The following is a 114,335-nucleotide window of genomic DNA, read 5'->3' as shown; positions in this document are numbered from 1 at the left end:
CGTCGGCGCCTTCCACGATCCGGCCCCCCACCGGGCGCCGGTCGCCGTCGTCGCGCCCGAGGAACTCCGCGACGAACTGGTCGCCGACATCGAGGCGCTGCCCGGCGACCCGGTCGACGTCACCACGGAGACCGACGACGTCCAGGCGGCGCGACGGCAGGTCGAACAGCGCGAGACCGCCGGCGCCCTCGTCATGGACCCGGCGGGCGGCACCGACACGCTGCTGGTCGCCGGGGGCGGCGGCACCGCGCTCGCGCAGGCCCTGGAGGAGGTCTTCACCCGCGTCGGGCGGGAGCAGGACAGGTCGCTGACCGTCGAGGACGTCGTGCCCGCCGACGACGGCGACGCCCGCGGGCTGACGTCCTTCTACCTCGTCGTCGGCTGGTGCGTCGGCGGCTACCTGTGCGCGGCGATCCTCGCCATGAGCTACGGCGCCCGCCCCGCCACCACCGCGCGGGCGTTCGCCCGGCTGGGGACGCTCGCCCTGTACGCGCTCGCCGCCGGGGCGGGCGGCGCCGTCGTGGTCGGACCGGTGCTCGGTGCCCTGCCGGGCGGGCTGCTGCCCCTGTCCGCGCTGGGCGCCCTGGTCGTCTTCGCGGTCGGCGCGGCGACGCTCGCCCTCCAGGGGATCGCCGGGGTGGTGGGCATCGGGCTCGCCATCGCGCTCGTCGTCGTCCTGGGCAACCCGAGCGCGGGCGGCGCCTTCCCCGGCCCGTTGCTGCCGCCCTTCTGGCGCACCATCGGGCCCTTCCTCCCGCCCGGCGCGGGGACGTGGGCCACGCGCTCCCTCGCCTACTTCGACGGTGCCGCCGTCACCGGCCCGCTGCTCGTCCTCGGCGGGTGGGCGGTGGCGGGCGCGGTGCTGGCGATGCTGTCGGCGGTGGTGCGCTCCCGCCGCGCCAGGAAGCGCGCCCGCGGCGGCGCCCGGCCCCACGCCCGCACCTGAGCACCCGGGCGGCGAGCGGGCGGCGAGGGGCCGTCGCCCGCGTGCGGCACGGGCTCACAGCGGGACGAGTGTGACCTCGGTGGCCTTGACCCCGGCGTAGACGGCCCGGCCGTCCGCGAGCCCCAGCTCCGCCGCCGCGGCCGGGGTGACCTCGGCGAGCAGGTCCGGGAGACCGTCGCAGGACAGCAGCACCCGCACCCTGCTCCCGGCGGCGGTCAGCTCCCGTACCGTCCCCGGCCAGACGTTGCGCGGGCTCCCGCCGGGCCGCTCCCGGTGCAGCGACACCGCCTCGGGGGCGACGACGGCCAGCGCCCGCGTCCCCGGCTCCACCGGCTCGGCGGCGACGATCCGGCCGCCGCCGGGCAGCGCCAGGCCGTCCGCCGTCGCGGTGCCCGGCCACGCGTTGCGGCCCAGCATCCGCGCCACCCAAGGCGAGCGCGGATGCCGGGCGACTTCGGCGGGCGGGGCGTCCTGGAGCGCGCGCCCGGCGTCGAGCACGAGGACCCGGTCGGCCAGCGACACCGCCTCGACCGGATCGTGCGTCACCAGCAGGCACACGCCGCCGAAACCGGCGAGGTGGGTGCGCAGGGTGTGCCGGACGCGGGCACGGGTGGCCTGGTCCAGGGCGGCGAGCGGCTCGTCCAGGAGCAGCAGCCGGGGCCGGGCCGCCAGCGCGCGGGCGAGGGCGACGCGCTGTGCCTGCCCGCCGGAGAGCTGCCCCGGCCTGCGGTGGGCGAGGTGCCCGACCCCGAGCCGCTCCAGCCAGGCGCGGGCGGCGGCCCGCGCCCGGACGCGGGGCACCCCCTGCGCGCGCAGCCCGTACGCGGTGTTGGCCAGGGCGTTCAGGTGGGGGAACAGCGCGCCGTCCTGCGGCACCCAGGCCACGCCCCGGCGGTGCGGCGGCAACGCGGTGACGTCGCGCTCCCCCAGCCGCAGCCGGGCGTGGGCCCGGTCGGTGAGCCCCAGCAGGGCACGCAGCAGCGTCGTCTTGCCCGCGCCGTTGGGTCCGACGACGGCGATGGTGGTGCCGGGCCCGGCGGCCAGGGTGAGCCGGTCGGCGCCGGTGACGTCCGCGTGCAGCGGCCACCGTCCCCCCGGCGCGGGACGGCCGTCCGGGGTGTCCCCCGCGCCGTCCGGGGTGTCCCCCGCGCCGCCCTCCGGCTCCGGGCCGGGGGCTCCGGGCGCGTCGGGTGCGTCGGGCGGGTGCGGTGCGGGGATGCGGGAGGCCGGGCCGCCCGTCCAGCGGCCGCGCAGGGCGACCAGCACCGCCATCGCCACCGCGAGCAGCAGCAGCGAGACGGACGTCGCCGCCTGCGGCTCCTCCTGGAGCAGCAGGTACACCCGCAGCGGCAGGGTCTGGGTGGCGCCGGGCAGGTTGCCCGCGAAAGTGATCGTCGCGCCGAACTCGCCGAGCGCCCGCGCCCAGGTCAGCGCGGCCCCGGCGGCCAGGCCCGGGGCGACCATGGGCAGCGTCACCGTGCGGAACACCCGCAGCGGCCCGGCGCCCAGGGAGGCGGCCGTCTCCTCGTAGCGGGGGCTCAGCCCCGCCAGAGCGCCCTCCAGGCTGATGACCAGGAACGGCATCGACACGAACGTCGCCGCGACGACGGCGCCCGCGGTGTGGAACGGCAGCGTGACGCCGAACCAGTCCGCGAGGGGCGGGCCGAGCAGCCCTCGCCGCCCGAAGCCGAGCAGCAGCGCCACGCCGCCGACGGTGGGCGGCAGCACCATCGGCAGCAGCACCAGCGAACGGACCAGCGGCTTGCCCGGGAACGGCACACGGGCCAGCAGCCAGGCCAGCGGCACGCCGAGTGCGAGCGAGAGGACCAGCGCCCAGCACGACACGACGAGCGAGAGCCGCAGGGCCTCGACGGACGCGGGACTCGTGAGGTGGCCGCCGAGACCGGCCCAGGGCGTGCGGGCCAGGACACCGGCGAGCGGCACCAGCAGGAAGGCCACGGCGACGAGCGCGGGCAGCGCCAGCGCGAGCGGCGCCCGCGCCCGGTACCGCCGGGGGCGGGCCGCGGGGTCCGCAGGCGGCGCGTCCGCGCGGGGAGCGCCTGAGCGGGGAACGTCCGCGCGGGGCGGGCGCGCGCGCATCAGTCCGCCTCCGGGGGCGCGAAGCCCGCGTCGCGCAGGATGCGCTGCGCCTGCGGACCGCTCAGCCACGCCACGAACTCCCGCGCCTCCCGCGGGTGTTCCGATCCGGTGAGGGCGGCGGCCGGGTAGCGGGCGACGACGTCCCGCTCGCGCGGCAGCGCCACGGCGTCCACGGCGTCGGCCGCTCCCGCGGCGTCCGTGGCGTAGACGACGCCCGCGTCCGCCTCGCCCAGCTCCACCTTGCTCAGCACCGCGCGGACGCTCGGTTCCTGGGAGACGGGCCGCACCGTGACGCCCGCCTCCGCGAGCGCCCGGGCGCCGTACCGGCCCACCGGCACCTCCGGGGCGGCCAGCACGACCCGCAGCCCGGGCCTGGCCAGGTCCGCCAGGCCGCGCACCCGCTCCGGATTGCCCTTCGCGGTGGCGATGACGAGGTGGTTGTGCGCGAAGACGACGGGCTCCTGCGTCTCCCGCGCCAGCGCGTCCATCGTCGCGGTGTCGGCGGTGGCGGCGACGTCGGCCGGTGCCCCATGCCGGACCTGCGCGGCGACCTCCTGCGAGCCCGCGAAGGAGAACGCCACGGCGGTGTCCCGGTGGGCGTCCCCGTAGGCGGCGCCCACCTCCGCGAAGGCGTCGGTCAGCGAGGCGGCGGCGAGCACGGTGAGCCGCGTCCGTCCGTCGTCGCGCGCCCCGCCGCACGCGGCGAGCGGCACGACGAGGACGGCGGCCAGGAGGGCCGCCGCGGCGCGGCGGGCGGTGCCGGACAGGGTCATGGGGCTGCATCCGTGCGGACGGCCCGGGCGGCGGACGGCGTGCGGGCCACGGGCGTGCGGGCCGTGGGCGGGGTGCGCATTCACGGGCGGTCGATGTGCACGCTGGTCGACTTGACCCGGGCCGTGGCCCGCATGCCGACCTGAAGGCCCAGCTCCTCCACGGCCTCGCGGGTGAGCAGCGAGACCAGCCGGTGCGGTCCCGCCTGGATCTCCACCTGCGCGGCGACGTCCCCGAGCTTCACCGCCGTCACGATGCCGGGGAAGGCGTTGCGGGCGGACGTGTACGGCTCGCCCTCCTCCCCGGCACCGCCCTGCGCCACCTCGACGGAGAACGCGGCGAGATCCCGCCCGCCGATGAGGCGGCGCCCGGCCTCGTCCCGGTGCGTCGGCACGCGGCCCGCGTCCGCCCAGCGCCGCACGGTGTCCGGGCTGACGCCGAGGAGCCGGGCGGCCTGACCGATGGTGTAAGACTGCATGTGCGAGAGATTAGGCGCAGCGCGCTCGCATGTACAACGCTCGTCGCGGATTCCACCTCGCAGATGCGGCGAAGCACAAGGGAGTGGGCAGTGGGCGGGGCAGCGGAAAGCGCCGGGGTCCGGACCGTGTCCGGACCCCGGCGCTTCTTCCGTCACGCGGGGGCCTCCGCCCCGACGGGCCGGGGCGGTGCCCGCTCACGTCAGGGGCGGTTGCCCTTCGGCTTGCCCCGCTGGTCAGGGGTGCCGTGCGGCGGCGGGTGGATGGGCTCGGGCGAGGTGGCCGGGGTGACCGGCGAACCGGCGCGGGACCCCGCGCCCTGTACGCCTCCGGGCTCCGAGCCGCCCGGGGACGGCGAACCGCCGTCCTCCAGCTGCCCGAGCCGCGCGGTGAGCAGCTCCTCGACGGGCCTGCGGGCAGCGTGTTCGCGTTCGTAACCGAGCAACTCCTTCAGCTGCCCGGCGTCCAGCGCCCGGATGCGGTGCTCCAGGTCTCCGACAGGCAGGTCGTCGTAGCCGGCGAGCGGCAGCTCGTCTCGGCGGGAAGTGCTCATCGCTTCTCCTCTCACCTCCACGCGGACCTCCTCCGGGTGCCCCGGCGGCGCCCGGCAAAACGGCCCGGCGGGGCACGGTCCGCCCGCAGGCGTTCCCCCGGCACGGGTCCGGCACGGGTCCGGCACGGCCCCGGTACTTGGTCTGGACATGACCAAGTAGCCGCCCCTAGCCTGTCGGCGACTCAATGAGAGCGCTCTCATGCCGCAGTCGTTCCACCCCCACCTCGATGGAACAACCGAAGGGCAACTTCCATGCGACGTAAGCACGGTGTACGGACAGGGCTGTCCGCACTCCTCGTCCTGGGCGTCTGGGCGGGGGCCGTCACCGGCTCCCCCGCGGCCAGTGCCGCCCCCGCGCCCGCACCCGAGCTGGTCCAGGCGCTCCAGCGCGACCTGGGCCTCACCGCGTCCGAGGCCAAGGAGCGGCTGCGGCAGGAGGCGCGGGCCACCGCGCTGGAGCCGCGGGCCGCCGAGGCCGCGGGCGACGGGTTCGCCGGGTCCTGGTTCGACCCGGACAGCGGCGCCCTGGTCGTCGCCGCCACCGACACCGGTTCGGCCGAGGCCGCCGGGAAGCTCGGCGTGCGGACCACCGTCGTCGAGCACAGCGCGCGGGAGCTGGACGCGGCGAAGGCCCGCATCGACGCACTGGTCCGCACCGACCCGGCGCCCGCCGGGGTGAGCGGCTGGCACGTCGACCCCCGGGCGAACACGGTCGTCGTGGACGTCGTCAGCGGGCAGCGCAACGAGCCGGACGTCCGCGCGTTCGTGGCGCAGGCGCGGGAGGCCGGTCCGGTGCGCGTCCGGGCCGACCGGACACAGGCGCCGCAGACGTTCGCCGCCGGAACGGTCGGCGGCGACCCGTACTACACCGGCAACGTCCGCTGCTCGATCGGCTTCTCGGTGCACGGCGGCTTCGTGACCGCCGGGCACTGCGGGCGCACGGGCAGCGAGGTGCGCGGCTGGGACCGCTCCGTCATCGGCCACTTCCAGGGCTCCTCGTTCCCCGGCAACGACTACGCGTGGGTGAGCGTGGGCCACGGCTGGTGGACGGTTCCGGTCGTCCTCGGCTGGGGCGCCGTGCCCGACCGCCTCGTGCGGGGCTCGGCCGAGGCACCGGTGGGCGCGTCCATCTGCCGCTCCGGTTCGACGACGCGCTGGCACTGCGGCACGGTCCTGGCGAAGAACGAGACCGTCAACTACAGCCAGGGCGCCGTCCACCAGATGACGAAGACGAGCGTCTGCGCCGAGGGCGGCGACTCCGGCGGCGCGTTCATCAGCGGTGACCAGGCCCAGGGCGTGACGTCGGGTGGCTGGGGCAACTGCTCCTCCGGCGGCGAGACGTGGTTCCAGCCGCTCAACGAGATCCTGTCCGCCTACGGGCTCACGCTGCACACGGCGTAACCCGCGCGCACCGGCCGCCGGGCCGGGCGGAGGGCTCGCGACGGCCCCCGCCCGACCGGCGGCCGTCGCGTGTCCGGCCACCGTCCGCGCGGGCAGCCGTGCGCCCGGGCCGGGGCGGGCGCCGCGCGCGGGCACGCCTGATGAGGGCGGGAGCCGGGCGCCGCAACCCCGTTACGCGAAACGCACGGCCCATGACGGCGTTTCCCACCCATAAAGATTCTTGTCTGCTTGTCATCTTTCTGGCGGGGTAACCGGATCTGTCACAGGACCACAGGGAGACGGAGGCAGCCATGGCCATGACGGATCGCCCGGTGACCGTTCCGAGTGACGACGACGTCCGTGCCGAGGCCCCGCCCCCGCTCCAGCTCCCCAACGAACCGCCGGAGACCGCCAGGGCGCGGGTCAACCGGCGCTGGAACGAGGTGCTCCAGGAGACGAGAGTCGCCCAGACCGGCGTCCAGATCCTCTTCGGTTTCCTGCTCGGTGTCGCCTTCACCCCGCACTTCCACAAGCTCGGCGCCTTCGAGCACACCGTCTACGTCATCACCGTCATCCTCGGGGCCTCGGCCACCGGCGCGCTCATCGCACCGGTGTCCATCCACCGCTTCCTGTCCGGGCGGCGGCTGAAGGAGGACATCGTGGCCGTGGCGGGCCGCCTCATGATCTGCGGGATGGTCCTGCTCGCGCTGACCATAGGGGCCACCCTGCTGCTCATCCTCAGCGTGGTGGTGCCGGGCCACTTCGCCGAGATGCTGGTGGGCGGCGTGATGCTCTGGTTCGCCCTGTGCTGGTACGGGCTCCCGATCTGGCTGCGCCGCCGCTCGGTCCGCCGCGCGGACGCCTGACCGGCGGACGCCCGGCGGCGCGGGCGCGGCGGCGGGGCCGGACGGCTGCCCCCGGCGCCCGGCCCGCCCTCACCCGCTGAGCCGGGCGGCGTCCACGCGCCGGGGGGCCAGGTAGTACAGCACCGCACCCGCCTCCACCGGCGCGTCCCACCCGGGGCTGACGGCGACGCTGCCGTCGCCGTGCCGCACCGCGATGAGCGTGGCCCCGAAGTCGCGGCCGAACCGCGTCTGGCACTCCCCGAACGCCTGGCCCGCCCACGCGCCGGGCAGCGGGACGGAGTAGGTGTTGCCGCTGCCCGCGCTGCTCATCAGCTCCGCGTAGACCTCGGTGATGCCCGGGTCCAGCGCCTCCTCACTCAGCAGGTTCGGCATGTGCCACTGCACGCACCTGATGTCCGGGCTGACGTAGCGCAGGTGCCGGCAGCGCTCCATGTCGCGCAGCGCGACGACCATGTGCACCCCGGGGCACAGGTGGTCGACGGCGACGGCCAGGGCCAGCGCCTCGTTGTCGTCCCGGGCGTCCACCACGACCGTCGCCGCGCGCTTCACCCCGGCACGTTGGAGGACGTCCACGGCGGCCAGGTCGCCGCGCACGAACACCACGCCGTCCTCCCCGGGCATCGGGTGCTCGGCCACGTCGTCCCAGGCGCACAGCGCGACCCCGCAGCGGTCCTCCACCCGCAGCTCGTGCACCAGCCGCTCGGTGCGCCCCGGGGCGTAGCCGAGGACGACGACGTGCCCGCTCAGCTCGTGTTCCGCGATGCCCTTCATGCGCTTACCCCTGAGGTTCTGGACGTGGGCGGCCAGCTCGGTGAACAGGATGGTGAGGGTGACGATGCCGCCGATGACGACGTAGGCGCCCACGGCCCGTCCGGCACCCGTCTGCGGGAAGACGTCGCCGTATCCGACGGTGGACGCGGTGATGAGGAACCACCACCAGTACGTGCCGGGATCGGTGATCGCGGATTCCGGCTCGGCCAGGCCCATCGCCAGCCAGCTCGTCACGAACACGGCCGAGGCGACCCCGAGAGCCGCCCGCCACCCGCGCACCCGCACGCGCAGCAGCCGCACCACTCTGGCGAGAAAGACCGGCACCAGCGCTCCCGGGGACGACCGAACGACTTTGCGATCGTACCGGCGGCCCCCGTCGGCGCCCGCCCGGGGGCCGCCCGGGGGCCGCCCGGGGGCCGCCCCCGTCGGCCGGCCCAGGCCGGGCGCGGAGCCGGACCCGGCCGGACGCGGCCTCGACCGGTTCCCGACCGGGACGCCGTACACCTGCACCGGCCGGCCCCGGCCCGTGCCGCCGCGCCCGCACCACCCGCGTCCGCACCACCCGCGTCCGTCCGTCTGCCGCCCGCCTGTGGGAGGAACCATGTCCGTCGCGTACGTCGTCCTCGCGGTCCTGCTCTCCCTCGTCCTGGTCGTCTCCGGGCGGGGCAAGCTCGTCCGGGACGAGGAGATGACCCGCACGATGACCCGGCTCGGGGTGCCGCGGAGCTGGTTCCCCGTCCTGGCGCTGCTGGAGTTCGCCGGAGCGCTGGGCCTGCTGGTGGGCATCGGCCCGCGGCCGCTGGGCGTCGCCGCCGCCGTCGGCGTCACCCTGTACTTCACCGGCGCGGTGGTCACCCACCTGCGCGCGAAGGACGCCAAGGGCACCCCCGTTCCGCTCGTCCTGGCGCTGGTCGCGGCGGCCGCCCTCGTGACGGGCCTCGCCAGCGCCTGAACCGGCCGGCCCGCCCCGCCGGCGGACGCGGCGCCGGTGGACACGGGTGCCGTGCGCGGCCCCGTGCATGGGAGCGCCGCGAGCGGGCACCCCGCGGGGACGGAACGAGCCGCACGGCGGCGCGGAGGAGGAGACCCGGATGAGTCCCGCAGGCGACGGCAACACCGAGTACGGCAGGAAGGCGTTCAAGCGGTCCCCGGCCCACTTCACCGACCGGATCACGGCGGACGGCCGGGACGGCTGGCCCGTCGAACCGGGCCGCTACCGGCTGGTGGTCAGCCGGGCCTGCCCGTGGGCGAGCCGCTCCCTGGTGTCCCGCCGCCTGCTGGGTCTGGAGGCGGCGCTGCCCCTGGCCGTCACCGACCCGGTCCAGGACGACCGGAGCTGGCGGTTCACCCTCGACCCCGGCGGCCGCGACCCGGTGCTGGGGATCCGCTACCTGAGCGAGGCGTACGCGGCCCGCGAACCGGACCACCCCGGCGGGGTGAGCGTCCCGGCCGTCGTGGACGTGCCCACCGGCGTGCTCGTCACCAACGACTACCAGCAGCTCACCCTCGACCTCGCCACCGAGTGGACGGACCTGCACCGGCCCGGCGCGCCGGACCTGTACCCGCAGGAGCGGCGCGACGAGATCGACTCCGTCATGGACGACGTCTACCGCGACGTCAACAACGGGGTGTACCGCGCCGGGTTCGCCACCCGCCAGGAGGAGTACGAGGCGGCGTACGCGGACGTGTTCCGCCGCCTCGACCTCCTGTCCCAGCGGCTGGCGACCCGTCGCTACCTGGTGGGCGACACCCTCACCGAGGCCGACATCCGGCTGTTCACCACGCTGGTGCGCTTCGACGCCGTCTACCATGGGCACTTCAAGTGCAACCGCAACAAGCTCACCGAGGACCCGGTGCTGTGGGCCTACCTGCGCGACCTCTACCAGACCCCGGGGTTCGGCGACACGGTCGACTTCGACCACATCAAGCGCCACTACTACCTGGTGCACACCGGCATCAACCCGACCGGCATCGTCCCGGTGGGCCCGGACCTGGCCGGCTGGCTGGCACCGCACCACCGCGACGAGTTCGGCGGCCGTCCCTTCGGTGACGGCACGCCGCCGGGGCCGCCGCCCGCCGGGGAGCGGATCCCGGCCGCGGGCCGGCCGGCCGCGCCCCGCCGCTGAACCGCGCCCGGACGGAAGCGGCGTCCGTCCGGGCGCGGTCTCAGCGGACGGCGGCCGGGGCGACCGCCGTGCGCCACAGCGCGTGGGCGATGCCGTCGGCGCTGTGGTTCAGCGCGGTCGCGTTGATGTTGGCGGTGGTGTCGCACCGGGAGTGGTAGCACGGGTCGTAGGGCTGTCCCGCCCGGCCGCCCCACTTGGCCGCCTCGGCGCTCGTCTTGCGGGCCGAGGCCCCCGTGGCGTAGGCGGAGGTGGGGATGCCGGCGCGCTGGAAGGAGTAGTCGTCCGAGCGGCCGCGCCCCTCGTAGTTCTCCTGGGGCCGGAGACCGAGCGAGTCCCAGTACGCCTTGAGCGGGGCGGCCGCCGCGCTGTTCAGGTTGTTGATGAAGTAACCGCCGTTGACGGAACCCACCATGTCGAAGTTGTAGTACGCCCTGATCCTGGCCCGCTCCGTCGAGGAGAGGGAGTTCACGTAGAAGCGGGAGCCGTTCAGGCCCTGCTCCTCGTCGGTCCACCAGGCGAAGCGGACCCGGTGGAGCATCTGCGGGTTCTGCCGCGCGAGGACGAGGGCGTTCTCCAGGAGCGCCGCCGAGCCGGACGCGTTGTCGTTGATGCCCGGTCCGGAGGCGACGCCGTCGAGGTGCGCGCCGAACAGGTACACCGAGCCCGCGTCGCCGTGCGGCCACTCCGCGACGAGGTTCGGTCCGGCGCCCCGGGTGCAGCCGGAGGTGCAGGGCTGCTCGGTCACGGTGAAGCCCGCCGCCTGGAGCCTGCCCTTCACGTAGGCGACCGACTGCCGGTAGCCGTTGGAGGTGGCCCGGCGGTGGCCGCCGTTCTGCTGGGCGATCTGCTGGAACGCGGACAGGTGCGCCCGTACCGCGGTGACGTCCACGTCCGGGGCCGCGAGTGCCACGGGGGCGGAGGCGGCGGGGGCCGGAGCGGGGGTGGCGGACGCCGAGACGCCGGGGGCCGTCGCCAGCGCCGTGCTGAGGGCCAGGGCGGCCCCGGTCAGTGCCGTTTTCCGTAACACGCGCACTCCTTGTGGGGGGAGGTCCGGTGGGGGGTTGCGGCGCGCCCGTCCTGATTGTCATGAGCGCGCCACGCATCGTGGCAGTGCCCGTTCTGCGCGTCAACCCTCACCGGATAGCGGACGGCGCCGCCCCGCGCCCGCCCCGCCGGAGCGCCCCGCGCCCCGGCCGTCACCGCCCGCACAGCGCACTCGCACGGCACCCGTACGGCGTCACTCGTACCGGTCACATCCGGGAACGGGTCGGAAGCGATGCGTTACCGCCGGGCCGTCCGTGACACGGCACCGCCGGTGCCCCGACGCCCCCTGGAGGCCACGTGACCGCCGTGCACCGCCGACGCGCGCTGGGCCTGGCGGCCACCGGACTGCTGGCCGGTCTCACCGGCGCCGTCCTCGGCGCGCCGGGCAGCCGCGCCTTCGCCACCGCCGCGTCCCGCACCCACTTCCGCGCCCTGGTCATCGGATCGGGCTTCGGGGGCTCCGTCACGGCGCTTCGCCTGGGCCGCGCCGGAGTGGACACCCTGGTGCTGGAGCGCGGCCGCGAGTGGCCCACCCACCCCGGCCGGCCCCTGTTCGGCTCACCGACGCGCGTCACCGACACGATGTTCTGGTTCCGCGGCACCACCCGCTGGCCCGCCATGCTGCCGGTGCCGGTCCGTCCCGCGCCCGGGATCATGGAGGTGTCCCAGGAACGCCACCTCGACATCGCCTGCGGCGCGGCCGTCGGCGGCGGCTCCGTCATCTACACCGGGACCACGGTGGCACCACCCCGGCACTACTTCGAACGGCTCTACCCCTCCGGGCTCACCTACGACGAACTCGTCCGCACCTGGTACCCCGCGGCCCGCGCCGCGCTCGCCCCCAGCCCGATGCCCGCCGACGTCTACCACTCCGTGCCGTTCACGCACTCCCGCCTGTGGGACCGGCAGGTGGCGAACGCCCGGCTGCGGACCCGCCCCCTGGACTCGACCTTCGACTGGGACGTCGTCCGCGGGGAACTGACCGGCACCCACCCGCTCTCGGCGACCATCGGCGAATCCGACTTCGGCTGCGGCAGCGGCGCCAAGCGCGACCTCACCCGCACCTACCTCCCGGCGGCCCTGGCCACCGGCAGCGTCCAGCTCCGCGCCCTGCACGAGGTCCGGTCCGTCGGCCGCCGCCCCGGCGGCGGGTACACGGTCGCCGTGCGGCGGCTGGACGAGGGCGGCGCGACGCTCGGCACCACCGAGTACACCTGCGACCTGCTCTTCCTGGCGGCGGGCACCCTCAACACCAACCGCCTCCTGGTCGCGGCCCGCGAGGAGGGACGGCTGCCCGACCTCCCGGCGGACGTCGGCAGCGGCTTCGGTGACAACGGCAGCCAGTTCGACCTGCGCTCCCAGCCGCTGCACTCCGTCGGCCCGGCCCAGGCCGCCCCCTGCGCCTCCGGCGCCTTCCTCCCGGACGCCTTCGAACTCCCCCTGCTCGCCGAGAACTGTCCGCCCGCGCCTACGGCGCCCGCGTCATCGACGCCAACCCCGGCACCCTGCCCGTGTCGCTCGGCAACCCCTACGCCTTCACCGCGCACCCCGTGGGCGGCTGCGTCATCGGCCGGTCGACCGACCTGGAGAGCCCGGGTGCGCGGACACCGGGGCCTGTACGTCATGGACGGCTCCCTGCTCCCGGGCAGCGCCGGCGGCGCCAACCCGTCGCTCACCATCACCGCGCTCGCCGAGCGGGCCCTGTCCCGCATCGTCGCCGCCGGAGGCTGACCCGGCGGTTCAGCCGCGGGCGGCGGGCGGTTCAGCCGTGGGCGGCGACGAGGGGTTCGAGGCGGGCGTCGGGGAACTCGCGGGCGAAGGAGTTGGCCTGCCACAGGTCGGGGAAGAGCGCGAGCACGCTCCCGTCCCGCGGCCGGATCATGGACTCGCCCCGCACCAGACGCGAGCGGTTGAGCCGCTCGGCGCCGGCGGCGTCGGTGGCGCGGGCCAGGTGGTAGGGCAGGAACTCCAGCTTCACGGGCGCGGAGAACTCCCCGGCCATGCGGTGCTGGACGACGTCGAACTGCATCGGGCCGACGGCCGCGAGCACCGGTGCCTGCTCGCCGCGCAGGTCGGAGACGAGCACCTGCACCACACCCTCCTCGTCCAGCTGCGCGATCCCGCGCCGGAACTGCTTGGAGCGGCCGATGTCGGCCGGGCGCACCACGGCGAAGTGCTCGGGAGCGAAGGTGGGCATGCCGGGGAAGACGGCGGGCTTTCCGGCGTAGAGGGTGTCGCCGACGCGCAGCGCGGAGGCGTTGACGAGGCCGACCACGTCGCCGGGGTAGGCCGTCTCCACGTTGGAGCGGTCCTGGCCAAAGACGCTGTGCGCGTACTTGGTGGCGAACGGCTTGCCGGACGCGGCCCGCGTCACCGTCATCCCGCGCTCGAACACCCCCGAGCACACCCGCACGAACGCGATCCGGTCCCGGTGCGAGCGGTCCATGTTGGCCTGCACCTTGAAGACGAGCCCAGAGAACGACTCCGTCACCGGGCGGACGCCGCCGCCCTCCAGCGGCCGGTCACCCGGTGGGGGCGCCAGATCCACCACCGCGTCCAGCAGCAGCCGCACCCCGATGTTGGACAGCGCCGCGCCGAAGAACACCGGCGTCGAACGCCCGGCCAGGAACGCCTCCGGGTCGTGGACGGCCCCGTCCGCCTGGAGCAGCTCCAGCTCCTCGACGGCCCGTTCCCACTCGGCGCCCTCCTCGGCGGCCGCGCGGGACGCCGGGACCACCTCCTCGACGGCCTCCTTCGCGCCGCCGGGGGTGCGGGTGTAGCGCAGCATGGTGTCCGTCCCGCGCACGTCCACCAGTCCGCGCAGGTCACCGGCGATACCCACCGGCCACGTCACCGGCGTCGGCTTGAGCCGGAACTCCCGCTCGATCTCGTCCAGCAGCTCCAGCGCCTCACGTCCGGGCCGGTCCCACTTGTTGACGAACGTGATCACCGGCACGCCGCGGTGGCGGCAGACGTCGAACAGCTTCCGCGTCTGCTCCTCCAGCCCCTTCGCCGCGTCGATCAGCATCACCGCGCAGTCCACGGCGGCCAGCACCCGGTAGGTGTCCTCGGAGAAGTCCGCGTGCCCCGGGGTGTCCAGCAGGTTCAGCACCCGGTCCCGGTGTGCGAACTGGAGCACCGCGGACGTCACCGAGATGCCCCGGGCCTGCTCCATCTCCATCCAGTCCGACGCCACCCCCCGCCGCGTCCCCTTGCCGTGCACCGCGCCCGCCGACGTGATCGCCTGCGCGTGCAGCGCCAGCGCCTCCGTCAGCGTCGACTTCCCCGCGTCCGGGTGGCTGATCACCGCGAACGTCCGCCGCCGCGCCGCCTCGGCGCCGACCGGCCCGTCGGCGCTCACCGCGCGCCCCCCGGAGCCGTGCGCGCCGGGCCACCCGCCGCGTCACCCTTCCGGCGGGTGCCCGCGCACCACGCTTCCGCCCCGGCTCCGTTCCCGCGCAACCTCACCACCGAAACCTCTGGCCCCTTCCCGTGCCGCGATCCGAAAGCCCCCACGCTACGCCCTCCACCGGAACGGGCCCGCATCCGGCGGGACCGCGGGACGCCCGCCCCGGCCCGCGACGCCCGCCCCGGCGCCGGACGGGGGGGCGGCCGGGCGGGTCAGCTGCGGGCGGTGTAGACGGTGTTGGTGGCGGTGCCGCCCTGGAGGGGGTTGTCGAAGGCGACCACGTGCGCGGCCGTCTCGGGGAAGACCTCCGCGAGGTCGCGGCCGAACCGCTCGTCCGGGGGATCGTTCGACCACAGCGCGAACACCCCGCCGGGGCGCAGGAACGCGGTGAGGGCGCGCAGTCCGGCGGGCTCGTAGAACGGCGCGTGGCCAGGGTGCAGGACGTGGCCGGGGGCGTGGTCGATGTCGAGCAGGATCGCGTCGAAGCGGCGGCCCGGCGCGCCGGGGTCGAATCCGTCGGCCCCGGCCAGGGTGAAGAAGCTCCCCTCGACCAGGCGGCAGCGCGGGTCGGATGCCAGTCCCGCGCCGAGCGGCACCAGCCCCCGCCGGTGCCACCCGATCACCTCGCCGAGCGCCTCCACGACGAGCAGCGAGCGCACGCGCCGGTCCTCCAGCACGGTCGCAGCCGTGTAGCCGAGGCCCAGCCCGCCCACGACGACGTCCAGGTGCGGCGCGTCCGCCAGTTCCGCGAGGCCGAGCCGGGCGAGCGCCACCTCCCCCGCGGTGAAGAGGCTGGACATCAGGAACTCGTCACCGAGCTTGACCTCGTACACGTCGGCACCCGAGACGGGTTCGCGCCGGCGCCGCAGGCTGATCTCGCCCATGGGCGTGGGACGCCAGTCGATCTCCTCGAAGCGTGCGCTCATCCCGTCCCGTGTCCCGTCCCGTGGTGCGAAGCGGCGCGGCTGCCGCCCCGCCGTGGCCGCCGACCCTACCGGCCCCGGCACCACGGTGCCCTCCCGTGGGACCGGGCCGGGGCCGGGCGGCTCAGGCGTCCGGGGCCGCCCCGGGGTGCGGCGGCTGCCGGTACGCGTAGGCGAGGAACAGGCAGGCGGCGCCGCCGAGGCCGGTCACCAGACGGCCGAAGCCGCCCACCGCGTCGGTGAGCAGGAGGGCGCTGACGGCCAGCGTCGCCGCGGACCAGAAGAGGGACGCGTACGTGACCGTCAGGGGCCACGCCGGCGGGGCGGCGGCCTTCCGCCTCCCCGCGGCGACCGCCTGCCGGGCGGTGATCCCGACGAGCAGCACCCACGGCAGGCCGCAGAACAGCCACTGCCGCAGCGACAGGCTGCGCCCGGCCAGGAGGCGGTCGAGGTCGTCCTGGTACCCCTGCCAGTTGCTCGGCCAGGCGCGCAGGGTCTCCCGGGAGTCCGGGCCCACGTAGGCCCCGAGGCCCGGCGCGCCCGGCGCGTAGACGACCGTGACGAGGTCGCCCGGGACGCGGCTCCGGTCGCTCCTCGTGCGGATGTCCGCGCTCGCGGTGCGCCCGTCCCCGGCCCGCAGTTCGACGGTCAGGGTCTGGGTGACGGCGTACCGCGGACCGCGTTGGCCTTTGCGGGACGAGTAGTGGCTCTCCTCGTGGTCGGCGCTCCTGACCGGCACCTCCGTGACCACCGCGCCCGCCTGGCGTATCCGTTCGAGCCGCGGATCGATGGCCGTGTCGCCGGGGGGCAGCAGGACGACGAGCGCGGCGAACCAGCCGACCGCTCCCGTCGTGGTGGTGGCGTACCCGGCAGCCAGGAGCCGGCGGCGCGCCGCCGGGCGGGCGCCGTCCCGCTCCCCGTGCTCGCGCAGCGCCTGCCCGGCCTCGCGGACCGAGAACGGGCCGGCCGCGATCCGGTGGACGGCGAGGACCGCCAGGCTCAGGCCCGCGACGGCCAGACCGCCCGCCATCAGGGCGATCCGCAGCCCGGGGCCCGGCAGGAACAACCAGCCCAGCAGGCCGGCGAGCACGGCGCCCGGCCCGAGTGCCAGCACGGGCACCAGGACGGGCAGCCTCCGGACGGCGCGGGCAGCCCGGTCCGCCCGCACCTCCCCTGCGGCGATGTGCCGACGCCTCGCCGTCCCCGTCATGCCCGCCCCCCAGTGGTGCTCGCCTCCGTCACGCGAGCCTACGAGGCGGGCGGCGGCGCTTTCCGGGCGGGACGCGCCCCCGGGCCCGCCCGGGGACGCCTCCCCTCGTGCGGGCTCAGGGGCGGTGCGGTACCCGGATGGCGAGGAGGGCGGTGTCGTCGCTGGCCCAGCCTCCGCTGTGCCGGTCCAGTATCCGGCCGAGGCGCTCGACGATGCCGGACGCGTCCAGGCCGCCGCAGCCGGACAGGGCCGCCGCCAGGGCGTTCTCGCCGAACTCGGCGCGCGGGACGGCGCCGGAGCGGGATGCGCGGGCCTCGGTCGCGCCGTCGGTGTAGAGGAGGAGCACGTCACCGGGCGCGAGGCGGAACCGGACGTCGGTGAGGCTGACACCGGGGACGACGCCCAGCAGGGTGCCCCGGGCACCGGCCTCCCGGACGCGTCCGTCGGCGCGGCGGATCAGGGCGGGCGGGTGCCCGGCCGTGCACAGCCGCCCGGCCAGGCCGCCGGGCGTGGTGCGGAAGGTGGCGTAGACGGCGGTGAGGAAACGGTTGCCGGTGCCCTGCGAGATCAGCGCGGAGTTGAGGTGGCCGAGCACCGCGGCCGGAGACAGGTGCCGGGTGGCCTCGGCCCGCAGCGTGTAGCGGGCCAGCGCCGTCACCTTGGCCGCCTCCGTGCCCTTGCCGGACACGTCGCCCATCACGGTGCTCCACCAGGGGCCCCGCGTGTGGAACAGGTCGTAGAAGTCGCCCACCACGGTCGTGCCGCCCGCGGCGGGGAGGTAGGAGGCGGCCGTCTCCAGCCCCGGTATCCGCTGGAGGGCGGGCGGCAGCAGGCTGTCCTGGAGGCTGCGGGCCAGCTCGTTGGACGTCCGCAGGGCGCTGCGCGCGGTGTCCAGGGACTCCCGCAGGTTGATCTCGTTGCCGACCGCGCGGGCGAGCGTCGCCAGCGTGGTCAGCTCCGTGGGCTGCCAGGCGCGCGGGTTCTCGTCGATGACGCACAGGCTGCCCAGCACCTCGCCGCCGGGCGCGAGGACCGGGTATCCGGCCCACGCGCCGATCCGCTGCGGCACCAGCGCGGGGTGCGACCGGGTGCGGGGGTCCCGGGCCGCGTCCTCGACGACGAAGGGCGCGCCCTCCAGGCCGACCAGGAAGGAGCAGAAGCTCTCCCCGACCGGGTGCTGCCGCTCGGCGGGGGTCCGCGCCTCCACGCCGACGCAGGACTTTCCGTACGAGCGGTCCCCGTCCACCAGGGTGATGAAGGCGCGACGGCAGCCGGTCGCCGTGGCGGCGAGGCCGGAGAGGTCGTCGAACGCCTCCTCGGGGCCGGTGTCCAGCAGGCCGGTCGCGGCGACGGCGGCCAGCCGCGCCGGGTCCGACAGCGCCGCGGGCAGGCCGTCGTCGCGCAGGCCGCCGGGAAAGGCCGTCCCCTCCACCCCGCACCGCCTCCGCCTCGCGGACCGCAGCGGGCCGGGAGGACCGGCCACCGGCTGTCCCGCCCGCTGCCACGCCGACAGGTTCGGCGCACGCTCCACAGTATTCCAGCGGCGCGCGGCCCCCGGGAGCGTGGTGCGGACCGGGCGGCGGGCGGCGGCGGGCCCCGGACGGCCGGTGGGCCGACGCCCCAGCGGGGAGGCGGGGCCCGTCCCCCAGCGGCGTCCCTCAGCGGGTGGTGCCGACGCCGAGGGTGCGGCGGCTGAGGAGGACGCCGAGGGCGATCATGCCCACGCCCAGGATGAGGTGCAGCCAGTTGTCCGCGTTGTTGAGCGGGACGAAGTTGGCCGCGCTGTCGTGCTCGATGACCAGTCCGTAGATGAGCAGCAGCAGGTACACCACGCCGCCGAAGACCAGGTAGGCGCGGGCGGCCACGGCGGTCTTGGCCATCGCGAGGCCGAGGACGCCGAACAGCAGGTGCACGATGTTGTGCAGCACGGACACCTGGAAGACCCCGAGGAGCTTGGCCTCGGAGTGGTGCCCGGCGAACTGGAGAGTGTCGTAGTCGGTGGTGATGCCGGGGATGAAGCCCAGGATGCCCACCAGCAGGAACACCGCGCCCACGGCGAGCGCGGCCTGCTGCACCAGGCTCCTGCGAGCGGCGGTGGTACCGCCTCCACTGTGCGACATGGGACGTCCTTCCGATACGGGAGGCCAGGAACGCTTCCGGGCCGTCGGACACTGGACCGGGTACCCGCCAGCCGCGGATGATGCGCTCCGGAGCCCGACTTCCCGGCCGGGGCCGCCCGCCGTCGGCCGTCGGCGGGCGCCGACGGGCGGCGTGCGGCGGGCGCCGGGGCCGCCCGCCGGGCCTCCCCGGCTCAGTGCACGGGGGCGTGGGCGAGGGCCGAGGGCGTGCGGCAGCCGACGATCGCGGGTGCCTCCCGGACGAGCGCGTCGTCGGTGAGCGCCGCCACCATGAACAGCGCGAAGTCCACGCGCCGGGTGAGGTTGCTGCCGAGCACGGGATCGCCCACGTGACGGCTCCACACGGGCAGGCCCTGGCTCTCGCCCTCCTCCAGGTCGCTGCCGCGCACGACGGTCCACCGGGTGTCGCTGGCGAAGATCCGGCGGCACGCCTCCACCTGGTCGCCGATGTCGACGAGGCGGAGCAGCCGCGTGATCCACCCCACCACGCGGACCGCCGTCCGGAACGTGCGCGAGTAGACGTCCCGCCCGTCACGCGTGATGTGCCAGCCGCAGGAGAACACCAGCCGTGCTCCCGGCTCCGCGTGGTCGAGCACGGCCTGCGCGGTGCCGGACGCGTACTGCCGGACCCCCCACGGCACGAGCACCGTGAGCACGCCCTCGCACCCCTGGACCGCTTCCCCGATGACCGCGGGGTCGTTCGTCGCTCCCGGTATGACGGTGATGCGTCCCGCGAACTCGTCCAGCTTGGCCACGCTCTGCTCCCGGCACACGCCGACCACGTCGTATCCCCGGTCGAGCGCGTGCCGGACCATGTGGCGCCCGAGCTTCCCCGAAGCGCCGATGACGCAGACCCTCGGCTTGGCGGCTTCCATGTCGTGCTCCCTGCCGTGTGTCCCGTTGGCGGCCGGGCGGACGGTTCCGGCTCGGCCTTACGTCGTAAGGTAGCCTTACCCTGTAAGGTCGTCAAGAGCAGTCGTCAGCACACACCGGCACGCGCCGCGCCGCGTCGGCACGCCCCCGGGGACGACGTCCGGCGGCGCGTGCGGCGGGGGACGCCTCGCGGGGCGCCCTCACGGGGACGCCGCACGGAAACGCCTCGGGGGAGGAGGAGAGGGAGATGGCCGAGCGCCCAGGGCCCGCCGCGGGAGCGGAACCCGGACCCCGCACGCCGCTGACCAGGGAACGCGTCCTGCGCACGGCGGTCGCCCTCGCGGACGAGGCCGGGGCCGCCGCGCTGACCATGCGCAAGCTCGCGGAGCGGCTCGGGGTCGAGGCGATGTCCCTCTACCACCACGTGGCCAACAAGGACGCGATCCTGGACGGCATGGTCGACACCGTCTTCGGCGAGATCGAGCTGCCGTCACACGACACGGACTGGAAGACGGCCATGCGGCGGCGCGCGTGCTCGGTCAGGGAAGTGCTGCTCGCCCACCGCTGGGCCCTCGGCCTGATGGACTCGCGCGCCCGCCCCGGCCCCGCGACCCTGCGCCACCACGACGCCGTCCTCGGCACACTGCGCCGGGCGGGCTTCTCCGTCGTGCTGGCCGCCCACGCCTTCTCGGTCATCGACAGCTACGTCTACGGCTTCGTGCTCCAGGAGCTGAACCTGCCGTTCGACGGCGCGGGGGAGCTGGCGGAGACGGCCGACGCGATCCTGCGCGAGATGCCCGCCGACGCGTACCCGCACCTCGCCGAACTGATCACCGAGCACGCGTTGCGGCCCGGCTACGCCTACGCGGACGAGTTCGCGTTCGGGCTCGACCTCGTCCTCGACGGGCTCGACGCCGCCGCGTGAGCGCCCCGGGAAGGCCGCGCCACACGGCGGGACCGCATCCGGGGGCCGAGAGTGAGGGCCACCGCCGGGGCCGGACGGCGTCAGGCCGTGGCGCAGACGGCCCCGTCCAGCGTGAAGGAGGACGGTCTCCCCGCATCACCGGTGTGGGTGGCCTGAAAGCCGATCTGGACGCTGGCCCCGGGAGCGAGCACCGCGTTGTACGACACGTTCCGCGCCGTCACCGAGCCACCGGCCGCGCTGTACGCCGCCCCCCAGCCCGAGGTGATCGTCTGCCCCGGGCGCAGCGTGAAACCGAGCGCCCAGCCGTCGAGCGGCGCGCTACCGGTGTTGGTGAGGGTGAGCGAGGCCGTCAGGCCGGTGTTCCACGCGTGGGTCGTGGACGCCACCCGGCAGGCCCCCGGCTCGGGCTCCGGGTCCGGGTCCGGGTCCGGCGGCGGGGTCGTGCCGTCCAGGCCGAAGAACGCGAGGGCCCGCGCCGCCATGCCGCCGCCCGGCAGGGAGTGGCCGACGCCCTGCACGCTGACGGCCTCCACCGGGGCCTGCTCCCCGGTGCCGCCGTAGCGGGTCCGTGTCCAGCCGGACTGCGGCCGGTCGGTGGACGCGGGCGTCCGGCTCACCCGGTGGACGTCGGTCCACTGGTCGATCTGCTCGGCGAAGTTCGGGTACCGCAGGGTGTCGTCCTCGGTGCCGTGCCAGATCTGCATCCGGGGCCGGGGACCGCTGTACCCCGGGTACGCGGCGCGGACCAGGCCGCCCCACTCCTGCGGCGTCCGGTCCACGGCGCCGTTCGCGCAGGCGCTGTTCCAGCCCGAGCCGTCGGTGGTGGCGAAGCAGGAGTGCGGCACGCCCATGAAGGCCGCGCCCGCCTGGAACACGTCGGGGTAGTTGCCCAGCAGGACGTTGGTCATCATGGCGCCGGAGGAGGCCCCGGTGACGTAGACCCGGCCGGGATCGGCGTTGTGGCGCTGCTCGACCCAGCCGACCATGGACCGGATGCCCACCGGGTCGCTGCCCCCGTCGCGCCGCAGCGCCTGCGGCGAGGAGACGTCGAAGCAGTTGCCGCTCCGGGTCGCCGACGGGTAGACGACGATGAACCCGTAGCGGTCCGCCAGCGACGCGAACTCCGTGCCCGAGTGGAACGCCGGGCCCGAGCCCGTGCAGTAGTGCACCGCCACCAGCACGGCGGGCCGCGCCCGGACCGTGTCCGGCACGTACAGGTGCATGCGCAGGTTGCTCGGATTGCTGCCGAAGGCGGTCACCTCCGTCAGCGTCGCCGCCGAGGCGGACGGCGCCGAGACGGCGAGGAGCAGCGCCGACAGCAGCGGCAGGACACCCGCCCAGAGCACGGTCAGCCGCCCGCCGGGCGGGCGCCTCCGGGCGCTGCGCGGGTGCGGGGATCTGTCGGTCATGTTGCCGTCCTTCCTAGACTGCGGCTGCATGCGGACTGCCGGTGGACACGGGCCACCGGCGTGAAGGGGTCGCCGGTGTGAAGGGACTGCTGCTGCGGCTGTCGGCGCTGGACGCGGACGCCGCCACCGCCGTGCGCGTGATCGCGCACTTCGAGGCGCTGCTCGGCGCCCGCCCCGGCCCCGCGTCCCTGACGCGCTCCACCGCCGGGCTGGCCGGATGCGCGGCAGGGCTCGTCCTGCCCGACGGCCGCACCGCCCGGTTCGGCCCGGACGGCGCCGCCCTGCCGGGCCCGCCCGAACGGGTCTCCGGCCGGGTGGAGCTGGAGCCGGACGGACGCGTCTGGCTGGAACGCCCCGGCCCGCCCGGCCCGTTCGACGAACTGGTCCTGGAGTGGATGGCGGTCACCGCACGGGTCCTGGCGGGCCGGCCGCACGGAACCGGGACCCCCCGGGCGGCCGATCCGGCGCTGGTCGAACTCGTGCTGTCCGCGCGGGAGGACGCCCCCGACCGGACCCGCGCGCTGCGGCTGCTGGGCCTGGCCGCCGGACTGCCGCTGCGGGTCGCCGCGGTGAGCGGCGGACCGGGGACGGACGCCGACGTGGCGGCCGTGGCCCTGCTCGGACGCGGGGCCGTGCGGGGAACCGTCCGGGTGGCGCGGGTCGGCCCGCTGGGCGCGGTGCTGCTCCAGCGACCGGACGACCCCGGGCACGCCTCCCCCGCCCCGGAACTGCGGGCGGCGCTGGACGCACGCCTCGGCGACCACGGAACCGGTCGCGGGTCCGCGCACGCCCTGCGCGCCGGAGTCGGCGGGGCCGCCGACCCGCTGGACGCGCGGACGTCGTGGGCGCAGGCCCGAGCCGCCCTGCGGTTCGCCGTGCCGGGCGGCCCGGAGGAGGCGGTGGCCGACCACGACGAACTGGGGCCCGTCGCCCTGCTGGCGGACATCCCGGCGGAACGGCTGGGGGCGCAGCCGGACGTGCGGCGGCTGCGGGAGGTGGCGGGCGGCGGGCACGGCGGCGAACTGCTGGGGGCGCTGGCCGCCTTCTGCCGCACGGGTTCGCTGCGGCAGGCCGCCGCCGCGCTCCACCTGCACCACAGTTCGGTGGCCGCGCGGCTCTCCCGCGTCGAGGAGGCGCTGGGCTGGCGGCTGCGCGACCCCCAGGACCGCTTCCGCGCGCAACTCGCCCTGTACGCCCTCCGCCTGTCCTCCGACCCCGGTCCGGGCAGCGGCTCCGGCGGCGGATCGGGCGGCGGCTCCGGCCCCGGCCCGGGCGGCGGGTGAGGCAGCGGTTCCGACGGCTGCGGTCCCGGCGGCGGGTGAGCGCTCACCGCCACAGCGCCCCGCGCAGCGCCGCGACCGCCTCGGCCGTCGCGCGCCGGATGACGCCCGCGTACCCCACGGCCCAGGCGCCGTGGAACGCCCCGGGGACGACCCGCAGCCGGGTGGGCACGGCGGCGGCCCGCAGGGCGCGGGCGTAGGCGACGCCCTCGTCCCGCAGCGGGTCCAGCTCCATGACCGAGACGTAGGCGGGCGGCAGTCCGGACAGCTCCGCCCCGGCGGCCCGCGCCGGGGCCGCGTACGCGGGGACGCCCGCCGTCCCGCGCACCCCCCGGCCCAGGTAGGCGTCCCAGCTGAGGCGGGCGTTGTAACGGTTCCACACGGGCGTGTCGGTGAACAGCCGGGCGCTCGGCGTCTCCAGCCGGTCGTCCAGCGCGGGGCTGCACAGGTGCTGGAAGCAGACGGCGGGTCCGCCGCGGTCCCGGGCGAGCAGGGTCAGCGCGGCGGCCAGTCCGCCTCCGGCGCTGTCGCCCCACAGGGCGATCCGGTCCGGCCGCACGCCAAGGCCGCCCGCGTCCGCCGCGAGCCACCGCAGTCCGGCGTAGCAGTCCTCCAGGGGCGCGGGGTGGGGGTGTTCGGGCGCCAGCCGGTAGTCCACGGACACCACCAGCGCGGCCAGCTCCCGGCACAGCAGCAGGTTCCAGTCGTGGTCGGCGTCCGGTGAGCCCAGGACGAAGCCGCCGCCGTGGATGCCGTAGACCGCCGGGAGCGGCCCCGGCGCCCCTTCCGGACGGTAGACCCGCAGCCGCACGGCGGGCGCCCCGCCGCCCGGGCCGGGCGCCAGGACCTCCGTGACCGCCACCCCGGCGGTGTCCGCCGCCGCCACCGCGGCGAGCTGCTCCGCCTGCGCGGCGCGGGCGGCGGCCACGTCGGTGATGTCGACCTCCGGCATCAACGGGAGGGCGGCGGCCAGTTCGGGGTCGAACCGGTGGCGCGAGAGCATGTCCGTCCTCCGGTCCTCGGCGGCGTGGCGGGCGTGGTGAGACGGTGTCACGGGCACCCTGCCGCGTCATCAGACGTGCGTCGGGGAAAGGGCGGCCCCGGCCAGACGTCCGCACGTCCTCACACCGACTTCCGGCGCCCAGTGCCCCCTTCCCGTACCGCCCGCACCCCCGGTGACCAGCACGGACACCGCACCGAGCACGCCGTGGACGGCCCTTGACGGCGACGCGCGGGCTCCCTACCGTCTCCCTGTCCCGATCGGAAACCCGTCCGAAAGTTTCAGCTTCGGCCGCATCCGGCAGGGCCCGACCGTCCGCCCGTCCGGAAGGGGACCGCGTTGTCCACGCCCACCCGCACCACCGAGAAGGCCGCCCCCGCCGGGGCGCGCTCCCGCCGGCTGCGGCGCCTCGCCCTGCCCCTGCTGCTCTCCGGCGGCATGTGCCTGGGCGCCGTGACCGCGCCGGCGGCGGCCGGGAGCGCACACCCGGGGACCGGGATCGTCGACTCCACCCGGCACGGCGGCAAGGCCCTCGCCCTCACCTTCGACGACGGCCCCCACCCCACCGAAACGCCGCGCCTGCTGGAGGTGCTGCGCAGGCACCGTGTCACCGCCGTCTTCTGCCTGTGGGGCGACCACGTCAAGGAGCACCCCCGGATCGTGCGGGCGATCGTCGCGGGCGGCCACACCCTGTGCAACCACACCATGCACCACGACGACATGGCCGACTGGTCCCCCGAGGACGTCCGCGCCGACCTGACGGAGACCAGCGCCGAGATTCGCCGCGCCGTGCCCGGCGCCCGCATCCCCTACTTCCGTGCTCCCTACGGCAGCTGGGGCAAGACTCCGCAGGTGGCGGCGAGCCTGGGCATGCAGCCGCTGGGCTGGCGCCTGGCGGTCGGCGACTGGGAGCCGCCGGGCACGGACGAACTGGTCCGCCGCATCGAGGAGGGCGTCACGCCCGGGGCAGTCGTCCTCCTGCACGACGGTGGCGGCAACCGCGAGCAGACCGTCGAAGCCGTCGACCGGATCATCCCCCGGCTCCGTGCCGAAGGCTGGCACTTCCACCACCCCGCCCGCCACAGCCGACCCCCACACGCCTGACGCCCGTGTCGTCCCTCCTCCGTCGTCAGCGTTGAGCCGTGCGGCGGGTCAGGTGGTGGGGGTGAAGCGGACCGGGGTGCCCGGGGGAGCCTGGGCGGCGGCGGCGAGGGCCCGCTCGGGGACGACGCCGATCACCGGGTATCCGCCGGTCACGGGGTGGTCGGCGAGGAATACGAGCGGGCGTCCCTCGGACGGCACCTGGACGGCGCCGAGTACCACGCCCTCGCTGGGCAGTTCACCGCCGCGGGCCCGTTCCAGCACCGGGCCGTCCAGCCGGAGGCCGACGCGGTTGCTCGCGGCGGACACCCGGTAGCCGCCGGCGGCCAGGACGCGCGGGGCGTCCGGGATGAACCAGTCGGCGCGGGGCCCGGGGACCAGCGGCAGCACCAGTTCGTCCGGCGGCGCGGCCCACGGTGCCGCGTCCACGGCGGCGGGCGGCCGCACCGCGTCCGTGGCACCCGGACCGGTGGCGCGCGGGCTGGTGGCGCATGGGCCGGGGCCGAGTGGCAGCACGTCGCCGTCCCGGAGCGGGGGCGGACCCAGCCCGGAGAGCAGGTCGGTGGCGCGGCTGCCGAGCACGGGCTCGGCGGCGACGCCGCCCGCGAAGCCGAGGTAGCTGCGCAGTCCGTGCGTGGCGGCGCCGACGTCCAGCACGGCGCCCGGGGCCAGGCGGAACGGCACGCCCCACGGCGCGGGCCGCCCGTCGGCCGTCACCGGGCAGGGCGCGCCCGTCACCACGGCGACGGCGGGGACGCGGGCGCGTACGGCACAGCCGTTCAGCGTGGTCTCCAGCGTGGCGGCCGTGCGGGGGTTGCCGAGCAGGCGGTTCGCCAGCCGGTGCGCGGGAGCGTCCAGGGCCCCGGAGGGCGGGACGCCGAGGTGGGCGTGACCGGGGCGGCCCAGGTCCTGGACGGTGGTGAGCGCACCGGCGCGCACGACCTCCAGCGCACGGCCCGTGGACGTCCGCACGGTCCGCCCCGTCGGCGTCCGCCCCGTCACCGCGTCCGCCCCGTCACGGCGCCTGCTCGGCGAGGAACCGCACCCGGGTGCCCGGGGCGAGCAGCGCGGCGGGCGTGCGGTGCGGGTCCCAGAGCACGGTGCGCCGTGCGGTGCCGATGAGCTGCCAGCCGCCCGGCGACGAGCGGGGGTAGACGCCGGTGTAGGGGCCCGCGAGGCCGACTGCCCCGGCGGGCACCCGGGTGCGGGGGCGGGAGCGGCGCGGCACGTGGTACCGCTCGTCCAGCCCGGTGAGGTAGCCGAACCCGGGAGCGAACCCGCAGAAGGCCACCCGGAACTCCGTGGCCGCGTGCAGCCGTGCGGCCTCCCCGGGCGTGACGCCCCACAGCGCCGCGACCTCCGGCAGGTCGGCGCCGTCGTAGCGGACCGGGATCTCGACGACCGGTTCCGCGGCCCCGGCCACCGGGGGAACGTCCCAGTGCGGCAGCTCGGCGGCCAGCCCGTCCCGGTCCGGCACGCCGTCGAGCAGGACGGTGCGGGCGCCGGGCACGACGTCCCGCACGGGCGGCAGCAGCCCGGCGGCACGGCGGCGCAGCAGTTCCACGTGAAACATGTCCTTCGCGTCGCCCGCCGCCTTCGCGTCGGTGGCGTCGAACTCGACCAGCAGCGCGTCCCGCCCGACCGGCAGGACGGTCATCGGGACACCGCCCCCGGCCGGGGCCGTCACGCGAACGCCCCGACGGTGACGCCCGCGGCCTCCAGCCCGTCGCGCACCGCACGGGCCAGGGCGGTGGCGCCGGGGGTGTCGCCGTGCAGGCACAGCGAACGGGCCCGCAGCCGCAGCGGACGTCCGTCCACGGTGCGCACCTCGCCGTCCCGGGCGAGGCCGACCGCACGCGCCACCACGGCCTCCGCGTCGCTGACCAGGGCACCCGGTTCCCCGCGCGGCACCAGCGTGCCGTCCGCCCGGTAGCCGCGGTCGGCGAACGCCTCCGTCACGACGGGCAGTCCGGCCGCCGACGCCGCCTCGTGCAGCGCCGAGCGCGGCAGTCCGAGCACGGGCAGGCCGCCGCCCGCCAGCCGGACGCCCTCGACGACGGCCGCGGCCTGGACGGGGTCGCGGGCGGCCCGGTGGTAGAGGGCGCCGTGCGGCTTGACGTAGGCGACGGGCGCACCGGCCGCACGGGCGAAGACGTCCAGCGCACCGATCTGGTAGGCGACCTCGGCGGCCAGCTCCGGTGCCGGGACGTCCATGGCGCGGCGCCCGAAGCCCGCCAGGTCCCGGTAGGAGATCTGGGCGCCCACCCGCACCCCGCGCTCCGCGGCCAGCGCGCAGACGCGACGCATCGTGGCGGGGTCGCCCGCGTGGAAGCCGCAGGCGACGTTGGCGCTGGTCACGGAGGCCAGGAGGGCTTCGTCGTCGGTGAGGGACCACCGTCCGAAGCCTTCGCCGAGGTCGGCGTTGAGATCGATCACGCGCACCATCCAACGGGCGGGCGGACCCGCGCCCGGCGGCGCGGACCGGGCCCCCGCGGGGCGGTCCGGGGTCGGCGGGGCGGTCCGGGGGCCGTCAGATTACCGCAGCGGGAGGCGGTGGGGACGGCCCGCGGACCGCACCGGGCCGGGTCAGCGCAGGGGCAGGGGGACGCCGTGCTCTGCGGCGGGCCGGGGGCCGGAGAGGCTCCGGTCGCTCTCGGCGATCGGGATGTCGTTGATGCTCGCCTCGCGGCGGCGCATGAGGCCGCGCTCGTCGAACTCCCACAGTTCGTTGCCGTAGGCCCGCCACCACTGACCATCGGTGTCGCGGCACTCGTAGCGGAACCGCACCGCGACGCGGTCGCCGTGGAAGGCCCACAGGTCCTTGCGCAGCGCGTAGTCCAGTTCGCGGCGCCACTTCTCCCGCAGGAACGCGGCGATCTCCTCGCGTCCCCGGACGAAGGTGCCGCGGTTCCGCCACTCCGAGTCCTCGGTGTAGGCGAGGGCGACGCGTTCGGGGTCCCGGGTGTTCCAGGCGTCCTCGGCCGCCTGGACCTTCTGCCGGGCGGTGTCCTCGTCGAAGGGCGGAACGGGCGGTCGTACGGTCATGGGCCGGTCCTTCCTGGGGCTGCTGCCGGGGGGTTGTGGCGGGAGGGCTCCGGCGCGCTCCAGCGCAGCGGGCTCCCACCGGGGTTCTCGGCGACTTCGGTGACGGTGAACTCCACCAGCCGCTCCGCGCCGGGCACCGCGGCGGCGCGGCCGGAGTCCCAGTCGGTGCGGGCGGTGCCGGTGAGGTGGAGGAGCGTGCCGGTGGACCAGTCGGGGAAGAGGAGCCCGGCCGACGGGTTGACCTCCAGGTTGCCGAGCGTGTTGAACATGGCGTTCCCCGCGTAGTCGGGCCAGCGCAGCGTGGTGGGCGAGAGCACCTCGACGAAGCCCGGCAGGCCGCCGCGGTGCGAGGCGTCGGCGTGGCCGTCCGCGTCCGCCGTGGCGACGAAGAAGGTGTCCGCACCCGCGATCAGCTCCCGCTGCCGGGCGGTGAGCGCGGACGCGCGCAGGGCCCGTCCCGCACCGTCCGCCGGGGCCGCCGTCTCCCGCCGGACCACCTCGCGGCCCTGGATGTGCCGGGGACAGTTCGCGTAGACCTGTTCGAGCCGGAGGCGCAGCCCGTACCCGGTGGGCTCCGCGAGGCCGTTCATCCGCATCCGGCGCCGGGTGGCGGGCTCGACGGCGATCGCGCCGACGGGCACCGGGGGCGTGCCCGGCCCGGGGGTGGCGCCCTCGGTGAGCCGTTCCCGCAGCGGGTCACCCGGCGGCGGTGCGGCGGCCACGGTGACGGTGGACGCGTCCTCCGTCCGCACGAAGCCCTCGCGCCCGGTGAGCGGGGTGGCCCACATCCGGCCGGCCGGGTCGGCCGCACCGAGCACCAGCATCACCTGCCGGTGCAGGAACTCCCGTGCCGCGTCGGGCATCCGGGTGCGGACGGCGCGCCCGGAGTGCCCGCCCTGGAGGCGGGCGCCCGCACGCGTCTGGGCGGCCAGCTCACCCGGGTGGTAGACGTCGGTGGTCACCGCGCGGCTCAGAAGAAGCCGCAGGTGGGGGCGGCACCGCTGGGCGCGGGCGCGGTGTCGGCTCCGGAGGGCGCGTAGATCTCCAGGCGGATGCCGTCCGGGTCGAGGAAGAAGATCCCGCCGGAGGAAACGCCCTCGCCGTGCGGGACGACGCCGTCGTACCGGAACTCGGCGCCCAGCTCCCGCAGCAGCCGTTCGGCGGCCTCGACCTCCTCGATGGCCCCCACCTCGAACGACAGGTGGTGCAGGCCCGCGGTGGCGGCGGAGAACCCGGCGTCGCCCTGCTGCCACAGCGTCAGGACGAGACGCCCGTCCCGGCCGAGGAACGCCCAGCGCCGTGCCTCGTCCTTCCCCTCGGCCTGGAGCTGAAGTCCGAGGACGCGGGTGTAGAAGGGCAGTGACCGTTCCAGATCGGTCACGTTCAGGCCGATGTGTCCGGTCTGCGGGGCGAGGGTGGCCGGTGCGGACATGGCGGGCTCCTGGGAGTCGGCGGGGCAGGGGGCGGCGGGGTGCGCGGCGGGAACCGCGTACCTAACCTTCAAAATGAACTTAGTCAGTTAGACAGTGGATGGTCAACCGCCAAACCCGTGTTCGGTGGATAGACTTGACCCGGACAGCCCAGCCCCCGCCCCGACCGCGACACCGGCACCGCCCGTTCCGCCCGCTCCGAGGAGCCCATCGCGTGCCCCCCAGCACCACCCGGCCCGCAGCCGAGGACCCTCGCCCCCTCACCGGCGAACCGCTCTCGCTCGACCTGCTCAACACCCGGTGGATCGACGCCGACGGCCCCCACGACCTGCTCGGCACCCTCGAAGGGCTCGCCGTCTGGCTGCGCTCGGCCGGGCTCGCCGACCAGTCGGCCGCCGACCGGCCGACACTGGACGCCCTCCTGCACACCCGCGACGCGCTGCTCGCCCTCGTCGACGACCAGCCCACGACCGAAGCCGCCAGCGCCCTCAACGACGTCCTCGCCCACGGCTCCGTCCACCACCGGCTCGGCCCCGACGGCCCCGAGACCCACCCCCGGGCGGAGCCGCCCCACTGGCTCCCCGCCTGGCTCGCCGCCGCCGACTACCTGACGCTCCTGGACACCGCGCCGCAGCGCGTCAAGGGCTGCGCCAACCCCCGCTGCGTCCTGCACTACTACGACACGACCAAGAACGGCGGCAGGCGCTGGTGCTCCATGGCCGTCTGCGGCAACCGCGCCAAGGCCGCGTCCCACTACGCCCGCGCCCGGCCCCGACCCGCCCCGCGGTCCGCTCCGCGAGCCGGATCGGCCGGGGAAGAGCCGGGGGCACCGGGAACGGGCTCCTGACCGGGCGCAGGACACCGCGCCGGACACCGCGCAGGCCGCTCACGCCGCACGTCCGCGCCTGGCACCCCGCGCCGCGAGCGGCCGCGGCTCACCCGACGACGGGGCTGCGGCGCTCGATCAGGAGGACGTCGCGCCACACCCCCCGGTGCCGCCCCACGCGTTCGCGGGTGCCGATGACGCGGAACCCGGCACGCCGGTGGACGGTGAGGCTGGCGGTGTTCTCCGGGAAGACTCCGGCCTGCACGGTCCAGATCCCGGCGGCCTCGGTGGAGGCGATCAGGGCCCGCAGCAGCGCGGTGGCGATCCCGCGCCCCCGGGCGGCGGGGTGGACGTACACCGAGTGCTCGACCACTCCGGCGTAGGCGGGCCGACGGGAGACCGCGGCGGCGGCCACCCACCCCAGCACCGCCCCGTCACCGCTCCCCGGCCCGTCCAAGGCGACGAAGCGGTGCCCGGGCAGCCTGGCGGCGTCGAACGCCTCCCAGGCCGGGGCGGACGTCTCGAAGGTGGCGTCGCCCTCGTCGATGCCCGCCTGGTAGACGGCGAGCACCCCGGCCGCGTGCCGGGCCGTCAGCGGCACGACCACCGGCTCCGGCCGCGCGCCACCACCGGTCACCGTCCTCCGCCCCCCGCTCAGGACGCGGCGGTGGTGAGGAGGCCGCCCATCGCGGCCAGCACCGAGGGCTCGACGCGGTAGTACACCCAGGTGCCGCGCCGCTCGGAGGCGAGCAGTCCGGCCTCCCTGAGCTTCTTCAGGTGGTGGCTGACCGTCGGCTGGGAGACGCCGACGTCCGGGATGTCGCACACGCACACCTCACCGCCCGGGTGCGAGGCGACGGCGGAGAACAGCCGCAGCCGGACGGGATCGCCGAGCGCCTTGAACATCACGGCCGTCCGCACGGCCTCCTCGGCCGTCAGCGGACGCTCGTTCAGCGGCGGGCAGCACGGAACGGTGTCCGGGGCCAGCACCGGGAGCGTCTTCACCTTCGCCATACCCCTAGTTTGACATACGTCGAACTCGTGCGGGGTGGCCACACGTGGTGGCCGACGCCGGAGCCGGCGACCTTCTGATTCGACCTAGGTCGATGTTGACACTCATCGAATCAAGCAGGATGCTTGGCGGCACAAGCCATCGACAGACGTCGAAGCAACGACGTCGCGCCAGGGAGTCACCGTGAACACGCCCGCCACCGCCGCCCTGCCCGTCGCCGTGATCGGAGCCGGACCCGTCGGCCTGGCCGCAGCCGCCCGCCTCCTGGAACGCGGCATCGAACCGCTGGTGCTGGAGTCCGGCGCGCGGGCGGGCACGGCGGTGCGGGAGTGGGGGCACGTGCGCCTGTTCTCCCCGTGGGCGGAAGTCGTCGACCCGGCGGCCGAGAAGCTGCTGGCCCCCACCGGCTGGGTACGGCCCGACGACGCGGCCTACCCCTCGGGCGCCGACTGGGCGCAGCGGTACCTCCAGCCCCTCGCGGACGCGCTCGGCACCCGCGTGCGTTACGGCGCCACCGTCACCGGCGTCGCCCGCGCCGGGCGCGACCGCGTCGTGGACGCCGACCGGGACGCCCAGCCGTTCACCGTCCAGCTCACCACCGCCGACGGGCGCGAGGAACGCCTGGCCGCCCGCGCCGTCATCGACGCCTCCGGCACCTGGACGACGCCGAACCCGCTCGGCGGCGACGGGCTCCCCGCACTCGGCGAACGCGCCGCCGCCGCCCGCGTCACCTACCGCGTCCCCGACCTGCGCGACCCCGCCCAGCGCGCCCGCTACGCCGGGAAGCGCACCGCCGTCGTCGGCACCGGCGCGTCCGCCTTCACCGCCCTCGCCCTGCTCGCCGAACTGGCCGCCGCCCAACCGGACACCCACGCGGTGTGGGTCCTGCGCCGCGGCATCGGCGCCGCCACCTTCGGCGGCGGCGACGCCGACCAGCTCCCCGCCCGCGGCGCGCTCGGCCTGCGCGCCAAGGCCGCCGTCGAGGCCGGACACGCCTCGGCCGTCACCGGCTTCCGCGCCGAGGCCGTCGAGCCGGACGGCGGCCGGCTGGTGCTCGTGGCCGAGGACGGCCGCCGCACGGAACCCGTGGACGAGGTCATCGTCCTCACCGGCTTCCGCCCCGACCTCTCCTTCCTCACCGAACTCCGCCTCGGCCTCGACGACCGCCTCCAGGCCCCCGTCGCGCTCGCCCCGCTCATCGACCCCAACGTCCACTCCTGCGGGACCGTCTACCCGCACGGCGTGCGCGAACTGTCCCACCCCGAACAGGGCGTGCACCTCGTCGGTATGAAGTCCTACGGCCGCGCCCCCACCTTCCTCGCCCTCACCGGCTACGAGCAGGTCCGCTCCGTCGCCGCCGCCCTCGCCGGTGACACCGAGGCGGCCGGACGCGTCGAACTCACCCTGCCCGAGACCGGGGTCTGCGGCGGCGCGGGCCTCTTCGACGCCCCGGCGGCGGCCGAGGCCGACGGCGGCGGCTGCTGCGCCTCCCCCGCCTCCGGGGCCGCCCCTACGGGCGCCTGCTGAACCCGCGCCCGAGCACACCCCGCGGGGCCGCGACCGGAACAGGGGACCGGTCGCGGCCCCGGCCCGTCCCGGCAGCGGGCCCGGGCACCTCGACACCCCGCAACACCACACGCTCGTCCACGCCGCGCAGCCTGTCACCGCCCGCTGACAGCCACCGGTGGCCACCGGCCGCCCGCCCGGCCTCCGCCCGGAACGCTCACCGCGCCGCCCCGGGGGCGATCTCGGCGATCAGGCCCTCGATCCGCGCCCGGATCTCGTCGCGGATGGGCCGCACGGCGGCGACGCCCTGGCCCGCCGGGTCGTCCAGCGTCCAGTCCAGGTAGCGCTTGCCGGGGAAGACGGGGCAGGCGTCGCCGCAGCCCATGGTGATGACGACGTCCGACGCCCGCACCGCGTCCACGGTGAGGACCTTCGGCGTCTGCGCGGACATGTCGACGCCCACCTCCCGCATCGCCTCGACGGCGGCCGGGTTGACCTGCCCGGCCGGGGCGGACCCGGCCGAGCGGACCTCCACCCGGTCCCCGGCGAGGTGGGTCAGCCAGGCGGCGGCCATCTGGGAGCGGCCCGCGTTGTGGACGCACACGAAGAGGACGGACGGCTTCTCGGACATCAGGGCCCCTCTGGTTTCACGTTCGGTCTGACGGCTCTGGCTCTGGCTCTGGCTCTCACGGCGACGCTCGTCCCGGACGGCACCCGGTTGGCATCAGCCCCGCCTGACGTGAAAGTATCAGCCCATGATGACGTCAGTCGAAGCTGACCTCCTGCGCGTGGTCGCCGACCCGCTCAGGCTCAGGATCGTGACCCTCCTCGCCGAGGAGACGCTGTGCACCACGCACCTGGTCGAGGAGACCGGCGCGCGGCAGACCAACCTCTCCAACCACCTGCGCGTGCTGCGCGAGGCGGGCGTGGTCGAGACCGAGCCCTGCGGGCGCTTCACCTACTACAAGCTGCGCCCCGAGGTCATCGACGCCCTGGCCGCCTCCTTCGCCGGGCTGGCCGACACCGCCCGCGCCACCCTCGACACCGACCGGAAGAGGCCCTGCCCGTGAGCACCACGGACCCCGGAACGACCGCCCCGGCCACCCCTGACAGCCCGGACGGCCCGGCCGTCGTCGCCAGGCTCTCCACCCTCGACCGCTTCCTCGCCGTGTGGATCGTCCTCGCCATGGCCGTCGGCCTCGGCCTGGGCCGCGTCGTCCCCGGCATGGGGGACGCGCTGGCGGAGCTGGAGGTCGGCGGGATCTCGCTGCCCATCGCACTCGGGCTGCTGGTCATGATGTACCCGGTGCTGGCGAAGGTCCGCTACGACAAGCTGGACGCCGTAACCGGCGACCGGAAGCTGATGGTCAGCTCCCTGGCGGTCAACTGGCTCATCGGCCCCGCCGTGATGTTCGCGCTGGCGTGGACCTTCCTGCCCGACCTGCCCGAGTACCGCACCGGCCTCATCATCGTCGGCCTCGCCCGCTGCATCGCCATGGTGATCATCTGGAACGACCTCGCCTGCGGCGACCGCGAGGCGGCGGCCGTCCTCGTCGCCCTCAACTCCGTCTTCCAGGTCCTGGCGTTCGGCCTGCTCGGCTGGTTCTACCTCGATCTGCTGCCCGGCTGGCTGGGCCTGGGCGACGGCGAGCGGCTGGACATCTCGATGTGGACGATCGCGGTCAACGTCGTCATCTTCCTCGGCGTCCCGCTGCTGGCGGGCTTCCTCACCCGGCGCCTGGGCGAGCGGAGGATGGGGCGCGAGCGCTACGAGTCGCGGTTCCTGCCGAGGATCGGCCCCTGGGCCCTGTACGGCCTGCTGTTCACGATCGTCATCCTCTTCGCCCTCCAGGGGAAGACGATCACCTCCCAGCCCCTCGACGTCGCCCGGATCGCCCTGCCGCTGCTGGTGTACTTCGCGGTGATGTGGTTCGGCACCTTCGCCCTCGGCAAGGCCATCGGCCTCGCCTACGACCGCACCGCGACGCTCGCGTTCACCGCCGCGGGCAACAACTTCGAACTGGCCATCGCCGTGGCCATCGGCGCCTTCGGCGTCACCTCCGGCGAGGCCCTCTCCGGCGTCGTCGGCCCCCTGATCGAGGTCCCCGTCCTGGTCGCCCTGGTCTACGTCTCCCTGGCCTGGCGCCGGAAGTTCCGCCCACCCCAACCCACCCACAGGCCCCCGGCGCAGTGAATCGCCCTCGTCCACATCATCCAGCTACGCGACCCCAGACAGCTTTCACGCGAACCGGGCCTGGAACTGCTGTGCCAAGGTGGAAGGGAAGCACCCCAGGGAAGTGAGAGGCCGTTGATGGCTGAGAGTGCCAGGCAGATCGCCAGCGAACTGCGGGAGCGTATCCAGTCCGGCGAGCTGGCTCCCGGAACTCGGCTTCCCGGCGAACCGGCGCTGGTGCGGGAGTACGGCGTGGCCAAGGAGACCGCTCGCCGGGCGCTCACTCTGCTGGTCACCGAAGGACTGGCGGTCCGCCGACGGGGCAGCGGGACGTACGTGCGGGAGTTCCGGCCGATCCGGCGGGTCGCCAACCACCGTCTGACCCAGGAAGGCTGGAGCACCGGACGGTCGATCTGGGCGGCCGACCTCGGTGAGCGACCGCTGTCGGTCACCAGCCTCACCGTCCGTGAGACGGCCGCCCCCGATCACGTGGCGCGCGGGCTGGACCTGCCCGAGGGCGCTCCGGTCGTGGTCCGTGACCGCGTGTTCGTGGTGGAGGGCGAGCCGGTCCAGGCCGCCACCTCCTACCTGCCGGCCGAGCTGGTACGCGACACCGCCATCACCCGGACCGACACCGGCCCCGGCGGCACCTACGCGCGCCTGGCGGAGCTGGGGCTGGAGCCCGTCCGCTTCGTCGAGGAGCTGCGGGCCCGCATGCCCAGCCAGACCGAGGCCGAGCGACTGCACCTCGGGGAGGGGACGCCGGTGGTGGAGATCTGGCGCACCGCGTACACCGAGGACGGCCGCGCCGTCGAGATGAACCGGATGCTTCTGGACGCAGGCGTCTACGTCATGGAGTACCACCTCGACAGCTAGAACCGGCCCGCGTCCGCCCCAGGGAGCCCGCCTCAAACGGGCTCCCTTTTCGGTTTCGCAGCCCCGGGTGATTGATCCTCCCTAGGGAGATCTCCTGTAAATGTCCCTAGGGACATCACCGCGTCCCGTGGCTCCCCTTGGCGCTGCGCAGAACACGCGCACGCCTCCGGAGCCTGCGGTCCGCCGGGCGGCCCAGACCAGAAGGCCGTATCCCCGGGCGCCTGAACGAGGAACACCACCGACAAACGGTCCTCTGCGACGACCGCGAACTCTTGTGCCGCACCTTGGCACGCTACGGCCGATTGCCCCTGCGCCCATCCGTCACCACGGCCTACCGGCGGGGCTGAATGAGCCGGAATGACCGCTCCTACGAAGACCTGCCGCCCGGAGAGGCGACTCCGGGCGGCGCCATACAGGCACCCGAACTGGAGGCTTCTGTGCGTACGAGTCCGACAGCCAGTGAGCACGACACGCCGACCCGCGATGACGTCCGGCCATCCGGCACCCGGCTGAGCACGGTGCCCTACATCGCCTCGTGGAGTCAGGAGAAGCTGCGCCGTCCGCCGGTCGTCCGGCGGGCGGGGGCGGACGGTGAAGGAGTCGGATACCTCGGAGAAACGACGTACGACCGGGACGGGCACGGGGTGTTGTGGGTGCGTCAGTCCCTCGCACCGGGCAAGGGCAAGCCGCAGTACCAGTTGGTGCACGCGCTGCGCCAGCGGCGGGCGGTGCGACGCATGCTCTGCCAGGTGTGCGGCAGGCCCACGCCACAGGCCGGGCCCCGCCTCTTCGTGCTGCGGGATGTCGGCCGCCCGATCGAGGAATGGGAACGGACCACGGCTCCGCCGGTGTGCGCGCCGTGCGCCCGTCTCTCAGTGCGGGAGTGTCCACGGCTACGCGAAGGACATGCCGCCGCACTGGTCGGTCGAGCCATCGTGTGGGGCGTCGCCGGGGTCCTCCACCATCCGGCCACGTTGGCACCCGTCACCGCCTCCTTGGAAGAGGTGGCCTACGACCACCCCGCAATCCGCTGGGTCGTAGCCCACCGCCAGGTCCTCACGCTGCACGACTGCACCCCCGTGGCCCTCCCCGCGTAGCCCACGGTCAGCCGCAACGTCATCGTCGACCCCGGACGTGGACCACCGCGGCTTCCGCACAGTCCGACTGCTCAGCCGCCACAAGAGCTGCGGACCCGCATGCTCATCCAGGCCGGAGCCAGGCGGCTGCACCATACGAGGAGTACGCCGGTGGGTTCCGGCGCACCGCACTCAGCAGCACCGCGCGGCCGAGCGGGACGCGGTCCGGAGGGAATGGCGCGGCCGGGCCGGGCGCGGTGAGGTGGGCCGGAAGCGGAACCGCCTTCTCAGTCCAGGGTGATCCGGGCCGTGACCGGCAGGTGGTCGCTGTCGGTGGGGGGCAGGGTGCGGAGGTGGCCGACGGTCGCGGCACGGGCCATGACGTGGTCGATGCGGGCGACGGGAAAAGCGGTGGGGAAGCTGAAGGCGAAGCCTCCTTCCGCTGTGCGCATCCGTGAGGTCAGCGGAGCCAGCCCGCGGTCGTCGACGGTGCCGTTGAGATCGCCGAGCAGGAGGACGGTCTCCAGCTTCTCCGCGGCGATGACCCTGCCGAGCAGGTCGGCACTCTCGTCCCGCCGGGAGGACGCGAGGCCGCTCGCGCGGAAGCGGACCGAGGGCAGGTGCGCGACGTAGGCGGCGATGTCGCCGTGCGGTGTGTGGACGGTGGCCCGCAGCCCGCGACTCCAGGGTCCGGTGATCTGCCGGGGCTTGACGTCCACCAGGCGCGCGCCGGTCAGCGGATGCTTCGACCACAGTCCGACGGTGCCCCGGACCGCGTGGTACGGGTAGTCCGGGGCGAGGGCCCGCTCGTACACCGGCAGCGCCGTGGGCACCAGTTCCTCCAGCGCGATGAGGTCCGGCCCGGTGTCGGCCAGGGCGCGGGCCGTGCCCGCCGGGTCCGGGTTCTCGTCGCTGACGTTGTGCTGCACCACGAGCAGATCGTGGTCGCCGGGTTCCGGCCCTGGCAGGAGCAGCCCGCCGAAGAGGTGCGTCCAGGCCGCGACCGGCAGCAGCAGGGCGAGCAGCGCGGTGGCCGAACGGCGCAGCAGCGCCAGGACGAGCAGCACCACGACGACCAGGCCGAGCCACGGAAGGAAGGATTCCAGCAGGCTGCCCAGGCGCCCTGCGGAGTTGGGCACGGCACGGTGGAAGGTCAGGAGTCCGGCAGTCAGGACCGCGAGCGCGGCGGGCACCCGTCCCCGTGTCCAGGCCGTCCGGCCCCGTGAGGCACGCCGCGCGCCTCCGCCCACGGCCTTCGGCCCGGATCGGCGTGGCGTCCACCGGGTCACTGCTGCCCTCCCCACCGTTCTGGCTGTGCGTCTGCTTGCTCGTGCTGTGCAAGACGTGTCACCAGGGGCACCAGTTCCGGCAGCCCGGCCCCGTCCGACTGGACGAGTCTCCTCGGATGCGGGCGGCGGCACGGAGGGTCAGGGCCGTTGGTCATCGCCGACGCGCGAGGAGCGCTCCAGGTCTGCGGGCCTGCGCTGCCGGTCTGCCGCCACGGCGTGCTGCCAGCTGGCGCATAACAAAAGGCAAGGAGAGTGTCCGCTCCTTGCCTCTTTCAACTTATAGCGCACCGGGGGGCTTGCGGCAAGGCCCGGGAGGTGCCGCAGGATGACCGGCCAGGACCAGATCCAGCGGAAATGGCGCATTCGCGGAAAAGGCGTGTCGTTGTCAGCGGATGCGGTGCTGAACGGGGATTTTCAGGAACGGCGTGGCTGTGGACGCGGTCGGCTGAGGGCCGACGGCATGGTCCTGCGACGTGCACGTATGCGCCGGGTCTGGCGGTGAGGGCCGGGCCCGCGGGGTGAGGCCCGCGGGCGGACGGAAAACGAGCAAGGCCCGGCCGGGCCGAAGGAAAAGGTGAACGGATGGACCGCTTCGTGCTGGAACTGCGGGAGCTCGACCGGACGCAGGTCGCAGCCGTCGGCGGAAAGGGCGCTCATCTGGGTGAGCTTTCGCGGATGGAAGGCGTGTCCGTGCCAGATGGCTTTTGCGTGACGACGGACGCCTTCCGGCGGATCACGGCGGACGCGCCGTCGCTCAACGACCGGCTGGAGCAGCTGTCGCGCCTGGACCCGGACGACCGGGAGGCGATCCGCACGCACAGTGCGGACATCCGACGGACCCTCGAAGAAGTCGCCTTCCCCGACGACGTGGCGACGGCAGTCCGCCGCGCACTCCTCCGGTGCGGCGAGCGGACCGCCTACGCCGTCCGGTCGAGCGCGACGGCGGAGGACCTGCCGACGGCCTCCTTCGCGGGCCAGCAGGACACGTACCTGAACGTCGTGGGCCCGGCCGCGGTCCTGCGGCACATCGGTCTGTGCTGGGCCTCGCTGTTCACCGAACGAGCCGTGACCTACCGCCTGCGCAACGGCCTCGGCCAGCGGACGGTCCACATGGCCGTGGTCGTGCAGCAGATGGCCTTCCCGCAGGCGTCCGGTGTCCTCTTCACGGCCGACCCCGTCACGTCCGACCGCAAGGTCGCCTGCGTGGAGGCCGGACTGGGACTCGGCGAGGCGCTGGTCTCCGGCCTGGTGAACCCCGACGTCTACCGGGTGCGCGACGGCGACGTCGTCGCCAAGGCGGTCGCCAGCAAGCAGCGGGCCGTCCACGCCTCGCCGGGAGGCGGAACACGGCAACAGGCCGTCGAGTCGGCACGGCAGGAGAAGCCGGCACTGACGGACGCGCAGGTGCTGCGGCTCGCGCAGCTGGGACGGCGGATCGAAGCGCACTTCGGCTGCCCGCAGGACATCGAGTGGTGCCTGGCCGACGACGGCTTCCAGATCGTGCAGAGCCGGCCGATCACCACGCTGTTCCCCGTCCCGGAGACCGGCGACGGAGCCAACCACGTCTACGTCTCCGTCGGCCACCAGCAGATGATGACCGACCCCATGCGGCCCCTGGGGCTCTCCCTGTGGCAGCTGACGACCCCCCGGCCGATGTGCGAGGCCGGCGGGAGGCTGTTCGTCGACGTCACCCCGCGACTGGCGTCGCCAGCGAGCCGCGACGGAATCCTCCAGGCCCTCGGGAGCTCCGACCCGCTGATCCGGGACGCGCTGGAGACCGTCCTCGCCCGCGACGGCTTCATCCGGCCGCTCCCGGACGAGGGCCCCGCCGAGCCGGTCCCCGGCGGCACACCGGAGCCAGTCGAGACCGATCCGGCCATCGTCACCGAACTGATCAGGCGCAACCAGGCATCCCTCGCCGCGTTGCAGCACGACATCCAGGCGAAGTCCGGAGGGCCGCTTCTCGACTTCATCCTGGCGGACGTCCAGGAGCTGAAACGGCTCCTGTTCGACCCGTACAGCCTGCGGGTGATCACGGCGGGCATGGACGCCGCGTCGTGGCTCAACGAGCACCTGCGGGAGTGGCTGGGCGAGAGGAACGCGGCCGACACGCTCACCCAGTCCGTCCCCCACAACGTCACCTCGGAGATGGGGCTGGCACTCCTCGACGTCGCAGACGTGATCCGCCCTCACCCGGACGTCGTCGCCCTCCTGCGCGACGCCGAGGACGAGAGCTTCCTCGACGAGCTGGCCGGGCTCGACGGCGGACGGGAGGCGCGTGACGCCATCACGGCCTACCTCGACACGTACGGCATGCGCTGCGTCGGCGAGATCGACATCACCAGGCCGCGCTGGAGCGAACGCCCCACCACGCTGCTGCCCATGCTCCTCTCCCACGTCGACACCTTCGAACCGGGCGCCGCGAGGCGGCACTTCGAGCAGGGACGGCAGGAGGCGCGGCGCAAGGAGGAGGAACTGCTGGAGCGGTTGCGCGCCCTGCCGGACGGGGAGCGGAAGGCCGCAGAGACCAAGCACATGATCGACCGCGTCCGGACGTTCACCGGTTACCGCGAGTATCCGAAGTACGGCATGGTCAGCCGGTACCTCGTGTACAAGCGGGCCCTGCTGGAGGAGGCCGGGCGCCTCGTGCACGCCGGCGTACTCCGCGAGACGGAAGACGTCTTCTTCCTGCGGTTCCAGGAACTGCACGACGCCGTGCGCACCAACCGGGTCGACCACGACCTCATCCGGCGGCGCCAGGACGCGTTCCGGTCCTACCAGGCGCTCACCCCGCCGAGGGTGCTCACCTCGGACGGCGAGGCCCTCACCGGAACGTACCGACGCCACGGACTGCCAGCCGGGGCACTGGCCGGCCTGCCGGTGTCCGCCGGGACCGTCGAAGGGCGGGCCCGAGTCGTCCTGGACATGACGGAGGCCGCTCTCGAACCGGGCGACATCCTGGTCACGGCCCACACGGACCCCAGCTGGTCGCCCCTGTTCGTCGCGGCCACGGCTCTGGTGACGGAGGTCGGAGGACTGATGACGCACGGCGCGGTGGTCGCGCGGGAGTACGGCCTGCCAGCCGTCGTCGGCGTGGACCGCGCCACCCGGCTCATCCAGGACGGCCAGCACATCCGAGTCAACGGCACCGACGGCTACGTCGAGATCGTCTCCACTAGCTGACGGAGCGAGTCTCACAGTCCCGCTGCCGTCCGGTGGGAGCGTCGGCAGCCTCCGGAACGGTCAACCTGGTCGAGCCGTGACTGCGGGACGCGGTGCCCGTACGCGGCCGGAACTGGTGACGGACCCGCGAGGCCACACCGGAGCGCTGAGACGCCGCCTCCCTCGGTTCCGTCGGACCCGGCCCTGCCTCGCCGGATTGACCAGCAGGGCCAGGGCGGCACCCCCCGTCAGGACGAACTCCCGGACGGGCGCAGTAGGGCACCGGCGACGAGCGCGCGCTCCGTGAGGACGGCCACGACGCACGCCGTGCGGGCGCAAGTTCCCGACGGAGGCGCGGGCCAACATGCCGCAAGCCTACGGCTCACCACGACGACGCCATCTCCAATCACCATGGGCATCCGTGCCCGGTGCGCCCCGAAACCAGCCGGTCGTCCAGCGGCGTGGACTCCGCGACGGAGTTGAGCCAGAAGGCGAAGACAGCGAACACCACGCCTGATGTGAGCAGTACGCAGACGGTCGACGCCTGGAGCAGACGATTTCTGAGGGGTATCCCCAGGCCCTCGTGGTGCCGAGTACGGACGGACGTCCCATTGGGCACCGCACCAGCCGGAGGCCGAACGTGTCGCGGCGGCGCAGGTACGCGGAGGCGAGCAGGCCTGGCGGACCGCGCTCAAGCGGCGCCGTCGTCGCCCGCGTCCCGACGGTGACTTGACATGCGGCGCAGGGGGCAGGGGGCAAGGGGCAGAAGAACTTCGTGCTGCTCGGTGGGAAGCGGATGACTCAGACGGACCCGTCACATGTCTGGCACCGGCGGATGGCCACGCGCGCTGTGTTGCCCTCGGTTGCCTGCAAGGGATGGTTGGGCGAGATGCGAGTCCACGAGCCCTCGGCCGCAGTGGTCCAGCCCCACCTGGGGCTCTTCACTTCTCTCTCGGTGAGGTGCATGCATCCAGGAAGGTGTGCGTACCGCGTCGGCGAGATGAGGATGGTGTTGGGGCCCCAGCTCCCCCACTCTGGGTGCACAGCAGTCGTGCGTTGAGGCGGCCGGGAGCATGCGCAGCCCGCTCCGATGAGCATGTCGCAGTGGTCGCAACGGTGATTGGCCATGAACGACTGTCCTCCACAGACTGAGATGTGCTCTCGAATTGGTCTGATAGAGACTAACGGGCCGGGACTTGTTCACCACCGGGCCGACAGGTGTCTCTCAGGGCGTGTGATGCGGTGGCCGGTAGGAGGGCCAAGCCTCAGGGGCAGTGGTGATGTAGGCGGCGACCGCAGAGCTCGAGCAGGATCCTCGGATCGTTCGCAGCGTCAATCATTGATTGACGTCCCGTTGAACGGCATTGCAGAAGGTAGCAGTTGTTGTCACCTGGACCGACTGAGACCTCGCTGATGACCAGCCTGGAAATCCCGAAGGGCCGGGCTCTCGCTTCTGAGGAAGTCATCTCTCGATCTCTTGCATGCTGTGTCGAGCGAGCGGATCTCATAGCTCATCCGCTATTCCCGAGTTCTTCAGCTTGCCGGCCTCTGAAGAGTCACGCTGCCCGGTCCCAGGCGCGTAGCAGTCCATCTTGACTCCCATCCCGTCTGCCGACGGTCCACACACCGTGGAGCAAGCGCGGTGCCGAGCGTCCAGGTGGAGCGCCACTGCACAAACGATCTGAACGCCCGGTGCCGTGCCTGCTTGGCCCTGCCTGGGTCGACGGCAGACGGGATGGGAGTCCAGTCCTCTACCTCAACAACCCACGGTCCGCGCCCGGCCCACGGGACCCCCCCATCCTGGAGTTTGAGTGCTCCGCCGGAGACACGAGCCGCACTCGCATACCGCCTCGGCCACATCGCGGTCCGCCACCCATCAACCCACGCTGCCAGGCGTGCGGACGACGCCCGGGCTGGAGCGGGGCGTCAGACAGGAGTGCAGGCCCGGGCGACGGGCCGCGCGCACCGCGCCGTGCGCGGCGGGTGCCTGTCGTTGACGTTCTCGGTGGTGAAGGCATCCGCGCAGGATGGCAGGGCCCCGGTGTTCGGTGGGCGAGAGCGAGGGAGGTGGGTGCGGGCCGGGCAGTCGACGGAGCGGGCGGCGCTGATCTACCAGCACTCGGACGACGGCCGTCAGCAGGAGGTGGCCGGTGGGCTCGACAGGCTGGTGCGCGGGGAGCGGAACAAGGACGGTGCGGGGGCTTCTGGTGCGGATCTGGTGCAGGACGCTTAGGGCGGTCTAGACAACGAGTAAGGCCCAGGTCGTTGACCTGGGCCTTCGTGGTGGAGCGGGCGACGGGAATCGAACCCGCGCTATAAGCTTGGGAAGCTCATGTTCTACCATTAAACTACGCCCGCGCGAAGCGGTGCCGCCCTCGCGGGTGGCCTGCTCATCGCGGCACACTGTACCCCATTCGGGACCCCCGGCGCACAGGCCGCGGGGTCCCTTTTGATGTGCCGCGACGTGGGCAGACGGGGGGCGGCGAGGGGTCGTCGGGGCGTACGGTGGTGACGGGTGCGGTGCTCGCCGCGTCGCCCGGTACGTCCCCTAGGGTGGCTTTCGTCCTCGCGTCGTCCACGTGATTGGGGAGAGGGAACCGATGGAGTCCACCGTCGTCCGCTGCGCCGAAGGCCATGAGTTCAGCACCGCTACGTTCCCGATGCAGCAGCTCGGCAGCGAGCGGATCGGGCCGGGCCGCCTGCTGCGGTGTCCGCGGTGCGCGCGGTTGCGGAACGCCGTGCCGGTGGCCGGCCGCAAGCGCTGATCAGGTGTGACGCGCCGGACGGGGCCGGGGCCGATGCGGCCGGGTCCCGTCCGGACGCGTACGCTCGGGACGTGCTTCTCTCAGACAAGGACATCCGTGCCGAGCTGGCCACGGGCCGGGTGCGGATCGAGCCGTACGACGCGGCGCTCGTGCAGCCGTCGAGCATCGACGTCCGGCTGGACCGCTACTTCCGGGTGTTCGAGAACCACCGCTACCCGCACATCGACCCGGCCATCGAGCAGCCGGACCTGACGCGGCTCGTGGAGCCGGAGGGTGACGAGCCGTTCATCCTGCATCCGGGTGAGTTCGTGCTGGCGTCGACGTACGAGGTCGTGACGCTGCCGGAGGACATCGCGTCGCGTCTGGAGGGCAAGAGCTCGCTGGGGCGTCTCGGTCTGCTGACGCACTCCACGGCCGGGTTCATCGACCCGGGTTTCTCCGGTCACGTGACGCTGGAGCTGAGCAACATGGCGACGCTGCCCATCAAGCTGTGGCCCGGGATGAAGATCGGGCAGCTGTGCATGTTCCGGCTCACGTCGCCGGCCGAGTACCCGTACGGGTCGGCGCAGTACGGGTCGCGCTACCAGAACCAGCGCGGTCCCACGCCGTCCCGTTCCTACCGCAACTTCGACCGGACCCAGGTGTGACCGGCGTGCGTGAGGAGCTGAGCTACGAGCGTTTCGGGCAGGCCGTGCGGGAGCTGGCGCGGACGATCGCCGACGACGGTTTCGAGCCGGACATCATCCTGTCGGTGGCGCGCGGCGGCGTCTTCGTGGCGGGCGGGCTCGCGTACGCGCTGGACTGCAAGAACCTCCACCTGGTCAACGTCGAGTTCTACACCGGGGTGGGAACGACGCTGCCCATGCCGGTGATGCTGGCGCCGGTGCCGAACGTGGTGGACTTCTCCGAGAAGCGGGTGCTGATCGCGGACGACGTCGCGGACACGGGCAAGACGCTCAAGCTCATCCACGACTTCTGCTCGGGCCACGTCGCGGAGGTGCGCAGCGCGGTGATCTACGAGAAGCCGCAGTCGCTCGTGCGGTGCGAGTACGTGTGGAAGCGCACGGACGAGTGGATCAACTTCCCGTGGAGCACCGAGCCGCCGGTGGTGCGGCGGGGCGGGCAGGTGCTGGACGCGTAGTCGCACGCCAACTCCGGTTATGTGTCCGGCAGTTCACTCTCAAGCGTGGTTCGCGGGCTGAGGAACGTACTGGCGGGGGCGCGGGGGTAATGCTGGGCGCGTCCGGGTTGCGCGACGCCGGGAGAATCTTCGTGACACAGCCCTACGAACTGCCCGATTTCTACACGCCGTACCCCGCACGGCTCAGTCCGCACGTGGCGGAGGCGCGGGACCACTCGACGCGATGGGCCCGCGGGATGGGGATGCTGGAGGGGTCGGGCATCTGGGAGGAGTCCGACCTCGCCGCCCACGACTACGCCCTGCTGTGCGGCTACACCCACCCCGACGCGTCGGCGCCCGCGCTCTCGCTCGTCACCGACTGGTACGTGTGGGTGTTCTTCTTCGACGACCACTTCCTGGAGTGCTTCAAGCGGACCCAGGACCGCGCGGGCGGCAAGGCGTACCTGGACCGGCTCCCGCTGTTCATGCCGATGGACCTGTCCGAGGGGACGCCCGAGCCCGCCAACCCGGTGGAGGCCGGGCTCGCGGACCTGTGGGCGCGGACGGTGCCGCACATGTCACTCCCGTGGCGGGCGCGGTTCGCCGAGAGCACGGAGAACCTGCTCAACGAGTCGTTGTGGGAGCTGTCCAACATCAACATCGGGCGGGTGCCCAATCCCGTCGAGTACGTCGAGATGCGCCGCAAGGTGGGCGGCGCGCCGTGGTCGGCGGGGCTGGTGGAGTACGCGGCCGGGGCCGAGGTCCCGGCGGTGATCGCCGGGTCGCGGCCGATGGCGGTGCTGCGGGACGCGTTCTCCGACGGTGTCCACCTGCGCAACGACCTGTTCTCCTACGAGCGGGAGACGCGGGACGAGGGCGAGCTGAGCAACGGTGTCCTCGTCCTGGAGCACTTCCTGGGCTGTTCCACGCAGGAGGCGGCCGAGGCCGTCAACGACCTGCTCACCTCGCGGCTCCAGCAGTTCGAGAACACGGCGCTCACCGAGGTGCCCGCCCTGTGCGCGGAGTACGGGCTGACGCCCGGCGAGTGCGCCGACGTCGCCGCGTACGCCAAGGGCCTCCAGGACTGGCAGTCGGGCGGCCACGAGTGGCACATGCGCTCCAGCCGTTACATGAACAAGGCCGGGACGGGCACGAGCGGGCAGCTCTTCCCCGGTCCGACGGGTCTGGGCACGTCGGCGGCCGACGTGCGGCTGACGACGCGGCGGGCGGAGGCCGCCCGCGCCCGGACGTTCACCCACGTCCCGTACCAGCGTGTGGGTCCCTCGCTGCTGCCGGACTTCGACATGCCGTTCCCGGCCCGCTCCAACCCGCACCTGGACGAGGCCAGGGCGCACGTCCTGGAGTGGGCGGCGGCGATGGGCATGCTCGGGCCGCAGCCGGGTGTGCCGCAGTCGGACGTGTGGGACGCCGAGCGGCTGGCGGGGTTCGACCTCGCCCTGTGCTCCTCGGGGCTCGGGCCGGGCAGTGACGCGGAGGAGCTGAAGCTCTCCGCGTGCTGGCTCACCTGGGGCACGTACGGCGACGACTACTACCCGGTGGTGTACGGGTACCCGCGGGACCTGGCGGGTGCGAAGGCCACCACCGAGCGGCTGAAGCTGTTCATGCCGGTGGAGGACGCCGCGGCCGGGTCCGCCGCGGTACCGGTCAACGCGCTGGAACGCGGTCTGGCCGACCTGTGGGTCCGCACTGCGGGCCCGATGCCCGAGGAGGGGCGGCGCAAGTTCCGTACGGCGGTGGAGGAGATGACGGCGAGCTGGTTGTGGGAGCTGGCCAACCAGGCGCAGAACCGCATCCCCGATCCCGTCGACTACGTCGAGATGCGGCGGCACACCTTCGGCTCGGGGATGACGAAGTCCCTGGCGCGGCTGCGGCACGGGCACACGCTGCCCGAGGAGCTGTTCCGCAGCGGCACGATGGCGTCGCTGGAGAACGCGGCGTCCGACTACGCGTGCCTGCTCAACGACGTGTTCTCGTACCAGAAGGAGATCGAGGTGGAGGGCGAGGTGCACAACGGCGTCCTCGTCGTGCAGAACTTCTTCGGCTGCGACTACCCGACGGGCCTGCGCATCGTGGACGACCTGATGCGGTCCCGGATGAGCCAGTTCCAGCACGTGGTGGCGCACGAACTACCCGTGCTGTGTGACGACTTCGAGCTGGACGGCGGGCAGCGCGCGGCGCTGGACGGGTACGTGCGGGATCTGGAGAACTGGCTGTCCGGCATCCTCGTCTGGCACCGGGACTGCCACCGGTACGCGGAGGCGGACCTGCACCGGCCGTTCGCCCTGCCCGTGCCGACGGGTCTCGGCACGTCGGCGGCCCGTCTGGTGTTCGCGGGCGCGTAACCCGCGGCGCGGCGCGCGCCGTCGCTGGCCGACGGCGTGTGCCGTCGCTGGCTGCTGGAGGAGCGACGGCCGCCGCCCGCGCCGGTGCCTAAGCCTCCGCCTGTCCGGTCCCGGGCCCGGGGGCCGGGCGGGCGAGCACCGGTTCGCGGGGCAGGTCGAGGGCGAAGTGGGCGCGGTAGGCGTCCAGCACCTCGTCCGCGGTCAGCGCGTGTTCCTCGCGCCGCCCGTCGGGGCCGGTGGTGACCAGGGTGCGGCCGCTGAGCGTGAGCCTGCCTCCGTCCTCGGTGAGCCGGGAGCAGACGAGGGAGCGGGTGAAGTGGGAGCGCGGTGAGGTGCGGTGCCACCAGGCACCGGTCTCGAAGTCCGCGAGCGCGCGCGGTCGCTGCTCCACGCGGTACTGGGGGCGTCCGTCGCGCAGGACGTCCAGGTCGCCTTCGGCGGTGGGGGTGACGCGGAAGGTGCCGCCGGGGTCGTGCTGGTCGCCCGCGTCGTCCAGGCTCAGCGGGTACGTGCTGTGGCGGCCGAATCCGGCGTCGGCGAGCCAGGCGCCGCCGTCCGCGTCGCGGACGTGCAGGGCCAGGTGGTCGTAGGGCACCCCGGGGTGCCCTTCCTCGGTGAAGACCCGGGCGGCGAGCAGCCCGACCCGGTACCCGAGCGCGGTGAGCAGCGCGGCGAACGCCCCGTTGAGCTCGTAGCAGAAGCCGCCGCGCCGGTCGTGCACGATCTTGCCGAGCAGCGCCTCCTCGGCCAGCACGACGTCCTGCCCCAGGTGGATGGACAGGTTCTCGAACGGCACCGCGATCAGGTGCCGCCGTTGCAGGTCGCGCAGGGCGGCGGCGTCGGGGGCGGCGGGCCGTCCGGCCGCGATGCGCTCCAGGTAGGCGTCCACGGAAGCTGCGTCCATGGGACCAGTATCCGTGACGGCGCGCGGTTTCCTTCGGCCGCGGCAGCTGGCGACGGCGTCCGGACTCTGTCCGTTCCGTGCGCCGCTGACCTGCGTCTTCCACTGACCTGAGCGTGGGGTTGTCAAGTTAGCTGCCCTCGCGCTATACAAGAAGACGTAGGGCATCGCTGACCACCGTCACAGCGAAGGAGATGACCGTGATGCTCATGCGTACCGACCCCTTCCGGGAGCTCGACCGCCTCACCGAGCGGCTCACCCAGCAGCTCCCGGGCACGACGGCCCGCCCCGCGAGCATGCCGATGGACGCCTACCGCTCCGGCGACACGTTCGTGGTCCACTTCGACCTTCCCGGCATCGATCCGGAGACGGTGGACCTCGATGTCGAGCGCAACGTCCTGACCCTCCGCGTCGAGCGCCGCTCCCCGGCCCCCGAGGGCGCGGAGATGCTCGTCGCCGAGCGGCCCACCGGGGCGTTCAGCCGTCAGCTCTTCCTCGGCGAGACGCTCGACACCGAGCGCATCGACGCCTCCTACGAGGCCGGGGTGCTGACCCTCCGCATCCCCGTCGCCGAACAGGCCAAGCCCCGGAAGATCCGGATCTCCGGCGGCGGCGAGCCCCGGCAGATCTCCCCCTGACGTCACCGTCACCGTCCCCCGACACACAGACACACCGACACCGGCACACGTACAGAAGACGAGACACGCGGTCCGGCACGGACCGGGAAGGGAAGAGGCAACGTCATGCGGTGGAGCGAGTTCGTGGACACCGTGCGCGACCGGGGGCAGTACCCCACCAGCGGTGAGGCCGAACGGGTCGCCCGGCTCGTCCTCGCCGCCCTGTCGGAGCTGCTCACGGGCCGGGAGCGGGCGGAGCTGGCCGTCCACCTGCCCGCCGAGGCGGCGCTCGTCGTGGCGCGGGAGAGCCGGCCCACCCGGCCGGTACCGGCGGCGCAGTTCGTCGACGCCCTCGCGGCCCGGGTCCCCGGCGCCACCGCGGCCACCGCCCGCTGGGACGTCGGCACCGTGTTCGGTGTGGTGGCCGAGGCGGCCGGGAAGGCGATGATCGAGCGGATCACGGACCGGCTGCCGACCGGCTACGGCCTCCTGTTCGGCCGTGCGGAGCTGTCCCGCCCGGAGGCCGTCCCGGCGGCGTGACGGGGCCGCGCGTAACGCGCCGGACCGGGCGGACGGCCGCCGGGCCCGGCGCGTTACGCTCGCGCCGTCGGGGCCGCGCGTGCCGCCGGGCGGGGTGCGTGCCGACGGGCGGCGTGCGTGCCGCCGCGTACCGACGACGAGAGGGGTGCGGTTCGTGGACGACCGGAGGCCCGCCGCGTGGTGAGGCGGCTCGTCGCGCGGCTGTGGCACGCGCTGCGCGGACCGGCGCAGTGGCGGCTGCTGTGGCTGGCCAACGCGACGTTCATGGTCGGCGTCACCGGTGTCGTCCGGGACGGCGAGGGGCGGGTGCTGCTCCTGCGGCACCGGCTGTGGCCCGAGGACCGGCAGTGGGGACTGCCGTCCGGATACGCCGTCCGGGGCGAGGAGTTCGGCCGCACGGTGGAACGCGAGGTCAAGGAGGAGACGGGCCTCGACGTGCGGGCCGGTGAGCTGGTGTACCTGCGCAGCGGGTACCGGCTGCGGCTGGAGGTGGCCTACGAGGCGCTGCTCGTCGGCGGCACGCTGGAACTGGACGCCTTCGAGATCCTGGACGCGGGCTGGTTCCCGCCCGACGCCCTGCCCGAGCGGCTCCAGCCCGCGCACCTGCCGCTCATCCACGGCCGCCGGGGCTGACGCCCGGCGCTGGGGCGCGCGCCGGGACGTCCGCGACGGCTCCGCGCGCGGGCCGGGTCAGCCGTCCGTCCGGGTCAGCCGTCCGCGAGCGGGGTGAACAGCGTGTCGTTGCCCGGGACGCCGGTGCGGTCCTCGCCTCCGGCGCGGTGGCGCCAGCGGAAGGGCAGGCCGTGGGCGTGGCGGCAGCGCGGTCCCGTCATGAGCTGGAAGTGCACGTGCGGCTCGGAGGAGTTGCCGGAGTTGCCGCAGCGGGCGAGCAGCTCACCGGCGCGGACGGCCTGCCCCGGGACCACCGCGAGCGAACCGCGCCGCAGGTGGGCGGCGAGCGCGTACGTCCCGTCGCCGAGATCCAGGACGACGTGGTTGCCCAGCAGCCGGTTCACGCCCGCCACCGAGCGGACGAGCCCCTCGGCGAAGAGGAGGAGCAGCGCGGGCCACGACGTGCGGCTGAGGTGGTCCCGCGCACCGTCGTGGACGACGGCGACCGTCCCGTCGGCGGGGGCCAGCACCGCCGTCCCGTAGGCGGGGAACGCCTCGGGGCGGCGCGCCAGCGGCCACCAGGCGAAGCCGGGCCGCTCGCCGCCGTCCTCCGGTTCGTGGACCACGTCGATGGCGTACGTCTGCGCGCACGCGTGCGTCCCGTGACTGGGCACCTTGCCCGCCGGGCCGTTCAGCGCCCGCCAGCGCCCGCGCACCGGCGCCGTGACGAGCCGGGGCGCGGCGTCCCGCGTCCGGCGCGTCCGGTCCCGGTGGAACGCCAGGTGGCCCGCGCCGGAGAGGGCGAGGAGCGCGGTTCCCGTCGCCCAGGCCGCCATCGACCAGCCGGTGAGGGCGAGCGCCACCACGGCGGCCGCGAACGCGGTGTTGCGCCACCGCGCCAGGGCCGGGAGGGGGGACGGGCCGGGCGCGCGCATGGCGCCACGGTAGCCGGTGGCCGCGCACCCGGGGCGCGGCGGGGCGGGGTGCGGGGTGCCACGTCAGGCGGGTGGGGTCTGCCGAAACCGCTGCGAAGTCGCGTCCGCTCCAGCACAATCGGTGACCGTGCGACGTTGCGGTGCGGGAGGCGGGCCTCCCGCGGACGGGGTCCGGGGGTGCGGCACTGAGGATCTTCATCAGTCACGGGGCGGGCAAGGACGCCTGCGTCGAACAGGCGCTGGAGCTGATCGTGCCGCCGCTGCAGAAACGGGGCTACACCGTCTTCACCGACATGGACAGCCTGCGCGTGGGGGACGCCTGGCACCCGGTCCTGTACGAGGAGATGTACCTGTGTGACGCGGCGATCGTGCTGCTCGGCCCCGAGACGGTCCGGGAGTCGGACTGGGTGCGGCGCGAGGCGGACGTCCTGATGGGTCGGCACATCGTGCGCAGCCTGCGCGTCGTCCTGCCCGGGTTCCTGGGCACCCAGGACACGAAGACGGCCCGCAAGCGCGGCTTCAGCGCTCTGCTCCAGATCCAGACGGCGATGCTGCGGCGCACCACGACGCCGCTGCCCGGGGGCGGCGACGTGCAGCGGGTCACGGACTGGCTCGTCGCCGAGTTCGCCCCGGTCGGCTTCCCGACGGCCAGGGAGCAGCCGTTCCACACCTGGACCCAGCGCATCGCCGGGTACCTCCGGACGGCCCGCGACCGAGACTTCGACACGCTGACGGACGCGGCCGCCGCGCTGGGCTGCCTCGGCGACGAGCTGATGCACATGCGGGCGAAGGTCGGTGGCGAGCTGTTCCTCGCGCACCGGCTGCTCGACGCGGGCAAGGGCGTGCGCGGCCCGGAGGACGCGGACACGGCGCCCGGGCCGGACGGCGGGGCGAGCGCGGCTGGCGGGGACGGCGGGGACGGCCCCGCGGACGAGGGCGGCCCCGCGGACGGGGACGGCCCCGCGGGCGGGAACGGCGCCCCGCTCCCGGAGGGGACCCTGCCCCCGGACGAACCGCTGCCGCCGGACGACGGCGGCGCCGTCGACTGGCACGGGTGCCGCGACCGGCACGACCGGCTGCCGGGCGCGCTCGCGGCGCTGCGGCCCGTCCTCGCGGCCGAACCGCTGGCGCACCTGGCCGAGGAGATCCTGCCCGGCTGGGTCCACCCGGCGGCGTCCGACGCCTTCGTGCCGCCCCGCCCGGACGGCGGGGGCACGTCCGGTCCCGGTCCCGTCCTGCTGCTCGGCGCGTACGACGACTGGACGGCGGAGCAGCACGTGCAGCGCGCCCTGTACCGCGAGCCGGACAGCTACTTCCTCGCCGGGCTGCCGCAGCGCGACACACTGCCGGGGGACGAGTCCAGCCCGGCCGAGGAACTGCTCGCCACCTGCCTCACCGCCCTGCGGGGCGTCTTCCGGCTGCCACCGCGCATGCCGCTCGGCCCGGACACCGTGCGCCCGCACGCACGCGTCCGCGAGTACCTCGTCATCAGTTCCCAGGACTACCCGCTGCGGGACGTGGCCGAGGTCGTGGGCGCCCTGCACCGCAACTACCCCTGGCTCGTCGTCGTGGTCCTCACCCCGCAGGGCGTGCCCGGCGAGGAGGAGCTGCGCCGCTGCGGACTGGCGCACGCGGTGCCGGTGCGCCCGGCGCTGTCCGCCGCCGCCGAGCAGCGCGCCTACGACCTCAAGACGCGCCTGGACGCCGTCGTGCAGCCGGCCGGCTGACGCGGCGCCGCCGGGGCGCACCGGAACGAACCGAGAGGCTGGACCATGACCGACCCGAGCGGCCCCCAGGCCGACATGCCGGACCGCGACGACGGTCTGGTGTACGTCATGCCCGGTGATCTGGACCTCGCCGTCAAGGTCGCGCTGGCCGCCGGACGTCCGCTGCTGCTGCGCGGGAAGCCGGGCTCGGGCAAGTCGTCCATGGCGCCCTGGGTGGCCCGCGAGAAGCAGTGGCGCTACTACGACTTCGTGGTGACGTCGCAGACCAGGGCCAGGGACCTCCAGTGGACGTTCGACGGGGTGCGGCGGCTGGCGGACGCGCAGGGCAACGCGCTGCTGGACCCGGACGCGTACGTCGAACCGGGGCCGCTGTGGTGGGCGTTCGCCCCGCGCTCCGCCGCCGCCCACGTCCGGGCGGGCCGCAGGCGGCGCGGCGAGGCACCATCGGACGGGACGGACGGGACGGACGGGACGGCGGACGCGGACCCAGCCGCAGCCGCAGCCGGAGCCGGAGCCGGAGCCGCAGCCGGAGCCGCAGCCGCAGCCGCAGCCGCAGACACCGGCGGTTACCGGCATCCGCAGGAGCTGCGGAACGCCGGGCGCTCCCCGGGGCACGCCGTCGTCCTGATCGACGAGATCGACAAGGCCGATCCGGACGTCCCCAACGGGCTGCTGGTGCCGCTGGCCTCGCGCGGGTTCACGGTCGCGGAGTCCGGGACGCGGGTGGAGATCGAGACCGCCGGGGACGCGGCGCGGGAACGGCCGTTCCACCGGCACCTGGTCGTCATCACGACGAACGAGGAGCGGGAGCTGCCGCAGGCGTTCCTGCGGCGCTGCGTCATCGCCGAACTGACCCCGCCCACCTCGGTGGAGGACCTGGTCCGCATCGCGGAGCGGCACCTGACCGCCCGGCTGGGGGAGGCCGTCCCCGCGGACCTCGCCCTGGCGGAGGCCCTGGCCAAGGAGTTGGGGGACGTGCGGGAGGACGCGCGCCGGCACAACATCCGGCCGCCCAGCACGGCCGAGTACCTGGACGCGCTGTGGGCCTGCCGGTCGCTGGGCATCGGGGTGCAGAGCGAGCAGTGGGACGCCGTCCGGGGGCTCACCCTCCTCAAACCGCAGCACCTGCGGGACTGACCGGTGTCCGCCGACGAACCGCCCGGCCCCGGGCCCCGGCCGCCCGCCGCCGCCCTCCCCGCCGCGCCCGCCGCCCTCCCGGCCGCCCTCCCGGCCGCCCTCCCGGCCGGGCGCCCGGCCGGGGAGATCTGGGCCGGGGACATGGCCCGGGTCGTCGCCGCGCTCGGCCCGGAGGCCGCGGACCACGCGACGCTCGGCCGGATCGCGGCGCTGCTCGGAATGGCCCGGCCCGCGCCCGCACCCCGCGCCGCCGGGCCCCGCCCCGTCCGGCGGGCGGCGTCCGCCGGACCCCTGGCCCCGTCCCGCCCGGTGCCCGCCGCCGCGCCCCGGTCCGGCGCCGCGCCCCGGCCCGCCGCGCCCGATCCGCCGCTGCTCACCCCGCTCGGCACGGACGCCGGGTCCCGGTCGTGGAGCGAACCGGCGCTCGCGGAGCCGGCCGGCCGGAAGGACACCGGACGGCCCCCGTACCAGTCGCTGCTGCCGCCCAGCTCGGAGGCCGCGACGCTGCACCTGCTGCTGTCCCGCGTCGTCCGCGAGGGACCCGTCGACGTCGACCGGCTGCTGCGCCTGCTGGCCAGGGGCGAGTCCCCGGCCGAGCTGCCGCGCCAGCCCGTCCGCACCCTGCGCTTCGGCGTGCAGGTGCTCGTGGACCTCGGCGCGGGCATGCAGCCCTTCCTGCGGGACCAGGCGGAACTGGTCGAGCGGGTCACCACGATCGCCGGGCGCCACCACCGGGACGTGCGGTACTTCACCGGCTGCCCCCTGCACCGGTCGGGGCGCGAGGCCGGGTGGACGTGGAAGCCCTACCGCCCCCCGGCGAACGGCACCCGCGTGCTGGTGCTCAGCGACTTCGGGCAGCTGCCGGAGGGCGACGGCACCCCGGCCGGCCTGCGGGCGGACTGGCAGACGACGGTGCGGCTGATCCGGCGCGGCGGCTGCCTGCCCGTCGCCCTGGTGCCGCTGCCGCCCGCACGGCGTCCCGCGTGGCTGACCGCGCTGCTGCCGGTGCTCGGCTGGGACCGGAGCACCACGGCGGCGATCACCCAGGCGAGGCTGTCATGAGGGCGCGCGGTTCCCGCATCCCGGGCCGTGAACCGCCCGAACCCGAGGTCGCGGACCTCCCGGAACCGGTGCGGCTGCTCGCCGTCGCCCTCAGCACCGCGACCCGCGTCGAACCGGAACTGCTGCGGGCCATGCGCGTCGAGGTGCGCCCCACCCTGGACGTGGGCGCCGAGTCGTCGCTGTGGTTCGGCCCCTGGTCCGCGCGCAACGGCGCCGACTACATGGCGCTGCGACGGCCGCTGCTCGCGCCGCTGCGCGACCTGCTGCGCGCCGAACTCGCCGGGAGCCGGGAGCGGGACGCCGTCCGCCGGGCGGGTGACGTCGTCTTCCGCGCCCACCACTCCTTCTCCCCCGCGCTCGCGCTGGAGGAGCGGCTGACCTGGACGGCCGTGCTGGCCGACGCGGGTCTGCGCGCCGTCGCCGCCGAGGAGCCGGACACCACCATCGACCGGCTGCTGGAGAGCGCGCTGCGCGCCGCGGTGGAGCGGCCCGAGCGCCGGGACGGGCTGCGGCGCTGGCTCACCGGCGCCTGGCGCCGCCTTCCGGAGCGGGTGCGCCGGGCTCCGGCCGCACGGGACCTGCGCGCGGTGCTGGAGGACGGCACCGGCTCCCCGGCGAGCGCCCCGTCCGACCCGGGCGCGGGGGTGGCGGACGTCGTGCTGCACGTGCGGCACGACGGCGCCCACGTCACCGTCGGGGACCGCGCCTGGCCCGCGGAGGGCATCCTGGTGCCGGACACCCAGCCGCGCATCCTGGAGGTCTCCCCCGATCCGTCCGCCTGGCAGGACGCGGTGCGGCTGCGCGTGCCGCGCGGCGGTCGCGCCGTCGCGGACGTCGCCCACGTGCCGGTGTTCGTGCGCACCGCCCGCGGCGTCGTCTACCAGCTCGGCGCACCCGCCAGCCACGAGACGGTCGGCCCCCCGCTCCCCCGCACCGGCCGGCAGCACGACCGCGGCCTGCTGGGCACCCGCGTCGCCGACCTCACCGGCGCCGACGCCCCCGGGTTCGGCGTCGTGCTCCCCCCGGCGGACGCGGACGACGGCTCCCCGGGCGGCGGCCCCGGGGCCGCTCGGCTGCCCCGCGTCCTGCACGCCGCTCGGGCGCGCGGCGGGTTCGTGCTCGTCACCGGGCCGCCCTCCAGCGGCCGGTCCCGCACGGCGTGGGAGGCCATGCGGGAGGTGCTGGACGACTGGTGGGTGTGGTGCCCGCCGTTCATCGACCGGGCCGATGCGCTGCTCGACGCCGTCCGGCACGACCGGATCGGCTCGCACACCGTCCTGTGGCTGGACGGCCTCGACGACGACCTGGCCGACCCCCTGAGCGGCGAGGCCCTGGCCGCCGCCCTCCACGACGTCCTCACCGACCCGGGGCGCACCCCGCTGCTGCTGCTCGGCACCGCCGCACCCGCCCGCGCCGCCGGTGCGCCCCGCCCCGGCCCGCGCGCCGGGGCCCTGCTGCGCCACGCCACACGCCTGGACGTCCGGTCGGGACGGCCCCCCGCGGCGACGGGCGCCGACGCCCCCGGCACCGGCGGAGGGCACCGGTTCGCGCCCCGGGGACGGCTGCCCGCGCGGCCGCGCGGGTTCGTCGGGCGGACCGCCGAGCTGGAGCGGCTGGACGACCTGTGCGCCGACCTCGTGCGCCACTCCGCGTCCACGGCGCTCGGCGTCGTCAGCGGCCTGCCCGGCGCGGGGAAGACGGCGTTCCTCACCGAGGCCGCCCACCGGCTCCGGGGCCGGGGCTGGTTCCCCGGCGGCGTGCTGTGGGTGGCCCTGGACGGCGAGCCGCTGACGTCGTCGCGGCTGCTGCGCGCCCTCGGCGTCCCGGCGGGCGGGCCCGACGGCGAACCCGCGCGCCGGGAACTGTGCGAACGCCTCCTGCGCCGGGCCACCGGAGACGGCGGCCGTCCCGTCCTGCTGGTCCTGGACGACGCCGCCGCGGTCCGCGAGCGCCACCTCGGTGTGCTCCCCGCGGTGCCCGGCCTGTGCGTGCTCATCTCCACGCGCGGCGACGGGCCGGTGCGCGACCTCTCCCCGATCACCCTGGGCCCCCTCGACCCCGCCGCCGCCGTCACCCTGCTGGCGGTGGACACCGCCCTGCACGGCGGCGACCCCGGCCGGGTGCAAGCCGACCCGGAGGCCGCGCACCGCCTCGCCGAGCTGTGCGGACGGCTGCCGCTGGCCCTGACCATCGCCGCGCGCCTGCTCGTCCACGACCCCGGCCGGACCGTCGCGGAGCTGGCCGAATCGCTGGCCCGGGCGCCGTCCCCGCTGGACTTCCTCGCCCACGGGGGCCGTTCCGTGCGGGCCGCGCTGGACGAGTCCTACGACGGTCTCACCCCGGAGCGGGCCCGGGTGTTCCGCCTGCTCGCCCTCGTTCCCGGCCCGCACTTCTCCACCGGCGTGGCCACCACCCTGCTGGACCGGCCCGCCAAGTGGCCGCTGCACCGGCTCGCCCAGTTCCACCTGCTGACCCGGGAGCCGGGGACGGGCCGCTGGCGCATGCACGAGCTGGTGCGGGAGTACGCGGACGGCCTCGGCCGTCAGCACGCCGAGGAGGACGGCCGCGCCGAGGCGTTCGGCCGCCTGGTGCGCCACTACCGGTCGTACGCGGAGCACGCCGACGTCTGGCTGCGGGAGGACAGCGGGCCGCAGGGCTCCCCGTTCACGTCCCGCCGGGAGGCCGTGGCGTGGCTGGAACGGGAGCGGGAGAGCCTGGTCGGCGCGGTGGACGCCTGCCTGCGGGAAGGGCGGGCCCCCGACGCCTCGGGCATCGCGCTCGCGCTGGCCGAGTTCCTGACCCGGGGCCGGCACTTCGAGCACCTGCTCCAGGTGATGCAGGCCGTCCTCGCCTCACCGGACGCCGACACCGACCGGTACATCAGGGCGGCGGCGCTCAACAACTTCGCCGTCGCCATGGCCCGTACCGGTGACTTCGACGCCGCGATGACCGCCCTGCACGACGCCGCCCGGCTGCACACCGAGCTGGGCAACCGCTCCGCCTACGCGCTCATGCTCGGCAACCTGGGCGCGACCCTGCTCGTGGGGAACCGGCCCGCCGACGCCGTACGGGTGCTGCGGGAGGCCGCCGCGCAGTACGAGCGGACCGACGGGGACCCGGTGGCGTACGCGCAGGTCCTCGGCAACCTGGGCGGCGCCCTGCGCCAGTCGGGGCAGCTGGTGGAGGCGGTGGACGTGCTGCGCCGGGCCGTCGCGCTGCCCGGCCGGGCCCAGGGCCCGGGCCGGGAGGAGGCGGTGCTGCTCGCCAGCCTCGGCACCGCGCTCGCCCAGGCGGGCGAGCGCGGCGAGGCGCTCGACGTGCTGGAGGAGGCCGCGCTCCGCCTGGACGCCGGCGGCGACCGGCGCGGCGGGGCCGAGGTGCTCCAGACCATCGGGCGCACGCTGATGGACGACGGCCGTTTCGACCTGGCGGTGGAGCCGCTGACCCGGGCGCGGGCCGCCTACGGCGCGCTGGGCGACGCCCAGGGGGAGGCGCGGACGGGCAACGACCTGGGCCTGGCGCTGCTGGAGGCCGGACACGGCGGTGACGCGCTGGCCGCCCTGGAGCAGGCGTACGCGCAGCACGTCAACAGCGGGAACCCGCTCGCCGCCGCTCAGACGCGCAACAACCTCGGCAACGCGCTGCGGCAGCTCGGCCGCTACGAGGAGGCCGCGCTGTGTCTGGAGGAGGCCGTGGCCGAACTGCGGGCCGCCGGGGACGAGGCGACGTGGGCGCAGGCCCTGCTCAACCTCGGTCTGGCCCGGCTCGCGCACGGCGAGGCGAAGGCGGCGGCGGAGGCGCTGCTCACCAGCGCGGAGGCGCACGCGTCGCTGGGGGACATCACCGGACGGGCACTGGCGCTGCACGCGCTCGGCCGCGCGGCCCACACCCTCGGCGACCGGCGGGCCGTGCAGCACCTGCGGGCGGCGAACGAGGCGTTCCGCCAGGGCCGTCACCTGTCGGGCCTGTTCAACTCGCTCCTGCTGACGAGCGACCTGCTCACGGCGGCCGGGCGGGCCCGGGAGGGCAGCGAGGCCCTGCGCGAGGCGTTGCAGCTCGGCGAGGAGACCGGTCAGGACGACCGGCCGGGGGGAGACGGGCAGCCCGGCGGGGACGAGCGGCGTGACGGGGACGCACAGCCCGGCGGGGACGAGCGGGACTGAGCCGCCGGACACGGCCCGGCGGGGACGCGACGCGGCCCGGGCGTCCGGCGCGGGCTCAGCGCGTCGCGGCGCCGTCCTCCGAGGCTTCCGTCCCGGCACCGGACAGCGCCGGGCCGTAGGTCACGAAGCTGACACCCATCGCCACGCCCGACTGCACCACGGAACCGCGCAGCGAGCCGCGCAGCCCCCACGGTGCCTCGCCCGCGTGGGACAGCAGGCGAGCCTCCTCGCCCCAGCGCTCCAGCCGGCCCCGGAACTCCGGATCGGCTTCGGCCCGCCGGGTGAGGACGGCGATCAGGGCCTCGGCGCGGGAGCCGCTGGCGGGCGCGGCGGCGAGCGCCGCCAGTTCCCGCTGGCCCCGCGGCGGTTCGGCGCGGCCGGGCAGCGCGCCCGGCTCCGGGCGTCCGACCAGCTCGGCCAGCCGTTCCCAGACGGTCCACGCCGTCTCTCCGACAACGGCTCCGGACGCGCCCAGCGCTGCCTTGACCAGCAGCGCGGGTGATAACGAGAAGAACACCCCACTCCCCCCTCCTGCGGCCGACAGCCCCGGTCCGAGGACCATGATGGGCGGAAACGGTCACATCCGCCCCGGCGTCGGCTCTCCTCTTTACCTACCCGTTACATCATCCCCGAACCGCTCGAAAGCCGCTCACCGGGACGGCGCGGGAGGCGTAACCGGGTCGGCGGGAGCCGCGGACGCGCCCCCCGCCAGCGGGTCCACGCCCGGCGGTCCGGCCACGGCGCCCGCGCGGAGCCGTTCGAAGACGAGGTCGAACGTGAAGCCCGCGCTGAAGCCCAGCGGCACGGTGAAGAACAGCAGCCGCCGCACGTCGAGGTCGTCCAGCAGCGCGGGCACCGTGAGGAGCTGCGAGGCGACGTAGAGCAGCACGGAGACCAGTCCGGCGCCCAGGCCGCGCACGGCCGCGCGGGACCAGCCCGCCGCCGTCTCGAAGGAGTGGCGGATGAGCGCACCGGAGACGGCGGCGAGCAGCGGGGCGGCGAGCAGCACGGCCAGGCCGCGGGCCGTCGCCGGACCGGGCCCGCCCGCGGTGACCAGCGCCGCGACGGCCGCGAGCAGGCACACGGCGGCCACCGCCAGGCCCGTCCCCGCCCGCCGGGCGCGGGAGCGCTCGACCCGCTCCAGGTCCGCAGCCGCCCGCCGCGCGCGCTCGCGCTGCCGGAGCAGGCACTCCACCAGCCGGGGTGCCGCGTCCGGTGACCAGTTGTCCCCCAGCAGCGCGATGTCGGCGTCGTCCGTGTCGTTGCGCACCTTGTCGAGGTTCACCCACACCTGGCCCGCGCCGCCGCCGAAGGCGGCCACCGGCAGCAGCGGGATGCGCTGCGACAGGGCGATGATCCCGGCGACGCGGGTGGACTGGCCGCCGCCGACGAGCAGCACCCCGTCGCAGTCCAGCAGCGTCCGGTAGTAGGACACCTCCCACTCGCCGCTGGTGTCGCGGAGCGTCTCCACCGTGACGTGGGCGCCCTCGGGCAGGGCGAAGTCCACGTCCTTGTGGCGCGGCGGGTACGCGGCGACGCGGCCGGGGGATCCCGCGTGGGAGGCGTCGGCGTAACCGGCGACGACGTCGGCCTCGACGTACTTGGGCTTGCTGGAGAAGACGGCGAGGTCGCAGTGGGCGCGGGCCAGCTCCCGGCCGAGCGCCCGGCAGGCGTCGCGGGCCCGGTCCGCCGCCCTGAGCGGTGGCGTGAACTCGCGGCCGGTGTCGACACTGCCGACGACCGCGATGAGGGGCCGGGTGCGCTGCGTCGTGGGCATGGCGCAGTCTAGCCGCGCGAGGCGGGCCGTCGTCCGCCGAACGCGTGAACTGCCGGGGGCGGTTCAGCGCGCCCCCGGCTCGTCCGCGAGGCGTTCCGCCGCCTCCGGCGACGGGGGCGCCTCCCCGGACGGCGCCTCCCCGGACGGCGGTGCTCCGGAGGCGGCGCGGGGGCCGGGCACGGCGGGCCGCGCCCGGGGGACGGCCAGGCCGCGGCGTGTCAGCGCGGCCAGTTCGGAGGCGCGGGCCCCGAGCCAGAGCAGCAGCACGGTCGGCAGGAACACCGCGTCGGCGGCGATCATGGCGAGGGAGAAGAACGGCAGGCCGAGGACGACCGCGATGGAGGCGTGCTCCAGCATCATCACGGCCAGCAGCACGTTCTTGACGCGCCGGTTGAACAGCGTGAACGGGAAGGCCACCTGGGTGATCACCGTCCCGTAGGTGATCAGCATGACCAGCGTCCCGTTGCCGCCCAGGGTCTCCGAGAGCGCGGGCCAGGGCGTGAAGTAGTCCAGGTGCAGCGGGTAGTAGACGGCGGTGCCGTCCTGCCAGCGCGAGCCCTGCACCTTGTACCAGCCCGCGGTGGCGTAGACGAGGCAGACCTCCGCCATGATCACCAGCAGCGCGGAGTTGTGGAGCAGGTTGGCGAGCGCGTCGCACACGGTGCGCGTGGTCTGCCGGGCGAAGCGGCGCACCCCCCACCACGCGGCCAGGACGAACCACTGGCCCCAGAAGACCAGGCCCCAGCCGAGGGACAGCAGGCCCGGCACGGTGACGCAGACCAGGACGGCGCCGAACACGGCCCACAGCAGCACGCCGGTGGGGTCGGGGCCGCGGCCGTCGTCGCCTGCGGCGGCCCGCCGGGCGGCCCGGCGGGCGTCCAGCGACCACACCTGCCCGCAGCGGGTGAGGACGAGGTACATCGCCATGAGGTGGATGACGTTGTCCCCGCCGTCGCCCATGAAGACGCTGCGGTTCTGCAGCGAGAGCACCCCGGTCATGAACAGGACGGAGGCCGTGCGGGTGCGCCAGCCGAGCAGCAGGGCGGCGCTCGCGGCGACGGCGGCCAGGTAGACCGTCTCGAACCACCAGGTGCTGTCGCTCCACATCAAGACGGTGAACGCGTCGTTCCCGCCGATCAGCCGCTCGGCGAGCGACCAGCTCCACGGCGAGTCGGGGCCGTACAGCTCGTGGCGGTGCGGGAACTCGCGCAGCAGGAAGAACATCCAGGTGGCGGCGAACCCGATGCGGACGACGGCGCTCTGGTACGGGCCGAGAGCCGAGCCGGTGACGCGGAGGAAGGCGCGGACGAGCGCGCGGTCGAAGCGTGCGGCGAGCCGCTCCCGCGGTGGCGCGGGACGCGGCGCGGCGGACGGCACGGGGTGCTCGGCCGGATGTTCCCCCGGGTGCTCCGCCGGGGACGGCGTCGGGGCCGTCACCGGGCGGCCTCCGGGATGTCGGCGCCGGAGACCGGCCACCAGGGCAGGACGCGGTAGCGGGTCCGGGTGTCCACGCTCTCGTTGCTCCACGGCGGCGGGGCGACGGAGCGGGTGGCGGAGCGGAGCTGTATCCGGACGACCCGGTCCGGGTCGAGCCGGGCGCCGAGGCGCAGCATCACGATGCGCCGCAGGTACGCCTCGGAGAGGGTGCCGCGCGTGCCGGTGGCCCGGTTGTCGTCGTCGTGGGAGCCGGTGAAGAAGTCCCAGGCGCGGCGCAGTTCGTTCTGGACGGTGTGGCTGGGGAACGGGTTGCCCCGGATGTGCGCGGCGTCGGACGCGGTGAGGTTGGTCCAGCCGGTCTGCCGCAGGGTGCCGTCCCCCGCCCGTATCTCGGCGCGGGCGTGCACGGCGACGTTCTGCTGGAGGGGGTTGGGGGCGAACAGCTTCCAGTTCTGCTCGAACTCCGGGTAGACGTAGTCGTCCACCGTCTCGGCGTGCTGCTTGCTGACCGTGTTGGACGGCGCGACGTGCAGGAAGACGATGCCCAGGTGCGCGGCGACGGCCACGGTCAGGACGGCGGCGGCGGCGATGAGGACCACCTTGGCGCCCGCCGGCAGCCCGGCCACGTGCGGCGCGTCCTGCGGTACGTCCTGCGGCGCGTCACCGGGGGCCCGTGCCGTCTGCGGCGGCGCGTCCGGCCACGGCTGTGGCGGCTGTGCGTTCGGCTGCATGGTCGTTCGCGTCTCCCTCGCTCCGCTCCCCCAGAGGTTAGCCACTGCCTTGACACCGTGTGCCGGTCCGCCCACCATTGAACCGAACGATCGGTCGGTGGACGGACGGGGCAGGGTCAGGGCAGGGGGCTCAGCATGACGACAGTGCTGCCGGAACGCAGCGGCGCGGACGCCGCGGAGCTGGAGGCCGCCTTCGACGCGGCACTCGCGCGGGACGAACGCATCGAACCGCGGGACTGGATGCCGGAGGCGTACCGCGCCACCCTGGTGCGCCAGATCGCCCAGCACGCGCACTCCGAGATCATCGGCATGCAGCCGGAGGCGAACTGGATCAACCGCGCGCCGTCGCTGCGCCGCAAGGCGATCCTGCTGGCCAAGGTGCAGGACGAGGCGGGGCACGGCCTCTACCTCTACAGCGCCGCCGAGACGCTGGGCACCAGCCGCGACGAACTGCTGGACAAGCTGCACGCGGGCCGCCAGAAGTACTCGTCGATCTTCAACTACCCCACCCTGACCTGGGCGGACGTGGGCGCGATCGGCTGGCTGGTGGACGGCGCGGCCATCACCAACCAGGTGCCGCTGTGCCGCTGCTCCTACGGCCCCTACGCGCGGGCGATGGTCCGCATCTGCAAGGAGGAGTCCTTCCACCAGCGGCAGGGCTACGAGCTGCTGCTCGCCCTCAGCCGGGGCACGGAGGCGCAGCGCGCCATGGCCCAGGACGCGGTGGACCGCTGGTGGTGGCCGTCGCTGATGATGTTCGGCCCGCCGGACGACGCGTCCGCGCACTCCGCGCAGTCGATGGCCTGGAAGATCAAGCGGCACTCCAACGACGAGCTGCGCCAGCGGTTCGTGGACATCTGCGTCCCCCAGGCCGAGTCCCTCGGGCTGACCCTCCCGGACCCGCAGCTCGCCTGGAACGAGGAGCGCGGCCACCACGACTTCGGCCCGATCGACTGGGAGGAGTTCCAGCAGGTGCTGAAGGGCAACGGGCCCTGCAACGCGCAGCGGATCGGCCAGCGCCGCACGGCGCACGAGAACGGCGCCTGGGTGCGCGAGGCGGCGGCGGCGTACGCGCGCAAGCACGCCGCACCCGGCGGGGAGGCGACGGCATGACGGACACGCGGAAGACGGCGGAACCGGCGGGCGCGGCCGGGACGGCGGGCGCGGCCGGGGAGGCGCGGGCCCGCACGCAGTGGCCCCTGTGGGAGGTCTTCGTGCGCAGCAGGCGCGGACTGTCCCACACCCACGCCGGGAGCCTGCACGCGCCGGACGCGCAGATGGCGCTGCGCAACGCCCGGGACCTGTACACCCGGCGCAACGAGGGCGTCTCCCTGTGGGTGGTGCCCTCCACGCAGATCACCGCCTCCTCGCCGGACGAGAAGGACCCGTTCTTCGCCCCGGCCGCCGACAAGCCCTACCGGCACCCGACGTTCTACGAGGTGCCCGAGGGGGTGCGGAACCTGTGAACGCCCCCCTGCTGGCACTCGGCGATGACGCGCTCGTCCTCGCCCAGCGGCTCGGCGAGTGGTCCGGGCACGCCCCCGAGCTGGAGGAGGAGGTGGCGCTGGCGAACATCGCCCTCGACCTCCTGGGCCAGGCCCGCACCCTGCTCTCCCTGGCCGGGGACGAGGACGAGCTGGCGTTCCGCCGCGAGGAGCGGGACTTCCGCAACGTCCAGCTCGTCGAGCAGCCCAACGGCGACTTCGCGCACACCATCGCCCGGCAGCTGTACTTCTCCGTCTACCAGGAACTGCTGTACGCGCGGCTGGCGGACGGCGACGGACCGGTGGCGCCGCTGGCGGCGAAGGCCGTCAAGGAGTGCGCCTACCACCGCGACCACGCCGAGCAGTGGACGCTGCGCCTGGGCGACGGCACCCCGGAGAGCCACCGCCGCATGCAGGCGGGGCTGGACGCGCTGTGGCGCTACACCGGCGAGCTGTTCCAGCCCGTGGAGGGCCTCGGCGTCCCGCGGGCGCAGTGGGCGGCGCTGGAGGACGCCTGGCGGGAACGCGTCACCGACGTCGTGACGCGGGCGGAGTGCCGGGTGCCGAAGGGGCCGCGGGTCGACGCCTGGAAGGCCGGGGGCGGGCGGCAGGGCGTGCACACCGAACCGTTCGGGCGGCTGCTCGCCGAGATGCAGCACCTGCACCGCAGCCACCCGGGGGCCTCGTGGTGACCGGGCCGGGCACGCCCGCCGCCCCCGGCGCGCCCGGCAGCACGCCCGCCGCCTCCGGCACGCCCGCCCCGCCGGACGCCGAGGCGCTGCGGGCGCTGGCCGGGGCCGTCCCCGACCCGGAGCTGCCGCAGGTGTCCATCGCCGACCTCGGCGTGCTGCGCGACCTGCGCGTCGCCGCCGACGGCCGCGTCGAGGTGGAGCTGACACCGACGTACACCGGCTGCCCGGCCATCGGCGTGATGGCCGAGGACGTCTCGCGGGTGCTGCGCGAGCACGGCGTGCGCGAGGTGGTGGTGCGCACGGTGCTGGCCCCCGCGTGGTCCACGGACGACATCACCGACGCGGGCCGCCGCAAGCTGGCCGAAGCGGGCATCGCCCCGCCCCGGCCGGACGCGGCGGCACACGCCCGGGGCGCCGGGCCCGTCGACGTCGCCCTCGGCGTCCGCTGCCCGCACTGCGGGTCCGCCGACACCGCGCTCCTCAGCCGCTTCTCGTCCACCGCCTGCAAGGCGCTGCGCCGCTGCTCGTCCTGCCGGGAGCCGTTCGACCACTTCAAGGAGCTGTAGTGATCTTCCACCCGCTCCGCGTCGCGGCGGTCGAGCCGCTCACCGACGACTCCGTGGCCGTCACCTTCACCGTCCCGCCCGGCCTGCGCGAGACCTTCCGGCACGTCCCCGGCCAGCACGTCACCCTGCGGCGCCGGGCGGACGGCGCGGAGGTGCGGCGCACGTACTCGGTGTGCAGCCCGGCGCGGGCCGAACCGCTGCTGCGCGTCGGCATCCGGCACGTGGCCGAGGGCGTGTTCTCCTCGTACGCCCTCAAGGAGCTGGCCGTCGGCGACACCGTGGACGTCACACCGCCCACCGGCCGCTTCGTCCTGCCACCGCGCCCCGGCCACTACGCCGCGGTCGTCGGCGGCAGCGGCATCACGCCCGTGCTGTCCATCGCGGCGACGCTGCTGGAGCGGGAGCCCGGTGCGCGGTTCTGCCTCGTCCGCAGCGACCGCACGGCGGCCTCCGCCATGTTCCTGGAGGAGACGGCCGAGCTGAAGGACCGCTACCCCGACCGGCTGAACCTCGTCCAGACCCTCTCCCGCGAGGAGCGGCAGAGCGGTCTGCCCACCGGGCGGCTGGACGCGGCGCGGCTGACGTCGCTGCTGCCCGCGCTGGTGCCGGTCGCGGACGTCGACGGCTGGTTCCTGTGCGGTCCGCACGGGCTGGTGCGGGCGGCCGAGGACGCCCTGCGCACGCTCGGCGTCCGCCCCGGCCGCGTCCACCAGGAGATCTTCCACGTCGCCGACGCCGTGGCCGCCCCCGGGCCCGCCGCGCCCGGGTCCGGGCCCGCCGCCACCACCGCGACGGCCACCGTGACGGCGACGCTGGACGGGCGCGGCGGGAGCTGGCCCGCCCGGGCGGGGGAGAGCGTCCTGGAGACGGTGCTGCGGCACCGCGGGGACGCGCCGTACGCCTGCAAGGGCGGGGTGTGCGGCACCTGCCGGGTGCGGCTGCTGGCGGGCGAGGTGCGGATGGACCGCAACTTCGCGCTGGAACCGGACGAGCTGGACGCCGGGTACGTGCTGGCCTGCCAGTCCCACCCGGCGAGCCCGGCGGTCACGGTGGACTTCGACGCGTGACGGCCGCGGGTGGCGCCGCCGCGTGACGCCGGCGGGCAGCCGCCCGGCGCGCGGGCCGGACCTACAGCACGTACGGCTCGCCCGCCCCGGAGTCCCCCGCGACCAGGGGGCGTCCGGCGGCGGCCCAGGCGAGCATGCCGCCGTCCACGTTGACGGCGTCCACGCCCTGGGCCGCGAGGAACCCCGTGACCTGCGCGGACCGCCCGCCGACCCGGCACACCACGAACACCCGGGCGTCTCCGGCCTGTTCGGTGAGTTCACCGACGCGTGCGGTGACCTCGCCGATCGGGACGTGCACCGCTCCCCGCGCGTGCCCGGCGGCCCACTCGTCGGGCTCGCGCACGTCGAGCAGGAAGGCGTCAGCGGGCACGGCGCCGACGTCGACCGTGGGGATGGAGGGGTGGTACATGGCTCTGCGTTCCTCTCGCGGGGGGCCTGCGGGGGTCAGGGGCGGTCGGCGGTCAGCTCCGCGAGGCGGGCCTCGCGCTCGCGCACCTGCCCGGCCAGGTTCTCGGCGATCTCCTCCAGCAGGCCGTCCGGATCGCCGCCCGCCAGCTTCAGCATCGAGCCGACGGCGCCGGACTCCAGCTCGTCGACGACGCGGGCCAGCCACTCCTTGCGGGCGGACAGCCACTCCAGACGGTCGTAAAGCTGTTCGGCCTGGCCGAGCGCGTCCGGTTCCGGGCGCGGACCGGCCTCCCACTCCTCGGCGAGCGCGGCGAGCGCGGCCTCGGCGCCGTCCGCGTAGGCGCGGTTCACCCGGACGAGGAACTCCTCGCGGCGGACCCGGTCGCCCTCCTCCGTCGCCAGGTCCGGGTGCACCCTGCGGACGAGTTCCCGGTAGCGGCGGCGGGCCTCCTCGCCGGGCCGCACCCGCTGGGGCGGTCGTACCGGCTGCCCGGTCAGCATCGCCTGCGCCTCGGGCGACAGGCCCTCGGGCTGCACCCAGCCGCCGAGCAGTTCCTCGACGCCGGGCAGCGGGGCGACGGCGGCGCGGGCCTCGCGGGCCCGGCGGGCGTCCTCGGGGTCGCCGCTGCGGGCGGCGACGGCCTCGGCGATCAGCGCGTCCAGCTCGTCCAGGCGCGCGTAGACCGGCCCGAGGCGCTGCTGGTGCAGGCGGGAGAAGTTGTCGACCTCGACGCGGAAGGTCTCGACGGCGATCTCGTACTCGATGAGCGCCGTCTCGGCCGCGCGGACCGCCCGCTCCAGCCGTTCCGTGGACGGCTCGGCGGGCTGCGCGGGGGCGCCGGAGGGCGGGTCGGGGGAGGTCACCGGACCACCCTACGCGTCCGGGCGCCCCGCCAGGGAGCTGGCCGCCCGCTGCCGGTTAGGCGCGGCCCGGACCGGTCCGGGGCGAGCCGGTCCGGCGCTCAGCGTTCCGAGAACGCCGTGAGGATGCGCTCCGCCGCCAGCGTGGCGGTCAGTGTGCCCGCGCGGACCTCGCGCTCCAGCTCCGGCGTCAGGGCGCGCACCGCGGCGTGGTCGCGCAGCCGGTCCAGGAGCTGGTCGCGCACCATCGCCCACACCCACTCCACCTGCTGGTCGCGGCGCTTGGCCGCCAGCGCCCCCGTCGTCTCCAGCAGCGACCGGTGCGCCTCCAGCCGCTCCCACAGCCCGTCGAGCCCGGTGCCCTCCTGCGCGCTGCACGTCAGCACCGGCGGGTTCCACTCCGCGTCCGGCGGCTGGAGCAGCCGCAGCGCGCCCGCCAGCTCCCGGGCCGCCGCCTTCGCGTCCCGCTCGTGCGGCCCGTCCGCCTTGTTGACGGCCACCACGTCCGCCAGCTCCAGCACGCCCTTCTTGATGCCCTGGAGCTGGTCCCCGGTGCGGGCCAGGGTGAGCAGCAGGAACGTGTCCGTCATCGCGGCGACCGTCGTCTCGGACTGGCCCACCCCGACCGTCTCCACCAGCACGACGTCGTACCCGGCGGCCTCCATCACCACCATCGACTCGCGCGTCGCGCGCGCCACACCGCCCAGTGTTCCCGACGTCGGCGAGGGCCGCACGAACGCCGCCGGGTCCACCGCGAGGCGGGCCATGCGCGTCTTGTCACCGAGGATCGAACCGCCGCTGCGCCCGGAGGACGGGTCCACGGCCAGCACCGCCACCCGGTGCCCCCGCGCGGTCAGCAGCGTGCCGAGCGCGTCGATGAACGTCGACTTGCCCACCCCCGGCACCCCGCTGATGCCCACGCGCCGCGCCGCGCCGCTGTGCGGCAGCAGCTCGACCAGGAGCCGCTGCGCCAGCTCGCGGTGATCGGCCCTGGTGGACTCCACGAGCGTGATCGCGCGCGCGATCTGCGCCCGGGAGCCCGCGAGGACGCCCTCCACGTAGCGGTCGAGGTCCGGCGCTTTCGCCATGCCCACCCGTCTCGTCTGCTTCCGTCGTCCGGCCGGTGCGTCGCCCGGCCGGTCCCGTCGTCCGGCCGGCGGTGCCCGGCCCGTCTACAGGTCGTGGCCGAGGTCCGCGGCGAGTGAGCGCAGCAGGTCCCGCGCCGCCTCCGGGATCACCGTGCCGGGCAGGAAGACGGCGGCGGCGCCCATCTCCCGCAGCGGCTCGACGTCCGCGGGCGGGATGACCCCGCCGACCACCACCATGATGTCCCCGCGGTCCTGCGCCGCCAGCTCCTCCCGCAGCGCCGGGACGAGCGTGAGGTGCCCCGCCGCCAGCGAGGAGACGCCGATGATGTGCACATCGGCCTCCACCGCCTGCCGGGCCACCTCCTGCGGCGTCTGGAACAGCGGGCCGACGTCCACGTCGAAGCCCAGGTCCGCGAAGGCCGTCGCGATGACCTTCTGGCCGCGGTCGTGCCCGTCCTGGCCCATCTTCGCCACCAGGATGCGCGGGCGGCGCCCCTCGGCCCGCTCGAAGTCGCTCACCAGGGCGCGGGTGCCCTCCAGCGCGGAGGACTGCCCGGCTTCGTCTCGGTACACACCGGAGATCGTACGGATCTGGCCCGCGTGCCGTCCGTACACCTTCTCCAGGGCGTCCGAGATCTCCCCGACGGTCGCCTTCGCACGGGCGGCGTTCACCGCGAGGTGCAGCAGGTTGCCCTCCAGGCCGCCACCGCCGCGGTGCCCCTCCTCGGCCGCGCCGGTCAGCGCCCGCAGCGCGTCCTGGCACACGTCCTCGTCCCGCTCCGCGCGCAGCCGCCGCAGCTTGTCGACCTGCTGGGCGCGCACCGAGGAGTTGTCGACCCGCAGCACCTCGATCTGCTCGTCGCTGGCCACCCGGTGGGTGTTGACGCCGATGACCGGCTGCCGTCCGGAGTCGATGCGCGCCTGGGTACGGGCGGCGGCCTCCTCCACCCGCAGCTTGGGGATGCCCGCGTCGATGGCCTTCGCCATGCCGCCGGCCTCCTCGACCTCCTGGATGTGCTGCCAGGCCCGCCGCGCCAGGTCGTACGTCAGCCGCTCCACGTACGCGCTGCCGCCCCACGGGTCGATGACGCGGCAGGTGCCCGACTCCTGCTGGAGCAGGAGCTGGGTGTTGCGGGCGATCCGCGCGGAGAAGTCGGTGGGCAGGGCCAGCGCCTCGTCCAGGGCGTTGGTGTGCAGCGACTGCGTGTGCCCCTGGGTCGCCGCCATCGCCTCCACACACGTACGGGTGACGTTGTTGAACACGTCCTGCGCGGTCAGCGACCAGCCCGACGTCTGCGAATGGGTACGCAGCGACAGGGACTTCGGGTTCTGCGGGCCGAAGCCACGCACCAGCTTCGCCCACAGCAGCCGCGCGGCGCGCAGCTTGGCGACCTCCATGAAGAAGTTCATGCCGATCGCCCAGAAGAACGACAGGCGCGGCGCGAACGCGTCCACGTCCAGACCCGCGTCCCGGCCCGCCCGCAGGTACTCCACCCCGTCGGCCAGCGTGTAGGCCAGCTCCAGGTCGGCCGTGGCCCCGGCCTCCTGGATGTGGTAGCCGGAGATGGAGATCGAGTTGTAGCGCGGCATCCGCTGCGAGGTGTACGCGAAGATGTCGGAGATGATCCGCATCGACGGCAGCGGCGGGTAGATGTAGGTGTTGCGGACCATGAACTCCTTCAGAATGTCGTTCTGAATGGTTCCGGCCAGCTTCTCGGGCGGGACGCCCTGCTCCTCCGCCGCGACGATGTACAGCGCCAGCACGGGCAGCACCGCGCCGTTCATCGTCATCGACACGCTCATGCGGTCCAGCGGGATGCCGTCGAAGAGCTGCCGCATGTCGTAGATCGAGTCGATCGCCACCCCCGCCATGCCGACGTCACCGGTGACGCGCGGGTGGTCGGAGTCGTAGCCGCGGTGCGTGGGCAGGTCGAACGCGACGGACAGGCCCTTCTGCCCGGCCGCCAGGTTGCGCCGGTAGAAGGCGTTGGACTCCTCCGCCGTGGAGAACCCCGCGTACTGGCGCACCGTCCACGGCTGGTTCACGTACATCGTCGGGTACGGGCCGCGCAGGTACGGCGCGGCGCCCGGATAGGTGCCGAGGAAGTCCAGGCCCGCCACGTCCTCGCCGGTGTACAGCGGTTTGACGCCGATGCCCTCCGGCGTCTCCCACACCAGCTCCTCGGGGCTGCGGCCCGTCTGCCGCGCGAACGCCTCCCGCCAGGCGGCGCCCCCGTCGGCACCGGGCGCGGGCGCGGCGTCGTCCAGCTCGACACCGGTGAAGTCAGGGACAGCGCTCATCACTTCACTCCCAGCTCGTCCAGGACGCCGGTGAGCAGCGCCACCGCGTCACCGCCCGCGGCGACGTACCCGTCCACCCCGGCCTCCTCCAGCGCCTCGCGCAGCGCGCCGGGCCGCCCGGCGAGCAGCACCCGCCGCACCCCGGCCGCCTTCAGCGCCCCGGCGGCGGACGCGGCGTGCTCGGCGTAGACCGCGTCGGCCGAGCACAGGCACGCCAGCGCCGTCCCCTGCTCCCGCACGGCCCGCGCGAGGCCGTCCGCGTCGGCCGGGTCCACCGGCACCAGCACGGGTTCGACCCCGCCCGCCTGGAACAGGTTCGCCGCGAACGTGGCCCGCGCCGTGTACGCCGCCGCGCTGCCCAGCGCGGCGAGCAGCACCTTCGGACGCGCGCCGGCCGCGGCCAGGTGCGCGTCGGAGCGGGCGCGCAGATCCTCGTACGCCTCGTCGCGGCGCACCCGGGGCAGTCCGCCCGACGGCGGCTCGGGCGCGCTCTCGCGCACCACCGGCTCCTCGGTGAGCAGCGGGAACTCGCTCACACCCGTGACCGGCTCCCTGCGGTGCGCCAGGTCCGCCGAACGCCGCGCCCACGTCGCCTCGATCCGCCGCGCCACGACGCCGTCGCGCAGCGCCGCCTCCTGGCCGCCGGCCCGCTCGACGTCCTGGAACCACGCCCACGCGGCGTGCGCCAGCTCGTCGGACAGCCGCTCCACGTACCAGGAACCGCCCGCCGGGTCGATGACGCGGGCCAGGTGCGACTCGGCGACGAGGATGGTGGACGTGTTCCGCGCGATGCGCCGGGCGAACGCGTCCGGCAGCCCGGCCGCGTGGTCGAAGGGCAGCACGGTGACGGCGTCCGCGCCGCCCACCCCGGCGGCCAGCGTGGCGACCGTCGTGCGCAGCATGTTCACCCACGGGTCGCGGCGGGTCATCATCACCGGTGACGTCACCACGTGCTGCCGCTGGGCCGCGGCGTCGGAGGTCACCCCGCACGCCTGCGCGACCCGCGCCCACAGCCGCCGCGCGGCCCGCAGCTTGGCGATGGTGGTGAACTGGTCGGCGCTCGCGGCGTACCGGAACTCCATCCGGCGGCACGCGTCCTCGGCGCTCATCCCCTCGGCGGTGAGCCGCCGCAGGTAGGCGACGGCGGTGGCCAGCGAGCAGCCCAGCTCCTCGGCGGCCGAGGCGCCCGCCTCGTGGTAGGGCAGCGCGTCCACCGTCAGGACGCGCAGCCGGGGACGGGTACGGCCCAGCCGCACCGCCCACGCGGCGGCGGCGTCCAGCAGGCCCGCCGTCGGCCCGGCGTCGCCGGTGCGGGCCAGCAGGCCGAGCGGGTCGGCGCCCAGGCTGCCCGCGACGGCGGACGGCGGCACCTTGCGCCGCTCGTGCAGCTCCAGCAGGGCGGAGGCGGCGGCGTCGAAGTTCTCCCCCGCGTCCAGCGCCACCGCGGCCAGGTCCAGGTACACGCCCTCCAGCGCCGCGGGCAGCGCCGCCACCGGCAGGCCCGCGCCTCCCACGACCAGCCACAGCGAGGACGAGCCGTGCTCCAGGTCGGCGAGCACCGCCTCGTTGGTGCGGGCGGCGTCCGGGTGCCGGTGGAGCTGGCGCACGTCCCAGCCGTCCGGGACGCTGCCCGCCGGCGTCGCGCCGCGCAGGTACGGCGCGGCGCCCGGCAGGCCCGGCGCGACGCGCGGAGCGTCCTCGGCGGTGTACAGCGGGCGCGTGCGCAGCCCGTCCTCCAGCTCGGTGGACAGCGCGTCCTCGGCGCCCGCCCCGGTGGCCTCGCTCGCGCCAGACTTGCGCAGCACACCCTCGACGAGGCGCTGCCACTGCTCGCGCGTGACATCCGGGAACTCGGCGGCCAGAGGAAGCCCGTCATCAGGCAGGACCGTCATGCACGGCAGGCTAGAGGAGCGGCGCCGCCGAACACAGCGGCGCGCAGCTGTGACCTTTGACTCCCGTACGGAACCCGCCACTGGCCGGAACCCGCCGTCATCCCGGTGGACGCACCCGCGCGCGGCACCCGCCGCGCCACCTCCCGCGCCCCTGGCGCAGACCCCCGCCCGGCCGGGGTGCAGACTCGCCCCCGTGCGAAAAATCCTGGTGATCGGCATCGGAGCCGGCGACCCCGAGCAGTTGACCATGCAGGCCGTCCGCGCCCTCAACGAGGCCGACGTCTTCTTCCTCCTCGACAAGGGACACGCCAAACGGGACCTCATCGCGCTGCGCGAGGAGATCCTGCGGTGCCACGTGAGGCGCCCCGGTTACCGCGTGGTGGAGGACGCCGACCCCGAGCGTGACCGCACCACCCCCACGGCCGACCGCAGCGGCGCCTACACACGGGGCGTGGACGACTGGCGCCGCGCCCGCGCCGACATCTACGAGCGCCTCATCCGCGACGAACTGGCCGACGGCGAGTGCGGCGCCTTCCTGGTGTGGGGCGACCCGGCGCTGTACGACTCCACGCTCGGCATCCTCGACGACGTCCTCGCCCGCGGCACCGTCGCCTTCGAGCACACCGTCATCCCCGGGATCAGCAGCGTCTCCGCGCTCGCCGCCCGGCACCGCACCGGCCTCAACCGCGTCGGGCGCCCGGTGCAGATCACCACGGGACGGCGGCTGGCCGAGGCCTTCCCCGAGGACGCCGACGACGTCGTCGTCATGCTCGACGCCCACCGGACCTACGAGCGGTACGCCGACGAGGAGGACCTGTACGTCTACTGGGGCGCCTACCTCGGCACGCCCGACGAGATCCTCGCCTCGGGACCGCTCGCCGGAACGGCCGAGCGCATCACCGCGCTCCGCGAGGAGGCCAGGGAGCGCAAGGGCTGGATCATGGACACCTACCTGCTGCGCCGCCTCCCCCGCCAGGACCCGCAGCCGCCGCCTGACGCCTGACCCAGGCCACCGCGCCCGCGACGTCCGGCACCGACGCCACGCCCTCCGGCAGCGGCGGACGGCGCACCAGCACCACCGGCAGCCCCAGCAGCCGGGCCGCCGTCAGCTTGGCCCGCGTCGCACCACCCCCGCTGTCCTTGCTCACCAGTACCTCGATCCGGTGCTCCCGCAGCAGCGCCAGTTCGCCCGCCACCGTGAACGGGCCCCGGGCCAGCACCACCGTGCGGCGGCGCGGGAGCGGCGGCTGCGGCGGCTCCACCGCCCGCAGCAGGAACCAGTGGCCGTCCAGCCCGGCGAACGCCCCGGCCTGCTGCCGCCCGACGCTCAGGAACACCCGTTCCCCGAGCCCGGCCAGCGCCCCGGCCGCCTCCGCCATGGAACCGGCGTCCACCCACCGGTCCCCGGCGCCGGGCGTCCACCCGGGGCGGCGCAGCGCCAGCAGCGGAACCCCGGTCCCGGCCGCCGCCTGTGCCGCGTGGGCGCTCACCACCGCGGCGAACGGGTGGGTGGCGTCCACCACGCACCCCACCCGGTTCCGCACCAGCCACGCGGCGAGCCCCCCGGCCCCGCCGAACCCTCCGGTCCGCACCTCACCCGCCGGCTGCGGCCCGCCCCGCACCCGCCCGGCCACCGACGAGACGACCCGCACCCCGGCGACGTCCGCCAGCGCCTCCGCCAGCCGCCGCCCCTCCCCCGTGCCCCCCAGCACGAGCACCCGCACGCCGTCCACCCCACCTCGTCCCCGCACCGGCACCCGCGCCGTACCGCAACACGCGCGCACGACAAAAGAGAAGGTGCCCTCCCCGGTGACTGTCGCCACCCGGGAGGGCACCTTCTCTGCTGTGCGCGAGGGGGGAGTTGAACCCCCACGCCCTTTCGGGCACTGGAACCTGAATCCAGCGCGTCTGCCTATTCCGCCACCCGCGCATTGGGTGTGTCGCCTGGCCGTGTCCGCTTCGCGTCCGCGCCCTGCCGACATGCAGAAGACTAGCACGGTGTCCACGGTGCTCTCACATCCGTTCCTGGCGCTCCCGGCCCGCCGCCGGTGGGGGACACTGACCGTGGGACGCCTCTACGATCCGTGTGAGAGGTGACACCCCAGCGTCAGGCGGCCAAGCGGAACCAGCCGTTTTTCCGGCGCGTGGATACGATCAGTAAGCAGTACCGGTCGCTGCGGCCTGCGCAGCGCACTAGGACAACGGAACCTGGGAAGGAGGTGCACCGTGGGAGTTCTGAAGCGCTTCGAGCAGCGTCTCGAAGGTCTCGTCAACGGCACCTTCGCCAAGGTGTTCAAGTCCGAAGTCCAGCCCGTGGAGATCGCGGGCGCCCTCCAGCGCGAGTGCGACAACAACGCCACGATCTGGAACCGTGAGCGCACCGTCGTCCCGAACGACTTCATCGTCGAGCTGAGCGCACCGGACCACGAGCGGCTCAGCCCCTACTCCGGGCAGCTCGGCGACGAGCTGGCCAGCATGGTGCGCGACTACGCCAAGCAGCAGCGCTACACGTTCATGGGCTCGGTCAAGGTCCACCTGGAGAAGGCCGAGGACCTGGACACCGGCCTGTACCGGGTCCGCAGCCGCACGCTGGCCGCCAGCAGCTCCCAGCAGCAGGCCCCCGCCCCCGCGCGGCACGACGGCGGCCCGTCCGGCGCCCCCCCGATGCCCGCGGGCGTCCCCCGCATGCCGTCCGCCCCGCCCCCCGGCGGCGGGCCGACGTCCGGCGGCCAGGTGCGGCGCTGGGTCGAGATCAACGGCGCCCGGCACCAGATCTCCCGTTCGACGCTCGTCCTCGGCCGCTCCACCGAGGCCGACGTGCGCATCGACGACCCCGGCGTCTCCCGGCGGCACTGCGAGATCCGCACCGGTCCCACCGTCACGGTCGCGGACCTCGGCTCGACGAACGGCATCGTGGTGGACGGACAGCGGACCACACACGCTACGCTCCGCGACGGCTCACGCATCGTCGTGGGCAGCACCACGATCATTTACCGGCAAGCCGAAGGGTGAAGCGGGGGCAATGTCAGAGCTGACCCTGACGGTCATGCGGCTGGGTTTTCTCGCCGTACTGTGGCTGTTCGTCATCGTGGCCGTGCAGGTCATCCGCAGCGACCTGTTCGGCACGCGCGTGACCCAGCGGCAGAACGCCGGCCGACGCGCACCGGACCGCCCGGCGGCCCGGCCGCCGCAGCAGTCACCGCCCGCGGGCCGCGCCGCCGGACGGGGGCGGCGCGGGGCCCCGACGAAGCTCGTCGTCTCCGAGGGGTCGCTGACCGGCACGACGGTCGCCCTCCAGGGGCAGACGATCACCCTCGGACGGGCCCACGACTCGACCATCGTGCTGGACGACGACTACGCGTCCAGCCGGCATGCCAGGATCTACCCGGACCGGGACGGACAGTGGATCGTCGAGGATCTCGGCTCCACCAACGGCACCTACCTTGACCGCAACCGACTCACCACACCGACGCCGATTCCGCCCGGTGCTCCGATCCGCATCGGCAAGACGGTCATCGAGCTGCGGAAGTAGACGAACATGACGACCGGAGGGTGGGCACCGTGCGGATGTATCCGGAGCCGACGGGCGAGGTGCGCATGAGTCTGTCACTGCGTTTCGCCGCCGGGTCCCACGACGGCATGATCCGCGACCACAACGAGGACTCCGGTTACGCCGGGCCCCGGCTCCTCGCCGTCGCCGACGGCATGGGCGGCCAGGCGGCCGGCGAGGTGGCCAGCTCCGAGGTGATCTCCACGATCGTGGAGCTGGACGAGGACGTTCCCGGGTCCGACCTGCTCACCGCGCTCGGCACGGCCGTGCAGCGCGCCAACGACCAGCTCCGCGTGATGGTCGAGGAGGACCCGCAGCTCGAAGGCATGGGCACCACGCTCACCGCCCTGCTGTGGACGGGCAAGCGGCTCGGACTCGTCCATGTCGGCGACTCCCGGGCCTACCTGCTGCGCGACGGCGCCCTCACCCAGATCACCCAGGACCACACCTGGGTGCAGCGCCTGGTGGACGAGGGCCGCATCACCGAGGAGGAGGCCACCACCCACCCGCAGCGCTCCCTGCTCATGCGCGCGCTGGGCAGCGGCGACCACGTGGAGCCGGACCTCTCCATCCGCGAGGTGCGCGCGGGCGACCGCTACCTCATCTGCTCCGACGGCCTGTCCGGCGTGGTCAGCCACCAGACGATGGAGGAGACGCTCGCCGGGTACCAGGGGCCGCACGAGACGGTCGAGGAGCTGATCCAGCTCGCGTTGCGCGGCGGCGGTCCCGACAACATCACGGTGATCATCGCCGACGTCCTCGACGTCGACGGCAACGACACCCTCGCCGCCCAGCTCAACGACACGCCCGTCGTGGTCGGCGCCGTCGCCGAGAACCAGCCGCCGCCCGGCAGCGGGTCCGGCCAGGCCACCCCCGCCTCCCGCGCGGCCGAACTGAGCCGCTCGGTGCCGCAGCAGTCCGGCGGCGAGGGCGCGGCGGAGGGCTTCGGCCCGCCCGGCAGCGGCACGGGGGCCGCGGCGGCGGGTGACGGCTACGGCGGTTACGGCAAGGACGGCGAGTCCGGCGGCGGCACCGACGGGTACGGCGCGCGGCGCAGACGCGGCGGCTGGCTCCGGCGCACCCTGCTGGTCCTGCTCGTCCTCGCCCTGCTCGGCGGCGGTGCGTACGCGGCCTGGAACTGGACGAGGACGCAGTACTACGTGGGCGCCGACGGCGACAAGGTGGCGCTGTACCAGGGCATCAGCCAGAAGCTGGCGTGGCTGGAGCTGGGCGACGTCAAGGAGCGCACCGGCATCGAACTCAAGTACCTGCCGGTGTACCAGCGCAACCAGGTCCGGGAGACGATCTCCATGGGCAGCCTGGGCCAGGCCCGCGACAAGATCGAGGAGCTGGGGAACCAGGCCGAGGTCTGCGAGATCGTGGCCGCCCAGCGCGCCGCCGCCGAGGAGGCCAGGGAGAACGCCGACGACACCCAGCCCGGGGCCGACGGGAAGCCCGGCGCCGAGGAGCCGCCGACGAGCGCGCCGACCACCGGCCCGACCCTGACCGAGCAGCAGCAGAAGCTCGCCCGGATGTGCCGGACGCCGTGAGGGGCCCACGACTTATGAGCAGCAACACCACCACCGGCGGCACGAGCACCGTCTCCGCGGGCGGCCTGCCCAGCCGCCGCAACACCGAGCTGGGCCTGCTCGTCTTCGCCGTCCTCATCCCCGTCTTCGCCTACGCCAACGTCGGCCTGGCCAAGGACGGCACCCTGCCGGCGGGCATGCTCGGGTACGGGCTCGGGCTCGGTCTGCTCGCGGGCGTCGCGCACCTGCTGGTGCGCAGGTTCGCCCCCTACGCGGACCCGCTGATGCTGCCGATCTGCACCCTGCTCAACGGGCTCGGGCTGGTGCTGATCTGGCGCCTGGACCAGGAGTCGGGCGTCAGCCCGGCCAACGCGGCACCGGGCCAGCTCATGTGGTCGGCGGTCGGCGTCGCGCTGTTCCTCGCGGTGCTGGTCTTCCTCAAGGACCACCGCATCCTCCAGCGGTACACCTACATCTCCATGGCCGTGGCCCTGGTGCTGCTGGCGCTGCCCATGTTCTTCCCCGCCGTGCACGGCGCCCGCATCTGGGTCACGATCCCCGGCGTCGGCTCGCTCCAGCCCGGCGAGTTCGCCAAGATCATCATCACCGTGTTCTTCGCGGGCTACCTGATGGTCAAGCGGGACGCGCTGGCGCTGGCCAGCCGCCGCTTCATGGGCGTCTACCTGCCGCGCGGCCGCGACCTCGGGCCGATCCTGGTCATCTGGGCCATCAGCCTGATGATCCTGGTCTTCGAGACGGACCTCGGCACCTCGCTGCTGTTCTTCGGCATGTTCGTGGTGATGCTCTACGTCGCCACCGAGCGCACGAGCTGGATCATCTTCGGCCTGCTGCTGTCCACCGCCGGCGCGGTCTTCGTCGCCTCGTTCAACAGCCACGTCGCCACCCGCGTGGACAACTGGCTCAACCCGCTGGCCACGAAGAACGGAGACGTCACCGAGGCGGCCCAGGTGATGTACACCTTCGGCTCCGGCGGACTGTTCGGCTCCGGGCTCGGCGAGGGCTACTCGCGGCTCATCGGCGGCATCGCCATCAAGAGCGACTACATCCTCGCCACCATCGGCGAGGAGCTGGGCCTCACCGGCATGATGGCCGTCCTCCTGCTGTACGGGCTGCTCATCGAGCGGGGCATCCGCACGGCGCTGGCCGCCCGGGACCCGTTCGGCAAGCTGCTCGCCGTCGGCCTCTCCGGGGCCTTCGCCATCCAGGTGTTCGTCGTCGCCGGCGGTGTCACCTCGCTGATCCCGCTCACCGGCATGACCATGCCGTTCCTCGCGCAGGGCGGTTCCTCCGTGATCGCCAACTGGGCGCTCTTCGCGATCCTGCTGCGCATCAGTGACACCGCGCGCCGTCCGGCACCCGCCCCCGCGCCCAATCCCGACGTCGAGATGACCCAGGTGGTGAGGTCGTGAACAAGCCCCTTCGCCGGATCGCCATTTTCTGCGGCATCCTGATCATGGCCCTGCTGGTGCGGGTCAACTGGATCCAGTTCGTCCAGGCCGACGAGCTGCAGACCGACGACCGCAACCGCCGGGTGGCCATCGAGCGGTACTCCCACCCGCGCGGCAACATCATCGTCGACGGCAAGGCCATCACCGGGTCCGCCGAGACCGACGACCAGAACTACACGTACGAGCGCACCTACAAGAACGGCGAGATGTGGGCGCCGGTCACCGGCTACGCGTCCCAGGCGTACGGCACCTCCATGCTGGAGGGCGTCTACGACGAGATCCTCACCGGCAACGACGACCGGCTGTTCTTCAACCGCACCATCGACATGCTCACCGGCAAGCCGCGCGAGGGCGGCAACGTCGTCACCACGCTGAACGCGGCGGCCCAGAAGGCCGCCTACGAGGGGCTCGGCGACAAGAAGGGCGCCGTCGCCGCCATCGACCCGCGCACCGGCGCCGTCCTCGCGCTCGCCAGCACCCCCTCCTACGACCCGTCCACCATCTCCGGATACTCGGCGGACGACCAGGAGAGCTGGGTCGCGCTCAACGAGGACCCGGACAAGCCGATGAACAACCGGGCCCTGCGCGAGACGTACCCGCCCGGCTCCACGTTCAAGGTGGTCACGGCCGCGGCGGCGCTGGAGAGCGGCAAGTACGACATCGACAAGGAGTCGGGCATCGAGGACCCGTTCCCCCTGCCGCAGTCGAGCGACGAGCTGAGCAACTTCGGCAGCCCCCCCTGCGACAACGCCACGCTGCGCGACGCGCTCAAGTACTCCTGCAACGCCACCTTCGCCGGCATCAGCGACGACATCGGCAACGAGGGCATGATCGAGATGGCCGAGGCGTTCGGCTTCAACGAAGAGCACTTCGTGCCCATCCGCACCGCCGTGAGCGTCTACCCCGAGGACAACCAGCCGCAGAACGCCATGGCCGGCATCGGGCAGGCGTCCAACCGGGCCACGCCGCTGCAGATGGCCATGGTCACCGCCGCCATCGCCAACGACGGCACGCTGATGAAGCCCTACATGGTCGACCGCCTCGAAGGCCCGCGCAGCGTCGTGGAGCAGACCGAGCCGGAGGAGCTGGGCCAGCCGCTGGACGCGACGAACGCCGAGAAGATCCAGCAGATGATGGAGACCGTGGTCGAGGAGGGCACGGGAACCAGGGGCCAGATCGACGGCGTCACAGTGGGCGGCAAGACGGGTACGGCCCAGCGCGGCGCGGAGAACAAGGAGAACCCCTACGCCTGGTTCATCTCGTACGCGATGACGGACGACGGCTCGCCGGTCGCCGTGGCCGTGGTGGTCGAGGACAGCAACGCCGAGCGCTCGGAGATCTCCGGCGGCGGCCTCGCGGCCCCCATCGCCACGGACGTGATGAAGGCCGTCCTCGACGGCGGGCAGTGACCGTCCGCCACCGGCCCCGGACGGCCGTCCCGCGCCCCGGGCCGGGCCGGCGGCCGGGACGGGGACGGGTGCGCGAGCCCGGTACCGTATGCCGAGCTAGCACGCCGCCGGGCCCCACACCGGTGTGGCCCGGACGAACGGAGAGGCTGGAGATATGGACGAGCCGCGTCGCCTAGGCGGGCGGTACGAGCTGGGTCAGGTGCTCGGCCGCGGCGGCATGGCCGAGGTCTACCTGGCCCACGACACCCGGCTTGGCCGTACCGTCGCAGTCAAGACCCTGCGGGTCGACCTCGCGCGGGACCCCACGTTCCAGGCCCGCTTCCGCCGCGAGGCGCAGTCGGCGGCGTCGCTGAACCACCCCGCCATCGTCGCCGTGTACGACACCGGCGAGGACTACGTCGACGGCATCTCCATCCCCTACATCGTCATGGAGTACGTGGACGGCTCCACGCTGCGCGAGCTGCTGCACTCCGGGCGCAAGCTGCTGCCGGAGCGGGCGCTGGAGATGTGCGTCGGCATCCTCCAGGCGCTGGAGTACAGCCACCGCAACGGCATCGTCCACCGGGACATCAAGCCCGCGAACGTCATGCTGACGCGCAACGGGCAGGTCAAGGTGATGGACTTCGGCATCGCCCGCGCCATGGGCGACTCCGGCATGACCATGACGCAGACGGCCGCCGTCATCGGCACCGCCCAGTACCTCTCCCCCGAGCAGGCGAAGGGCGAGACGGTCGACGCCCGCAGCGACCTGTACTCCACCGGCTGCCTGCTCTACGAGCTGCTGACCGTGCGGCCGCCCTTCATCGGTGACTCGCCCGTCGCCGTCGCCTACCAGCACGTGCGCGAGGAGCCGTCGCCGCCGAGCGTCTTCGACCCGGAGATCACGCCCGAGCAGGACGCGATCGTCCTCAAGGCGCTCGCCAAGGACCCGGACTACCGCTACCAGAGCGCCGACGAGATGCGCGCCGACATCGAGGCGTCCCTCGACGGCCAGCCGGTCGGCGCCGCCGCCGCGATGGGCGCGGCCGGCTACGGCGGTTACCCCGAGGACCGGCCCACGCAGGCGCTCCGCGCGACGGGCGCGGGCGCCCACACCGCCATGCTGCCGCCGACGCGGGACGACGACGGCGGGTACGGCTACGACGAGCCGCGCGGCAGACGCCGCGAGCCCAGGGGCAGCCAGCTCTCCACGATCCTGCTGGTCGTGGCGGGCATCCTCGTCCTGATCGGCGCCGTCTTCATCGGCAAGGCGCTCTTCGGGGGGACGGGGTCCGATCCCGTCACCGTGCCGCGGGTCGCGGGCCTCAGCGTCGAGGAGGCGTCGCAGCGCGCCGAGAACGCCGGGCTCACCGCCGTCGAGGGCGGCACCGAGAACTGCGACCAGGAGAAGGGCACGGTCTGCAAGACCGAGCCGGCCTCGGGCACGGAGCTGGAGCGGGGCACCCAGATCGAGCTGATCGTCTCCGACGGTCCGGCCGCCGTCGAGGTGCCGGACGTCACCGGCGGCACCATCGACGACGCGCGGACCGAGCTGGAGGAAGCGGGCTTCGAGGTGGAGGAGGAGGCCGTCTCCTCGTCCACCGAGCCGCAGGGCACCGTCACCGAGCAGAGCCCCGGCGGCGGCGAGGAGGTGCAGCCCGGTTCGACGGTCACGCTGTCCGTCGTGGAGACGGAGACGCGCACGGTGCCGAGCGTGGTCGGCCAGAACGTCGACCAGGTCCGCCAGCAGCTCCAGGCGGTCGGTTTCCTCGTCGAGGTCGAGGAGGAGGAGAACGAGTCGCAGCCGGAGAACTCGGTGCTGCGCCAGGACCCGCCCGGGAACGAGCAGGCCGCTGTGAACTCCACGGTGACCCTGGTGGTGGCCAAGGCGCCGCAGAAGGAGATGGTCCCCGTCCCGGACGTCACCGGGCGCAAGGTCGGCCAGGCCCAGAAGGCGCTGACGGAGGCCGGGTTCCAGGTGCGGATCGAGGGGCCGCAGGAGGGCAACGCCCGCGCCCAGGGCACCAACCCGCCCGCGAACACCCCGGCCGAGGAGGGCTCCGAGGTCGTCCTCATCACCGTGCCGGGCGGCGGCGACGGAGGCGACGGGGGTGACGGAGGCGACGGCGACGACGACGGGGCCATCGGCGGGTTCTTCCCGGGCCAGGGCAACTGGGGGCGCGGCGACGACTGACGCGCCACCGGAACCCGGCCCCGTCGCAGCACACGGGTGTCGCGGCGCACGGGGCGAATCCCGGCGCACAGGGCCGAAGACGCACCCGACGCACGAGGGCCGGGGCTCCACCGCGGTGGAGCCCCGGCCCTCGTGCACGTCCAGCCTCGTCCGGCCCGCCCTCGTCCGGCCCGGACGGGGAGGCGTCCGGGACGGGACGCGGTACGGCGTCCGGCCGCGGGCCTCAGCCCTGGCTCTCGTCCTTGCCGCCGTCCGGGCCGGTGTCGGCGTCGGCCTGCTTGGCCTGCACCTCGGGGTCCAGCGAGGCGGCGTCCTCCGGGGCGCCGTCCACGGTCGACAGGGCGGACCGCTCGGTGACGTCGGTCGGGGCGGGCGGCTCGACCAGCCAGTCCGGGTTGGCCTGCTGGTCCCACCAGCGCCAGGCGGCCATCGCGGCACCGCCGAGGAGGCCGAGCACCAGGACCCGCTTGAACGCCCTGCCGTTGCGGGCGCGGCGCGTGCGCTTCTTGTTGAGCTTCTTGACCTCCGCCGCGGTGATCTCCCCGCGCAGTGCGGCGAGCGCGGCGACCGAGCGGCCCAGCGCCTCGTCCCGGGCCGGTCCGGCCGCGGCGCGGGCCGCCTCGACACGGGGGGTCGTGTAGGCGGCGGCGCTCTTGGCGGCCGCGCGGGTCCGCTCGGCCGCCCGTGACGCGGCGTCGTCCACGGCCGGGGGCAGGGAACTGCGGGCGTGGCTGAGACGCGGGGCCACCACGTTCTCGTACTGCTCACGGGCGGTGTGCTGCGCCTGGCGCGCGGCGAGACCCACCTTGGGCCCCACCGCCTCGGCGGCGTGCAGCACACTTCCCTTGGCGGTGCCCGACGCGGCACGCACGCTGTCCTTGCGGGTCACGAGATCCTCCTCCTCGGTGGCACGTGGTCCGGGGGCGGGCCCCGGCACACCTCTCCTTGTCGCCTTTACATCCGGGTCGAGATCATGCCGGGCAACACCGGATTCGGCATGTCGAGCGGGCCATCGGGGCCGGGCGCGCCGTCACGGGTGCCACGCCGCGGCGGCCCGGAGTCCGGCCCACGCCGGCCTTCCCAGCCGACCATGCCACGACCCGTACCGCCGCGGGACGTTCCCGCGGCCCCGCACCGCCGACTGCCTGTTCATCATCACTCCGATGCGAGCACCGGGCATCCGCGCCGTCCGTCCATGGGAGGATCGGTCCGTCAGTCAGGACTAGGGAAGGCAGATCGTGGCCGAGCAGCTCTACGCCACTCTCAAGACCAACCGCGGGGACATCGAGATCCAGCTGTTCCCGCACCACGCCCCGCAGACGGTGAAGAACTTCGTCGAACTCGCCGAGGGCTCCCGGGAGTGGACGCACCCGGGCACCGGCGCGAAGTCGCAGGACCGGCTCTACGACGGGACCGTCTTCCACCGGGTGATCAGCGGCTTCATGATCCAGGGCGGCGACCCGCTGGGCAACGGCACCGGCGGCCCGGGGTACGAGTTCGGCGACGAGATCCACCCCGACCTCGCGTTCACCAAGCCGTACCTGCTGGCCATGGCCAACGCCGGTCCGGGCACGAACGGCTCGCAGTTCTTCGTGACGGTGTCGCCGACGTCCTGGCTCACCGGCAAGCACACCATCTTCGGTGAGGTCAGCGGCGAGGCGGGCAAGAAGGTCGTGGACGAGATCGCCGCCACCCGGACCAACCCGCGCACCGACCGCCCGGTGGACGACGTGGTCATCGAGTCGGTCGTGATCGAGCGCCGCTGACCCGTTCCGGTGGCGCGGGGCGACCCGTGCGGGAACGGTCCGCCCCACCCGTCCGTATGACGGGTGGGGCGGCGCGGCGGAAGGGGAGAGATGGAGCACCAGCAGGGCGGGACCGGGCCCGGACACACGCTGCCCGGCTGTTACCGGCACCCGGAGCGGGAGACGGGCATCCGCTGCACCCGGTGCGAGAGGCCGATCTGCCCGGACTGCATGATCGGCGCCTCGGTGGGCTACCAGTGCCCGCAGTGCGTGCGCGGTGGCGGCGGCACCGGAGGTTCGGGCGACACCCGGCCGCGCACGGTCGCCGGCGGGACGGTCGTGGGGGACACCCGGCTGGTCACCAAGATCCTGGTGGGCCTCAACCTCGCGGTCTTCATCGCCGTCCTCGCCGCCGGGCGGGAGCTGGTGACCTCGCTGGGCATGATCGGGTACGCCTTCGACGGCTCGGGCTCGTTCGCGCTCATCGGCGTCGCGGACGGCGAGTGGTACCGGCTCCTCACGTCGGCCTTCCTGCACCAGGAGATCTGGCACATCGGCTTCAACATGATGGCGCTGTGGTTCCTCGGGCCGCCGCTGGAGGCCGCGCTCGGGCGGCTGCGGTTCGTCGTGCTGTACCTGCTCTCCGCGCTGGGCGGGAACGTCCTCGCGTACCTGCTGATGGCGCAGAACCAGCTCTCGCTGGGCGCCTCCGGGGCGGTCTTCGGCCTGTTCGGCGCGACGGCGGTGCTGATGCGGCGGATGCGCTACGACATGCGGCCGATCCTCGTGCTGCTGGCGATCAACCTCGTCATCACCTTCCTGCCCGGCCTGAACATCGCCTGGCAGGCGCACCTGGGCGGCCTGGTGGTGGGCGCGGTCATCGCCGTGGCCTTCGTCCACGCGCCGCGCGGGGCGCGGTCGCTGGTGCAGTGGGGCACGTGCGCGGCGCTGCTGGTGGTGCTGGCCGTGGTCTGCGTGCTCCGTACCTCGGCGCTGCTGAGCTGAGCGCTCCGGAAGTGCTGGCCCGAGCGCTACGCGATGTTATCCACAGGGGGTAGCGGATCTTGTGCATGGCGCGCAGGCGCTCGTACGCAGGTGCGTTTCCGCTGGAGGTCCTGGGAAGAACGTGTGTCCGAGGTGGCGGGCGGCGTCAACCCGATGAGAGTTATCCACAGATCGTCTGAACTTTTCCCAGCCCTGTGGACAGCCTGTGGATAACCCGCCCTCCGGCCTGGCCGGAGCGCGACGGGGCACGCCCCCGGCAACCGGAAGCGGCCGACGCACGCGCTACTTCCACTGCGTCGAGACGACGAACCCCACCGCGATGAACCCGAAGCCGACCACGATGTTCCAGTTGCCCAGCGCGTCGACCGGCAACGAGCCCTCGGTCATGTAGAAGACGACGATCCACGCCAGGCCGATGGCGAACATCGCCAGCATCAGGGGGGCGACCCAGCGCCGCCCGGAGCTGCTGAAGTCGAGCTTGGTCGACTGCTGCGCCGCCGGCGGGGTGTAGTCGTCCTTCTTCTTGCGAATCCGAGACTTCGGCACGAGGGGCTCTCCTGTCGATGCGCTGCGACCGCGCGGAACGGATGCTGGTGTGGTCCGTTAGCGTAGTGCGTGTAGGCGGTGTAAGGAGACAAGGGTACGGTGACCTTTTCCGCGACTCCTCCCCAGGAGCCCCCCACCGGCGGCGGTCCCGGCACCGGCCCCGGTGTGTCCGACGGCACGGCGTCCTCCGGTGGCGGCCCGCTCGGCGGTCCGCTCCGGTCCCGTCTCCGCTTCCGCCCGCTGCGGCTGGCCAGCGCCGCCGTCTTCGCCCTGGCCGGGCTGATCTTCTGGGTGAGCTTCAACACCGCCAAGGGCACCGATCTGCGCAGCGACGAGTCGATGCTGCGCTTCTCCGACCTCATCGAGCAGCGCAGCCACGAGAACGACGAGCTGGAGGGCAGCACCGCCCGGCTGCGTGAGGAGGTCGACGCGCTCGCCGACCGCGACAGCGGCGTCTCACCGGCCACGCGCGAGCGGCTGGAGCGGGCCGAGGCCGCCGCCGGGGCCGAGGAGGTCTCGGGCGCCGGGCTGACCGTCACGCTCACCGACGCCCCGCCGGACGCCACCGCCCGCATCCCCGGCTGGCCCGAGCCCAGCCCGGACGACCTCGTCATCCACCAGCAGGACCTCCAGGCCGTCGTCAACGCCCTGTGGGCGGGCGGCGCCGAGGGCATCCGGGTCATGGACCAGCGGCTCATCTCCACCAGTGCGGTGCGCTGCGTCGGCAACACCCTCATCCTCCAGGGCCGCCTGTACTCGCCGCCCTACGAGGTCACCGCCGTCGGCGAGCCGGAGCGGCTGCGCGAGGCACTCGACGGCGCGCCCGCGATCCAGGCGTACAAGCGGTACGTCGACGCCTACGGGCTCGGCTGGGACGTCGACGAGCACCGCGACACGACACTGCCCGGTTACGCGGGGCCGTTCGACCTCCAGTACGCGAAGCCGCTGGACTGACCCCCGCGCCCGTGCCCCGCCACGTACTCTGGGACCCGCGCGCACGCGCGGCGGGAACACGCGGGCGGGGACGGAAGGACGGCACCACGGATGTACGGCTGGATCTGGCGGCACCTGCCGGGCAACGCACTCGTGCGGGCGCTGATCTCGCTCGTGCTGGTCCTCGGGACCGTCTACCTGCTCTTCCAGTACGTGTTCCCGTGGGCCGAACCGCTGCTGCCGTTCGGCGACGTGACCGTGGACGAGAGCTGACGGGGGCTGGCGGTATGAGCACACGGATTCTCGTGGTCGACAACTACGACAGCTTCGTCTTCAACATCGTGCAGTACCTCTACCAGCTCGGCGCCGAGTGCGAGGTGCTGCGCAACGACGAGGTCCGCACGGAGCACGCCCAGGACGGTTTCGACGGCGTCCTGCTCTCCCCCGGCCCCGGCGCGCCGGAGCAGGCCGGGGTGTGCGTGGACATGGTCCGGCACTGCGCCGGCACCGGGGTGCCGGTCTTCGGCGTGTGCCTGGGCATGCAGTCGATGGCGGTCGCCTACGGCGGCGTCGTGGACCGCGCACCCGAGCTGCTGCACGGCAAGACCTCACTGGTGACGCACGAGGGCCGGGGCGTCTTCGCCGGACTGCCCTCGCCGTTCACCGCCACCCGCTACCACTCGCTGTGCGCCGAGCCGAAGACGGTGCCGGACGAGCTGGAGGTCACCGCGCGCACCGAGTCGGGCGTCGTCATGGGGCTGCGGCACCGCGAGCGGGCGGTGGAGGGCGTGCAGTTCCACCCCGAGTCCGTGCTCACCGAGTGGGGTCACCGGATGCTGGCCAACTGGCTGGCCGAGTGCGGTGACACCGGTGCGGTGGAGCGGTCCGGGGGCCTGGCCCCGGTGGTCGGGACGTGACGTCGCCGGGCGATCCGTACACGGACCCCGAGGCGCTTGAGGAAGCCGTCGGCCGCCTGGAAGACCCGCTCAACGACCCCCTGCCCGGCCGGGACGCTCCCCGCGCGCCGCACGTTCCCGGCGCCGTGCCGCCGCCCGCCCGGGGCGAGCGGCCGACCGGGGGCGAGGAGACGGTGGGGGGCGAGGGGGCGCGGGGGGCGCACGCGGGCTCACCGTGGTTCAGGACGCGGCCCGTCCCGCCGGAGCCCGTCCCGCCGCGGTCCGCCCCGCCACGCCCCGCACCGCCCCGGCCGAGCGCGCCCGTCCCGCCGGAGACCGCCGGGGCCCCGCCCGCGCCCGGCTCCCGCCACGGTGCCACCTGGCCGGGCGCCGGGGAGGCGGCCGACGACCCGCAGACCGTCGCGCTGCGGCGGGTACGGCCGCGTCCGGCCGCACCGGCCCCGCAGCCCCGGGACCCGCGGCCCGAAGACCGGCAGCCCGCTGACCGGCCGTCCGCCGCGCCCGGTGGGGGCCGGGCCGCGCGGCGCCGGGCGGCGGCCCAGGCCGCCAGGGCGCACAAGGACAGCTTCTCCGTCGTCGCCAGCCGCGCCGTGGGGGAGCTGTTCATCACCTGCGGCGTGCTGCTGCTCCTCTTCGTCACCTACCAGCTCTGGTGGACCAACGTCCAGGCCGACATGGCCGCCCGGGGCACGGCCAGCGACCTCACACAGAGGTGGGAGACGGAGGACGCCGACGCCCGCAGGCCCGGCGCCTTCACCCCCGGCGAGGGCTTCGCCATCATGTACATACCCAAGCTCGACGTCCGCGTCCCGGTGGCCGAGGGGATCGACAAGAACAGCGTCCTGGACCGCGGGCTGGCCGGGCACTACGACGAGGAGTCGGGCCTCAAGACGGCGATGCCCTGGGACGAGGAGGGCAACTTCGCCGTCGCGGGCCACCGCAACACCCACGGCGAACCGTTCCGCTACATCAACAAGCTGGAACCGGGCGACCCCATCGTCGTCGAGACCCGGGACACCTACTACACGTACGAGATGACGAGCATGCTGCCGTCCACGCTGCCGTCCAACGTGGACGTGGTCTCCCCCGTCCCCGAGGAGTCGGGCTTCACCGAGCCGGGCCGCTATGTGACGCTGACCACCTGTACCCCGGAATTCACGTCCAAGTACCGTCTCATCGTCTGGGGGAAGATGGTCGAGGAGCGCCCGCGGAGCGAGGGCAAGCCGGACGCCCTCGTCGGGTAGCCGGGCGGAAGCGAAGGCGGACGGTGGAGACAGTGGCAGTGACCGAGCGGGACGAGGCGCAGACCGGGGAGCCCGTGCGGCCGCCGCGCGGGGGCGGGCGGACACGCGGACGCGTCGCCGCCACCGTCAGCGTGATCGGTGAACTGCTCATCACCACGGGCGTCCTGCTGGCCCTGTTCGTCGCCTACTCGCTGTGGTGGACGAACGTGCTCGCCGACCAGGCCGCCGCCCGGGAGAGCGAGTCCCTGCGGGACAGCTGGGCCGTGCAGGAGGACGGCGCCGACGCCCCCGGGAAGGACACCGGCCCGGGCGCGCTGGACGTGCGCAACGGCATCGGCTTCCTGCACGTGCCCGCGATGGACGACGACGAGATCCTCGTCATGCCGGGTACCGACCCCGAGGAACTGAACCAGGGCATCGCCGGTTTCTACGAGAAGCCGGTGAAGTCCGCGATGCCGTGGGACGAGGAGGGCAACTTCTCGCTGGCCGCCCACCGCGACGGGCACGGCGCGAAGTTCCACGACATCCACAAGATCGAGAAGGGCGACCCCGTCGTCTTCGAGACGAAGGACACGTGGTTCGTCTACGAGGTGTACGCGATCCTGCCCGAGACCTCGAAGTACAACGTCGAGGTGCTGGCCGACGTCCCCGAGGAGTCCGGCAAGGAGGAGGAGGGCCGCTACATCACCCTCACCACCTGCACGCCGGTGTTCACCTCCAACTACCGGTACATCGTGTGGGGTGAGCTGACACGCACCGAGCCGGTGGACGCCGACCGCACGCCGCCCGCCGAACTCCGCTGACCGCCGCCGGAGCGCTCCCGGCCCGCGCGGACCTCCCCCTGGTCGACGGCGGTCCACTCGCCGCCCTGCTCCCGCCGCACGGCCGCAGCCGTCGCCGCGACGCGCCCGCCCCTGCCCCCAGCAGCAACAAGACCCCCCCTCACCTGCGTTACCGCAGGTGAGGGGGGGTCTGAAGAGAGTGGAGCCTAGGGGAGTCGAACCCCTGACATCTGCCATGCAAAGACAGCGCTCTACCAACTGAGCTAAGGCCCCGTCGGCCCCAAGCGTACCCGCTCCGGACGTCCGATTCCGACCGGGTATCGCCGCGACGCGTACGGCTCCGTAGGATGCACCGCAAGTTCGCTGGCGCGAAGCGGACAGGGGAGACTCAGGGGAGACACATGGAAGCAGCACAGCAGGACCCCACGGCCAAAGCCCGGGAGCTGCAGAGCGCCTGGTACGGGGAGCCGCTCGGCAGCCTGTTCCGGCGGCTGATCGACGATCTCGGCCTGAACCAGGCGCGGCTGGCCACTGTGCTCGGCCTCTCGGCACCGATGCTTTCACAGCTGATGAGCGGTCAGCGCGCCAAGATCGGCAACCCGGCGGTCGTCCAGCGGGTGCAGTCGCTCCAGGCACTGGCCGGTGAGGTCACGGGCGGTCACGTCAGCGCGGCCGACGCCACCCGGCGGATGGAGGAGATCCGCCGGACCGCCGGGCAGAGCGTGCTCGGCGGCACCACGCAGACCACGGCGTCGGGCCAGCAGACGACCGTCAAGCGCGCCGTGCGGGAGATCCAGTCGCTGCTGCGGGCCATCGCGGACGCCCAGGACGTCCTGGAGGCGTCGCAGACGCTCGCGGAGAGCCATCCCGAACTGGCAGAGTTCCTCCGGGTGTACGGGGCGGGCAGGACCTCGGACGCGGTCAAGCACTACGAGGCCCACCAGGGCTGACGGGCACAGGCACGGGCGGGAAAGGGCGGCACGGCGCGATGGGCGAGGTCTTCGCGGGTCGGTACGAACTGGTCGACCCGATCGGCCGGGGCGGGGCCGGAGCGGTCTGGCGGGCCTGGGACCACCGCAGGAAGCGCTACGTCGCGGCCAAGGTGCTCCAGCAGGGCGACGCCCACTCCCTGTTGCGCTTCGTGCGCGAGCAGGCCCTGCGCATCGACCACCCGCACGTGCTCGCCCCCACCAGCTGGGCCGCCGACGACGACCAGGTCCTGTTCACCATGGACCTGCTGTGCGGCGGCTCGCTGGCCCACCTCATCGGCGACCACGGCCCCCTCCCGCCCCGCCTGGTGTGCGTCCTGCTCGACCAGCTGCTGTCCGGGCTGACGGCGGTGCACGCCGAGGACGTGGTGCACCGCGACGTCAAGCCCGCCAACATCCTGCTGGAGGCGACGGGCACCGGACGGCCGCACCTGCGGCTGTCCGACTTCGGCATCGCCATGCGCAAGGGTGAGCCGCGGCTCACCGGGACCGCCTACGTCGTCGGCACGCCCGGTTACTTCGCGCCCGAGCAGCTGCTCGGCGCCGAGCCCGACTTCCCCGCCGACCTGTACGCCGTCGGGCTGGTCGGGCTCTACCTGCTGCACGGCCGCAAGCCGGACGCGCAGGCGCTCCTGGCCGCCTACGAGCACGGGGTGCCCGAGGCGCCCGCCGGGGTGCCCGAACCGCTGTGGCAGGTGCTCGCCGGACTGCTCCAGCCGGACCCGCAGGACCGTTTCCGTACGGCGACCGGGGCCCGCAGGGCCGTCGCCGGGGCGCTGGAGGTGCTGGACGCGGACGCGACGCTGCGGCTGGCCGGGGTGGGCCGTGCCGGCGCGGGCTCCGCCGGCACGGTGGAGGTGTCCGACCACGTCGGCCCGCTGCCCGCCGGGTACGGGGCCGCCGGGCCCGAGCGGCCGTCGGCGAAGGCCGCGGAGGCGGCGGTGTACCCGGACGCCTCCGATACGGGAAGCTTCCACCTGGCCCCGCCCGGTGCGGCACCGGCGGCCCCGGCACCGGCCGCCACCGCACCGGCGGCCCCGAAGGCCGCCGCCACCGCACCGGCTTCCGCCCGGCCCGCACCGCACCCGGCGGCCCCGCACGGCACGCCCCCGTACGCCGCCGGACCGCCGCAGACCACCGCCGCCCACGCTCCCGCGCACCCCGGCGGCCACCCCCGTCCCGCACCGGCCGAGCCCGCGCCGGCCGCCGTGGGCAAGCGGCCGGGACCGCCCGCGAAGGTCGCGGTCCCGGTGCTGCTGGTCGCCCTGCTGTGCTTCGCCGTCGGGATCTGGGCGCTCACGCAGTCCTGAACGCCCGGCCCCCGCGCACCGGCCCGGTGCGGCGCACCGGCCCCCGCCCCCGCGGTGACGGACTCACGGCTGCCCCCGGCCGTCCCCCGGAGGAGGCCAGGAACCGGCGGCCGGTCCGTATCCCGGCTGCGGGTGACCGTAACCGCCCACGGCCGCGGACGGCACCGCGGCGGCCCCCGCCCGGCGGCGGGCCAGCAGCCACCACACCAGCAGGCCGAGGACCAGCACGCTGCCCGTGCCGATCCCGGCCACGGCGATGAGCTGCCGGGTGTCGCCCTCGGCGGCCTCGGCCGCCGTCAGCCCCTTCGCGGCCGCGTCCCGGTCCGCGTCGGTGACGCCGAACCCGGCGGCCACCGCGTCCCTGTCGTACGCGGGCGCCTCCTTCGGCTCGCCCTCGATGGTGACGCGCAGGGTGACGTTCGCGCCCGAGGGAAAGTGCGGGGCCAGATCCTGGTGCAGCGTGACGGCCAGGTAGGACCAGCCGGCCATGTCGGGGCCGGGCACCTTGTCCGCGAAGCGGGCGCCGTACTCGACGACGCCGGTGCTCAGGCCCACAGCCGTCTGCGCGCCGGTGAAGGACTGGAAGTTCGAGGCCAGGTCACCGCGTGCCGGATCGAAGGTGTGCAGCCCGACGGCCTTGGAAACGAAGCCGGACGCCTCGTCGGACGCCCGGCCGTTGGGCAGTTCGGCCAGGGCGTGCAGTCGCTGCCCCCAGTCCAGCGGCACCCGGTAGAACCGGGTCTGGCCGGCCTCCAGCCGGTCCTTCCACACGCCGGCGCCGACGGAACCGGCGTCGTTGAAGCCCGTCCCGCCGTGCGCCTCCTTCGGGGTGCCGGTCGGCGGCGGGGGCGGCTCCTCGTCCTCGTCGGCCCCGTTCCCAGGCGGCCCGGGGACGGCGCCCGTCAGGCCCGGTTCGGAGAGGTAGCTGATCTCGACCGGCCAGTCGGCCGGGTCGGCCGTCTCGGGGTTGTCGCGGGTCACCTGGAAGAGGTAGGGCCCGGCCTTCTGGCACCGCTCGATGCCGCCGCCTATCCGGCGCGCCGCGTAGTCACTGACCGGGTACGCGGTGCCGTCCCCGGCGAACCCGTCGCCGCCGGTGTCGCACACCTGGCCGTCGGTGGTCGTCAGCCGCACCTCGATCTCCTCGCCGAAGGAGGCGACGGTGGTGCCGGGTTTCGGGGCCACCGTGGCGGCGAGGTAGGCGGTGGAGGTGTCGTCCAGCGCGAGGCTGTAGAACTTCGTCTCCCCGGGGCCGATGGCGTCGGTGTACCGGCCCGGCGTCAGCTCGGGGCCGTCCGAGCTGCTGGCCTGCCCCTCGACCGCCACGGCGTCCTCGGCCGCCACGTACCACGGCGCGGCGTCCGGCGCGTCCTGCGCCGCCGCCGCGCCCGGCAGCGCCGTCACCGCGCCGAGCGCCACCACGGCCGCCGTCCACCGCGCGCCCGTCCTCCTCGTACGCCGCTTCGCCATGCGCCGCCCCCTCGTCGTCTCGCTCGTGCCGCCGGCCGCCCGGCCGTTGGCCGCCGTGGCCGACGGCCGGGCCCGCCGCGGCGGCCCGGACCGGTCCATCCTGCACCGTCCGCCCCGTCCCAGGGCCCGCCGCCCCCGGATTTCCCGGCGCCCGCGGCCCGGGCCGGGCCGGGTGGACGAGCGCGAGCCACGGCAGTCCGCCCGTCCTCACTCTCTTTTCCCGGCCGCAACGGCGCAGGCGGGCGCCGTGCGACCCGCACCACGGCGGGGGCGGCGGCGCACGACGGGCCCTTCGGCGTCACCGGAGCGCCCGAGAACTGACGTTGCGTCAGGCTCAGGGCCTGACGTCTCGCGCGACCGGGCATCCGCCCGCCGGACCGCGCGGGAGCGCCCGGAGCGGCAACTGCCCAGGACATTTGCGAGCGCACAGACCTGGGCGAGGCGTGTCACGGTGCCGGAACGCGGCGAAGCCCCGGCCGCCACGGCCGGGGCTTCGTCTGGAGCCGCCGCCCGCCCTCAAGGAGCGGTGTTCCTCAAGGAGGAGGTGCGGACAGCGGTACGGGATCGGGTACCGGCTGCGCGGCACCGGCGGTCAGTGTGCCCTCAGGCACCCGGGCCCGAGGGCACGGAGTCGGTGGCCTCGGTCCACAGGTCCTGCTCGGCACGGTCCGCCTGGATCTGGCGGTACACGAGGAGCCCGCCGATGGCGGCCAGCGCGACCAGGAGGAGCTTCTTCACGGCGTTACCTCGTCCTTCAACGACGTCGGAACCCTACTGGCGCCCGATGATACCCAACCGTATGCGCGAGCGATCGCCGCACGGCCGCACCCGCCGTGTCCCTTGACCGGGACACGAGGAAAGCCCGAGCACAAGCAAAAACCCCCGGCCGGATACCGGCCGGGGACTTGCACGGTGGGGCTAACAGGACTTGAACCTGTGGCCTCTTCCTTATCAGGGAAGCGCTCTAACCGTCTGAGCTATAGCCCCGCGCTGCAACGAAACATTAGCGCACTTCCGCGCTCTCCCAAAATCGGTTCCTGGCCGGGGCCCGCCCCCGTGGCGGGCCCCGGGCCTGGGCTTACTCGTCCTCGGCCAGCGTCAGCTCGACACCGCCGACGAAACCGGCGGAGAGGTTGTAGATGAAGGCGCCCAGCGTGGCCAGGGCCGTGGCCAGGACGACGTCGATGGCCGCGATGACCGCCGTGAACGTCAGCACCCGGGACAGCGAGAGCATCGCCTCCAGGTCGAAGCCCGCACCCTCCGGGCTCTCCGTCGCGTCGCTGATGGTGTCACCGATGGTCGAGAACACGCCCATGCCGTCCATGACCATCCACAGCACCGCGACCGCCACGACCGTGCAGACGCCGAGCGCGACGGAGAGCAGGAAGCTGACCTTCATCACCGACCACGGGTCCGCCTTGGCCACCCGCAGCCGTGCCTTGCGCGTGCGCGGCACGGCACGGGCGCCCGTGCGGGGGCGCCGCACACCGCCCGGCCCGTCCTCCTCCTCGCCGCCGGGAGCCGGGTACGCCTGTGGCGGCCGGTGCGGCTGCTGATGTGGCGGCTGGGCGCTGGTCATCGTCACTCCGCGCGCCGGCGTCTGCCCCTGATAGGGCGTCCGGCCGCCCCCGGACGGAGCGGGGCCACCCGCCGCGCCCTTCTCCGCCCCGCCCGTGGTCCCGCTCACGCCCTACTCCTCGCTGTCCGTGGCCGTACCGGCCGCGTCATCCGCAGCGGTGGCGTCCGTGGTGGTCGGCTCCGCGAGGCCGTCGGCAGGTACGTCAGCCTCGACCTCCTCCGCCTCACGGCCGGCCTCCGCGTTCCGCGCGATCCCGACGACGGCATCCCGCTTGCCCAGGTTGATCAGTTGGACGCCCATGGTGTCACGGCCCGTCTCCCGCACACCGCTGACCCGCGTGCGGATCACCCCGCCGCCCAGCGTGATGGCCAGGATCTCGTCGGTGTCCTCGACGACGAGCGCACCGACCAGCGAACCGCGGTCCTCCACGATCCGGGCGGCCTTGATGCCGAGGCCGCCACGGCCCTGGACGCGGTACTCGTCCACGCTGGTGCGCTTGGCGTAGCCGCCGTCGGTGGCGGTGAACACGAACGTACCCGCCCGGACCACGTTCATCGAGAGCAGCTCGTCGTCCGCGCGGAAACTCATGCCCTTCACGCCCGAGGTGGCCCGTCCCATGGGCCGCAGCGCCTCGTCGGTGGCGGTGAACCGGATGGACTGCGCCTTCTTGCTGATGAGCAGCAGGTCGTCCTCCGCGGAGACCAGCTCGGCGCCGATCAGCTCGTCGTCACGGCCGTCCTCCATCTGCCGGAGGTTGATGGCGATGACGCCGCCGGCCCGCGGCGAGTCGTAGTCCTTGAGCGGGGTCTTCTTCACCAGTCCGGACTTCGTCGCGAGCACCAGGTACGGCGTCGCCTCGTAGTCCCGGATGGCGAGGATCTCGGCGATCTGCTCGTCCGGCTGGAACGCCAGCAGGTTCGCCACGTGCTGCCCGCGTGCCTCCCGCCCCGCGTCCGGCAGCTCGTACGCCTTCGCCCGGTAGACCCGGCCCTTGTTGGTGAAGAACAGCAGCCAGTGGTGCGTGGTGGACACGAAGAAGTGGTCGACGATGTCGTCTTCCCGCAGCTTCGTGCCGCGCACGCCCTTCCCGCCGCGCTTCTGCGCCCGGTAGTCGACCGTCCGCGTGCGCTTGACGTAGCCGCCGCGGGTGATGGTGACGACGATGTCGTCCTCGGCGATCAGGTCCTCGATGGACATGTCGCCCTCGAAGGGCACCAGCTGGCTGCGCCGGTCGTCGCCGAACTTCTCCACCAGCGCGGTCAGTTCCTCGCTGATGATGCTGCGCTGGCGCTCCGGCGAGGCCAGGATCGCCTTGTACCCGGTGATCTTCGCCTGGAGGTCGTCGTGCTCGGCGGTGATCTTCTGGTGCTCCAGGGCGGCGAGCCGGCGCAGCTGCATCTCCAGGATGGCGTTCGCCTGGATCTCGTCGATCTCCAGCAGCCCCATCAGCCCGGTACGGGCGACGTCGACCGTGTCGCTGCGCCGGATCAGCGCGATGACCTCGTCGATCGCGTCCAGCGCCTTGAGCAGGCCACGCAGGATGTGGGCCCGCTCCTCGGCCTTGCGCAGCCGGTAGCGGGTGCGGCGGACGATGACGTCGACCTGGTGCGCGACCCAGTTGCGGATGAACGCGTCCAGCGACAGCGTGCGCGGCACCCCGTCCACCAGGGCGAGCATGTTCGCGCCGAAGTTCGTCTGGAGGTCGGTGTGCTTGTACAGGTTGTTCAGGACGACCTTGGCCACCGCGTCCCGCTTGAGGACGACAACCAGACGCTGGCCGGTGCGTGAGCTGGTCTCGTCCCGCACGTCCGCGATGCCGCCGACCCTGCCGTCCTTGACCAGGTCCGCGATCTTCAGCGCGAGGTTGTCCGGGTTCACCTGGTAGGGCAGCTCGGTGACGACCAGGCACTGGCGGCCCTGGATCTCCTCCACCTCGACGACCGCGCGCATGGTGATCGAGCCGCGCCCGGTCCGGTACGCGTCCTCGATGCCGCTCCGGCCGACGACCAGCGCGCCGGTGGGGAAGTCCGGGCCCTTGATCCGTTCCAGCAGCGCGTCCAGCAGTTCCTCGTTGGACGCCTCGGGGTGGTCCAGGTACCACTGGGCGCCCGCCGCCACCTCGCGCAGGTTGTGCGGCGGGATGTTGGTGGCCATACCGACCGCGATGCCCGCCGAGCCGTTGACGAGCAGGTTCGGGAACCGGGACGGCAGCACCGTCGGCTCCTGGTTGCGGCCGTCGTAGTTGTCCTGGAAGTCGACGGTCTCCTCGTCGATGTCCCGGAGCATCTCCATGGCCAGCGGGGCCATCTTGCACTCGGTGTACCGCATGGCCGCGGCCGGGTCGTTGCCCGGGGAGCCGAAGTTGCCGTTGGAGTCGACCAGCGGCATCCGCATCGACCACGTCTGGGCCAGACGGACGAGCGCGTCGTAGATGGAGGAGTCACCGTGCGGGTGGTAGGTGCCCATGACGTCACCGACGACGCGGGCACACTTGTAGAAGCCGCGCTCGGGGCGGTAGCCGCCGTCGTACATGGCGTACAGCACGCGTCGGTGCACGGGCTTGAGGCCGTCCCGGACGTCGGGCAGCGCCCGGGAGACGATGACGCTCATCGCGTAGTCGAGGTACGAGCGCTGCATCTCCGTTTCGAGCGTCACCGGCTCGATGCGCAGGGCACCCGCCTCACCGGTCGGCTCGGGCACGGCTGCCGGGGGGTTCTCGTCGGCCATTGCTGTTCACAGTCCCTTTCTGGCGGCGGCGTTCACGGGCCGACTCAGATGTCGAGAAAACGGACGTCCTTGGCGTTGCGCTGGATGAACGAGCGCCGCGACTCCACGTCCTCGCCCATGAGGATCGAGAACAGGTCGTCGGCGGCGGCGGCGTCGTCGATGGTGACCTGGCGCAGCACCCGCAGCTCCGAGTCCATCGTCGTCGTGCGCAGCTCCTCGGCGTTCATCTCGCCCAGACCCTTGAACCGCTGCACCGAGTCGTCGCGGATGCGCTTGCCCTGCTCGCGTCCGAGCCGGATGAGCTGGTCCCGCTCGCGGTCGGAGTACGCGTACTCGTGGTCGTCCCGGGTCCACTTGATCTTGTACAGAGGGGGCTGCGAGAGGTACACGTGCCCGGCCTCCACCAGCGGGCGCATGAAGCGGAAGAGGAGGGTCAGCAGCAGGGTGTTGATGTGCTGGCCGTCGACGTCGGCGTCCGCCATCAGGATGATCTTGTGGTAGCGGAGCTTCTCGATGTCGAAGTCCTCGTGGATGCCCGTGCCGAAGGCCGAGATCAGCGCCTGCACCTCGGTGTTCTGGAGCACCTTGTCGATGCGGGCCTTCTCCACGTTCAGGATCTTGCCGCGGATGGGGAGGATCGCCTGGTACTGCGGGTCGCGCCCGGACTTGGCCGAACCGCCGGCGGAATCACCCTCGACGATGAAGATCTCGCACTTGCTGGCGTCGTTCGACTGGCAGTCCGACAGCTTGCCCGGCAGCGACGCCGTCTCCAGCAGCCCCTTACGCCGCGTCAGATCCCGCGCCTTGCGGGCCGCGACCCGCGCCGTGGCCGCCTGGATGCCCTTGCGGATGATGTCCGCTGCCTCGTTGGGGTTGCGGTCGAACCAGTCGGTGACGTGCTCGTGCACGACCTTCTGGACGAACGTCTTCACCTCGGTGTTGCCCAGCTTCGTCTTCGTCTGGCCCTCGAACTGCGGCTCGCCGAGCTTCACGGAGAGGATGGCCGTCAGGCCCTCGCGGATGTCCTCGCCCGTGAGGTTGTCGTCCTTCTCGCGCAGCAGCTTCCGCTCCCGCGCGTACCGGTTGACCAGGCCGGTGAGCGCCGCCCTGAAGCCCTCCTCGTGGGTGCCGCCCTCGTGGGTGTGGATGATGTTCGCGAAGCTGTAGACGCCCTCGGTGTACTGGGTGTTCCACTGCATGGCGATCTCGGCCGAGAGCATCCGCTCCTTGTCCTCGGCCTCGAAGTACACGACGGTCGGGTGGACGACCTCTCCCTTGCGGGAGTTGAGATGGCGGACGAAGTCCGAGATCCCGCCCTCGTAGTGGTAGGTGACCGTACGGGGCTTGTCATCGTCCGCCGTGTCGGTGGTGTCCGCCCCCGCCGTCTGCTTCGCGGACGCCCGCTCGTCGGTCAGCGAGATCGTCAGGCCGCCGTTGAGGAACGCCATCTCCTGGAAACGCCGCGACAGCGTCTCGAAGGAGTACTCCGTCGTCTCGAAGATGTCGCCGTCGGCCCAGAAGGTGAGCGTCGTCCCCGTCTCCTCGGTGGCCTCCTGCCGCTCCAGCGGACTGACGGGCGCGCCGCGCCGGTACTCCTGCGTCCAGCGGTAACCGTCCCGCCGGATGTCGACCGAGACCCGCTGCGAGAGCGCGTTCACCACCGAGACGCCGACGCCGTGCAGACCGCCGGAGACGGCGTACCCGCCGCCACCGAACTTGCCACCCGCGTGCAGCACGGTGAGGACGACCTCGACGGCCGGCCGGTTCTCCGAGGGGACGATGTCCACCGGGATACCACGGCCGTTGTCGACCACGCGCACCCCGCCGTCGGCGAGGACCGTGACGTCGATGGCGTTCGCCCAGCCGGCCAGCGCCTCGTCGACGGAGTTGTCGACGACCTCGTACACCAGGTGGTGCAGGCCGCGCTCGCCGGTCGAACCGATGTACATGCCCGGACGTTTGCGGACCGCGTCCAGGCCCTCCAGGACCGTGATCGCGCTCGCGTCGTACGCCACCTCGTTCTGGCGCAGGGGAGCGACGGGGGCGTCCTCGGCGACGGACGGGGGGTTCTCGTTGGGGTTGCCGGAATCGGCCACGAAGCGCCCTTTCTGGCACAGCAGAAGCCGTCTCCTTTTCGGGCAGGAGCGGCTGCATCGTTCGGCTTGGTCCGCGGTACGGCGGGTGCCTCCCAGTCTACCGGTAGCGCTGACATTGATGGGGGTTTGCTGGCGCCTGAGTCCCCATGTGCCGCCCTGGACGAGCGTCGTCCGACTCCCCATATGCGACCGGGGGCCCCAAGAGGCTCACAGGGGCGCTCAGCGCTTCGGAGTGTCAACCACCCGTTACCGTGACCGGGGTCACGTCCGCCGCCCCGTACGGGGGGTATGTTTCACGTGAAACGGACACGTTACGGTGCGGCGTTGACACGGGGCGGAGGGCTCGCCGTTTCACGTGAAACGACGGTTCAGCGGACCCGGAGCGGGCCGTAGCGGGGGCCGGGCCCGCCCGGTCCCCGCACTTTGATGAGCGTGACCGTGCCCTGACCCAGGTCCTCGTTCAGCCGCCGCACCAGCTCGGGCGCCAGCCGCCGCAGCTCGGTCGCCCACGCCGTCGCGTCACAGCGGACGTGCAGCACCCGGGTGTCCTCGTCGTACCGCTCGGGACGGCAGTGCTCGGCGTTCTTCGCCCCGACGATGTCCGGCCAGCGGCCCATCACACCGCCGACGGCCATCGGCATCTCCCAGCCCCGCTCCGTCTTCAGCCGCTCGATGGCCGCACCCAGCGGCAGCGGGTCCCGGCCGTCGCGCCGGGCTCCCGACCGCACTCCCCCGCGCCGGGCCTGCTGACGCTGCCGCGTCGCCTCACCCCGCACCCGGGCCTGCTCCTTGGCGGCCCGCAGCGCCACCCTCGCCAGGTCCACACCCGAGAGCGGGGGCGGCGCGGGGTTCCCGGGCCCGCCGGAGCCGGGGTCTGCCTCGCTCACGCCGCCACCACCTCCCCGTCGGCGACGGAGAACCGGGTACCGGACAGCGCGGCCGGGACGTCGTCGTCCACGGCGGCCGTCACCAGCACCTGCTCCGCGGGGGCGACGAGTTCCGCCAGCCGCTCCCGCCGCCGGGTGTCCAGCTCGGCGAACACGTCGTCCAGCACCAGCACCGGTTCGTTGCCCTCGGCCCGCAGCAGGTCGTAGGAGGCCAGCCGCAGCGCCAGCGCGTACGACCAGGACTCCCCGTGGCTGGCGTACCCCTTCGCGGGCAGCCGGCCGAGCCGCAGCAGCAGGTCGTCCCGGTGGGGCCCCACCAGTGTCACGCCCCGCTCGATCTCCTGCTTGCGCGCCTCGCCCAGCGCCACGAGCAGACGCTCGTACAGCTCCTCCCGGCTCCCCTCGGGCACCGGCGCACGGTACTCCAGTGCCACCGGGCCGCCGCCCGGCGCCACCTGGTCGTACGCCTTGTCGGCCAGCGGCTCCAGGTCGGCCACCAGCGCGTAGCGCTGGACCAGCACCTCGGCGGCCACCCGCGCCAGGTGCTGGTCCCACACGTCCAGCGTGGACAGGTCCAGCGAACGGCCGCCGTGCCGGCGGGCCATCGCCGCCGACTTCAGCAGGGTGTTGCGCTGCTTCAGCACCCGGTCGTAGTCCGAGCGCACGCCCGCCATGCGCGGCGAGCGCGCCGTGACCAGCTCGTCCAGGAACCGCCTGCGCTCCCCCGGGTCGCCCTTCACCAGGCTCAGGTCCTCCGGGGCGAACAGCACCGTGCGCAGGATGCCCAGCACGTCGCGCGGCCGGACCTGGGACGAGCGGTTGATCCGCGCCCGGTTCGCCCGGCCCGGAGTGATCTCCAGCTCGACGAGCTGCTGCCGCTCGCCCTGCACCACGGCCGCCCGCACCACCGCCCGCTCCGCGCCCATGCGCACGAGCGGCGCGTCGGCGGCCACCCGGTGGCTGCCGAGCGTGGCGAGGTAGCCGACGGCCTCGACCAGGTTCGTCTTCCCCTGACCGTTCGGCCCGACGAACGCCGTGACGCCGGGGCCGAGCGGCACCTCGGCCCTGGCGTACGAACGGAAGTCGGCGAGCGACAGATGCGTGACGTGCATCTACGTCGTCAGCCGCCCACGGGCGGGTCGACGTCCGCACCCGGCGCGTCGACGCCGAGGTCGTCGCTCTTCTCGGTGACGGCGTGCCCGCCGAACTGGTTGCGCAGCGCCGCGATCATCTTCATCTGCGGCGAGTCGTCCTGCCGCGAGGAGAACCGGGCGAACAGTGACGCCGTGATGGCGGGGAGCGGAACCGCGTGGTCGATGGCCGCCTCGACCGTCCAGCGGCCCTCGCCGGAGTCCTGCGCGTAGCCGCGCAGCTTCTCCAGGTGCCGGTCGTCGTCCAGCGCGTTGACCGCGAGGTCCAGCAGCCAGGAGCGGATGACGGTGCCCTCCCGCCAGGAGCGGAAGATCTCCCGCACGTCGGTCACCGAGTCGACGGCCTCCAGCAGCTCCCAGCCTTCGGCGAAGGACTGCATCATCGCGTACTCGATGCCGTTGTGGACCATCTTGGCGAAGTGCCCGGCGCCGACCTTGCCCGCGTGCACCGAACCGTACTCGCCCTCGGGCTTGAGCGCTTCGAAGACCGGCTGCACCTTGGCCACGTCCTCGGCCTCGCCGCCGTACATCAGCGCGTAGCCGTTCTCCAGGCCCCACACGCCGCCGGACACGCCGCAGTCCACGAACCCGATGCCGCGCTCGGCGAGCTGCCGGGCGTGCCGCTCGTCGTCCGTCCACCGCGAGTTGCCGCCGTCCACGACCACGTCACCGGGGGACAGCAGCTCCGCCAGCTCGTCCACGGTGGCCTGCGTGGGCCCGCCCGCCGGGACCATCACCCACACGACGCGGGGGCCCCGCAGGGCGTCCACCAGTTCCCGCAGGCTGTGGACGTCGGCGAGCTCCGGGTTGCGGTCGTATCCGATGACGGTGTGGCCTGCGCGGCGGATGCGCTCGCGCATGTTGCCGCCCATCTTGCCGAGGCCGATGAGACCGAGCTCCATCAGTGGGCCTTCCTTGACGTTCTCGCGGTGCAGATGCGTGCACGGGCGGACTGCGGTGGCCGCCCGTGCACGAGCCTACGCCGCGACCGCCGCGCACATCTGTGGGCTCAGCCGCTCGTTCGGAGGCGTGCCGCGATGTCGTCAGCCACTCAGCCGTACCGGCATGATCAGGTACTTGTACGCGTCGTGGGACTCGGCGTCCACCGCCGGCTTCCCGCGCAGCAGGGCGGGCTTGGTGGACGTGGTGAAGGAGAGCTGGGCGACGGGCGAGTCGATCGCGCTCAGCCCCTCCAGCAGGAAGCCCGGGTTGAACGCGATGGAGATGTCGTCGCCCTCCAGCGTGCAGTCCACCCGCTCCACAGCCTGTGCGTCGTCGCTCGACCCGGCCTCCAGGGTCAAAGCGCCCTGCTCGAAGCTGAGCCGCACCGGCGTGTTCCGCTCGGCGACGAGCGCGACGCGCTTGACGGCCTCCACGAAGGAGCCCGTCTCGATGGTGGCCACGGAGTTGAACTCCGTCGGGAAGAGCGTGCGGTACTTCGGGAGGTCGCCCTCCAGCAGCCGCGTGGTGGTGCGGCGGCCCGCGCCGTCGAAGCCGATGAGCCCCTCACCGGCGCCGGAGCCCGACAGCGCCAGCGTCACCTGGTCGCCGCCGCTGAGCGCCTTGGCGGTGTCCAGCAGCGTCTTGGCCGGGACGAGGGCGACGGCGGAGGCGTCGGGCGTCTCCGGCTTCCACAGGAACTCGCGGACGGCGAAGCGGTAGCGGTCGGTGGAGGCCAGCGTGACGGTGTCGCCCTCGATCTCGATGCGCACACCGGTGAGCACGGGGAGGGTGTCGTCCCGGCCGGCCGCGATGGCCACCTGGGAGACGGCGGAGGCGAAGACCTCACCGGGGACGGTGCCGGTGGCCGAAGGCATCTGGGGCAGCGCCGGGTACTCCTCCACCGGGAGGGTGTGGAGCGTGAACCGGGAGGAGCCGCACACGACGCTCACCCGTACACCGCCCGTGGAGATCTCCACCGGCCGGTTGGGGAGGGCACGGCTGATGTCGGCGAGGAGCTTGCCGGAGACCAGGACGGAACCGTCCTCCTCGACGTCCGCCTCGACGGAGACGCGGGCGGAGACCTCGTAGTCGAAGCCCGAGAGGCTGAGCGTGCCGTCCTCGGCCTTCAGCAGCAGGCCGGCGAGGACCGGCACCGGCGGACGGGCCGGGAGGCTCTTGGCGGCCCACGCCACCGCCTCCGCCAGGACATCGCGCTCTACCCGGATCTTCACCTTCAGCCGCCTCCTGCTGTTGCTGGTTGCCGGGGACCAGTCTGACGCACTCGGCTGACAGTCGGCGCGGCTCGGGGTCAAGTCGCCGCCGCGGGGCCGGGGCGGCCCGGAGCCGAGTTGTGCACAGGACCTGCTTCGACACGAGTTTCCCGGCTTATCTCTGTGGTCTTAGTAGTAGGTGCTGTGGATTCCGGGGATAACCGCGTTTGTGCAGGTCAGCAGGGGAATTTTATCCACCGGGCCTGTGGGCGCAGCGGTGGACCAACAGGGGGTAGCTGTGGACAGAGGGAAGTTCTGCACACCCCGTGCACAGGCGGGGGCGACTTCCCCACAGCGCCGTCCCCAGTTTTACCCACGTTCTCAACAGCCCAACCCAGCAGCTTGGTGTGACCGCTTTCACTCCGACCGGTGAGGGGGCGCGTCGTGTTGTCGAACAGTGGACAGGGGTGTGGAGAACCTGGGGATAACCGGCCCCCGCCTGTGGGCGGCCGGTGGACAGCCGTGGACCCCGGTTGACCGCCCCGAATCCGTCCACAGCCTGTGGAGTCCGCGCGTGCACAAATCCCCAGGGGGCTGAACTGCGACGACGATCCCACGGCGGGCCGGGCTGTGGACACGGTCGGGACAACTCCCCGGTCCCCAGGGTGTGGACGCGCGCAGGCGCCCGAACCTGTGGACATGATCGCCCGGCCGGGCCGCACTCGAACACCGCACGGTCCGGGACCGGGCCGCGCACATGCACAGGACCCCGGCCGGCGAGGTGCCGACCGGGGTCCTGGGAGGTGTGCGGCGCCACGGGCGCCACCGGGAGAAGGCGCTCAGTGGCGCCCGTGCGCGGTGCTCGACGCACCGCCGAAGAGACGGGCGACGGCCCGGAAGGGCAGGGTGACGACGGTGGCCACTGCACCACCGATGCTTCGGAGCACATCTGCGATCGCCTTGAACACGAGCGAACCTCCGTCCTGGTGCCCGGCACGCTGCCGGGCGGGGATGCCGCAGAGCGGCCGTTCCCAGCACCGCCTGCCCGGCGGCTCGCCCCGGAAACGGAACGTTCGCTGCCGGGCAGGCGGTGCTGGGCCGGTTCAGCCGTTCTTGATGCGGTTGGTCAGCTCGGTGACCTGGTTGTAGATGGAACGGCGCTCCGCCATGAGGGCACGGATCTTGCGGTCGGCGTGCATGACCGTGGTGTGGTCACGGCCGCCGAACTGGGCGCCGATCTTCGGCAGCGAGAGGTCCGTCAGCTCCCGGCACAGGTACATGGCGATCTGCCGCGCCGTCACCAGGACGCGGCTGCGCGAGGACCCGCACAGGTCGTCCACCGTCAGCCCGAAGTAGTCGGCGGTCGCGGCCATGATGTTGGCGGCGGTGATCTCGGGGGCGGCGTCCTCACCGCCCGGGATGAGGTCCTTGAGGACGATCTCGGTGAGCCCGAGGTCCACCGGCTGCCGGTTCAGGCTGGCGAACGCCGTCACCCGGATCAGCGCGCCCTCCAGCTCGCGGATGTTGCGCGAGATCCGCGAGGCGATGAACTCCAGCACCTCGGGGGGCGCGTTGAGCTGCTCCTGGACCGCCTTCTTGCGCAGGATGGCGATGCGCGTCTCCAGCTCGGGCGGCTGGACGTCGGTGATCAGCCCCCACTCGAAGCGGTTGCGCAGCCGGTCCTCCAGGGTGACCAGCTGCTTGGGCGGCCGGTCCGAGGAGAGCACGATCTGCTTGTTGGCGTTGTGGAGCGTGTTGAAGGTGTGGAAGAACTCCTCCTGCGTCGACTCCTTGCTCGCCAGGAACTGGATGTCGTCGACCAGCAGGATGTCCATGTCGCGGTAGCGCTTGCGGAACGCGTCCGCCTTGCCGTCGCGGATGGAGTTGATGAACTCGTTCGTGAACTCCTCGGAGCTGACGTACCGCACCCGGGTCCCCGGGTAGAGGCTGCGGGCGTAGTGCCCGATCGCGTGCAGCAGGTGCGTCTTGCCGAGCCCTGACTCGCCGTAGATGAACAGCGGGTTGTACGCCTTCGCCGGTGCCTCGGCGACGGCGACCGCGGCGGCGTGGGCGAACCGGTTGGACGCCCCGATGACGAAGGTGTCGAACAGGTACTTCGGGTTCAGCCGGGCCGTGGGCTCCCCCGGCCCCGTGGCCGGGGCCGGCTGTGCGGCGAGCGGACCCGGCGCGCCGCTGGACGCCGGCAGCTGCGGCAGCTCGTCGAACCGCGGCGGGGGCGGCTGGTGCTGCTCGTACCCGCCGCCCGGCTGGGGGCGCTGGTCGTAGGGCTCGTACGCCTCGCGTCCGCCCCGGACGCCGTAGCCGGGCTGCGCCGGCGGCGGGTAGGCGTCGCGCGGGGGCCAGCCGTCCGGCTCCGGCTGGCGCGGCCACGCTCCGGGCTGGCGCTGGTGGTGGGGCTGCGGCGCGTGCGGGTACCCGGGATAGGCCGGACGCGCGCTGGGCAGCTCCCGGTCCTCGTACCGGGGCGGTTCCTCGTAACGCGGCGGTTCGTCGTACCGGGGCGGTTCCTCGTAGCGGGACGGTTCCTCGTAGCGCGGCGATTCGTCGTACCGCTGCTCGTCGTAGCGGGGCGCCGGGGGCTGCGTGCCGCGCTGTTCGGGCCCGCGCGGGTCGGGCCCGCGCTGCTCGGGGACGGGCGCGTGGCCGGGCGGACCGGGGGACGGCTCCGGCGCCGGACCGGTGACGGTGATCGCCAGCCGGATCGGCTGCTGGCACTCACGGCTGAGGGCGTCGCCGATCATCGGGGCCAGCCGGCCCTCCAGCACACCCTTGGCGTACTCGTTCGGCACACCGAGCAGCGCCGTGCCCGAGACCAGGACGAGCGGCTGGCAGTCGCGCAGCCAGCGCTGGTCCTTCGCCTCGATGCCCTGCCCGTCGGCGAGGAGGTACTCCAGTACGCGTGGCCACACTGCGGCAAGATCGGCAGGTACGTCAGCCACAGGGCACGCTCTCTCACTCGCTTGGGGACACTTTCCGCGAAAGTGTGGCTCTCGGGACGGCCGGGAGGAATCGGAGTCCGGCCACGGTAGTCGGCCCTGCTGGTGCCGCTCAAGTTGTTGTCCACAGGGTGTGCACAACTGTGCCATGCGGGGACGGCCCCCGGCCCCCGTCCGGGCTCCCGCGGGCGCCGGAGGGCCGGAACGCGGGCGTGTGCCGGTGTCGGCGGGGCCTGGTTTGACCGAATGGCGCCGCCGCGCGTACCGTGACCAGGTCGAGTTGTCGATGGCTGCTGCCGCCTGCCTCCGATGGGCAAGTCCTCCTGGATGACGAAGCGGTGCACTCGGGCGTTGCGAGCTACTCGTGGGCGCACGGTGACAGCCAGTCGGCGCCCCACACCGTCTCATGCAGACACAAGCATTCCTGGAGCCCCCGAGTGAGCAAGCGCACCTTCCAGCCGAACAACCGCCGCCGCGCGAAGACCCACGGCTTCCGGCTGCGCATGCGGACCCGCGCCGGCCGCGCGATCGTCGCGAACCGCCGCAGCAAGGGCCGCACCCGCCTGTCGGCCTGAGCCGCACGGCCCGCAGGTCCATGACGTGCTGCCTACGGAGAACCGGCTGAGGCGGCGCGAGGACTTCGCGGCCGCGGTACGGCGAGGGCGTCGGGCCGGACGCCCGCTTCTCGTCGTCCACCTGCGCAAGGACACGGACCCGCACGCGACGGGGGGGAACGCCCCCCCGCCGCGTGCGGGTTTCGTCGTGAGCAAGGCCGTGGGCAACGCCGTCGTCCGCAACCGTGTGAAGCGGCGCCTGCGCCACCGGATACGGGAGCGGCTGCCCCTGCTGCCCCCCGGTAGCCTGGTGGTAGTACGGGCGCTGCCCGGCGCGGGCGAGGCGGACCACGGACGGCTGGCCCGCGACCTCGATTCCGCGCTGCAGCGGCTGCTTGGAGGGCCGCCGACGTGAAGTACCCGCTGCTCTGGCTCATCAAGCTGTACCAGTGGACCATCAGCCCGATGCTCGGGCCGGTGTGCCGGTACTACCCGTCGTGTTCGCACTACGGGTACGAGGCCGTCCGCCGGCACGGTGCGGTGAAGGGCACGGCACTGACCGCCTGGCGCATCCTGCGGTGCAACCCATGGTCGCCCGGTGGCGTCGACCATGTCCCTGCCCGGAAGCATCCGGTCTGGCACCAGCGGCTGCGCAGCCGCTGGCAGCATCGGACCCAGTCCAACGCCCAAGGAGCCTGATTCGTGGACACGATCCTCGGCCCTCTCTATACCGCTGTTTCCTGGATCATCGTCCAGTTCCACTCGCTGTTCAGCCTCGTGTTCGACGAGGACAGCGGCTGGGCCTGGGGTCTGTCCATCGTCAGCCTGGTTATCGTCATCCGCATCGCCCTGATCCCGCTCTTCGTGAAGCAGATCAAGGCGACGCGGAACATGCAGGCGCTCCAGCCGCGGATGAAGGCGATCCAGGAGCGGTACAAGAGCGACAAGCAGCGTCAGTCCGAAGAGATGATGAAGCTGTACAAGGAGACGGGCACCAACCCGCTCTCCAGCTGCCTTCCCATCCTGGCGCAGTCACCGTTCTTCCTGGCGCTCTTCCAGGTGCTCAACAAGATCGCGAACAACCAGACCGTCGGCGTCATGGACGAGCAACTGGTCGAGAGCGCCCGGAGCGCGAGCGTCTTCGGCGCACCGATCGCGGCCAAGTTCATGGACAGCGCGAGCACGGTCGAGGCGCTGAACGCGTCGCTGACGAACGTCCACATCGTCACCGTGATCATGATCGTGATGATGTCGCTGTCGCAGTTCTACACGCAGCGCCAGCTCATGACGAAGAACGTCGACCTGACGGTCAAGACGCCGTTCATGCAGCAGCAGAAGCTGCTGATGTACGTCTTCCCGATCATGTTCGCCGTCTTCGGCATCAACTTCCCGGTCGGTGTGCTGGTCTACTGGCTGACCACCAACGTGTGGACGCTCGGCCAGCAGATGTACATCATCAAGCGCAACCCCACCCCCGGCTCGCTGGCCTACCAGCAGCGCCAGGAGCGGCTGCGGGCCAAGGGCAAGCTCCAGGAGGACCCGGCCGAGGCCGCCGCCAAGGAGGCCGTCGAGCAGGCCCGAGCCCAGCGCAGCCAGCCCAAGCGGCAGCCGAAGGCCAAGCGCCAGAGCGGCGGTGCGCAGCCGGCCAACCTCCGCAAGCAGCCGCAGCAGCCCCGCCAGCCCCAGCAGGCCGCGGAGCGTGCGCCCAAGGCGGCCGGTGAGGCCCAGGGGCCGGCCAAGCCGGGTCAGGTGAAGCCGGGGCAGGCGAAGCAGAACAAGAAGAAGCCGCAGTCGTCCGCGAAGTCGAAGAAGTAAGAAGGAGTCCATCAGTGACGGACACGACCGAAGCCGCTGAGGGCACCGACACCCTGACCCGCTTGGAGCAGGAAGGGGAGATCGCGGCCGACTACCTGGAGGGTCTGCTCGACATCGCGGACCTGGACGGGGACATCGACATGGACGTCGAGGGGGATCGCGCCGCGGTCTCCATCATCAGCGACTCCTCCAGCCGCGACCTGCACAAGCTCGTCGGACGCGACGGTGAGGTGCTGGAGGCGCTCCAGGAACTCACCCGGCTCGCCGTGCACCGGGAGACCGGCGACCGCAGCCGCCTGATGCTGGACATCGCCGGTTTCCGCGCACGCAAGCGCGAGGAGCTGACCCAGCTCGCCACCGACGCCGTCGAGAGGGCGCAGAGCGGCGGCGAGCCGGTGAAGCTCAAGCCGATGACGCCCTTCGAGCGCAAGGTCGTGCACGACGCCGTGAAGGCGGCCGGCCTGCGCAGTGAGTCGGAGGGCGAGGAACCGCAGCGCTGCGTGGTCGTCCTGCCGTGACGGCTGACGATGGTCACCGTGACGGCCAGCGGGCGGCCGAGGCGCCGCCCGCTGCGCCGGAGGCGGCGCGGAAGGTGTTCGGAACGCGGTACGCGGACGCCGTGCGGTACGCGGAGCTGCTGGCCGACGCCGGGGTGCGCCGCGGCCTGATCGGGCCGCGCGAGGTTCCGCGTCTGTGGGAGCGCCACCTGCTGAACTGCGCCGTGCTGGCGGAGGTCGTGCCCGAGGGCGTGACGGTGTGCGACGTGGGTTCCGGGGCGGGGCTGCCGGGCATCCCCTTGGCGCTGGTCCGTCCGGACCTGCGGATCACGCTCCTGGAGCCGCTGCTGCGGCGCACCACGTTCCTCCAGGAGGTCGTGGAGCTGCTGGGGCTGGATCACGTGACGGTGGTCCGGGGCCGGGCCGAAGAGGTGCTGGGATCGCTGGCGCCGGTGCACGTGGTGACGGCCCGCGCGGTGGCTCCGCTTGACCGGCTGGCCGGGTGGGGTGTGCCGTTGCTGCGCCCCTACGGCGAGATGCTGGCCCTCAAGGGGGACACGGCGGAGCAGGAGCTGCACGGTGCCCGCTCGGCCCTCCAGAAACTGGGTGTGGTGAAGACCACGGTGGTGCAGGTGGGCGAGGGGATCGTGGAGCCCTTGTCCACCGTGGTGCGGGCCGAGGTCGGGGAGAGCCCCGGCGGTGTGCGGTTCGCGGCCAAGCGCGCGAAAGCGGCCCGGTCCGGTCGTTCCGCGCGGCGTCGACGCTGAGGCGCTGGCGGTGTCGGTGACACCGCCAGCCCCCGACGCCGCAGGCCGCGCGGCGGTATCCCTGGTCGAGGTGCTTACTCCATAAAAGCGGCAAAGCTGCCGATTGCGGAGTGTCGTCGCGTTGCGGTTTCCAGGCCGGTGCATCGTGTTTCACGTGAAACGCCGCTCCCTGCTGCATGGAATCATCAGTCGGGGTCGTGCGGCTGCCGAGCCGCACGACCGGAAATCGCGTCCGCCCCGCCCTGAGGACTTGTCCACAACTCGTGAGTTGTCCACAGGTGGGCAGGGCTCAGTGGTTGCTGACCCCGAAGGCATGGCAGGCTTTGAGCCTGCGAAGGTGCCTTTCGAGGAGAGTGAACCGTTGCGGTCCGACGCCAATACTGCGGGACCGATGGCCGACCCGGTCCCTGGTCCCCGCGCTGAACTGGCGGACGTTTCACGTGAAACACGTGAGACGCTGCCCCCCATGGACGACACCCCCATCGGCCGCGCCGCCCAGCAGGCGGTCGAGGCGATGAACCGCGCCGGTGAAGGTCTCCCCAGGCCCGAGCAGACCCGCATCATGGTGGTTGCCAACCAGAAGGGCGGCGTGGGGAAGACGACGACGACGGTCAACCTGGCCGCGTCGCTGGCTCTGCACGGTGCCCGGGTGCTGGTCGTGGACCTCGACCCCCAGGGCAACGCTTCCACGGCCCTGGGCATCGACCACCACGCGGAAGTGCCCTCGATCTATGACGTCCTCGTGGAAAGCAGACCGCTTTCTGAGGTGGTGCAGCCCGTCCTGGATGTCGAGGGTCTGTTCTGCGCCCCGGCCACGATCGACCTCGCCGGTGCGGAGATCGAACTGGTGTCGCTGGTGGCGCGAGAAAGCCGACTGCAGCGGGCGATCACCGCCTACGAGCAGCCGCTCGACTACATCCTGATCGACTGCCCGCCGTCCCTGGGGCTGCTGACGGTGAACGCCCTCGTGGCGGGCGCGGAGGTCGTCATCCCGATCCAGTGCGAGTACTACGCGCTGGAGGGGCTGGGCCAGCTCCTGCGCAACGTGGACCTCGTGAAGGGGCACCTCAACCCGGAGCTGCACGTCTCGACGATCCTGCTGACCATGTACGACGGACGCACCCGGCTCGCCTCCCAGGTTGCCGAGGAGGTGCGCGGCCACTTCGGCAAGGAAGTGCTGCGCACCAACATCCCGCGCTCCGTCCGGATCTCCGAGGCTCCCAGTTACGGGCAGACCGTCCTCACCTACGACCCGGGTTCCAGTGGCGCCCTGTCCTACCTGGAAGCCGCCCGGGAGATCGCTCTGCGCAACGTGAGTGCGCAGCCGGAACATCAGCACAGCACGGTGGAGGGGAATCAGTGAGCGAACGACGTAGAGGGCTGGGCCGCGGGCTCGGTGCGCTGATCCCCGCCGCACCGACAGGGGCGGACGACGGCCCGGTGCCGACGATCGGCATCAACGGTGCCACGTCGCCCACCGCCGTACCCGTGATCAGCGCGGAGCGGGGCGTGGCTGCGGCGGCGGTCACCGCCCTCCCGGACAGCGGTTCCCCCACACCGCGGCGAACGGCGGAGCAGCGGGCCGAGGCGGAGACCGCGGCGCTGCCGGACGAGGTGGCGGGCGCCCACTTCGCCGAGTTGCCGCTGGACGCCATCTCGCCGAACCCGCGCCAGCCGCGCAAGGAGTTCGACGAGGACGCTCTGGCTGAGCTGGTGACCTCCATCAAGGAGGTCGGGCTTCTCCAGCCGGTCGTCGTACGGCAGCTCGACGGCGACCGCTACGAGCTGATCATGGGAGAGCGGCGCTGGCGCGCCTGCCGCAAGGCGGGCCTGGAGCTCATCCCGGCCATCGTCAGGGCCACGGAGGACGACAAGCTCCTTCTGGACGCCCTGCTGGAGAACCTGCACCGGGCACAGCTGAACCCGCTGGAGGAGGCAGCCGCCTACGACCAGCTCCTGAAGGACTTCGACTGCACGCACGACCAGCTGGCGGACCGGATCGGCCGGTCGCGCCCCCAGGTGTCCAACACCCTCCGGCTGCTGCGCCTGTCCCCCTCGGTGCAGCGCCGGGTGGCCGCCGGGGTGCTCTCCGCCGGACACGCCCGGGCCCTGCTGTCCGTGAGCGACGGGGAGGAGCAG

105 protein-coding genes, 4 tRNA genes and 1 pseudogene (2 of these 110 cut by a window edge) are annotated in these 114,335 nt (G+C 73.9%); 57 read left to right on the top strand and 53 right to left on the bottom strand.

Features of this window, described 5'->3' with window-relative positions; all coding sequences use genetic code 11:
• On the top strand, nt 1-946 hold the 3' portion of the coding sequence (locus V1J52_RS18335) for an ABC-2 transporter permease (RefSeq protein WP_330140931.1). 125 nt of this gene lie to the left of the window's left edge; only the last 946 of its 1,071 coding nucleotides appear in the window; the start codon falls outside the window, past its left edge; its stop codon occupies nt 944-946.
• A 54-nt stretch (nt 947-1,000) separates the two neighbouring features.
• Here V1J52_RS18335 and V1J52_RS18330 read toward each other — a convergent pair whose 3' ends face one another.
• The 4 genes from V1J52_RS18330 to V1J52_RS18315 form a co-directional block, all read right to left on the bottom strand.
• Nucleotides 1,001-3,046: an ABC transporter permease gene (locus tag V1J52_RS18330; RefSeq protein ID WP_330140929.1), complete on the bottom strand. Its 2,046-nt coding sequence runs from the start codon at nt 3,044-3,046 to the stop codon at nt 1,001-1,003.
• On the bottom strand, nt 3,046-3,819 hold the full coding sequence (modA, locus tag V1J52_RS18325; protein ID WP_330140928.1) for a molybdate ABC transporter substrate-binding protein: 774 nt from the start codon (nt 3,817-3,819) through the stop codon (nt 3,046-3,048). Before modA ends, V1J52_RS18330 begins: the two co-directional genes overlap by 1 nt.
• Nucleotides 3,820-3,899: 80 nt before the next feature.
• Nucleotides 3,900-4,295, bottom strand: coding sequence for a TOBE domain-containing protein (locus V1J52_RS18320; RefSeq protein WP_330140927.1), 396 nt, complete (start codon nt 4,293-4,295; stop codon nt 3,900-3,902).
• A 200-nt stretch (nt 4,296-4,495) separates the two neighbouring features.
• Nucleotides 4,496-4,846 (bottom strand): DUF8129 domain-containing protein, encoded by a 351-nt coding sequence (locus V1J52_RS18315; RefSeq protein WP_330140926.1) that lies wholly within the window; start codon nt 4,844-4,846, stop codon nt 4,496-4,498.
• 252 nt (nt 4,847-5,098) lie between these two features.
• On the opposite strand from V1J52_RS18315, the gene V1J52_RS18310 reads away from it, so the two are divergent.
• Nucleotides 5,099-6,247: a S1 family peptidase gene (locus V1J52_RS18310; protein ID WP_330140925.1), complete on the top strand. Its 1,149-nt coding sequence runs from the start codon at nt 5,099-5,101 to the stop codon at nt 6,245-6,247.
• A gap of 290 nt (nt 6,248-6,537) precedes the next feature.
• Nucleotides 6,538-7,092 carry a DUF6328 family protein gene (locus V1J52_RS18305; protein WP_330140924.1) on the top strand — a complete coding sequence of 185 codons (555 nt, stop codon included), beginning with the start codon at nt 6,538-6,540 and terminating at the stop codon, nt 7,090-7,092.
• A gap of 69 nt (nt 7,093-7,161) precedes the next feature.
• On the opposite strand, the gene V1J52_RS18300 is transcribed toward V1J52_RS18305, so the two are convergent.
• A complete protein-coding gene (locus tag V1J52_RS18300) occupies nt 7,162-8,187 on the bottom strand; it encodes an ion channel (protein ID WP_330140923.1) in 1,026 nt (341 codons plus the stop codon).
• 277 nt (nt 8,188-8,464) lie between these two features.
• Here V1J52_RS18300 and V1J52_RS18295 point away from each other — a divergent pair, with 277 nt between their 5' ends.
• Nucleotides 8,465-8,815 (top strand): DoxX family protein, encoded by a 351-nt coding sequence (locus tag V1J52_RS18295; RefSeq protein WP_330140922.1) that lies wholly within the window; start codon nt 8,465-8,467, stop codon nt 8,813-8,815.
• A 139-nt stretch (nt 8,816-8,954) separates the two neighbouring features.
• Nucleotides 8,955-9,989: a glutathione S-transferase family protein gene (locus V1J52_RS18290; protein WP_330140921.1), complete on the top strand. Its 1,035-nt coding sequence runs from the start codon at nt 8,955-8,957 to the stop codon at nt 9,987-9,989.
• Nucleotides 9,990-10,029: 40 nt separating this feature from the next.
• Here V1J52_RS18290 and V1J52_RS18285 read toward each other — a convergent pair whose 3' ends face one another.
• Nucleotides 10,030-11,016: a M28 family metallopeptidase gene (locus tag V1J52_RS18285; RefSeq protein ID WP_330140920.1), complete on the bottom strand. Its 987-nt coding sequence runs from the start codon at nt 11,014-11,016 to the stop codon at nt 10,030-10,032.
• Nucleotides 11,017-11,330: 314 nt separating this feature from the next.
• On the opposite strand from V1J52_RS18285, the gene V1J52_RS18280 reads away from it, so the two are divergent.
• Nucleotides 11,331-12,764: a GMC family oxidoreductase N-terminal domain-containing protein gene (locus V1J52_RS18280; RefSeq protein ID WP_330140919.1), complete on the top strand. Its 1,434-nt coding sequence runs from the start codon at nt 11,331-11,333 to the stop codon at nt 12,762-12,764.
• 31 nt (nt 12,765-12,795) lie between these two features.
• On the opposite strand, the gene V1J52_RS18275 is transcribed toward V1J52_RS18280, so the two are convergent.
• The 6 genes from V1J52_RS18275 to V1J52_RS18250 form a co-directional block, all read right to left on the bottom strand.
• The gene (locus tag V1J52_RS18275; RefSeq protein WP_330140917.1) at nt 12,796-14,394 is read right to left on the bottom strand and encodes a peptide chain release factor 3; all 1,599 of its coding nucleotides are present in this window, start codon (nt 14,392-14,394) and stop codon (nt 12,796-12,798) included.
• Nucleotides 14,395-14,654: 260 nt separating this feature from the next.
• Nucleotides 14,655-15,368, bottom strand: coding sequence for a polyamine aminopropyltransferase (locus V1J52_RS18270; RefSeq protein ID WP_330140916.1), 714 nt, complete (start codon nt 15,366-15,368; stop codon nt 14,655-14,657).
• 121 nt (nt 15,369-15,489) lie between these two features.
• Nucleotides 15,490-16,575, bottom strand: a complete 1,086-nt coding sequence (locus V1J52_RS18265; protein WP_330140915.1) for a hypothetical protein — start codon at nt 16,573-16,575, stop codon at nt 15,490-15,492.
• A 115-nt stretch (nt 16,576-16,690) separates the two neighbouring features.
• Entirely contained in the window at nt 16,691-18,007 is a 1,317-nt protein-coding gene (locus tag V1J52_RS18260; protein ID WP_330140914.1) for a PP2C family protein-serine/threonine phosphatase, read from the bottom strand.
• Nucleotides 18,008-18,233: 226 nt separating this feature from the next.
• Complete coding sequence (locus tag V1J52_RS18255; RefSeq protein WP_330140913.1) at nt 18,234-18,695, bottom strand: DUF4383 domain-containing protein; 462 nt, start codon at nt 18,693-18,695, stop codon at nt 18,234-18,236.
• 191 nt (nt 18,696-18,886) lie between these two features.
• Nucleotides 18,887-19,588, bottom strand: a complete 702-nt coding sequence (locus V1J52_RS18250; RefSeq protein ID WP_330140912.1) for an NAD(P)-dependent oxidoreductase — start codon at nt 19,586-19,588, stop codon at nt 18,887-18,889.
• Nucleotides 19,589-19,833: 245 nt separating this feature from the next.
• Between V1J52_RS18250 and V1J52_RS18245 the strand changes: the two genes are divergently transcribed.
• On the top strand, nt 19,834-20,511 hold the full coding sequence (locus tag V1J52_RS18245) for a TetR/AcrR family transcriptional regulator C-terminal domain-containing protein (RefSeq protein WP_330140911.1): 678 nt from the start codon (nt 19,834-19,836) through the stop codon (nt 20,509-20,511).
• An 80-nt stretch (nt 20,512-20,591) separates the two neighbouring features.
• On the opposite strand, the gene V1J52_RS18240 is transcribed toward V1J52_RS18245, so the two are convergent.
• Nucleotides 20,592-21,920, bottom strand: coding sequence for an extracellular catalytic domain type 1 short-chain-length polyhydroxyalkanoate depolymerase (locus V1J52_RS18240; RefSeq protein ID WP_330140910.1), 1,329 nt, complete (start codon nt 21,918-21,920; stop codon nt 20,592-20,594).
• A gap of 77 nt (nt 21,921-21,997) precedes the next feature.
• Between V1J52_RS18240 and V1J52_RS18235 the strand changes: the two genes are divergently transcribed.
• Nucleotides 21,998-23,203 (top strand): PucR family transcriptional regulator, encoded by a 1,206-nt coding sequence (locus V1J52_RS18235; RefSeq protein ID WP_330140909.1) that lies wholly within the window; start codon nt 21,998-22,000, stop codon nt 23,201-23,203.
• Between the two features lie 43 nt (nt 23,204-23,246).
• On the opposite strand, the gene V1J52_RS18230 is transcribed toward V1J52_RS18235, so the two are convergent.
• Nucleotides 23,247-24,203 carry an alpha/beta hydrolase gene (locus V1J52_RS18230; protein ID WP_330141015.1) on the bottom strand — a complete coding sequence of 319 codons (957 nt, stop codon included), beginning with the start codon at nt 24,201-24,203 and terminating at the stop codon, nt 23,247-23,249.
• A gap of 336 nt (nt 24,204-24,539) precedes the next feature.
• Here V1J52_RS18230 and V1J52_RS18225 point away from each other — a divergent pair, with 336 nt between their 5' ends.
• Nucleotides 24,540-25,304 carry a polysaccharide deacetylase family protein gene (locus tag V1J52_RS18225; protein ID WP_330140908.1) on the top strand — a complete coding sequence of 255 codons (765 nt, stop codon included), beginning with the start codon at nt 24,540-24,542 and terminating at the stop codon, nt 25,302-25,304.
• Nucleotides 25,305-25,352: 48 nt separating this feature from the next.
• Here V1J52_RS18225 and V1J52_RS18220 read toward each other — a convergent pair whose 3' ends face one another.
• The 6 genes from V1J52_RS18220 to V1J52_RS18195 all read right to left on the bottom strand — a co-directional run bounded on the left by V1J52_RS18220 (nt 25,353) and on the right by V1J52_RS18195 (nt 29,778).
• Nucleotides 25,353-26,273, bottom strand: coding sequence for a 5-oxoprolinase subunit C family protein (locus V1J52_RS18220; protein ID WP_330140907.1), 921 nt, complete (start codon nt 26,271-26,273; stop codon nt 25,353-25,355).
• Between the two features lie 43 nt (nt 26,274-26,316).
• Nucleotides 26,317-26,958, bottom strand: a complete 642-nt coding sequence (locus V1J52_RS18215; protein ID WP_330140906.1) for a 5-oxoprolinase subunit B family protein — start codon at nt 26,956-26,958, stop codon at nt 26,317-26,319.
• A gap of 26 nt (nt 26,959-26,984) precedes the next feature.
• On the bottom strand, nt 26,985-27,746 hold the full coding sequence (locus V1J52_RS18210) for a LamB/YcsF family protein (RefSeq protein ID WP_330140905.1): 762 nt from the start codon (nt 27,744-27,746) through the stop codon (nt 26,985-26,987).
• Between the two features lie 141 nt (nt 27,747-27,887).
• On the bottom strand, nt 27,888-28,346 hold the full coding sequence (locus V1J52_RS18205; RefSeq protein WP_330140904.1) for an SgcJ/EcaC family oxidoreductase: 459 nt from the start codon (nt 28,344-28,346) through the stop codon (nt 27,888-27,890).
• Complete coding sequence (locus V1J52_RS18200) at nt 28,343-29,308, bottom strand: pyridoxamine 5'-phosphate oxidase family protein (protein WP_330140903.1); 966 nt, start codon at nt 29,306-29,308, stop codon at nt 28,343-28,345. Before V1J52_RS18200 ends, V1J52_RS18205 begins: the two co-directional genes overlap by 4 nt.
• Nucleotides 29,309-29,316: 8 nt before the next feature.
• A complete protein-coding gene (locus V1J52_RS18195; protein WP_330140902.1) occupies nt 29,317-29,778 on the bottom strand; it encodes a VOC family protein in 462 nt (153 codons plus the stop codon).
• 212 nt (nt 29,779-29,990) lie between these two features.
• On the opposite strand from V1J52_RS18195, the gene V1J52_RS18190 reads away from it, so the two are divergent.
• Complete coding sequence (locus tag V1J52_RS18190; RefSeq protein WP_330140901.1) at nt 29,991-30,623, top strand: CGNR zinc finger domain-containing protein; 633 nt, start codon at nt 29,991-29,993, stop codon at nt 30,621-30,623.
• An 88-nt stretch (nt 30,624-30,711) separates the two neighbouring features.
• Here V1J52_RS18190 and V1J52_RS18185 read toward each other — a convergent pair whose 3' ends face one another.
• Both V1J52_RS18185 and V1J52_RS18180 read right to left on the bottom strand, forming a co-directional pair.
• Nucleotides 30,712-31,239 (bottom strand): GNAT family N-acetyltransferase, encoded by a 528-nt coding sequence (locus V1J52_RS18185; protein ID WP_330140900.1) that lies wholly within the window; start codon nt 31,237-31,239, stop codon nt 30,712-30,714.
• Between the two features lie 17 nt (nt 31,240-31,256).
• The gene (locus V1J52_RS18180) at nt 31,257-31,616 is read right to left on the bottom strand and encodes an ArsR/SmtB family transcription factor (RefSeq protein ID WP_330140899.1); all 360 of its coding nucleotides are present in this window, start codon (nt 31,614-31,616) and stop codon (nt 31,257-31,259) included.
• Nucleotides 31,617-31,797: 181 nt separating this feature from the next.
• On the opposite strand from V1J52_RS18180, the gene V1J52_RS18175 reads away from it, so the two are divergent.
• On the top strand, nt 31,798-33,141 hold the full coding sequence (locus V1J52_RS18175) for an NAD(P)-binding domain-containing protein (protein ID WP_330140898.1): 1,344 nt from the start codon (nt 31,798-31,800) through the stop codon (nt 33,139-33,141).
• Between the two features lie 196 nt (nt 33,142-33,337).
• On the opposite strand, the gene V1J52_RS18170 is transcribed toward V1J52_RS18175, so the two are convergent.
• The gene (locus V1J52_RS18170; protein ID WP_330140897.1) at nt 33,338-33,751 is read right to left on the bottom strand and encodes an arsenate reductase ArsC; all 414 of its coding nucleotides are present in this window, start codon (nt 33,749-33,751) and stop codon (nt 33,338-33,340) included.
• A gap of 124 nt (nt 33,752-33,875) precedes the next feature.
• Between V1J52_RS18170 and V1J52_RS18165 the strand changes: the two genes are divergently transcribed.
• The 4 genes from V1J52_RS18165 (at nt 33,876) to V1J52_RS18150 (ending at nt 37,266) form a co-directional block, all read left to right on the top strand.
• On the top strand, nt 33,876-34,190 hold the full coding sequence (locus tag V1J52_RS18165; protein ID WP_330140896.1) for an ArsR/SmtB family transcription factor: 315 nt from the start codon (nt 33,876-33,878) through the stop codon (nt 34,188-34,190).
• Nucleotides 34,187-35,314, top strand: a complete 1,128-nt coding sequence (gene arsB / locus V1J52_RS18160) for an ACR3 family arsenite efflux transporter (RefSeq protein WP_330140895.1) — start codon at nt 34,187-34,189, stop codon at nt 35,312-35,314. Before V1J52_RS18165 ends, arsB begins: the two co-directional genes overlap by 4 nt.
• A gap of 117 nt (nt 35,315-35,431) precedes the next feature.
• Nucleotides 35,432-36,169, top strand: coding sequence for a GntR family transcriptional regulator (locus V1J52_RS18155; protein WP_330140894.1), 738 nt, complete (start codon nt 35,432-35,434; stop codon nt 36,167-36,169).
• Between the two features lie 974 nt (nt 36,170-37,143).
• Nucleotides 37,144-37,266, top strand: a complete 123-nt coding sequence (locus V1J52_RS18150; protein WP_330140893.1) for a hypothetical protein — start codon at nt 37,144-37,146, stop codon at nt 37,264-37,266.
• A 266-nt stretch (nt 37,267-37,532) separates the two neighbouring features.
• Here V1J52_RS18150 and V1J52_RS18145 read toward each other — a convergent pair whose 3' ends face one another.
• Nucleotides 37,533-38,495: an endonuclease/exonuclease/phosphatase family protein gene (locus tag V1J52_RS18145; RefSeq protein ID WP_330141014.1), complete on the bottom strand. Its 963-nt coding sequence runs from the start codon at nt 38,493-38,495 to the stop codon at nt 37,533-37,535.
• Nucleotides 38,496-39,116: 621 nt separating this feature from the next.
• Here V1J52_RS18145 and rph point away from each other — a divergent pair.
• Both rph and V1J52_RS18135 read left to right on the top strand, forming a co-directional pair.
• Complete coding sequence (rph, locus tag V1J52_RS18140) at nt 39,117-41,717, top strand: rifamycin-inactivating phosphotransferase (RefSeq protein WP_330140892.1); 2,601 nt, start codon at nt 39,117-39,119, stop codon at nt 41,715-41,717.
• A 2,047-nt stretch (nt 41,718-43,764) separates the two neighbouring features.
• Nucleotides 43,765-43,929 (top strand): annotated as a pseudogene (locus V1J52_RS18135) (tyrosine-type recombinase/integrase); the annotation flags it as partial.
• A gap of 51 nt (nt 43,930-43,980) precedes the next feature.
• On the opposite strand, the gene V1J52_RS18130 reads toward V1J52_RS18135, so the two are convergent.
• Nucleotides 43,981-44,054: transfer RNA gene (locus V1J52_RS18130), tRNA-Gly, on the bottom strand.
• A 242-nt stretch (nt 44,055-44,296) separates the two neighbouring features.
• On the opposite strand from V1J52_RS18130, the gene V1J52_RS18125 reads away from it, so the two are divergent.
• The 4 genes from V1J52_RS18125 to V1J52_RS18110 all read left to right on the top strand — a co-directional run bounded on the left by V1J52_RS18125 (nt 44,297) and on the right by V1J52_RS18110 (nt 47,944).
• A complete protein-coding gene (locus V1J52_RS18125) occupies nt 44,297-44,461 on the top strand; it encodes a hypothetical protein (RefSeq protein ID WP_330140891.1) in 165 nt (54 codons plus the stop codon).
• 71 nt (nt 44,462-44,532) lie between these two features.
• A complete protein-coding gene (gene dcd, locus V1J52_RS18120) occupies nt 44,533-45,108 on the top strand; it encodes a dCTP deaminase (RefSeq protein ID WP_330140890.1) in 576 nt (191 codons plus the stop codon).
• On the top strand, nt 45,105-45,602 hold the full coding sequence (locus V1J52_RS18115) for a phosphoribosyltransferase (RefSeq protein WP_330140889.1): 498 nt from the start codon (nt 45,105-45,107) through the stop codon (nt 45,600-45,602). The genes dcd and V1J52_RS18115 overlap by 4 nt, the downstream gene beginning before the upstream one ends.
• A 131-nt stretch (nt 45,603-45,733) precedes the next feature.
• Nucleotides 45,734-47,944 carry a terpene synthase family protein gene (locus V1J52_RS18110; RefSeq protein WP_330140888.1) on the top strand — a complete coding sequence of 737 codons (2,211 nt, stop codon included), beginning with the start codon at nt 45,734-45,736 and terminating at the stop codon, nt 47,942-47,944.
• 88 nt (nt 47,945-48,032) lie between these two features.
• Here the strand turns inward: V1J52_RS18110 and V1J52_RS18105 are convergent, their stop codons facing one another.
• Complete coding sequence (locus V1J52_RS18105; RefSeq protein ID WP_330140887.1) at nt 48,033-48,848, bottom strand: arylamine N-acetyltransferase family protein; 816 nt, start codon at nt 48,846-48,848, stop codon at nt 48,033-48,035.
• A 200-nt stretch (nt 48,849-49,048) separates the two neighbouring features.
• Here V1J52_RS18105 and V1J52_RS18100 point away from each other — a divergent pair, with 200 nt between their 5' ends.
• The 3 genes from V1J52_RS18100 (at nt 49,049) to V1J52_RS18090 (ending at nt 50,635) form a co-directional block, all read left to right on the top strand.
• Nucleotides 49,049-49,483: an Hsp20/alpha crystallin family protein gene (locus V1J52_RS18100; RefSeq protein WP_330141013.1), complete on the top strand. Its 435-nt coding sequence runs from the start codon at nt 49,049-49,051 to the stop codon at nt 49,481-49,483.
• Nucleotides 49,484-49,588: 105 nt separating this feature from the next.
• Complete coding sequence (locus tag V1J52_RS18095; RefSeq protein WP_330140886.1) at nt 49,589-50,002, top strand: DUF2267 domain-containing protein; 414 nt, start codon at nt 49,589-49,591, stop codon at nt 50,000-50,002.
• Nucleotides 50,003-50,182: 180 nt separating this feature from the next.
• Entirely contained in the window at nt 50,183-50,635 is a 453-nt protein-coding gene (locus tag V1J52_RS18090) for an NUDIX domain-containing protein (RefSeq protein WP_443075865.1), read from the top strand.
• A gap of 74 nt (nt 50,636-50,709) precedes the next feature.
• Here the strand turns inward: V1J52_RS18090 and V1J52_RS18085 are convergent, their stop codons facing one another.
• Complete coding sequence (locus V1J52_RS18085; RefSeq protein WP_330140884.1) at nt 50,710-51,549, bottom strand: M23 family metallopeptidase; 840 nt, start codon at nt 51,547-51,549, stop codon at nt 50,710-50,712.
• Nucleotides 51,550-51,689: 140 nt separating this feature from the next.
• Here V1J52_RS18085 and V1J52_RS18080 point away from each other — a divergent pair, with 140 nt between their 5' ends.
• From V1J52_RS18080 to V1J52_RS18065, 4 genes are read left to right on the top strand one after another with little or no spacing between them, the layout of a single operon-like run.
• Nucleotides 51,690-53,276, top strand: a complete 1,587-nt coding sequence (locus V1J52_RS18080; protein WP_330140883.1) for a toll/interleukin-1 receptor domain-containing protein — start codon at nt 51,690-51,692, stop codon at nt 53,274-53,276.
• A 45-nt stretch (nt 53,277-53,321) separates the two neighbouring features.
• Nucleotides 53,322-54,413, top strand: coding sequence for an AAA family ATPase (locus V1J52_RS18075; RefSeq protein WP_330140882.1), 1,092 nt, complete (start codon nt 53,322-53,324; stop codon nt 54,411-54,413).
• Between the two features lie 3 nt (nt 54,414-54,416).
• A complete protein-coding gene (locus V1J52_RS18070; protein WP_330140881.1) occupies nt 54,417-55,475 on the top strand; it encodes a hypothetical protein in 1,059 nt (352 codons plus the stop codon).
• On the top strand, nt 55,472-59,638 hold the full coding sequence (locus V1J52_RS18065; RefSeq protein WP_330140880.1) for an ATP-binding protein: 4,167 nt from the start codon (nt 55,472-55,474) through the stop codon (nt 59,636-59,638). Before V1J52_RS18070 ends, V1J52_RS18065 begins: the two co-directional genes overlap by 4 nt.
• Nucleotides 59,639-59,693: 55 nt before the next feature.
• Here V1J52_RS18065 and V1J52_RS18060 read toward each other — a convergent pair whose 3' ends face one another.
• The 4 genes from V1J52_RS18060 to V1J52_RS18045 all read right to left on the bottom strand — a co-directional run bounded on the left by V1J52_RS18060 (nt 59,694) and on the right by V1J52_RS18045 (nt 63,583).
• The gene (locus V1J52_RS18060; protein WP_330140879.1) at nt 59,694-60,155 is read right to left on the bottom strand and encodes a hypothetical protein; all 462 of its coding nucleotides are present in this window, start codon (nt 60,153-60,155) and stop codon (nt 59,694-59,696) included.
• 132 nt (nt 60,156-60,287) lie between these two features.
• Complete coding sequence (locus tag V1J52_RS18055; RefSeq protein ID WP_330140878.1) at nt 60,288-61,415, bottom strand: hypothetical protein; 1,128 nt, start codon at nt 61,413-61,415, stop codon at nt 60,288-60,290.
• Between the two features lie 63 nt (nt 61,416-61,478).
• The gene (locus V1J52_RS18050; protein ID WP_330140877.1) at nt 61,479-62,852 is read right to left on the bottom strand and encodes an HTTM domain-containing protein; all 1,374 of its coding nucleotides are present in this window, start codon (nt 62,850-62,852) and stop codon (nt 61,479-61,481) included.
• Complete coding sequence (locus V1J52_RS18045; RefSeq protein WP_330140876.1) at nt 62,849-63,583, bottom strand: DUF5819 family protein; 735 nt, start codon at nt 63,581-63,583, stop codon at nt 62,849-62,851. Before V1J52_RS18045 ends, V1J52_RS18050 begins: the two co-directional genes overlap by 4 nt.
• A 135-nt stretch (nt 63,584-63,718) precedes the next feature.
• Between V1J52_RS18045 and paaA the strand changes: the two genes are divergently transcribed.
• From paaA to V1J52_RS18020, 5 genes are all read left to right on the top strand, one after another.
• Complete coding sequence (paaA, locus tag V1J52_RS18040) at nt 63,719-64,696, top strand: 1,2-phenylacetyl-CoA epoxidase subunit PaaA (RefSeq protein WP_330140875.1); 978 nt, start codon at nt 63,719-63,721, stop codon at nt 64,694-64,696.
• The gene (paaB, locus tag V1J52_RS18035; protein ID WP_330140874.1) at nt 64,693-65,049 is read left to right on the top strand and encodes a 1,2-phenylacetyl-CoA epoxidase subunit PaaB; all 357 of its coding nucleotides are present in this window, start codon (nt 64,693-64,695) and stop codon (nt 65,047-65,049) included. The genes paaA and paaB overlap by 4 nt, the downstream gene beginning before the upstream one ends.
• On the top strand, nt 65,046-65,759 hold the full coding sequence (gene paaC, locus V1J52_RS18030; protein ID WP_330140873.1) for a 1,2-phenylacetyl-CoA epoxidase subunit PaaC: 714 nt from the start codon (nt 65,046-65,048) through the stop codon (nt 65,757-65,759). The genes paaB and paaC overlap by 4 nt, the downstream gene beginning before the upstream one ends.
• Nucleotides 65,760-65,845: 86 nt before the next feature.
• Entirely contained in the window at nt 65,846-66,325 is a 480-nt protein-coding gene (gene paaD / locus V1J52_RS18025) for a 1,2-phenylacetyl-CoA epoxidase subunit PaaD (RefSeq protein WP_330141012.1), read from the top strand.
• 2 nt (nt 66,326-66,327) lie between these two features.
• Nucleotides 66,328-67,392, top strand: coding sequence for a 2Fe-2S iron-sulfur cluster-binding protein (locus V1J52_RS18020; RefSeq protein WP_330141011.1), 1,065 nt, complete (start codon nt 66,328-66,330; stop codon nt 67,390-67,392).
• A gap of 61 nt (nt 67,393-67,453) precedes the next feature.
• On the opposite strand, the gene V1J52_RS18015 is transcribed toward V1J52_RS18020, so the two are convergent.
• The 5 genes from V1J52_RS18015 to V1J52_RS17995 all read right to left on the bottom strand — a co-directional run bounded on the left by V1J52_RS18015 (nt 67,454) and on the right by V1J52_RS17995 (nt 73,942).
• Nucleotides 67,454-67,801, bottom strand: a complete 348-nt coding sequence (locus tag V1J52_RS18015; RefSeq protein ID WP_330140872.1) for a rhodanese-like domain-containing protein — start codon at nt 67,799-67,801, stop codon at nt 67,454-67,456.
• 35 nt (nt 67,802-67,836) lie between these two features.
• Nucleotides 67,837-68,664, bottom strand: coding sequence for a hypothetical protein (locus V1J52_RS18010; protein ID WP_330140871.1), 828 nt, complete (start codon nt 68,662-68,664; stop codon nt 67,837-67,839).
• Between the two features lie 98 nt (nt 68,665-68,762).
• Nucleotides 68,763-69,749: a methylmalonyl Co-A mutase-associated GTPase MeaB gene (meaB, locus tag V1J52_RS18005; protein ID WP_330140870.1), complete on the bottom strand. Its 987-nt coding sequence runs from the start codon at nt 69,747-69,749 to the stop codon at nt 68,763-68,765.
• A gap of 84 nt (nt 69,750-69,833) precedes the next feature.
• Complete coding sequence (gene scpA / locus V1J52_RS18000) at nt 69,834-72,050, bottom strand: methylmalonyl-CoA mutase (RefSeq protein ID WP_330140869.1); 2,217 nt, start codon at nt 72,048-72,050, stop codon at nt 69,834-69,836.
• A complete protein-coding gene (locus V1J52_RS17995; protein WP_330140868.1) occupies nt 72,050-73,942 on the bottom strand; it encodes a methylmalonyl-CoA mutase family protein in 1,893 nt (630 codons plus the stop codon). Before V1J52_RS17995 ends, scpA begins: the two co-directional genes overlap by 1 nt.
• A 193-nt stretch (nt 73,943-74,135) precedes the next feature.
• Here V1J52_RS17995 and cobF point away from each other — a divergent pair, with 193 nt between their 5' ends.
• Nucleotides 74,136-74,945, top strand: a complete 810-nt coding sequence (gene cobF / locus V1J52_RS17990; protein ID WP_330140867.1) for a precorrin-6A synthase (deacetylating) — start codon at nt 74,136-74,138, stop codon at nt 74,943-74,945.
• On the opposite strand, the gene V1J52_RS17985 is transcribed toward cobF, so the two are convergent.
• Together V1J52_RS17985 and V1J52_RS17980 are read right to left on the bottom strand one after the other, a co-directional pair.
• The gene (locus V1J52_RS17985; RefSeq protein ID WP_330141010.1) at nt 74,881-75,666 is read right to left on the bottom strand and encodes a cobalt-precorrin-6A reductase; all 786 of its coding nucleotides are present in this window, start codon (nt 75,664-75,666) and stop codon (nt 74,881-74,883) included. The two genes, cobF and V1J52_RS17985, sit on opposite strands and share 65 nt — an antisense overlap.
• Nucleotides 75,667-75,788: 122 nt before the next feature.
• Nucleotides 75,789-75,872: transfer RNA gene (locus V1J52_RS17980), tRNA-Leu, on the bottom strand.
• 296 nt (nt 75,873-76,168) lie between these two features.
• On the opposite strand from V1J52_RS17980, the gene V1J52_RS17975 reads away from it, so the two are divergent.
• The 6 genes from V1J52_RS17975 to pknB all read left to right on the top strand — a co-directional run bounded on the left by V1J52_RS17975 (nt 76,169) and on the right by pknB (nt 84,072).
• On the top strand, nt 76,169-76,954 hold the full coding sequence (locus tag V1J52_RS17975; RefSeq protein WP_330140866.1) for an FHA domain-containing protein: 786 nt from the start codon (nt 76,169-76,171) through the stop codon (nt 76,952-76,954).
• 10 nt (nt 76,955-76,964) lie between these two features.
• The gene (locus V1J52_RS17970; protein ID WP_330140864.1) at nt 76,965-77,474 is read left to right on the top strand and encodes an FHA domain-containing protein FhaB/FipA; all 510 of its coding nucleotides are present in this window, start codon (nt 76,965-76,967) and stop codon (nt 77,472-77,474) included.
• A gap of 65 nt (nt 77,475-77,539) precedes the next feature.
• Nucleotides 77,540-79,042 (top strand): Stp1/IreP family PP2C-type Ser/Thr phosphatase, encoded by a 1,503-nt coding sequence (locus V1J52_RS17965; protein WP_443075858.1) that lies wholly within the window; start codon nt 77,540-77,542, stop codon nt 79,040-79,042.
• Nucleotides 79,043-79,056: 14 nt separating this feature from the next.
• Entirely contained in the window at nt 79,057-80,451 is a 1,395-nt protein-coding gene (locus V1J52_RS17960; protein WP_330140862.1) for an FtsW/RodA/SpoVE family cell cycle protein, read from the top strand.
• Nucleotides 80,448-81,899 carry a peptidoglycan D,D-transpeptidase FtsI family protein gene (locus V1J52_RS17955; RefSeq protein ID WP_330140860.1) on the top strand — a complete coding sequence of 484 codons (1,452 nt, stop codon included), beginning with the start codon at nt 80,448-80,450 and terminating at the stop codon, nt 81,897-81,899. The genes V1J52_RS17960 and V1J52_RS17955 overlap by 4 nt, the downstream gene beginning before the upstream one ends.
• Nucleotides 81,900-82,053: 154 nt before the next feature.
• Entirely contained in the window at nt 82,054-84,072 is a 2,019-nt protein-coding gene (gene pknB, locus V1J52_RS17950) for a Stk1 family PASTA domain-containing Ser/Thr kinase (RefSeq protein WP_330140859.1), read from the top strand.
• A 223-nt stretch (nt 84,073-84,295) separates the two neighbouring features.
• Here pknB and V1J52_RS17945 read toward each other — a convergent pair whose 3' ends face one another.
• Entirely contained in the window at nt 84,296-84,961 is a 666-nt protein-coding gene (locus V1J52_RS17945; RefSeq protein WP_330140858.1) for a DUF5324 family protein, read from the bottom strand.
• Between the two features lie 349 nt (nt 84,962-85,310).
• On the opposite strand from V1J52_RS17945, the gene V1J52_RS17940 reads away from it, so the two are divergent.
• The gene (locus tag V1J52_RS17940; RefSeq protein ID WP_330140857.1) at nt 85,311-85,838 is read left to right on the top strand and encodes a peptidylprolyl isomerase; all 528 of its coding nucleotides are present in this window, start codon (nt 85,311-85,313) and stop codon (nt 85,836-85,838) included.
• Between the two features lie 90 nt (nt 85,839-85,928).
• The gene (locus tag V1J52_RS17935; RefSeq protein WP_330140856.1) at nt 85,929-86,822 is read left to right on the top strand and encodes a rhomboid family intramembrane serine protease; all 894 of its coding nucleotides are present in this window, start codon (nt 85,929-85,931) and stop codon (nt 86,820-86,822) included.
• A gap of 282 nt (nt 86,823-87,104) precedes the next feature.
• On the opposite strand, the gene crgA is transcribed toward V1J52_RS17935, so the two are convergent.
• Entirely contained in the window at nt 87,105-87,368 is a 264-nt protein-coding gene (crgA, locus tag V1J52_RS17930; protein WP_330140855.1) for a cell division protein CrgA, read from the bottom strand.
• A 165-nt stretch (nt 87,369-87,533) separates the two neighbouring features.
• On the opposite strand from crgA, the gene V1J52_RS17925 reads away from it, so the two are divergent.
• The 5 genes from V1J52_RS17925 to V1J52_RS17905 all read left to right on the top strand — a co-directional run bounded on the left by V1J52_RS17925 (nt 87,534) and on the right by V1J52_RS17905 (nt 91,265).
• Nucleotides 87,534-88,322 carry a DUF881 domain-containing protein gene (locus V1J52_RS17925; RefSeq protein WP_443075864.1) on the top strand — a complete coding sequence of 263 codons (789 nt, stop codon included), beginning with the start codon at nt 87,534-87,536 and terminating at the stop codon, nt 88,320-88,322.
• Between the two features lie 90 nt (nt 88,323-88,412).
• On the top strand, nt 88,413-88,574 hold the full coding sequence (locus V1J52_RS17920) for a hypothetical protein (protein ID WP_330140854.1): 162 nt from the start codon (nt 88,413-88,415) through the stop codon (nt 88,572-88,574).
• Between the two features lie 14 nt (nt 88,575-88,588).
• Entirely contained in the window at nt 88,589-89,218 is a 630-nt protein-coding gene (locus V1J52_RS17915; RefSeq protein ID WP_330140853.1) for an aminodeoxychorismate/anthranilate synthase component II, read from the top strand.
• On the top strand, nt 89,215-90,462 hold the full coding sequence (locus V1J52_RS17910; protein ID WP_330140852.1) for a class E sortase: 1,248 nt from the start codon (nt 89,215-89,217) through the stop codon (nt 90,460-90,462). Before V1J52_RS17915 ends, V1J52_RS17910 begins: the two co-directional genes overlap by 4 nt.
• 32 nt (nt 90,463-90,494) lie before the next feature.
• Complete coding sequence (locus V1J52_RS17905) at nt 90,495-91,265, top strand: class E sortase (RefSeq protein ID WP_443075857.1); 771 nt, start codon at nt 90,495-90,497, stop codon at nt 91,263-91,265.
• A gap of 179 nt (nt 91,266-91,444) precedes the next feature.
• Here the strand turns inward: V1J52_RS17905 and V1J52_RS17900 are convergent.
• Nucleotides 91,445-91,517: transfer RNA gene (locus tag V1J52_RS17900), tRNA-Ala, on the bottom strand.
• A gap of 128 nt (nt 91,518-91,645) precedes the next feature.
• Here V1J52_RS17900 and V1J52_RS17895 point away from each other — a divergent pair.
• Nucleotides 91,646-92,194, top strand: coding sequence for a helix-turn-helix domain-containing protein (locus tag V1J52_RS17895; RefSeq protein ID WP_330140851.1), 549 nt, complete (start codon nt 91,646-91,648; stop codon nt 92,192-92,194).
• Between the two features lie 38 nt (nt 92,195-92,232).
• Nucleotides 92,233-93,543 carry a serine/threonine-protein kinase gene (locus V1J52_RS17890; RefSeq protein ID WP_330140850.1) on the top strand — a complete coding sequence of 437 codons (1,311 nt, stop codon included), beginning with the start codon at nt 92,233-92,235 and terminating at the stop codon, nt 93,541-93,543.
• Nucleotides 93,544-93,606: 63 nt separating this feature from the next.
• Here the strand turns inward: V1J52_RS17890 and V1J52_RS17885 are convergent, their stop codons facing one another.
• From V1J52_RS17885 to dnaA, 12 genes are all read right to left on the bottom strand, one after another.
• Complete coding sequence (locus tag V1J52_RS17885; protein ID WP_330140849.1) at nt 93,607-95,013, bottom strand: hypothetical protein; 1,407 nt, start codon at nt 95,011-95,013, stop codon at nt 93,607-93,609.
• 603 nt (nt 95,014-95,616) lie between these two features.
• Nucleotides 95,617-95,751: a DLW-39 family protein gene (locus V1J52_RS17880; RefSeq protein ID WP_330140848.1), complete on the bottom strand. Its 135-nt coding sequence runs from the start codon at nt 95,749-95,751 to the stop codon at nt 95,617-95,619.
• A 175-nt stretch (nt 95,752-95,926) separates the two neighbouring features.
• Nucleotides 95,927-96,000, bottom strand: a tRNA-Ile gene (locus V1J52_RS17875).
• A 91-nt stretch (nt 96,001-96,091) separates the two neighbouring features.
• Nucleotides 96,092-96,592 (bottom strand): DUF3566 domain-containing protein, encoded by a 501-nt coding sequence (locus tag V1J52_RS17870; RefSeq protein ID WP_443075856.1) that lies wholly within the window; start codon nt 96,590-96,592, stop codon nt 96,092-96,094.
• A 111-nt stretch (nt 96,593-96,703) separates the two neighbouring features.
• On the bottom strand, nt 96,704-99,319 hold the full coding sequence (gene gyrA, locus V1J52_RS17865; protein ID WP_330140846.1) for a DNA gyrase subunit A: 2,616 nt from the start codon (nt 99,317-99,319) through the stop codon (nt 96,704-96,706).
• A gap of 44 nt (nt 99,320-99,363) precedes the next feature.
• Nucleotides 99,364-101,439, bottom strand: coding sequence for a DNA topoisomerase (ATP-hydrolyzing) subunit B (gene gyrB / locus V1J52_RS17860; RefSeq protein ID WP_330141007.1), 2,076 nt, complete (start codon nt 101,437-101,439; stop codon nt 99,364-99,366).
• A 344-nt stretch (nt 101,440-101,783) separates the two neighbouring features.
• The gene (locus V1J52_RS17855) at nt 101,784-102,302 is read right to left on the bottom strand and encodes a DciA family protein (protein ID WP_330140845.1); all 519 of its coding nucleotides are present in this window, start codon (nt 102,300-102,302) and stop codon (nt 101,784-101,786) included.
• Nucleotides 102,299-103,414: a DNA replication/repair protein RecF gene (gene recF / locus V1J52_RS17850; RefSeq protein WP_330140844.1), complete on the bottom strand. Its 1,116-nt coding sequence runs from the start codon at nt 103,412-103,414 to the stop codon at nt 102,299-102,301. The genes V1J52_RS17855 and recF overlap by 4 nt, the downstream gene beginning before the upstream one ends.
• A gap of 8 nt (nt 103,415-103,422) precedes the next feature.
• Nucleotides 103,423-104,355, bottom strand: a complete 933-nt coding sequence (gnd, locus tag V1J52_RS17845) for a phosphogluconate dehydrogenase (NAD(+)-dependent, decarboxylating) (protein WP_330140843.1) — start codon at nt 104,353-104,355, stop codon at nt 103,423-103,425.
• A gap of 141 nt (nt 104,356-104,496) precedes the next feature.
• Nucleotides 104,497-105,627, bottom strand: coding sequence for a DNA polymerase III subunit beta (gene dnaN / locus V1J52_RS17840; protein WP_330140842.1), 1,131 nt, complete (start codon nt 105,625-105,627; stop codon nt 104,497-104,499).
• 818 nt (nt 105,628-106,445) lie between these two features.
• Nucleotides 106,446-106,574 carry an LPFR motif small protein gene (locus tag V1J52_RS17835; RefSeq protein WP_330140841.1) on the bottom strand — a complete coding sequence of 43 codons (129 nt, stop codon included), beginning with the start codon at nt 106,572-106,574 and terminating at the stop codon, nt 106,446-106,448.
• Between the two features lie 135 nt (nt 106,575-106,709).
• Nucleotides 106,710-108,566 carry a chromosomal replication initiator protein DnaA gene (gene dnaA / locus V1J52_RS17830; protein ID WP_330140840.1) on the bottom strand — a complete coding sequence of 619 codons (1,857 nt, stop codon included), beginning with the start codon at nt 108,564-108,566 and terminating at the stop codon, nt 106,710-106,712.
• Between the two features lie 434 nt (nt 108,567-109,000).
• Between dnaA and rpmH the strand changes: the two genes are divergently transcribed.
• From rpmH to V1J52_RS17790, 8 genes are all read left to right on the top strand, one after another.
• On the top strand, nt 109,001-109,138 hold the full coding sequence (gene rpmH / locus V1J52_RS17825) for a 50S ribosomal protein L34 (protein ID WP_165302702.1): 138 nt from the start codon (nt 109,001-109,003) through the stop codon (nt 109,136-109,138).
• Nucleotides 109,139-109,163: 25 nt separating this feature from the next.
• A complete protein-coding gene (gene rnpA / locus V1J52_RS17820; protein WP_330140839.1) occupies nt 109,164-109,532 on the top strand; it encodes a ribonuclease P protein component in 369 nt (122 codons plus the stop codon).
• Nucleotides 109,529-109,816, top strand: a complete 288-nt coding sequence (gene yidD, locus V1J52_RS17815) for a membrane protein insertion efficiency factor YidD (RefSeq protein WP_330140838.1) — start codon at nt 109,529-109,531, stop codon at nt 109,814-109,816. Before rnpA ends, yidD begins: the two co-directional genes overlap by 4 nt.
• Nucleotides 109,817-109,819: 3 nt before the next feature.
• Nucleotides 109,820-110,932 (top strand): membrane protein insertase YidC, encoded by a 1,113-nt coding sequence (gene yidC, locus V1J52_RS17810; RefSeq protein WP_330140837.1) that lies wholly within the window; start codon nt 109,820-109,822, stop codon nt 110,930-110,932.
• A gap of 14 nt (nt 110,933-110,946) precedes the next feature.
• The gene (locus tag V1J52_RS17805; protein WP_330140836.1) at nt 110,947-111,450 is read left to right on the top strand and encodes a Jag family protein; all 504 of its coding nucleotides are present in this window, start codon (nt 110,947-110,949) and stop codon (nt 111,448-111,450) included.
• On the top strand, nt 111,447-112,196 hold the full coding sequence (gene rsmG / locus V1J52_RS17800) for a 16S rRNA (guanine(527)-N(7))-methyltransferase RsmG (RefSeq protein ID WP_330140835.1): 750 nt from the start codon (nt 111,447-111,449) through the stop codon (nt 112,194-112,196). The genes V1J52_RS17805 and rsmG overlap by 4 nt, the downstream gene beginning before the upstream one ends.
• 313 nt (nt 112,197-112,509) lie before the next feature.
• Nucleotides 112,510-113,559, top strand: a complete 1,050-nt coding sequence (locus tag V1J52_RS17795) for an AAA family ATPase (protein ID WP_330140834.1) — start codon at nt 112,510-112,512, stop codon at nt 113,557-113,559.
• Nucleotides 113,556-114,335 carry the 5' portion of a ParB/RepB/Spo0J family partition protein gene (locus tag V1J52_RS17790; RefSeq protein ID WP_330140833.1) on the top strand. It continues 345 nt past the right edge of the window, so the window shows 780 of its 1,125 coding nt (coding positions 1-780); the start codon lies at nt 113,556-113,558; the stop codon falls past the right edge of the window. Before V1J52_RS17795 ends, V1J52_RS17790 begins: the two co-directional genes overlap by 4 nt.

Origin of the sequence: Streptomyces solitudinis, from assembly GCF_036323765.1 — a bacterium.
In the GTDB taxonomy this organism is placed as follows: Bacteria; Actinomycetota; Actinomycetes; order Streptomycetales; family Streptomycetaceae; genus Streptomyces.
Note: the sequence above shows the minus strand (reverse complement) of the source record. Positions and strands in the feature narration are given on the sequence as shown.

Coding starts and splice junctions, on each gene's coding strand:
- V1J52_RS18330 (WP_330140929.1), bottom strand. CDS start 3,046: ATGCGCGCGCGCCCGCCCCGCGCGGACGTTCCCCGCTCAGGCGCTCCC.
- modA (WP_330140928.1), bottom strand. CDS start 3,819: ATGACCCTGTCCGGCACCGCCCGCCGCGCCGCGGCGGCCCTCCTGGCC.
- V1J52_RS18320 (WP_330140927.1), bottom strand. CDS start 4,295: ATGCAGTCTTACACCATCGGTCAGGCCGCCCGGCTCCTCGGCGTCAGC.
- V1J52_RS18315 (WP_330140926.1), bottom strand. CDS start 4,846: ATGAGCACTTCCCGCCGAGACGAGCTGCCGCTCGCCGGCTACGACGAC.
- V1J52_RS18310 (WP_330140925.1), top strand. CDS start 5,099: ATGCGACGTAAGCACGGTGTACGGACAGGGCTGTCCGCACTCCTCGTC.
- V1J52_RS18305 (WP_330140924.1), top strand. CDS start 6,538: ATGGCCATGACGGATCGCCCGGTGACCGTTCCGAGTGACGACGACGTC.
- V1J52_RS18295 (WP_330140922.1), top strand. CDS start 8,465: ATGTCCGTCGCGTACGTCGTCCTCGCGGTCCTGCTCTCCCTCGTCCTG.
- V1J52_RS18290 (WP_330140921.1), top strand. CDS start 8,955: ATGAGTCCCGCAGGCGACGGCAACACCGAGTACGGCAGGAAGGCGTTC.
- V1J52_RS18270 (WP_330140916.1), bottom strand. CDS start 15,368: ATGAGCGCACGCTTCGAGGAGATCGACTGGCGTCCCACGCCCATGGGC.
- V1J52_RS18265 (WP_330140915.1), bottom strand. CDS start 16,575: ATGACGGGGACGGCGAGGCGTCGGCACATCGCCGCAGGGGAGGTGCGG.
- V1J52_RS18255 (WP_330140913.1), bottom strand. CDS start 18,695: ATGTCGCACAGTGGAGGCGGTACCACCGCCGCTCGCAGGAGCCTGGTG.
- V1J52_RS18250 (WP_330140912.1), bottom strand. CDS start 19,588: ATGGAAGCCGCCAAGCCGAGGGTCTGCGTCATCGGCGCTTCGGGGAAG.
- V1J52_RS18245 (WP_330140911.1), top strand. CDS start 19,834: ATGGCCGAGCGCCCAGGGCCCGCCGCGGGAGCGGAACCCGGACCCCGC.
- V1J52_RS18240 (WP_330140910.1), bottom strand. CDS start 21,920: ATGACCGACAGATCCCCGCACCCGCGCAGCGCCCGGAGGCGCCCGCCC.
- V1J52_RS18230 (WP_330141015.1), bottom strand. CDS start 24,203: ATGCTCTCGCGCCACCGGTTCGACCCCGAACTGGCCGCCGCCCTCCCG.
- V1J52_RS18215 (WP_330140906.1), bottom strand. CDS start 26,958: ATGACCGTCCTGCCGGTCGGGCGGGACGCGCTGCTGGTCGAGTTCGAC.
- V1J52_RS18210 (WP_330140905.1), bottom strand. CDS start 27,746: ATGGTGCGCGTGATCGATCTCAACGCCGACCTCGGCGAAGGCTTCGGA.
- V1J52_RS18205 (WP_330140904.1), bottom strand. CDS start 28,346: ATGACCGTACGACCGCCCGTTCCGCCCTTCGACGAGGACACCGCCCGG.
- V1J52_RS18195 (WP_330140902.1), bottom strand. CDS start 29,778: ATGTCCGCACCGGCCACCCTCGCCCCGCAGACCGGACACATCGGCCTG.
- V1J52_RS18180 (WP_330140899.1), bottom strand. CDS start 31,616: ATGGCGAAGGTGAAGACGCTCCCGGTGCTGGCCCCGGACACCGTTCCG.
- V1J52_RS18170 (WP_330140897.1), bottom strand. CDS start 33,751: ATGTCCGAGAAGCCGTCCGTCCTCTTCGTGTGCGTCCACAACGCGGGC.
- V1J52_RS18165 (WP_330140896.1), top strand. CDS start 33,876: ATGATGACGTCAGTCGAAGCTGACCTCCTGCGCGTGGTCGCCGACCCG.
- V1J52_RS18155 (WP_330140894.1), top strand. CDS start 35,432: ATGGCTGAGAGTGCCAGGCAGATCGCCAGCGAACTGCGGGAGCGTATC.
- rph (WP_330140892.1), top strand. CDS start 39,117: ATGGACCGCTTCGTGCTGGAACTGCGGGAGCTCGACCGGACGCAGGTC.
- V1J52_RS18125 (WP_330140891.1), top strand. CDS start 44,297: ATGGAGTCCACCGTCGTCCGCTGCGCCGAAGGCCATGAGTTCAGCACC.
- V1J52_RS18105 (WP_330140887.1), bottom strand. CDS start 48,848: ATGGACGCAGCTTCCGTGGACGCCTACCTGGAGCGCATCGCGGCCGGA.
- V1J52_RS18100 (WP_330141013.1), top strand. CDS start 49,049: ATGCTCATGCGTACCGACCCCTTCCGGGAGCTCGACCGCCTCACCGAG.
- V1J52_RS18095 (WP_330140886.1), top strand. CDS start 49,589: ATGCGGTGGAGCGAGTTCGTGGACACCGTGCGCGACCGGGGGCAGTAC.
- V1J52_RS18085 (WP_330140884.1), bottom strand. CDS start 51,549: ATGCGCGCGCCCGGCCCGTCCCCCCTCCCGGCCCTGGCGCGGTGGCGC.
- V1J52_RS18075 (WP_330140882.1), top strand. CDS start 53,322: ATGACCGACCCGAGCGGCCCCCAGGCCGACATGCCGGACCGCGACGAC.
- V1J52_RS18065 (WP_330140880.1), top strand. CDS start 55,472: ATGAGGGCGCGCGGTTCCCGCATCCCGGGCCGTGAACCGCCCGAACCC.
- V1J52_RS18055 (WP_330140878.1), bottom strand. CDS start 61,415: ATGCCCACGACGCAGCGCACCCGGCCCCTCATCGCGGTCGTCGGCAGT.
- V1J52_RS18045 (WP_330140876.1), bottom strand. CDS start 63,583: ATGCAGCCGAACGCACAGCCGCCACAGCCGTGGCCGGACGCGCCGCCG.
- paaA (WP_330140875.1), top strand. CDS start 63,719: ATGACGACAGTGCTGCCGGAACGCAGCGGCGCGGACGCCGCGGAGCTG.
- paaB (WP_330140874.1), top strand. CDS start 64,693: ATGACGGACACGCGGAAGACGGCGGAACCGGCGGGCGCGGCCGGGACG.
- V1J52_RS18015 (WP_330140872.1), bottom strand. CDS start 67,801: ATGTACCACCCCTCCATCCCCACGGTCGACGTCGGCGCCGTGCCCGCT.
- meaB (WP_330140870.1), bottom strand. CDS start 69,749: ATGGCGAAAGCGCCGGACCTCGACCGCTACGTGGAGGGCGTCCTCGCG.
- scpA (WP_330140869.1), bottom strand. CDS start 72,050: ATGAGCGCTGTCCCTGACTTCACCGGTGTCGAGCTGGACGACGCCGCG.
- V1J52_RS17995 (WP_330140868.1), bottom strand. CDS start 73,942: ATGACGGTCCTGCCTGATGACGGGCTTCCTCTGGCCGCCGAGTTCCCG.
- V1J52_RS17970 (WP_330140864.1), top strand. CDS start 76,965: ATGTCAGAGCTGACCCTGACGGTCATGCGGCTGGGTTTTCTCGCCGTA.
- V1J52_RS17965 (WP_443075858.1), top strand. CDS start 77,540: ATGAGTCTGTCACTGCGTTTCGCCGCCGGGTCCCACGACGGCATGATC.
- V1J52_RS17960 (WP_330140862.1), top strand. CDS start 79,057: ATGAGCAGCAACACCACCACCGGCGGCACGAGCACCGTCTCCGCGGGC.
- pknB (WP_330140859.1), top strand. CDS start 82,054: ATGGACGAGCCGCGTCGCCTAGGCGGGCGGTACGAGCTGGGTCAGGTG.
- V1J52_RS17935 (WP_330140856.1), top strand. CDS start 85,929: ATGGAGCACCAGCAGGGCGGGACCGGGCCCGGACACACGCTGCCCGGC.
- V1J52_RS17920 (WP_330140854.1), top strand. CDS start 88,413: ATGTACGGCTGGATCTGGCGGCACCTGCCGGGCAACGCACTCGTGCGG.
- V1J52_RS17915 (WP_330140853.1), top strand. CDS start 88,589: ATGAGCACACGGATTCTCGTGGTCGACAACTACGACAGCTTCGTCTTC.
- V1J52_RS17895 (WP_330140851.1), top strand. CDS start 91,646: ATGGAAGCAGCACAGCAGGACCCCACGGCCAAAGCCCGGGAGCTGCAG.
- V1J52_RS17890 (WP_330140850.1), top strand. CDS start 92,233: ATGGGCGAGGTCTTCGCGGGTCGGTACGAACTGGTCGACCCGATCGGC.
- V1J52_RS17885 (WP_330140849.1), bottom strand. CDS start 95,013: ATGGCGAAGCGGCGTACGAGGAGGACGGGCGCGCGGTGGACGGCGGCC.
- V1J52_RS17870 (WP_443075856.1), bottom strand. CDS start 96,592: ATGACCAGCGCCCAGCCGCCACATCAGCAGCCGCACCGGCCGCCACAG.
- gyrA (WP_330140846.1), bottom strand. CDS start 99,319: ATGGCCGACGAGAACCCCCCGGCAGCCGTGCCCGAGCCGACCGGTGAG.
- recF (WP_330140844.1), bottom strand. CDS start 103,414: ATGCACGTCACGCATCTGTCGCTCGCCGACTTCCGTTCGTACGCCAGG.
- gnd (WP_330140843.1), bottom strand. CDS start 104,355: ATGGAGCTCGGTCTCATCGGCCTCGGCAAGATGGGCGGCAACATGCGC.
- V1J52_RS17795 (WP_330140834.1), top strand. CDS start 112,510: ATGGCAGGCTTTGAGCCTGCGAAGGTGCCTTTCGAGGAGAGTGAACCG.